This is a genomic window from Arthrobacter sp. OAP107 (assembly GCF_040546765.1).
Lineage (GTDB): Bacteria > Actinomycetota > Actinomycetes > Actinomycetales > Micrococcaceae > Arthrobacter.
In genome coordinates this window covers 2,614,369-2,729,711 of sequence record NZ_JBEPOK010000001.1, presented here as the reverse complement: position 1 = coordinate 2,729,711, position 115,343 = coordinate 2,614,369, and the positions used below count along the sequence as shown (strand labels likewise).

The 115,343-nt window shown below is 62.5% G+C and carries 80 protein-coding genes and 8 pseudogenes (1 of these 88 running past the window's edge); 50 read left to right on the top strand and 38 right to left on the bottom strand.

Features of this window, described 5'->3' with window-relative positions; translation table 11 throughout:
- Window positions 1–1,574, bottom strand: partial view of an FAD-dependent monooxygenase gene (locus ABIE00_RS12740; protein WP_354260737.1) — the 5' portion only. Its footprint begins 34 nt before the window's first position; the window shows 1,574 of its 1,608 coding nt (coding positions 1–1,574); its start codon is at window positions 1,572–1,574; its stop codon lies beyond the left edge, outside the window.
- A 60-nt stretch (window positions 1,575–1,634) separates the two neighbouring features.
- Window positions 1,635–2,486 (bottom strand): fumarylacetoacetate hydrolase family protein, encoded by an 852-nt coding sequence (locus ABIE00_RS12735; RefSeq protein WP_354260735.1) that lies wholly within the window; start codon window positions 2,484–2,486, stop codon window positions 1,635–1,637.
- A gap of 392 nt (window positions 2,487–2,878) precedes the next feature.
- Here ABIE00_RS12735 and ABIE00_RS12730 point away from each other — a divergent pair, with 392 nt between their 5' ends.
- Window positions 2,879–3,385, top strand: coding sequence for an NUDIX domain-containing protein (locus ABIE00_RS12730; protein WP_354260733.1), 507 nt, complete (start codon window positions 2,879–2,881; stop codon window positions 3,383–3,385).
- A gap of 1,594 nt (window positions 3,386–4,979) precedes the next feature.
- On the opposite strand, the gene ABIE00_RS12725 is transcribed toward ABIE00_RS12730, so the two are convergent.
- The gene (locus ABIE00_RS12725) at window positions 4,980–6,464 is read right to left on the bottom strand and encodes an esterase/lipase family protein (protein WP_354260731.1); all 1,485 of its coding nucleotides are present in this window, start codon (window positions 6,462–6,464) and stop codon (window positions 4,980–4,982) included.
- 1,762 nt (window positions 6,465–8,226) lie between these two features.
- Between ABIE00_RS12725 and ABIE00_RS12720 the strand changes: the two genes are divergently transcribed.
- From ABIE00_RS12720 to ABIE00_RS12680, 9 genes are all read left to right on the top strand, one after another.
- Window positions 8,227–8,721: a hypothetical protein gene (locus tag ABIE00_RS12720; protein ID WP_354260729.1), complete on the top strand. Its 495-nt coding sequence runs from the start codon at window positions 8,227–8,229 to the stop codon at window positions 8,719–8,721.
- Window positions 8,722–9,405: 684 nt separating this feature from the next.
- Window positions 9,406–11,562, top strand: coding sequence for an amylo-alpha-1,6-glucosidase (locus ABIE00_RS12715; protein WP_354260727.1), 2,157 nt, complete (start codon window positions 9,406–9,408; stop codon window positions 11,560–11,562).
- Between the two features lie 390 nt (window positions 11,563–11,952).
- The gene (locus ABIE00_RS12710) at window positions 11,953–13,143 is read left to right on the top strand and encodes a patatin-like phospholipase family protein (RefSeq protein WP_354260725.1); all 1,191 of its coding nucleotides are present in this window, start codon (window positions 11,953–11,955) and stop codon (window positions 13,141–13,143) included.
- Between the two features lie 483 nt (window positions 13,144–13,626).
- Complete coding sequence (locus ABIE00_RS12705; RefSeq protein WP_354260723.1) at window positions 13,627–14,715, top strand: GNAT family N-acetyltransferase; 1,089 nt, start codon at window positions 13,627–13,629, stop codon at window positions 14,713–14,715.
- A 252-nt stretch (window positions 14,716–14,967) separates the two neighbouring features.
- Window positions 14,968–16,395, top strand: coding sequence for an IS1380 family transposase (locus ABIE00_RS12700; RefSeq protein ID WP_354260721.1), 1,428 nt, complete (start codon window positions 14,968–14,970; stop codon window positions 16,393–16,395).
- Window positions 16,396–16,641: 246 nt separating this feature from the next.
- Window positions 16,642–17,892, top strand: coding sequence for an IS256 family transposase (locus tag ABIE00_RS12695; protein WP_354263269.1), 1,251 nt, complete (start codon window positions 16,642–16,644; stop codon window positions 17,890–17,892).
- A 112-nt stretch (window positions 17,893–18,004) separates the two neighbouring features.
- Window positions 18,005–18,658 (top strand): GNAT family N-acetyltransferase, encoded by a 654-nt coding sequence (locus ABIE00_RS12690; RefSeq protein ID WP_354260719.1) that lies wholly within the window; start codon window positions 18,005–18,007, stop codon window positions 18,656–18,658.
- A gap of 737 nt (window positions 18,659–19,395) precedes the next feature.
- Entirely contained in the window at window positions 19,396–20,967 is a 1,572-nt protein-coding gene (locus tag ABIE00_RS12685; RefSeq protein ID WP_354260717.1) for a sensor histidine kinase, read from the top strand.
- On the top strand, window positions 20,964–21,635 hold the full coding sequence (locus ABIE00_RS12680; protein ID WP_354260715.1) for a response regulator transcription factor: 672 nt from the start codon (window positions 20,964–20,966) through the stop codon (window positions 21,633–21,635). The genes ABIE00_RS12685 and ABIE00_RS12680 overlap by 4 nt, the downstream gene beginning before the upstream one ends.
- Here ABIE00_RS12680 and ABIE00_RS12675 read toward each other — a convergent pair.
- A complete protein-coding gene (locus ABIE00_RS12675) occupies window positions 21,598–21,870 on the bottom strand; it encodes a hypothetical protein (protein WP_354260713.1) in 273 nt (90 codons plus the stop codon). The two genes, ABIE00_RS12680 and ABIE00_RS12675, sit on opposite strands and share 38 nt — an antisense overlap.
- A gap of 424 nt (window positions 21,871–22,294) precedes the next feature.
- Between ABIE00_RS12675 and ABIE00_RS12670 the strand changes: the two genes are divergently transcribed.
- Window positions 22,295–22,684: a hypothetical protein gene (locus ABIE00_RS12670; RefSeq protein ID WP_354260711.1), complete on the top strand. Its 390-nt coding sequence runs from the start codon at window positions 22,295–22,297 to the stop codon at window positions 22,682–22,684.
- A 41-nt stretch (window positions 22,685–22,725) separates the two neighbouring features.
- Here the strand turns inward: ABIE00_RS12670 and ABIE00_RS12665 are convergent, their stop codons facing one another.
- Together ABIE00_RS12665 and ABIE00_RS12660 are read right to left on the bottom strand one after the other, a co-directional pair.
- On the bottom strand, window positions 22,726–24,993 hold the full coding sequence (locus ABIE00_RS12665) for an FHA domain-containing protein (RefSeq protein WP_354260709.1): 2,268 nt from the start codon (window positions 24,991–24,993) through the stop codon (window positions 22,726–22,728).
- Window positions 24,994–25,002: 9 nt separating this feature from the next.
- Window positions 25,003–26,607, bottom strand: coding sequence for a serine/threonine-protein kinase (locus ABIE00_RS12660; RefSeq protein WP_354260707.1), 1,605 nt, complete (start codon window positions 26,605–26,607; stop codon window positions 25,003–25,005).
- Window positions 26,608–28,535: 1,928 nt separating this feature from the next.
- Here ABIE00_RS12660 and ABIE00_RS12655 point away from each other — a divergent pair.
- The 10 genes and pseudogenes from ABIE00_RS12655 to ABIE00_RS12605 all read left to right on the top strand — a co-directional run bounded on the left by ABIE00_RS12655 (window position 28,536) and on the right by ABIE00_RS12605 (window position 46,079).
- On the top strand, window positions 28,536–29,588 hold the full coding sequence (locus ABIE00_RS12655; protein ID WP_354260705.1) for an integrase catalytic domain-containing protein: 1,053 nt from the start codon (window positions 28,536–28,538) through the stop codon (window positions 29,586–29,588).
- A complete protein-coding gene (locus tag ABIE00_RS12650; protein ID WP_354260703.1) occupies window positions 29,585–29,779 on the top strand; it encodes a hypothetical protein in 195 nt (64 codons plus the stop codon). Before ABIE00_RS12655 ends, ABIE00_RS12650 begins: the two co-directional genes overlap by 4 nt.
- A gap of 295 nt (window positions 29,780–30,074) precedes the next feature.
- Window positions 30,075–31,274, top strand: a pseudogene (locus tag ABIE00_RS25965) (IS110 family RNA-guided transposase); the annotation flags it as partial.
- A gap of 452 nt (window positions 31,275–31,726) precedes the next feature.
- A complete protein-coding gene (locus tag ABIE00_RS12635) occupies window positions 31,727–34,054 on the top strand; it encodes a toll/interleukin-1 receptor domain-containing protein (protein WP_354260697.1) in 2,328 nt (775 codons plus the stop codon).
- Between the two features lie 1,559 nt (window positions 34,055–35,613).
- Window positions 35,614–36,687, top strand: a complete 1,074-nt coding sequence (sbnA, locus tag ABIE00_RS12630; RefSeq protein WP_354260695.1) for a 2,3-diaminopropionate biosynthesis protein SbnA — start codon at window positions 35,614–35,616, stop codon at window positions 36,685–36,687.
- A 2-nt stretch (window positions 36,688–36,689) separates the two neighbouring features.
- Entirely contained in the window at window positions 36,690–39,650 is a 2,961-nt protein-coding gene (locus tag ABIE00_RS12625) for a Pls/PosA family non-ribosomal peptide synthetase (RefSeq protein WP_354260693.1), read from the top strand.
- A gap of 16 nt (window positions 39,651–39,666) precedes the next feature.
- Window positions 39,667–43,305, top strand: coding sequence for a non-ribosomal peptide synthetase (locus tag ABIE00_RS12620; RefSeq protein WP_354260691.1), 3,639 nt, complete (start codon window positions 39,667–39,669; stop codon window positions 43,303–43,305).
- Window positions 43,302–44,369, top strand: coding sequence for a 2,3-diaminopropionate biosynthesis protein SbnB (gene sbnB, locus ABIE00_RS12615; protein ID WP_354260689.1), 1,068 nt, complete (start codon window positions 43,302–43,304; stop codon window positions 44,367–44,369). Before ABIE00_RS12620 ends, sbnB begins: the two co-directional genes overlap by 4 nt.
- A gap of 52 nt (window positions 44,370–44,421) precedes the next feature.
- Complete coding sequence (locus ABIE00_RS12610; protein ID WP_354260687.1) at window positions 44,422–45,630, top strand: LuxE/PaaK family acyltransferase; 1,209 nt, start codon at window positions 44,422–44,424, stop codon at window positions 45,628–45,630.
- Entirely contained in the window at window positions 45,588–46,079 is a 492-nt protein-coding gene (locus ABIE00_RS12605; RefSeq protein ID WP_354260685.1) for a hypothetical protein, read from the top strand. Before ABIE00_RS12610 ends, ABIE00_RS12605 begins: the two co-directional genes overlap by 43 nt.
- A gap of 689 nt (window positions 46,080–46,768) precedes the next feature.
- On the opposite strand, the pseudogene ABIE00_RS12600 reads toward ABIE00_RS12605, so the two are convergent.
- A pseudogene (locus ABIE00_RS12600) lies at window positions 46,769–48,035 on the bottom strand (integrase core domain-containing protein).
- A gap of 243 nt (window positions 48,036–48,278) precedes the next feature.
- Here ABIE00_RS12600 and ABIE00_RS12595 point away from each other — a divergent pair.
- A complete protein-coding gene (locus ABIE00_RS12595; protein WP_354260683.1) occupies window positions 48,279–48,545 on the top strand; it encodes a hypothetical protein in 267 nt (88 codons plus the stop codon).
- 335 nt (window positions 48,546–48,880) lie between these two features.
- The gene (locus ABIE00_RS12590; RefSeq protein WP_354260682.1) at window positions 48,881–49,420 is read left to right on the top strand and encodes a DUF488 domain-containing protein; all 540 of its coding nucleotides are present in this window, start codon (window positions 48,881–48,883) and stop codon (window positions 49,418–49,420) included.
- 434 nt (window positions 49,421–49,854) lie between these two features.
- On the opposite strand, the pseudogene ABIE00_RS12585 reads toward ABIE00_RS12590, so the two are convergent.
- The 5 genes and pseudogenes from ABIE00_RS12585 to ABIE00_RS12565 all read right to left on the bottom strand — a co-directional run bounded on the left by ABIE00_RS12585 (window position 49,855) and on the right by ABIE00_RS12565 (window position 54,938).
- Window positions 49,855–50,514 (bottom strand): annotated as a pseudogene (locus ABIE00_RS12585) (SDR family NAD(P)-dependent oxidoreductase).
- A gap of 43 nt (window positions 50,515–50,557) precedes the next feature.
- Window positions 50,558–51,259, bottom strand: a complete 702-nt coding sequence (locus ABIE00_RS12580; protein WP_354260680.1) for a fumarylacetoacetate hydrolase family protein — start codon at window positions 51,257–51,259, stop codon at window positions 50,558–50,560.
- Window positions 51,260–51,444: 185 nt separating this feature from the next.
- Window positions 51,445–51,699 carry a hypothetical protein gene (locus ABIE00_RS12575; protein WP_354260678.1) on the bottom strand — a complete coding sequence of 85 codons (255 nt, stop codon included), beginning with the start codon at window positions 51,697–51,699 and terminating at the stop codon, window positions 51,445–51,447.
- 158 nt (window positions 51,700–51,857) lie between these two features.
- Complete coding sequence (locus ABIE00_RS12570) at window positions 51,858–53,441, bottom strand: aldehyde dehydrogenase (NADP(+)) (protein ID WP_354260676.1); 1,584 nt, start codon at window positions 53,439–53,441, stop codon at window positions 51,858–51,860.
- Window positions 53,442–53,597: 156 nt separating this feature from the next.
- The gene (locus ABIE00_RS12565) at window positions 53,598–54,938 is read right to left on the bottom strand and encodes an MFS transporter (RefSeq protein WP_354260674.1); all 1,341 of its coding nucleotides are present in this window, start codon (window positions 54,936–54,938) and stop codon (window positions 53,598–53,600) included.
- 1,149 nt (window positions 54,939–56,087) lie between these two features.
- Between ABIE00_RS12565 and ABIE00_RS12560 the strand changes: the two genes are divergently transcribed.
- Entirely contained in the window at window positions 56,088–56,546 is a 459-nt protein-coding gene (locus ABIE00_RS12560) for an NUDIX domain-containing protein (protein ID WP_354260672.1), read from the top strand.
- Between the two features lie 122 nt (window positions 56,547–56,668).
- On the opposite strand, the gene ABIE00_RS12555 is transcribed toward ABIE00_RS12560, so the two are convergent.
- The 5 genes from ABIE00_RS12555 to ABIE00_RS12535 are packed head-to-tail and all read right to left on the bottom strand — an operon-like array spanning window position 56,669 to window position 60,683.
- Window positions 56,669–57,463 (bottom strand): IclR family transcriptional regulator, encoded by a 795-nt coding sequence (locus ABIE00_RS12555; protein WP_354260670.1) that lies wholly within the window; start codon window positions 57,461–57,463, stop codon window positions 56,669–56,671.
- 38 nt (window positions 57,464–57,501) lie between these two features.
- On the bottom strand, window positions 57,502–58,290 hold the full coding sequence (locus ABIE00_RS12550) for a 2-keto-4-pentenoate hydratase (protein ID WP_354260668.1): 789 nt from the start codon (window positions 58,288–58,290) through the stop codon (window positions 57,502–57,504).
- On the bottom strand, window positions 58,280–58,729 hold the full coding sequence (locus ABIE00_RS12545; protein ID WP_354260666.1) for an ester cyclase: 450 nt from the start codon (window positions 58,727–58,729) through the stop codon (window positions 58,280–58,282). The genes ABIE00_RS12550 and ABIE00_RS12545 overlap by 11 nt, the downstream gene beginning before the upstream one ends.
- 1 nt (window position 58,730) lies before the next feature.
- Entirely contained in the window at window positions 58,731–59,285 is a 555-nt protein-coding gene (locus ABIE00_RS12540; RefSeq protein WP_354260664.1) for a flavin reductase family protein, read from the bottom strand.
- Between the two features lie 12 nt (window positions 59,286–59,297).
- Window positions 59,298–60,683, bottom strand: coding sequence for an LLM class flavin-dependent oxidoreductase (locus ABIE00_RS12535; RefSeq protein WP_354260662.1), 1,386 nt, complete (start codon window positions 60,681–60,683; stop codon window positions 59,298–59,300).
- 442 nt (window positions 60,684–61,125) lie between these two features.
- Here ABIE00_RS12535 and ABIE00_RS12530 point away from each other — a divergent pair, with 442 nt between their 5' ends.
- From ABIE00_RS12530 to ABIE00_RS12490, 9 genes are all read left to right on the top strand, one after another.
- Window positions 61,126–62,238: a betaine/proline/choline family ABC transporter ATP-binding protein gene (locus ABIE00_RS12530; RefSeq protein WP_354260660.1), complete on the top strand. Its 1,113-nt coding sequence runs from the start codon at window positions 61,126–61,128 to the stop codon at window positions 62,236–62,238.
- Entirely contained in the window at window positions 62,228–63,124 is an 897-nt protein-coding gene (locus ABIE00_RS12525) for an ABC transporter permease (RefSeq protein WP_354260658.1), read from the top strand. The genes ABIE00_RS12530 and ABIE00_RS12525 overlap by 11 nt, the downstream gene beginning before the upstream one ends.
- 42 nt (window positions 63,125–63,166) lie before the next feature.
- On the top strand, window positions 63,167–64,048 hold the full coding sequence (locus tag ABIE00_RS12520; RefSeq protein WP_354260656.1) for a glycine betaine ABC transporter substrate-binding protein: 882 nt from the start codon (window positions 63,167–63,169) through the stop codon (window positions 64,046–64,048).
- An 890-nt stretch (window positions 64,049–64,938) separates the two neighbouring features.
- The gene (gene dapA, locus ABIE00_RS12515; RefSeq protein WP_354260654.1) at window positions 64,939–65,838 is read left to right on the top strand and encodes a 4-hydroxy-tetrahydrodipicolinate synthase; all 900 of its coding nucleotides are present in this window, start codon (window positions 64,939–64,941) and stop codon (window positions 65,836–65,838) included.
- Window positions 65,839–65,867: 29 nt separating this feature from the next.
- Window positions 65,868–67,379 (top strand): aldehyde dehydrogenase family protein, encoded by a 1,512-nt coding sequence (locus ABIE00_RS12510; protein ID WP_354260653.1) that lies wholly within the window; start codon window positions 65,868–65,870, stop codon window positions 67,377–67,379.
- A gap of 243 nt (window positions 67,380–67,622) precedes the next feature.
- Window positions 67,623–69,212, top strand: a complete 1,590-nt coding sequence (locus tag ABIE00_RS12505; RefSeq protein WP_354260651.1) for an APC family permease — start codon at window positions 67,623–67,625, stop codon at window positions 69,210–69,212.
- A 30-nt stretch (window positions 69,213–69,242) separates the two neighbouring features.
- Window positions 69,243–70,010: an SDR family NAD(P)-dependent oxidoreductase gene (locus ABIE00_RS12500; RefSeq protein WP_354260649.1), complete on the top strand. Its 768-nt coding sequence runs from the start codon at window positions 69,243–69,245 to the stop codon at window positions 70,008–70,010.
- A gap of 191 nt (window positions 70,011–70,201) precedes the next feature.
- Entirely contained in the window at window positions 70,202–71,083 is an 882-nt protein-coding gene (gene purU, locus ABIE00_RS12495) for a formyltetrahydrofolate deformylase (RefSeq protein WP_354260647.1), read from the top strand.
- A 57-nt stretch (window positions 71,084–71,140) separates the two neighbouring features.
- Window positions 71,141–73,633, top strand: coding sequence for a GcvT family protein (locus tag ABIE00_RS12490; protein ID WP_354260645.1), 2,493 nt, complete (start codon window positions 71,141–71,143; stop codon window positions 73,631–73,633).
- Window positions 73,634–75,068: 1,435 nt separating this feature from the next.
- Here the strand turns inward: ABIE00_RS12490 and ABIE00_RS12485 are convergent.
- The 3 genes from ABIE00_RS12485 to ABIE00_RS12475 all read right to left on the bottom strand — a co-directional run bounded on the left by ABIE00_RS12485 (window position 75,069) and on the right by ABIE00_RS12475 (window position 77,203).
- On the bottom strand, window positions 75,069–75,341 hold the full coding sequence (locus ABIE00_RS12485) for a hypothetical protein (protein WP_354260643.1): 273 nt from the start codon (window positions 75,339–75,341) through the stop codon (window positions 75,069–75,071).
- A gap of 215 nt (window positions 75,342–75,556) precedes the next feature.
- A complete protein-coding gene (locus ABIE00_RS12480) occupies window positions 75,557–76,825 on the bottom strand; it encodes a helix-turn-helix transcriptional regulator (RefSeq protein WP_354260641.1) in 1,269 nt (422 codons plus the stop codon).
- 234 nt (window positions 76,826–77,059) lie between these two features.
- Window positions 77,060–77,203 (bottom strand): hypothetical protein, encoded by a 144-nt coding sequence (locus tag ABIE00_RS12475; RefSeq protein WP_354260639.1) that lies wholly within the window; start codon window positions 77,201–77,203, stop codon window positions 77,060–77,062.
- Window positions 77,204–77,336: 133 nt separating this feature from the next.
- Here ABIE00_RS12475 and ABIE00_RS12470 point away from each other — a divergent pair, with 133 nt between their 5' ends.
- Window positions 77,337–78,788: a GntR family transcriptional regulator gene (locus tag ABIE00_RS12470; RefSeq protein WP_354260637.1), complete on the top strand. Its 1,452-nt coding sequence runs from the start codon at window positions 77,337–77,339 to the stop codon at window positions 78,786–78,788.
- 319 nt (window positions 78,789–79,107) lie between these two features.
- Here the strand turns inward: ABIE00_RS12470 and ABIE00_RS12465 are convergent.
- Window positions 79,108–79,673, bottom strand: a pseudogene (locus tag ABIE00_RS12465) (recombinase family protein).
- Window positions 79,674–80,465: 792 nt separating this feature from the next.
- Between ABIE00_RS12465 and ABIE00_RS12460 the strand changes: the two are divergent.
- The 3 genes from ABIE00_RS12460 (at window position 80,466) to ABIE00_RS12450 (ending at window position 82,585) form a co-directional block, all read left to right on the top strand.
- Window positions 80,466–80,591, top strand: coding sequence for a hypothetical protein (locus tag ABIE00_RS12460; protein ID WP_354260635.1), 126 nt, complete (start codon window positions 80,466–80,468; stop codon window positions 80,589–80,591).
- Between the two features lie 79 nt (window positions 80,592–80,670).
- The gene (locus tag ABIE00_RS12455; RefSeq protein ID WP_354260633.1) at window positions 80,671–82,083 is read left to right on the top strand and encodes an MFS transporter; all 1,413 of its coding nucleotides are present in this window, start codon (window positions 80,671–80,673) and stop codon (window positions 82,081–82,083) included.
- 370 nt (window positions 82,084–82,453) lie between these two features.
- A complete protein-coding gene (locus tag ABIE00_RS12450; protein WP_354260631.1) occupies window positions 82,454–82,585 on the top strand; it encodes a hypothetical protein in 132 nt (43 codons plus the stop codon).
- A gap of 1,343 nt (window positions 82,586–83,928) precedes the next feature.
- On the opposite strand, the gene ABIE00_RS12445 is transcribed toward ABIE00_RS12450, so the two are convergent.
- Window positions 83,929–84,072 carry a hypothetical protein gene (locus tag ABIE00_RS12445; protein ID WP_354260629.1) on the bottom strand — a complete coding sequence of 48 codons (144 nt, stop codon included), beginning with the start codon at window positions 84,070–84,072 and terminating at the stop codon, window positions 83,929–83,931.
- 184 nt (window positions 84,073–84,256) lie between these two features.
- Between ABIE00_RS12445 and ABIE00_RS12440 the strand changes: the two genes are divergently transcribed.
- Together ABIE00_RS12440 and ABIE00_RS12435 are read left to right on the top strand one after the other, a co-directional pair.
- Entirely contained in the window at window positions 84,257–84,937 is a 681-nt protein-coding gene (locus ABIE00_RS12440; RefSeq protein WP_354260627.1) for a hypothetical protein, read from the top strand.
- An 82-nt stretch (window positions 84,938–85,019) separates the two neighbouring features.
- Window positions 85,020–86,164 (top strand): IS3 family transposase gene (locus ABIE00_RS12435; RefSeq protein ID WP_354260625.1). Its coding sequence is split into 2 segments (ribosomal slippage): window positions 85,020–85,296 and window positions 85,296–86,164, totalling 1,146 coding nucleotides; the frame shifts between segments, so codons are not numbered across the junction.
- 628 nt (window positions 86,165–86,792) lie between these two features.
- On the opposite strand, the gene ABIE00_RS12430 is transcribed toward ABIE00_RS12435, so the two are convergent.
- From ABIE00_RS12430 to ABIE00_RS12405, 6 genes and pseudogenes are all read right to left on the bottom strand, one after another.
- On the bottom strand, window positions 86,793–87,602 hold the full coding sequence (locus ABIE00_RS12430; RefSeq protein WP_354260623.1) for a phosphotransferase enzyme family protein: 810 nt from the start codon (window positions 87,600–87,602) through the stop codon (window positions 86,793–86,795).
- 57 nt (window positions 87,603–87,659) lie between these two features.
- Window positions 87,660–87,914 (bottom strand): hypothetical protein, encoded by a 255-nt coding sequence (locus ABIE00_RS12425; RefSeq protein ID WP_354260621.1) that lies wholly within the window; start codon window positions 87,912–87,914, stop codon window positions 87,660–87,662.
- Window positions 87,893–88,351: a hypothetical protein gene (locus ABIE00_RS12420; protein ID WP_354260619.1), complete on the bottom strand. Its 459-nt coding sequence runs from the start codon at window positions 88,349–88,351 to the stop codon at window positions 87,893–87,895. The genes ABIE00_RS12425 and ABIE00_RS12420 overlap by 22 nt, the downstream gene beginning before the upstream one ends.
- On the bottom strand, window positions 88,348–88,803 hold the full coding sequence (locus ABIE00_RS12415) for a hypothetical protein (protein WP_354260617.1): 456 nt from the start codon (window positions 88,801–88,803) through the stop codon (window positions 88,348–88,350). The genes ABIE00_RS12420 and ABIE00_RS12415 overlap by 4 nt, the downstream gene beginning before the upstream one ends.
- A gap of 229 nt (window positions 88,804–89,032) precedes the next feature.
- The gene (locus ABIE00_RS12410; RefSeq protein WP_354260615.1) at window positions 89,033–89,227 is read right to left on the bottom strand and encodes a hypothetical protein; all 195 of its coding nucleotides are present in this window, start codon (window positions 89,225–89,227) and stop codon (window positions 89,033–89,035) included.
- Window positions 89,224–89,364: pseudogene (locus ABIE00_RS12405) on the bottom strand (CsbD family protein); the annotation flags it as partial. The gene ABIE00_RS12410 and the pseudogene ABIE00_RS12405, both read right to left, overlap by 4 nt.
- 656 nt (window positions 89,365–90,020) lie before the next feature.
- Between ABIE00_RS12405 and ABIE00_RS12400 the strand changes: the two are divergent.
- Together ABIE00_RS12400 and ABIE00_RS12395 are read left to right on the top strand one after the other, a co-directional pair.
- Window positions 90,021–90,542 carry a hypothetical protein gene (locus ABIE00_RS12400; RefSeq protein ID WP_354260613.1) on the top strand — a complete coding sequence of 174 codons (522 nt, stop codon included), beginning with the start codon at window positions 90,021–90,023 and terminating at the stop codon, window positions 90,540–90,542.
- Window positions 90,500–91,816 (top strand): molybdopterin-dependent oxidoreductase, encoded by a 1,317-nt coding sequence (locus ABIE00_RS12395; RefSeq protein WP_354260611.1) that lies wholly within the window; start codon window positions 90,500–90,502, stop codon window positions 91,814–91,816. Before ABIE00_RS12400 ends, ABIE00_RS12395 begins: the two co-directional genes overlap by 43 nt.
- Window positions 91,817–91,946: 130 nt before the next feature.
- Here ABIE00_RS12395 and ABIE00_RS12390 read toward each other — a convergent pair whose 3' ends face one another.
- A complete protein-coding gene (locus ABIE00_RS12390) occupies window positions 91,947–92,345 on the bottom strand; it encodes a VOC family protein (protein ID WP_354260609.1) in 399 nt (132 codons plus the stop codon).
- Between the two features lie 2,153 nt (window positions 92,346–94,498).
- On the opposite strand from ABIE00_RS12390, the gene ABIE00_RS12385 reads away from it, so the two are divergent.
- From ABIE00_RS12385 to ABIE00_RS12375, 3 genes are all read left to right on the top strand, one after another.
- On the top strand, window positions 94,499–94,978 hold the full coding sequence (locus ABIE00_RS12385) for a hypothetical protein (protein ID WP_354260607.1): 480 nt from the start codon (window positions 94,499–94,501) through the stop codon (window positions 94,976–94,978).
- A gap of 995 nt (window positions 94,979–95,973) precedes the next feature.
- Complete coding sequence (locus ABIE00_RS12380; protein WP_354260605.1) at window positions 95,974–98,304, top strand: HAD-IC family P-type ATPase; 2,331 nt, start codon at window positions 95,974–95,976, stop codon at window positions 98,302–98,304.
- Between the two features lie 170 nt (window positions 98,305–98,474).
- Window positions 98,475–98,879, top strand: coding sequence for a DUF1003 domain-containing protein (locus ABIE00_RS12375; RefSeq protein WP_354260603.1), 405 nt, complete (start codon window positions 98,475–98,477; stop codon window positions 98,877–98,879).
- A 276-nt stretch (window positions 98,880–99,155) separates the two neighbouring features.
- Here the strand turns inward: ABIE00_RS12375 and ABIE00_RS12370 are convergent, their stop codons facing one another.
- The 4 genes and pseudogenes from ABIE00_RS12370 to ABIE00_RS12355 all read right to left on the bottom strand — a co-directional run.
- Window positions 99,156–99,899, bottom strand: a complete 744-nt coding sequence (locus ABIE00_RS12370; protein WP_354260602.1) for an SDR family oxidoreductase — start codon at window positions 99,897–99,899, stop codon at window positions 99,156–99,158.
- 31 nt (window positions 99,900–99,930) lie between these two features.
- A complete protein-coding gene (locus ABIE00_RS12365) occupies window positions 99,931–100,686 on the bottom strand; it encodes an SDR family oxidoreductase (protein ID WP_354260600.1) in 756 nt (251 codons plus the stop codon).
- 104 nt (window positions 100,687–100,790) lie between these two features.
- Complete coding sequence (locus ABIE00_RS12360) at window positions 100,791–101,708, bottom strand: RNA polymerase sigma-70 factor (RefSeq protein ID WP_354260598.1); 918 nt, start codon at window positions 101,706–101,708, stop codon at window positions 100,791–100,793.
- Between the two features lie 1,208 nt (window positions 101,709–102,916).
- Window positions 102,917–103,243: pseudogene (locus tag ABIE00_RS12355) on the bottom strand (nucleoside deaminase); the annotation flags it as partial.
- A 146-nt stretch (window positions 103,244–103,389) separates the two neighbouring features.
- On the opposite strand from ABIE00_RS12355, the gene ABIE00_RS12350 reads away from it, so the two are divergent.
- Together ABIE00_RS12350 and ABIE00_RS12345 are read left to right on the top strand one after the other, a co-directional pair.
- Window positions 103,390–103,947, top strand: coding sequence for an IS5 family transposase (locus ABIE00_RS12350; protein WP_502914215.1), 558 nt, complete (start codon window positions 103,390–103,392; stop codon window positions 103,945–103,947).
- A gap of 233 nt (window positions 103,948–104,180) precedes the next feature.
- Window positions 104,181–105,437 carry an IS110 family RNA-guided transposase gene (locus ABIE00_RS12345; RefSeq protein WP_354263350.1) on the top strand — a complete coding sequence of 419 codons (1,257 nt, stop codon included), beginning with the start codon at window positions 104,181–104,183 and terminating at the stop codon, window positions 105,435–105,437.
- A 10-nt stretch (window positions 105,438–105,447) separates the two neighbouring features.
- Here ABIE00_RS12345 and ABIE00_RS12340 read toward each other — a convergent pair whose 3' ends face one another.
- Together ABIE00_RS12340 and ABIE00_RS12335 are read right to left on the bottom strand one after the other, a co-directional pair.
- Window positions 105,448–106,854 (bottom strand): ferredoxin reductase, encoded by a 1,407-nt coding sequence (locus tag ABIE00_RS12340; protein ID WP_354260596.1) that lies wholly within the window; start codon window positions 106,852–106,854, stop codon window positions 105,448–105,450.
- The gene (locus tag ABIE00_RS12335) at window positions 106,851–108,155 is read right to left on the bottom strand and encodes an aromatic ring-hydroxylating oxygenase subunit alpha (protein ID WP_354260594.1); all 1,305 of its coding nucleotides are present in this window, start codon (window positions 108,153–108,155) and stop codon (window positions 106,851–106,853) included. Before ABIE00_RS12335 ends, ABIE00_RS12340 begins: the two co-directional genes overlap by 4 nt.
- Window positions 108,156–108,975: 820 nt before the next feature.
- Here ABIE00_RS12335 and ABIE00_RS12330 point away from each other — a divergent pair.
- Window positions 108,976–109,374, top strand: a pseudogene (locus tag ABIE00_RS12330) (IS110 family transposase); the annotation flags it as partial.
- 354 nt (window positions 109,375–109,728) lie between these two features.
- Here the strand turns inward: ABIE00_RS12330 and ABIE00_RS12325 are convergent.
- Entirely contained in the window at window positions 109,729–110,748 is a 1,020-nt protein-coding gene (locus tag ABIE00_RS12325; protein ID WP_354260592.1) for an SLAC1 family transporter, read from the bottom strand.
- A 146-nt stretch (window positions 110,749–110,894) separates the two neighbouring features.
- On the opposite strand from ABIE00_RS12325, the gene ABIE00_RS12320 reads away from it, so the two are divergent.
- Together ABIE00_RS12320 and ABIE00_RS12315 are read left to right on the top strand one after the other, a co-directional pair.
- The gene (locus ABIE00_RS12320) at window positions 110,895–111,416 is read left to right on the top strand and encodes a TetR/AcrR family transcriptional regulator (protein WP_354260590.1); all 522 of its coding nucleotides are present in this window, start codon (window positions 110,895–110,897) and stop codon (window positions 111,414–111,416) included.
- Between the two features lie 491 nt (window positions 111,417–111,907).
- Entirely contained in the window at window positions 111,908–112,207 is a 300-nt protein-coding gene (locus tag ABIE00_RS12315) for a DUF4193 domain-containing protein (RefSeq protein ID WP_354260588.1), read from the top strand.
- Between the two features lie 90 nt (window positions 112,208–112,297).
- Here ABIE00_RS12315 and ABIE00_RS12310 read toward each other — a convergent pair whose 3' ends face one another.
- Both ABIE00_RS12310 and ABIE00_RS12305 read right to left on the bottom strand, forming a co-directional pair.
- A complete protein-coding gene (locus ABIE00_RS12310; protein WP_354260586.1) occupies window positions 112,298–112,507 on the bottom strand; it encodes a hypothetical protein in 210 nt (69 codons plus the stop codon).
- Between the two features lie 335 nt (window positions 112,508–112,842).
- Window positions 112,843–113,068, bottom strand: a pseudogene (locus tag ABIE00_RS12305) (LLM class flavin-dependent oxidoreductase); the annotation flags it as partial.
- Window positions 113,069–113,251: 183 nt separating this feature from the next.
- On the opposite strand from ABIE00_RS12305, the gene ABIE00_RS12300 reads away from it, so the two are divergent.
- On the top strand, window positions 113,252–114,577 hold the full coding sequence (locus tag ABIE00_RS12300) for a serine hydrolase domain-containing protein (protein ID WP_354260584.1): 1,326 nt from the start codon (window positions 113,252–113,254) through the stop codon (window positions 114,575–114,577).
- Window positions 114,578–115,343: the final 766 nt, after the last annotated feature.

The window sequence follows — 115,343 nt, the reverse complement described above, 5'->3', positions numbered from 1 at the left end:
CGCAGGCGGGCCAGCTGCGGCACGTACGCGGCCAGCGCCTCGAACGCCGCCTGCTCGGTGTCGGGAGTGGTGGCTGCTGCGACATAGCGGTCCGGCCGCACCAAGAGGGTCGTACCGCTCCCGGCGACAGCCGCGAACGCGCCGTCGGTGTCGGTGACGGCCGTGACGCCTGTCAGCGCGAGGTGCGTGCCGTCGTCGTTCTCCACTGTGCCCAGCCGCCGGACCTCAAGGGGTGCACGGCGATCGTAGGGGAAGTGCAGCAGTGACCAGCCCGTACCGAGGACGGTGTCCAGCGGGACGGCATCGCTGGTGGACAGCGTGACCTGCGGCTGGGAAAGAGAGCGGCCCACCAGCGCGGCTGCCCATCTGGAACCTGCACTACCCGGGTCCGCCACGCAGCCGTCGGTGAAGTGCGGCTGCTTGAGGAACTTCATACCGGCGAGCCAGCCCTTGGCGGCGGGAACGATGCCGGACGCGCTGATGACGGCGTCACGGATGGCGGTCAGCGCCGGGTTGACGTTCATCACCACGTTGCCGATCCGATGCGAGAGGCGCACCATGTCCACCGCGTGCGGACGCCGCTCCGACTGATAGGTGTCTACAAGGGCCTCGGTGCCGGTGCCCTGGATGTTTGCGGCGACCTTCCAGGCAAGGTTGGCGACATCGCGGATCCCGGCGTTGAGGGCCTGCCCGGCGAACGGAGGCATCATGTGGGCGGCGTCCCCGGCAAGGAGGATGTGCCCCACGCGGTAGTTCAATGCCACGCGCTGGTGGGCCACGTAGACGGCCGCGCGGCGGATGTCCTCAGGCGCAATAGTCTGGAACGGCGCGACGAGCTTGATGATGGCCTCCGAAGACGTCACCGCTGCGGCCTCCTCGCCGGGGAGGAGCATGAACTCGTAGCGGCGGCGGCCGTGGACTCCGGGAACCACGACGACGGGACGTGTCCCGTTGCAGTGGAACTCGGAGAACGGTTCCGGTTCACCCGGAACGTTGATGATGTCCACGACGATCCATTTCTGGACCTGCGTGGAACCTTCCATCGGGATGCCGAGCTGGGAGCGGACCGGGCTGCGGCCGCCGTCGCACGCCACTACCCATTTGGAACGGACGGTGTGCTTGCCGTCCTGGTCGACCAGTACTGTGTCCGTATGCCCAGGGCCATCCGTGATGCGGAACGCTTCGGTGTTGAAGCGGACGTCGATCAGCGGACGGCTCCGGGCGGCCTCGAGCAGCAGTGATTCCATGACGGGCTGGTCGAACTGCGACTTCCCGGGCTGGCCTAGCCGGGGACTGGCCGGGTGGACCTCGGCCAGGAGTTGTTCCTTCCGGCCGAAGTAGCGCGCGCCGGTGTCCATGAGCATCTCCGGCGCGAGCCGGTCCAGAATGCCGATCTGCTGCATGACGCGCAGCGTTTCATCGGTGACGCTGATGGCCCGCGGTTCATCGCATGTACCGGCATGGCGTTCAACGAGCATCACGTGCACGCCCTGGTCCGCCAGCAGGTTCGCCGCAGCCAGGCCAATGGGCCCAGCCCCGATGACCAGTACGTCGGTTTCAATGATATTGTCCATGCCGATCAAAGTTCCGTTCCTAGGATGAGTGCAGTCGGGGCGGCGGGAACAGGGTCCCGGTCAGGACACCAGCTCCACCGTGTTTTTCAGGGTGCCCAGGCCGGTGATTTCCACTTCGACGACGTCCCCCTCGGAGAGCAGGCCGGATGGCTCCATGAACAGGCCCACGCCGCCGGGGGTGCCGGTGACGATCACGTCGCCCGGGGAGAGCTTGGTGAAGCCGGTGACGTAGGCGATCAGCTGCGGAATGGTGAAGTACAGGTCGGCCACGGAGGCCTTCTGCCGGATGTCGCCGTTGACGCGGGTTTCCAGGGTGAGCCCGTTGACGTCGCCCAGGCCGGCGGCAGGCACGAGGTAGGGGCCGAAGCCGCCGGTGCCGGGAAAGTTCTTGCCGGGGATCCACTGGGAGGCGGCAAGCTGCCAGTCACGGACGCTGAGATCGTTGTAGGCGGCGTAGCCGGCGACGTAGTCAAAGGCGTCCTCTTCTGCTACGTGGAACGCTTCCTTGCCGATGACCAGGGCCATTTCACCTTCGTAGTCGAACTTGGTGGTGGTGGCCGGCATAAGGGCCGGTTGCAGGTGGCCCATCTGGGAGTCCGCGAAGCGGGTGAAGATGGTAGGGGCCTTCTGCTCCGTCTTACCGGATTCTTCCTGGTGGCTGCGGTAGTTCACGCCGATGCAGATGATCTTGCCCGGATCAGTGACAGCGGGAAGGAACTCGATGTCCGCCTCTTCGCGGGAAGAGGCGGTTCGGAAGTCCTCACCGACGGTGCCGAAGATGCCTTGCTCGATGGCGGCGCGGAGTGTGAGGGCGACGTTGGTTCCGCTGGGGCCTAGATCGTACGCCCGCCCCTCGGCGATGATGCCCCAAGTGGGCGTGCCGTCGGCGGATAGGAAGCTTGCATAGTTCATCTGTGGTTCCTTTCGCGGCGCCTCAGCGCCCGGGGGAGCGATGCCGTTTCTCTGTGCCGGCGGCCTCACCGATCGAAGAAAAATGTACATCCTGACAGAGGATACATTATCCTGACTTTAGGCATTATTTCTAGTGATGGTTGCCGGTGGTCCGGACATAGACACAGCGTCCCCCGTGCGATCCATCTCAAGAGCTCGTGCCGGAAAACCGAGCCGTTGGACCACGCGTAAAGTCGCCGGTGCGGGCCTCCGGTTCTCTCTAAAAGCTTGATTTCCTAGCCGGCACGGCTGCCGACAGGAACGCAATCCCTCTGCATATGAAACGGGATGAATCAAGAGTCGTGGAAAAGAAGTGCCCACCCCTCGAAGAGCGCGTAGTAAAGGACAGGAACATGGGCGCCAGCAATACATCCCTTCACATCAGCGTTCCCTCTGGCCCTGCGTGTGGCATTCCCCTAGATCACATCGTCATCGCCGCCGTCATCCAATGGCGGGGCCGGATTGCCTTGTTCAGAAGAAGCCGCCGCCCTAGCCACGACAGTGGCCTTTGGCACTGCATCACCGGATTCCTGGAAGCCGGGGCAACGCCGGAACAGCAGGCTCTTGAAGAACTCTTCGAAGAAGCGGGGCTGCAGGCCAAAGACCTCCAGGCGCTCCGTCAAGGACGGGACATCGTGGTCGCCGACGGCTCTGGAACTCCCTGGCTCGTTCACACTTTCACCGTCCTAACATCCCGGAGGCGGCTGAAAATCAATTGGGAGCACGACTCGTACCGGTGGACGGATCCGCGCAAGGCCAAAAGATTTACTAACCGCGTGACCTGGCTAGACAGCGTGCTCGATGCAACCGGTCACGGTACGGCAACAGTCCCGGCCCCTGAAGCGCGGCTCAGCTCATAAGCTCGAAGCTAGACCAGGCAGTGCGTCCATGAACGTCAGGACCACGGTCGGCGCACCCTCCCGCCGGGCTCGAATCAGCGGCGTCGTCCGCAATAGGCAGGGCCCCTTTGTGCGAATCCGTTGTGGTCGGCGTGCGTCCATTGGCATGGGCATGTCGGCGGCAAAATGTTCCTGCGATGACCGGTCCGGCTGCTGAGCTGCACCCGGAACTGACGCTCCTGTGAGCACCTCACGATCCACCGGTTGGCCCAAGACCGTAGGCCCGCCGGCTGAATCCGATAGTGAAGATCATTTGCAACCTGAGTCGTCCCGGCAGCCAACACTAGGCCTTTCTGACCTCCTTCTGTCGTCTCGAGAACTTTGCCCTGAAGTTTGCCCCTTTTCTGTGTGGACAGACCCTGAGCTCCCGTTGTTTCCCACCCCGCGGCTTTCCCCCTACGCCGGGCCTTGGCCGAGGCGGTGCGCCCAGCCGTGGCTAAGATGGCGAGGCTTCGTGAGGTGGCGCGGAATGAATGAAGCGCAGCAGTCCGGATTTCTCGCGATACCAGGGCTTCGGCACTTCCGGGGCGGTGCATCGCTGTGGACGGAAAAGAGGGTGTGGACAGTGTCCACACCCGGGGCTTCGGGTTCGGTTGTATCGGCGTCGGACTTGGCCGGAGGTTTTCGGGGGAGTGGTGGACTCTCTGGGGAGACGGCTGGTGCGAGTCCCACCTCGGGCACGTGTTTTCCCAGTTCAGGGGCTTGTTTGCCACTGAGTGTGCACATTTGTTCACTTGGGGCCCCTTCGGGGCCTTTTTCATTGCTGGCCGGTGGTGTGCCGGTGGCTTCCTTGTCGCCAGTTCATGGGCGTTCATGGCTCGACCAACATGAACTGTGAGATATTCGGTGCAAGTTTCTTTGGTGCGTGGCTGGGTGTTCACTAGGTTCCTCCTTACGGCTGTTGGTGCCTGATCTGCTTATCCATGGTGGGTGCGGGGGAGGGCGGCATGTCTAGTGTTCGACCGGTAGGGATCGGTGTCGCCGGACGCCCGCAGGCTGTCCGATACTGCCCGACGAGGCAGCGTTGCCCTAGGTTGTCCCATGATGCTCACCGCCCTTCTTCCATGGATCGAGGGTTTTTCCGTCGATAGCTGTTCATGGCTGCCGCCGGAGTCGACTACATGACGCTGTGGATTGTTTGCCGCAGTGTCCCGAAGCGGGGTACATCTGCCTGGCTGGTCTCTCATGTCTGTTCATTGCCAGCCTGTTGGGTCACTGCATGACGGAATGATGACCCGCCGAACTATCCTTAGCGGATAAGAACCTGTACGTCAGGCTGCCGTGCGGCTCTGTCTTCTGAGGTGACAGGCCTGAAGACGTCCGAAAGCCTCGCCGGCCAGCAGGGCCGCTGTTGACCAACCTGTCCAGACATCTCTGCGAGACGCACTGTCAATGGCCGTTGGTTTCTGCCCATAGGCGGCCAGCTGATGTGCCCGCGCTGGCTTCGGGTGATGATCCACGTCGTCACCCGCTGGGCGGGCGGCGTGGAAATCGGTTGTCCTGCCCGGATCAGACTAGAGTCTTCCGTCTCACGGCATCCGGCAATGTTGGTCGCCTATTCCCAAGGCTGGTGGGTGAGGTGGAACGCTGCGTCATCGCCCAAGACTGCCTTTCCCGCGAGCGGCAGCGGCAGCAAGGGGATACTCTCATCTCCGGCGGGGTGCTGAAATTGCTGTTTTTCGGCGATGCGTCCCAAAAGTTCGCTGTTCCATTCCCACCTGATGGCTGGCTGGTCAAGCTCAGTATTAGTCGTGTCGTCGGAGAAGTGGACGTCCACCAAGAGTGTGTCCTGCCAATCTCCCACCTGTTCCAAATGATCGTTGAACCGGAATATGCCCTGCTCTTCATCCAGAGATGTGACCTTCACGTCCACGGCAAACCTGCACTTGTCGCGGCCCTCAGTCAGCAGAAACACCGAGACGAGTGGTATGGGAGCATCAGGAGAAGCCCTTTTCTCAGCTTCGGCGTTAAGATCAACCGGGCAGAAGTGCGCAGCGGTCTGCTCGTGAATCACGACCGACTCGCCCCGGATGAGTACCCGTACATCAGCCTGCCAAGCGCGGCCTTCGAGTTGCTCGGCATTCAGTCCGCTGAGGTCCAATTGGAGCTTCAAGCCGCCGAAAAGGAACCGGCGGATATTCTGGTACGCCTCTTCCGAGTTTACTTCCCCCCATCGTCCACTGTGGGAACGGTGAATGTATGCCCTTGCGGAATCCTTGACGTAGGCGTTCCGTATCGCGACTAGCCCGTCGCTCTTCGGGCCCATCACAGACCTGGCCAGGCCTGCAGCAACCTCATAGTCGTTGGCATTTGTTCCGACAATGGAGAGCACACGTTTCACGTCGAAATTGACCATTTTCCGCGGGTCCCATTCTTCGGATTGGTTGTCGTTGTCGTTCCGGCCATCCTGGCCCGGTTCAGGCAAAAGGTACTCACGCATTCGGTCGGGGCTGAATATCTTTGAGCCGAAAGGTCCGAAGTTGGCAAGGAGCCACGGACCCAGGAGACCTAGAACAACGGGATCGATTCCCCCGTGCGGTGTCCCGATCGTGACCAGTTTCGCGACCAGTTCATTCGCTTCGCCTTGCAGTACGGCCTGTATCGCCGCCCGGCAGATGAGACCTCCCATAGAGTGGGCCACAAGGTATACAGGGCTTTGGGTTTTCTGATGAATCAGCCTTATGAGATCTGCCAGTTTACGTGCCGCATCCCTTACGTCGTACGGGATGGTCCTGTTGGCGAAGGTGTCGGCGCTCGGATCATAGAATCGGTAGATCCATATAGTGTTTGAGGGGATCGCAGATGAATTGCGGAGCGTCTCTTCTTGGCTGCCTCGAATTTTCAGTTCGTAGCCGTGGTCCCTTATCAGCCCGAGCAGTGGTCCCTCGAACTGGTAGAAGGCGACTTTCCCGTCAAGACCGGTTCGCACGTGCGTCGAGCCCTCATTGAAACCATAGAAGGGATCGTCGGCAGCATTGTTTATCGCAGATTGCCTGGCAGCATAACCCCTGACGTAAATGATTGGGTATTTCCTTTGCACGTCCCGACTTCCTCTCTACAGATGTAGGGTCACCAAGATCTCTCTGCTGCAACGCTTTAGCAGGCGGTTTGCCTCGTCTTAATCGAGGCCGTTTCCGACCTTGGAGAGTGTCCCAGCACCCCAACAGATACAGCAGCGGACTTGCGGCAGAGGATGGTGAGCAGACGACGAAGTACCGGTTTGATTTCTTGCTATTGTGACCATTTAATCGTCGAACCTTTCGCGGGGGCTAGCCAAAGTTTCCAACATCCTCTGCAGGATCTCTTACCCAGCAATGCTTCCGGTTGGACACCCCCGACGTCACACCCGGGCGGCGCCAATATGGACTTCATACGGGGGAACCACTTCGGTCCTGGGAGAGGCGGCTGCTCCCCCCGGACCTCCAAGGGCCCGACAACGATTCGGCCGACCTCTGGATCAGTACGTGCAGCGGGTCATCGGCGATGCCCAGGCCGTCTTATATGTTTTCGGCGAGCGCTTCGGACCGGAGCCAGGCATCCGCGACAAGGTGTTCGGCTTCGACCCCGGCAATGGCGTGGCTTACCGACAATGCCACTGGACATGCTTTGGACAGTGCTGAACCTGGACCCCTCCCGGGTAACCTCCAACCAGTCCCGGCCGGTCAACTCGCCCCTGGAACGACGTTGATGGTTCCGATTTCGAATGGCGCCAGGCTGGGAAACGATGGAGTCAGATTACGCTCCTTGATGCCGATGGGCTCAAAGTACATGGGGTCTCCTACACCAAGGGCCAGGCCAGCCAGGACGGCTGGACGGTTGTCTCTTAATACCAGACGCTTTACATTCGAATATTCCGGGCCGGTGTGTCTGTGGTGCCCGTCCATCCACTGGCTTGTGCTGTCATAGGCCCAGGCCCCAGCTTTAGTGACTGCTGGGGTTCTTAGGTGAACAGACGAAGAATTGCCGCTGCTCCACTTGTGCGAGCGGCACGATGAGCCATCGGCCGCCGTAGAACTCGACGTACGAGTCTGGGGTGCACCTCGCGAAGGCTTCTTCGCGTGTCATTGTCTGTCCTCTCTTAGTTCTGACTAGGGCCAACCGGGTTCGCCGGGGGTCTACGGCATTCCAGTGCCGATGAGTTCCGGAAAAACATCACGTGTACCTTATGCCTCCGAGAATGGAAGTGCGCTCCTTTGGAAACGCCTTTATCGGTCGCGAGGATTTCGGGGCGGAGTATACAGAACACCAGGCTCCTTATCAGTTCTTGCAACCACGCTTTATGTTGCATCCGATCAGTACGCGACCGCTTCCGTGCTGGCACTGTATAAGCGCCTGCATTGACTACGGGCCCCGATAGCGCCCGAATGACGTAATAGCCGAGCCATATGTGGTGAAAGCAGGCCCTCATAGCTGTGGTTAACCTGCGGGCATTCCATTTCGCTAGCGTCCCGGGTGGAGTCCGGACCATAATGCCCGAGTGAAGCATGATCCAGTAGTAGGTGTTCTACGTCCGACGGAGGCCGGTCAAAGAGCGCGCCCGGCATTGGCACGGTGCGGATCTTTGACTTAGCTGGAAAATGAACCACGACGGCGGGTGGTCGGCATCGCATGCCGGTCTCCCGCCGTCGTTGTTCCCTACGAAACGACCGGTCAGTGGAAATCAGTGTTAGCACGGATGTGCGGAACGGGTGCCCGGATCAACCATGGATACATCGGAACGCACGGAAGAACTTCGGCGGATCCGAAGCCCCTGTCGGGCAGACCACCTCCCCAAACCGCACCTTTCACCCAGGAGTACACCCTTGTTCAATGGATCCCCTTCCAAGAAGTCCCGCCCCTTGGCCCGCAAGCTGGCCACGATCGCCGCACTCGGGTTGGGCATGGTCGCGGCACCGTTCGCCCTGGCCGCTCCGGCGCAGGCGACCGGCACCAACTACAGTTGCTCGGTCACCCCGCTGAAGCCGGTTTTCGCTGGGTTCAGTTCCTCGGGCGTGAAACTGGTGGACTACCAGATTAGGGTCTACTGCAACACTGACCGGTACATCAACATCACTCAGCAGCGCTGGGAAGAAGACGACTGGCCCAATAGTGATGACTACCTCGGAACGTCCTCCTTCACTCGGCACCTGAACCAGTACAGCGGCACCGTGACCATCCATAACGTCCGCACCCTGGTGGACGGCGAGATCGGCAACGAGGAGGTGTACCAGCGGGTTTCCTACCAGGAAGGCAGTAACGGAGTGTGGTCCCAGTACACCGGCTGGTACTCCAGCCCCGTCACCTCAATGTCGAACTAGGTCCATCAAGTAGAGCCGCTGCCACGGCTTCTCCAAAGGCCCAAGGTCCGGAAACTTCATCCGGGCCTTGGGCCTCTTTAAGGTGGCGGCTTTAAGGTGGCGGCGAAACTTGGCTTCGATAGGACTATCCCGTCGGCAGGCTCAACCATTCGACGTCTAAACACCGCCCAGGAGATCACCCGCGGGGCATCAAATTCATCGATTCCTGCCACCTAAGATCGCCACGGTATCAGCCGTGTCTTTGAGTCCCGCCGCGGTGCCGCGGCGGTGGCGGCGCCGGTTTATGCTGCGGGTACAGGGTCGCGGGGTATCTTGGTAGAGGACTGGTCCTCGCATATCACGGGCCATATCAGGGCTGATGCGCCCTGCCCAACGAAAATTCGTCGAGAGTACCAAATCGGTGGCTTCCGGAAACAATTGCCGGCTCGGTACGACTCTGTCAATTGTTCGCCACACCCTCGCGACGGGAGGTTGCCAATCGTATCTTCTTTGTTCAGGTCGACCCGCCAGGGAGACGAATTCCTCACGGAATTTTCTTGTGAGTCAATGCATCCTCCTCTGGCATCACTTGATACGGGGGCGTAGCCTCAGTTGAACAATGAAGGCCGGAACTGGCCGGTGGACAACTGGCCGCTTCATGACGGAGTAGTCGCGCAACTGAAGAAATCCCATGAAGGAGCCGGGATGGCTGGATGGAATGCTGACACGGCGGCCGGGCCTCTGGGCGCCGGTACCCTCACCTTGGTCGAAGGCTCATCCTTTTGTATTTCCGCGGCGAACGGCGATCTTCAGTCGGAGCAACCGCACGGGGTTTTCTTCGAAGACACCCGCGTCCTGTCGCGATGGGTCCTAACGGTTAATGGTGAGCCCTTGGAACCCCTGGCTGCCAAGACAAAGGAGCCATACCGTGTCCTCATCGTCGGGCGCGTTCGCGGCTCCGGCGGGTTAACCGACAGCCCGTTGATCGTCGAACGAATTCGCGAGCTAGGTGCGGGCATTTCCGAACAGATCACCGTCCGAAACTATTCAGCTGCTCCTGCCGACTGCATGGTCACCCTCCAAGTCGACGTCGACTTCGCGGACATTTTCGAGGTGAAGGAAGCTCGCATCCAGCGGTGTTGGGAGAAGCTCTTGGAGGCAGCTGGCGAGTCCCTGACCATCCGAGCGTTCTGTCAAGACGTTCGGAAGGCCATCGAGGTCCGGGCACCCGGAGCAGACATCACGCCGGAAGCCATTAGTTACCGAGTGACAGTACCCCCGCACGGACATTGGACCACGGTCCTGACCGTGACACCCATATTGGAGCCAGCTGGGTCCCCAATTGTTTTTGCCCATACTAATGGGGACGGCGACTCCCCCCAGGACCGGCGCCGGCGGGAATGGGTCTCGAAGATTCCCATTTTACACATGGGTAACTACTCACTCGCACGGACCCTCCGGCGCAGCTACGACGATTTGGGGGCACTTCGGATTGAGGATCCCGCCCATCCGGAGCGGAATGTCGTAGCTGCTGGCGCGCCATGGTTCATGGCGCTATTCGGCCGGGATTCCCTGTGGGCTTCCATCATGGCACTGCCGGTAGACCCGTCTTTGGCCATCGGGACCATCCAGACGCTTGCCGACCGTCAGGGCAGCGCAGTGAATCCGAGGACCGAGGAAGAGCCAGGAAAGATCTTGCACGAGGTCAGACTCGATGTCTCCAGCGGCTTGGCGTTGGGTGGAAAATCGGTCTACTACGGAAGCGTTGACGCTACGCCGCTGTTCGTGGCTCTACTCGGTGAAGTCAGCCGCTGGGGCTTCGCCTCAGAAACCATCGCGGCCTTGATGCCCCACGTGGATCGGGCACTGGAATGGATTCGTAATTATGGCGACAAAGACGGGGACGGTTTCGTAGAGTACGAGAGGCTCAACGACCAAGGACTGATCAACCAGGGTTGGAAGGACTCGTGGGATGGGATCAATTTCGCGGACGGCACCTTGGCCGAGCCACCAACCGCCCTCTGTGAGGTCCAAGCATATGTCTATAGCGCCTACCTTGCGCGATCATGGCTGGCTTGCGACGCCGGCGACATGGATTTGGCCGGCAAGTACCGGGACCGTGCATCATGGCTTAAGAGGCAGTTTAACGAACAATTCTGGCTGCCCGACCGTGGCTATTATGCCATCGCCTTGGATGCCAAGAAGAGACCCGTCGATGCCTGTGCTTCCAACATGGGCCACTGCCTGTTGTTCGGACTTATCGACGAAGACAAGGCGCCGCTGGTGGTTGAACGGCTGATGTCCCCTGAGATGTTTAGCGGGTGGGGAGTGCGGACTTTGGCAAGCAATATGGGCGCTTACAACCCTGTGAGCTACCATAATGGATCGGTGTGGCCACACGACAATGCAATCATCGTGGCCGGGCTGCTGCGTTACGGCTTCAACGTGGAAGCGCAACGGATTGCGTCGGCCCTGTTGGAAGCTGCCGAGTACTCCGAGGGACGGTTGCCCGAATTATTCTGCGGCTTCAGCCGGGAGCAGTTCGACGAACCCGTGCCCTATCCGACGGCGTGCTCGCCGCAGGCCTGGGCTGCCACCTCGCCCATTATGCTCGTCAAGAGTTTGATGGGCTACTACGCGGATGTTGGGCTTGGCGGACTTTGGATGAATCCTCTCCTCCCGGAGTCCTTCGGAGACGTGCACATTTCCAATGCTCCTATGGCCAACGGTCGGATCACCATCGACGTCTCCGGCTCCACCGCTACCGTCCGGGGGTTGCCCGATGGCATGGTGTTACAGCACGGATACCGCCCGTGGGCGGCTGACCTTGTGGAACAGGCCAGAAAGCGTGAAAGGGCATAGACGGACCGACGCCGGGGCTCATCGTCGGGCAATTTGTCCCTGCTCGAGTGACTCAAGAAAATACGAGACGTATCGCTACATCTTTTACTGCACGAATCAACCCTGCACTGTTAGCAACATGCAATGCGTCGATGCGATGCTTGATAATTCAGTCGAGTGCCCGTCGGTACATGTACTTAGGTGACCCCTCATGGGACTCTCTGTCGCGATCCCCCGTAAGGTGTCCGCGGGTAGAGACATAACTAAAAAATTTGTCCGTATACCAAGATTCAAGCGCTCGTTCGGCGGAGAGACTGCCTCGGAAAGACAAGGACGATGCTGGCATCCCAATGGTCGTCTTTCGGGCGTCGGGGGACGTCCGCTCCAGCCCAAGCATGGAGGGGGATCTAAATGACATACCAGATCCTGAGCAGGGATGATCATTTCCTTTATGCGGGCAGACCGAAGCGCATTCTTGCACTTGACGGTGGCGGCTTGCGTGGCATTTTGAGCCTTGGCATCTTGGAAAAAATTGAGGACTTGCTGCGAGAACGGCATGCTTGCGATGAGGGCTTCCGTCTTTGCCACTACTTTGACCTGATTGCAGGAACGTCAACTGGGGCAATCATCGCCGGGGCTCTCGCCCAAGGCCGAAGCGTCGGCGAGGTCAGGGAAAAGTATTTCAGTCTCGGGCGGCGGGTCTTTAAACGGAGTCCCTTGCGTCAGGTTTCTTTAGGGGCCAGGTACGACGGGGAGGCTCTGGTTTCAGAACTCAAGGATCTCTTCGGTGAGGACACCACACTGGGTGGCCAAGAGTTACTCACTGGGCTGCTGGTCGTCATCAAACGTCTGGATAGCGGTAGCCCCTGGCCGGTGAGCAACAACCCGCGGGGCCGGTATTTCACTGCCGGGGCCAACGGCAGAATGGGCAACGGAGATTATCCTCTGTGGCAGGTTGTGCGGGCCTCCACGGCTGCGCCGTACTATTTTGCACCAGAATCCATCAGCATCGGAGGCGGTCCTAGTGGGACCCATGTGATGGGCAATTTCGTTGATGGCGGCGTAAGCCCGTTTAACAACCCGGCTCTGCAGGCTTTAATGTATGCCACTTTGGAAGGCTACCGGGTGGGTTGGGCGACCGGCGCGGAGAAACTGCTGCTTGTATCGGTTGGTACGGGAGCAACTGATCCCGCTGTCGGTAAAGCAAGACTGGCAGCAAGCCACGCCGTACGGGCGCTGATGTCAGTGTTGCAGGACTGTGCAGTGATGCAGGAGACAGTGTTGCAGTGGATGTCCGCGAGCCCGACTGCGAGAACAATCGACCGCGAACTGGGGGACTTGGCCGGCGATCTTCTTAGCGGTGCCCCCCTGTTGAGCTACCTGCGCTATAACGTGGACCTGCGCCCGGAGGGCGTCCACGCCCTGGACAGAACCCCTAACGCAATGGATGCGACGTCTTCGCTCAGTGCCATGGATGCCCCGGGGAACATGGAAGTACTCTATCGGCTGGGTGGGCTGGCCGCATCACGGGATGTGCGGGCCACCGATTTTGGCACAGTGTTTGACTTGCCACCTGCGGACGGCTCGCAAGTGGCGCGGTGAACAGCAGTGCAAACCTGGGGACTGGCTGGTGGACGACGTCTGCGACATCCACGCCGTGGATGCGGACGTCTTCCGTGCAACCTACCGACGGATTCATCGAGCGCTTACGTGAAGGCGAGGCCGGTTTGGGCTGAGGTTGCCCGGACAGCCGCAGTCGCGCACCTGGGCATCCAATGAACCGGGTTGGCCGAACGACAGTGGCCACAGCAGTGGTAGCACGGACGCGCGTAGGCTATGCGCAGCCGCAGACTGGAAGCCCCGGTTCCAAGAGAAGAGGAATTCCGGTACTGAAGCCCCCGTAAGCAGCGCGACCACTCGAACAAATGGCATCGTGTGCTTACGGAAGTCGTATTCGGCGGCTGTGCAAAACGACAACCATTCAAACCCCCTGATGAGGAGCAACGCTGTGCTCATAACAACAGCAGTGAAGTCGCACCGATCATTGTGGTCGAAGACCGCGGGTCGTCTCGCCAGGTTGATCCCGTGACGCCGTCCCTCCGCATAGAACCGCTGGTCCTGCCGTCCTCGACCGACTCGCCGGAGGCCAAAGATTTTGTGGAGTTCAGCGAACTCAGCGATGCCTTGATACTGGAAACGTGGGGGAACCTTGACCTTGCTGCTCCCCGGGAAGCACGCCTTGAATCATGGCGGGACGACGACTACAAGCAGCTGCAGTTCTACTTCGTCCGCGTCGACGGGCGCATGGTGGCCAGGTCGAGTATCGGCCTGCCGCAGGCGGAGAACCTCCACGCTGCGCTGGTCCGGGTTGACGTATTGAATGAGTTCGCGGGTAGCAATATCGGGCAGATGCTGCTTCTTCATGTCGAGGAAATCGCGGCGCGTCTCGGCCGCACAACACTTCAGAGTTACACCGAACATGCCGCCAGCTTTGATCCCCACGGACCGGGCACCCTGAAGCCGGCAACAGGCGTGGGTGGCGTACCCGCCGATTCCCGTGGGGTGAAGTTCGCACTGGCTGCCGCGATTACACCCTGGAACAGGTCACCCAATTCAGCGCCCTGGATCTTCCCGTGCCGTATGGAGTTGGACGCTTTGGAACGGAAGGCACGCCCCATCGCCGGGAACCGCTATGACCTCCTCGCCTGGACGGACCGCTGCCCGGACGAATACGTCGACCAGTTGGCGGTGGTCATGTCCCGGATGAGTACCGACACCCCGGCAGCGGAGCTCCACTTCGACCCGCAGGTTTGGGACGCCGCACGCGTCCGGCACCTTGAGGATGAGTGGAAGCAGTCCGGCCTGGAGTCGTTAGTCTCCGTGGCACGGCACCAGCCGAGTGGCGAGCTGGCCGCATACTCGGTCCTGCAGCACTCCGGGTCAAAGCCCTGGGTCGCAGTGCAGGAGGATACGCTGGTTGCCGGGCCCCACCGCGGCAACCGTCTCGGCGTGCTGGTAAAGATTCTGAATCTGCGGCGACTGGAGGCTGAACGTCCGTCGGTGGAACGGATCCTGACGTTCAATGCGGCTGAGAACGAACATGTGCTGGCCATTAACGTCGCGCTGGGGTTCCGGCCCGCCGGGTACAGCGGCGAGTGGCAGCACCGCGGGTAACGGGCTTGTAATGGCAGTGGATTACCGGGTGGACTCAGACGCGTAGTCGAGTGGCAGAAACGGGTGCAACGCCCGACGCTTCTGACTCTCTCGACGCAGTTTCAGTGGCACGCTTCTTGGTCGGATGCGTTAGCCCGGGGTTTTCATGGGGAGCCCCTGGTTGTGCGTGTTTAAACAGGGAAAGGGTGCTCTGAGCTGGGAAAATAGTGGTTGTCGAGACCGTTATTTGCCGAGCGAGGGAGCACCCTTTCGATGCAAAAGTCTACCCGTGTTTTTCCGTCCCTTCCGGTCACTTTCACCGGCCAGTCGCTGATCTCCCACGCCGGAGCCTCGGTCCTCACCGGGTTCATGGACACCTTGGGTTTCGGCAGGCTCTGCGACGAGCGGCTCGGCCAGTTCGTTCCCTCCGGCGCGAGGCATCGTTCCGGCAGGATCCTTGGATCCCTGGCCGCGATGCTCGCAGCCGGAGGCGAACACGCCTCGGACCTGGACATCCTGCGTTCCTCACCCGGGGTCTTTGGCCAGCTGCCCTCGAACGCGACCGTGTCCCGGTTCTTCGAACGCACCGTGGCCAACCCGGAGCTGTTCAGCTACGGGTTTGAGACCCTCACTCGGGAACTGCGCAGCAGGGTCTGGGACGCTGCCGGGGACCGGAACCCGGCCCTGTCCGCGACGGCCGCGGACCCGCTCATCATCGACATCGACGCCACCTTGGTGACCTCGCACTCCGATAAGGAAAACGTCGCCGGCACCTATAAAGGCGGTTACGGGTTCGCCCCGTTTATCGCGTCCTGTGATTACGGCACCGGTCACGGGTCCGGGGAAATCCTCGCCGCGATACTGCGCCCCGGGAACGCCGGGGCGAACAGCGCCGAGGACCACATCCGGGTCTTCCACACCGCCATCGCCCAACTGCCCGCGGGCTTCTTCAACGACACCGGGACGCTGGCCGGGGAGAAGGTCCTGGTCCGCACCGACAGTGCCGGGGCCTCACGGAAGTTCCTCTGGCACCTGCACAGCCTCGGCGTGCAGTTCTCCACCAGCTACACCCTCCCGCTCGGCAAGGCCCACATGATCGACTGGATCACCAACAAGGAGTACTGGCAACCGGCACTGGACCAGCACGGGACCGAACGTACTGATGCGTGGGTCATCAACGCCACCGACGTCATCGCGCTCACCGACTACCCGCCCGGCACCAAACTGTTCCTCCGGGCGGAGCCGCTGCACCCCGGCGCGCAGCCGACCCTGCTCGATACCGACGGGCACCGGATCACCGCACTCCTGACCAACTCAGCGCGCTGGCACGGACCGTTCCTGGACGCCCGCCACCGAGCCCGCGGCAGGTGCGAGAACAGGATCAAAACCCTGAAAAACACCGGCCTGGGCAAGCTGCCGTTCTTCGACTTCGCCGCGAACCAGGCCTGGGCAAACATCGCAGCACTCGCCTTCAACCTGGTCTCCTGGCTCCAGCTCACGGCCCTCCCGGACGGCCACCACGCCAAGGCCTGGGACATCAAACGCTGGCGCTACCGGCTCTTCGCGACCGCAGGAAAAATCATCACCCGCGCCCGCCGAACCGAGTTGCTGCTGCCCGAATCAGCGCCCGAGAAAGACCTTCTGAGACTGCTCCTGGCGACCACCGGCCGCTTCAAACAAATCCTGCCGGCCCCCGGCTGAACCCCCGCTGATCCTGTCCGAAGAGAAGCCCCAAGACCGGAAGTGGAACCGGCGCCAACCCGAAGCGAACCAACGGGCCGCACCACACTGCCCGAAAACAGAAAACAACCACCGACCAAACGGCCGACCGCAACCAACGCCCATCACCCGACCTCATGGGGACTGTCTGAATAACGGTGTGTGGGGTCCGGCCTGATCCGAAAGGAGACGGCCGTGTCAGAGTCCACGACCGAGATGACAGGGGTGATGATCGATCCTGTGACGGGAGAGATCATCGATCAGAAGGAGCTTGCCGAGCGGTTGCTCGCGCAGGCCAAGGAGCAGGGCGTGAGCCTGGTAGGCCCGGGCGGGCTGTTGAACCAGCTCACGAGGAATGTGCTGGAGACCGCGCTGGAAGCGGAACTGACCGAGCACCTCGGGCACGAGCATGGCCAGACGCCGATCGCAGCCAACATGCGCAACGGCACCAGGTCCAAGACCGTGCTGACCGAGATCGGCCCGGTCGAGATTGAGGTGCCCCGGGATCGGGACGGCTCGTTCGAGCCGGTGATCGTGCCCAAGCGAAAGCGGCGTCTGGACGGGATCGACCAGATCGTCCTCTCGCTGTCCGCCCGGGGGCTGACCACCGGGGAAATCGCCGCGCACTTCGAGGAGATCTACGGGGCCAAGGTCTCCAAAGACACCATCAGCCGCATCACGGAGAAGGTCGCCGGAGAACTGGCCGAATGGTCGGCCCGACCTTTGGACCCGGTCTATCCGGTGCTCTTCGTTGACGCGGTCGTGGTCAAGGTCCGTGACGGGCAGGTGCGCAACACCCCGTTCTACGTCGTCATGGGCGTCACCGTGAACGGGGAGCGGGAGATCCTGGGCATCTGGGCCGGCGACGGCGGCGAGGGTGCCCGGTTCTGGCTGCAGGTATTCTCCGAGCTGAAGAACCGGGGCGTGGAAGATGTGTTGATCGCTGTCTGCGACGGGCTCAAGGGCCTGCCGGAGGCGATCACGACCACGTGGGAGCGAACGGTGGTGCAGCAGTGCATCGTGCACCTGATCCGCAACAGCTTCCGCTACGCCGGACGCCAGCACCGCGACGGCATCGTCAAGGCGCTCAAGCCGGTCTACACGGCCCCGTCCGAGCAAGCGGCGAAGGACCGGTTCGCTGAGTTCACGGCCGAGTGGGGTCAGCGATATCCGGCAATCGTCCGGCTCTGGGAGTCCTCCTGGGCGGAGTTCGTGCCCTTCCTGGAGTACGACGTGGAGATCAGGCGGGTGATCTGCACGACGAACGCGATCGAGTCGATCAACGCCCGCTACCGGCGGGCCGTCAGGGCCCGCGGGCACTTTCCAAACGAGGCCGCTGCCCTGAAATGCCTGTATCTGGTCACCAGGTCTCTTGATCCCACCGGCGGCGGTCGGGCACGCTGGGTGATGAGGTGGAAGCCTGCACTAAACGCGTTCGCGATCACCTTCGCCGGCCGGTTCGAAAGAACCACTCACTAATGAAACCGGCCGGATCCACACACCGTTTATCTGACAGACCCACCTCATGAAAAATCGGGGTTAGTGAGCGTCGATTTTTCGAGAGAGTTCTAGAGCGGTGTTAGGCGGACTAATGACGATCAGCTTTGAGTTGCGTTGCGCTGTGCCTGCGGATGCGCTCAGTATGGCCAGAGTTCATGTGGGCACCTGGCGTGAAACCTATCGAGAGTTGATGAGCGATGGCGTGTTGGATGATCCAGTGCTCTTGGACTCGCGCGAAAAATTTTGGCATGCAATGCTGACCGATTCTCACTTTGAACAGAACAGGGTCGTCGTCGCTTCGCGTCGAGGCGCCTTGATAGGCATAGCCATGGCGGGTCCTTGTCTTGAGGACGGGGAGGGGATAAGTCAGCTGTATGTTCTCTACGTATATGCGGCGTTTCACGGGGCGGGGGTCGGCGCTGCGCTCCTCAATGCAGTCATCGCCCCTGGCGCGCCTGCTGCGCTGTGGGTCGCCGATCCTAATCCGCGAGCACAAGCCTTTTACCGAAAGAATGGCTTTGTCGCCGATGGCGCTGTGAAGATCGAGGACGACGTGCGGGAAGTCCGAATTGTGGTGCCCACGGTCCGCAGCATGTATGCCCCTTCTGGCACACGTATCGGAGGCGCGGGCCAGCACTCAACTCATCAATACCGGCTCAAGAACGCAACGCCGTCAGCTGGCCTCCAGCGTATTCCAGGCCGGCAGCACATGGAACCGGCTGGAGGAGTTTGTGTTTTTGTCTGACTCTGAGCCAAATCGGAGGCTTCGCCGAGCAGTGGAATCTGACGGAGGACACACATTTCCGGTCACCGCCAGCCTTGGTCCCCCGCACTGCCAACGCCTACGAGGATGGGACGGTTCCGGACGACCTGGGTCTCCTGAATATTCCCGTCCGCGATCTCGATTCCGGGGCGCGTAGTACGAACGTGAAAACCGCCGGCCCGTGAATGCGTGTATTGCAGAGCCTGGCACCCGATGGTACAACTGAGTCACCGCCGACTAGGTTGGCCATGTTATGTCTCTGCAACCGGGCTCAGGAAAAGTACCCGCGATAAATACGGAGTTGGCCTGCTCCCTCCGTAACTCAACTAGCAATAACTCTTCGCTTAGCGGTCCTCTTTGAGGGGAATCTCAGCAGGGAGATTGGCTGAGGCCATGGATCTGGTCTTCACCATAATGCATCCGCCCCTGGGCCAGGTTCGAGGGGACGTGCAATGACTCCACGCCAGCTCATTTGTGTGTTGGGGGTAACTGCAGGCGTCCTGGTCCTTGTCTTGGTTTCTGTTGACTGGTCGCCCACGGCACTTCAAGATCCCGCACGAACCATAGGCCTGAATGCCCAAGGCGTGGTCCGATGGGGGGAACACCCGAACCGGGCACCGTTCTCAGCACTTGAGTTGGCGTTGTTTATAGGCGTGGGGCTTGCTTTCGTAGTGGCCGGAATCACCGCCTGGCGGAGCCGGCCGACGCGGAACCCGGGCATGCTGTTGTGCGCTGCGGGCTGGCTGTGGCTGGCGGCGGGTATACGTCGCTCCAGCGACCCTCTGGCTTTCACGCTCGGGGTGACACTCACGCTCATGTATCAGCCGCCTTTGCTGCATCTGGCTCTCAGCTTTCCCTTGGGCGTGCTGCGCACCAGGGCCGAGAAGGCTGCGGTCGGTTTCTTCTTCAGTTCCTGGCTGGTGGCCTCCGTTCTGGGCTGGGCGTTCTTTGACCCGCGATTGCACGTTGCGGTGGGGGAGTCCACCTCCCGGAACCTGCTGCTTCTATGGGACAGCGCGGAGATCATGACCACACTTGGTAATGCGATCCGCACGTTCCAGATCGCGGTGGGAGTTGCGATCGTGGTGGTTCTCATCGGCCGGTGGCGCGCAGGCACGAAAGCATACCGGTCCTCATTCTTGCCGCTTTGGCTTGCGGTCATCGTAAAGACGGCGGCCACCGTATGGGTGTCGCTGGCTGTGATCCAGCTGTCAGGGTCTTTGTCCATCGAGGCGCTGCTCTGGCAATATCCGGCCACGGCAATTGTGCCGCTCGCAGTTCTGTTCGGGCTCTGGCGCTACCGGTTCGCGCGGGGCACCCTGGGTGATCTGATGATCGAAGTCGGCTCCGCTCCGATGAGTGACAGGCTGGTGGCGGCGCTTCGCCGATCCGTTCATGATCCCACCCTCATACTGCTCCGTTGGATACCTGACCAGGCGTCTTTTGTAGACACCGCGGGAGTCCCACAGCCGTTGCCGGACGGTTCAAACGGGCGCGCCTCCATGGTGTTGGAGCGCCACGGAACACCGGTAGGGGCCTTGGTTTTTGACGGCGCCCTCCAGGACCAGCCGCAACTGCTTGCCGCTGTACGTAGCGCAACTTCCCTGGCATTGGAAAACCAGCAGATGGAACAACAGCTCAGGGAGCAGCTCGTTGAGGTCCGCCGGTCCCGGGAACGGATCGTCACGGCAGGAGACTCCCGGCGTCGTCAGCTCGAACGGGATCTTCATGACGGCGCCCAGCAACGACTGGTGGCGGTGTCCATGGAGCTTGCGCGAGCCAAACGCGCGACAGATCCTCAGGAATTACGAAGCCTGGTCGAGCAGGCAAGGGCCCATCTTTCGGATGCTCTTAATGAACTGCGCGAATTGGCCAGGGGTGTGTATCCTCCTTCGTTACGGGAAAGGGGTTTGGCGGGCTCCATCACGGCGCTCGCCGAGCGGTCAACATTGCCGGTGGAGCTGGACCTCCGGTCATGCAGCGGGCTGCCGGCTCACGTGGAGTTGGCCGCCTACTTCATCTGCGTTGAAGCCGTCACCAATGCCGCTAAATACGCGGAGGCGTCCTCAGTGCGAATCTGCATCGACGCAAATGAAAGTGAGATGCGAATGGAGATAGCGGACGATGGCATTGGTGGTGCGCAGCCCGGCCCCGACGGCGGACTGCTGGGGGTTGCCGACCGTGCCGCGGCGCTCGGCGGAACCTTGTCAATCGACAGTCCTACTGGAAAAGGTACGACGCTACGCGCCATCCTCCCTTTCTCCACTGACCCGGAGCGTGACCTGCCATGACACTGCGTGTTGCGATTGCTGATGACTCGGCTTTGTTACGCCGAGGACTGTCCGCCTTGCTGCAGTCGGAGGGACTGGAAGTCGTGGGCGAGGCTTCCGACGGAGCGAAATTGTTGGACGTGATTGACACACACGGTGCCGATGTCGCGGTCGTTGATATCCGTATGCCTCCCACGTACACGGTTGAGGGCATCCAGGCCGCTGAGACCATAAAAAGCAGGTACCCCGAGACAGGCGTTCTCCTGCTGTCCCAGTACGTGGAAACGGAAAACGCGATGTCACTCCTGAAGAACGGAGCCAAGGGCCTGGGCTACCTGCTCAAGGAACGCGTGTCCGATGTTGACGAATTCATTGACGCACTCCAGCGCGTTTCTGCTGGAGGCACGGCCATCGACCCTGATCTTGTGACACGGCTTGTGACCCGCCCACATGCAGGTCACGCTCCAGGAGATGACCTCACGAGCCGGGAGCGGAGCGTCCTTGAACTGATGGCCGAAGGGCGCACCAATCAGGCAATAGGAAAGTCACTTTTCCTTGGGGAGCGGACCGTAGAGGCCCATATCCGAAGTATCTTCCTCAAACTCGACCTGAGGCCTGAACCCGAGGACCACAGGCGCGTGCTTGCCGTCCTCACGTACCTTCGGGGCGGCGGACTGCGCCGGGGGTGACGAATAGTCCGCCGGGCGTGGGTTTCGGCGTGGGAAATGCCGTATCAGGCAGCGCTTTCACTTCGGCTGAAACGTTGTCGGTGGCTTCATTGATCATCTCGGCCGCCTTGAGCGGGGCCAGGATGAGGGACGGCTGGGTTGCGGACGGTGCATGGGGCGGCGCCCGTGCCGGATATGCCAAGTGCAGCGCGGCCACGATGTAATGCGTGCCCGCAGGGCCTCCGAGCGACGGCACTACGATGGTCCTGATCAGTCAAGGCTTGAGGAATTCCCGTGGTTGGCCAAGGCCATCCGGGCGAGTATGTGCTGCGGGTGTCTCTGGACCCGCTTGTCCATCTCGGCCAGAGCCTGCAGCTGTCCTCCGGTCCAGGCACGGTCCAAGTAAAGCGGGATCCTACGCAGCCGTGCAAAGCGCCAGATGGATCAGGCTGACCGGTGCGGGTGTTGTGGACAACACTGACGTACCCCTTGGACTGCCAAGGGCTGGGCAAGCAACCTGTCGGTAAATCCTTGCCGTTTCATAAGTCGATATTGCCTTGGGACTGGACGGGTAAGTATCCCTGCCAGTCTGGGCAGGCTGGCCCCGGCACAGGATGTGCGGGACACTGATTTTGGTGGGGTTTTCAACCTGCCACCGGCGTAAACGGAAGGGACGACTCATGAGCGAGCTCCGCCGCTATAGACGCCTACCGGACCAGTACGTCGTCGCCATTCCTTTGCGTCTGGACACAGATGGGTTCAGCTACCGAAAGTGGGGCGGCGAGCAGCAGTGCAAGCCCGGTGACTGGCTGGTGGACGACGACGGCGACATCCACACCGTCGACGCGGATGTCTTCGCTGCCACTTACCGCCAGATCCGCCGAGGTGCCTACGTTAAATCCACGCCCGTTTGGGCCGAATCTGCCCATGAAGCGGGCAGCGTGGCCACCAAGGAAGGCCGCACCAGCTATAACAAAGGCGACGTCATCGTGTTTAACAACGAAGACGGGACCGACGGTTACGCCATGACCGCCGAAAGATTCAATTCACGATACGAACTGGACCAATGAGGTTGCACGAATGGTTAGCCGGTCAGTAGAGCAACTGCAACTTATTTCCATTCATTCCGGGTTGCTGAGCGTTGCAGTGCCCAAGACGCCAATGCGAGGAATGCCAAGGCCTGGAGGCACAGAAAGGCAATGTCGATGAGCCACTGCTGTGCCGTGGGGTCGTACAGCTGGTCTGCTTCGGCTACCGATGTCTTCTCGAGGCCCGTGGTCGCGGCTGTGGCGGCGTACCCAAAGCGCGCAGGCAGCAGCCACGACACTTGCTCCAAGCCGACGCGTCCGGACAGTGCAAACAGCCCCCCACACAGAACAAGCTGCGCCACGACCAAGGCGAGGAGTGCTGGCAGGGTTTGCACCCTCGATGCGGCAGAGGCTGAGACGGCAAGGCCGGCTGCTGTCATGGTGACGCCAACAGCCGCCACCGCCACCGCAATTTCGATGTTTCCGTTGTCCAACACGAGGGCGTCGTCCGGACCTGGGAGTCCAAGAAGCGCCAGCATGGTGAAGACGGCGCACTGGCAGGTGACCAGAACTCCGAGAACCAAGACTTTACTGAGCAGATATGTACTTGGGGACAAGCCGGCTGCCAGCTCCCGCCGATAGATGGGCCGTTCTGCCACCAACTCTCGCACTCCTAGCGCCGCACCCATGAGAGCGGCCCCGACGACGAGTACGATCAGCCGCTGTTGAATCTGTTTAAGATCGCCTATGGCCTCCATGACGGAGAGTCCTGCCTGGCCCGGAATGGCAAGTGCCATCAGGCCCAGCACCACTGGCAGGCCGATGAGAAGTATGACGGTGAGCCGGTCCGCCGCAACGACCGCCGCGTTGCGGCGGATCAGTGTCCAGAGCTGGCGTCCACGAGCGGCACGCGGCGGCGGGGGCGAGCCGCCCGCAGGAAGCGCAACCGCTGCGGACGTGGTACGCGCCGGGTAAGCGTCGCGGGCAGGTGCCAGCGCATAACGGCCTGCCCACCTCTGGTCCTCCAACGCTGCCAAGGCTTCGGCGAAGTCGTCTACGCCGAAGAACGGCAGCACTTCAGCGGGTGGCCCGAAAAATGCTACTCGTCCGTCCCGGGCAAGGACCAGGACAAGGTCGCACACGTCCAAGACTGGCCCGCTGTGGGACACCACCAACACGATTCGGCTGGCGTCGGCGAGGGCGCGGAGGCTGGCGATGACTTGCTTGTCCAGTCCGGGATCTATTCCGGAGGTGGGTTCGTCCAGGAACAGGAGTTGGGGGGAGGTGAGCATCTCCAAAGCGATCGCCGTGCGCTTGCGCTGACCGTCGGATAGAGAGTCGATCCGCTGATTCATGTGCTGTGTTAGGTCGACGTCTGCAAGGACGTGGCTAACCCGCTCCTCCAACTCTGAGGCGCTCGTGTCGGGCGGTAGGCGCAGTTGAGCCGCGAAATGCAGGGCGCGTCGAACCGTGAGTTGACGGTGAAGGATGTCCTCCTGCGGCACCAGTCCCACGAGAAAGCGCATGTGTGCGTACTCCGCGTAGAGATCTCGACCGTTCCATGTCACGTGTCCGCTGGACGCTTGTTGCAGTCCTGTCACAGCGCCCAAAAGTGCTGATTTTGCTGGTGCGGAGGGGCCGATAACGGCGACCAGCGTGCCCGCGGCCACACTCATGGACACGTCGTCGAGTAAAGGGTCGCCTGCCCCGGTGGTGACTTCCAGATGGCGGGCGCTGAAGATTGGACGATGAGGCGACGGGCTCGCAATCTGCGCGCCATTCCAGACCAGTGTGCTGGAACCCACGCCGATTTGGTCGCCAACCCGGAGTGTCGCTTCGCCGTCGACACGGTTCCCGTTTAGGAAAGTCCCGTTGAAGCTGCCTTCATCGCGTAGAACTGCTTGTTCGCTGATCGCTATCGTGGCATGTTGTCGAGACACCAGCGGGTCGCGTACGACGATGTCACAAGATCGCGAGCGCCCGACGCTGAGGACACGTTGCTTTCCTGGCTCGTGCAGCGGTTCTGTGGTGAGAAGCAGTTCAGGTCCGTCCAGCGCGCCAAGGCGCAAACGTAGGCCCTCGGCATGAAGCGGAACGGGCCGGTCGAGGGCCTGCTCCGCACCGACAATCCAGGTGCCGTTGCGGCTGGTCTGGTCAGCAACCCACCAACCGTCTGTGCTGTGCCATATGCGAACATGCCCGTGACTGACGCGTTCGTCATTGAGGCGCACATCGGCATGCTGGCCCCTACCTATTTCAATTTCCTGCGAAGGCGGAAAGCTCCAGTCGTGCCCGTCCATGTGGATGTGAAGCAAGGGTTCGCTCCTGGACGGCGTCGAGCGCTCTGTCATGGCTTCGCCTCATTTTGTCCGATGCAGGGAACCGGCGACCATATCGAAAATCCCTGTGTTCTTCTCGAAGAGCGAAGACGGCGCGAAGAATACGAGGAGTTGGCTGCTATCCGTATCCAAGACACAGACACGCACCTGCAGGATAACTGACGACGACAGGGGAAGCGTCCCTTCCATGACCTGACCTTTGACCTCGCCGATATTTGCGGTCCCTCGATCAACCAACCGGGCGTCCGTGCCGGGAAGAAGTGCTTCGGCGGTACTGACTCGGGCGGACGGAGACTGCGCGCTTAGCACTGCGGCCTGGTGGTAGATGGTAAGCCCTACGACACCGGCCGGGTCCTGGGTTACGGTTCGGGCCGCGGTTGCTGGCCCGTCTGAATCGTCAGCGAATAGCCCCGTGACGTCTGCAGACGACAGCACGCTGACCGTACTGTCACCCCCCGCTCCGCTGCGGGGTGTCCAGCTTTTGGGGACTTGGAGCGTGTAAGGGACTCCCTTGGTGCTGAACGTCACTCGCTCGTCGGCGGACAGCAACTGGAGGAGAACCAGCACGGCTGCCAAGATCAGGACCAGCACGGCCACCAACGAGCCCAGTATCCAGGCGCGCGGCCGCCTTGCGGACCTGAGGGGTAGTTTCCTCTGGACTGGCCCTCGATGGCGTGCGGCTGGTGCTTTACTGGGCCGTGCCGTGGCGGCGTGCTGCACTTCCGGCGAGCTGGCGGGGACGCTGTGCGCGGCGACGGGCTCCCATGCCGGCAGACTTCGAAGGGTATCCATGGCGTCGATGAGGGCGCCGCACGAGGCAGGCCGTTCTTCCCGGTCTTTTGCCATGCCCGCCTGAATAGCGAGTCCGATCACTGTGGGGACCTCCGGCCGCTCCGCGCAGAGTAGCGGTGGCTCCTCCGTCATGTGGGCCCACAGTTGGGCGGAGTCGTCATCGTAATCAAACGGAGGGTGGCCAGCCAGCAACGCATATCCAACGCAGGCCAGCGCGTAAACGTCCGCTCTACCGTCAACGTCTTCACCCCGGATCTGTTCGGGAGCGACGTAGTCCAACGTACCAAGGAAGTGGCCTGCAGTGGTTACACCCGTGGCGGACGACGCGCGCTTCGTTAGGCCAAAATCGGTTAGGTAGACATGCCGGTGGCCATACACCTGATCGTCGGAAAGCAGTATGTTTCCTGGTTTGATGTCCCGATGCACGAGCCCCGCATCGTGTGCGGCATCCAGGGCGGAGGCGGTGTCTGCAAGGACCCGCATCACTTCGGCCAGTGGAAGTGCGCCGCGGGTGTCCAGTTCCTGCTTTAGATCCGTACCGTGGACGTAGCGCATGGCAATGTACAACAACCCAGATGATTCCCCCGCCCCGTATATAGGAAGAATGTTGGGGTGATCGACGGACGCCGCTAGCCGGGATTCGCGGACGAAGCGTTGCCTGAACTTGTCGTTCGCCGCAAGTTCTGGTGCCAGCAGCTTAAGGGCGACGGGGCGGTTAAGTTGGACATCGAACGCTCTGTAGACAACACCCATGCCGCCACGGGCGATCATCGACTCAATCCGGTAGCCGGCCAGTTCCATCCCTGGATCGAGGTAGTAGGGCTTCACACCCATGATTCATCCGATCCGTTGTCCACAACCGACGCAGAATTGCCATTCCGGCTGAAGCTGCCGGCCGCACTTGAAGCAGAACGCCGGTACCTCCCTCCGGGCACGGGGTGCAAGGGGCCCTGCAAAGCGCGTTCCGCCCCGCGGCCGGACGTGCGCCGCCGTTGGCGTTATGACCCGATTCCGAGGCTGGCGGCGTTGCGAAATGCATGGCCGCCGGCGACTGCGGTGGCCTGAAATGCTCTCCCGCGTCAGTTCGACCCGAGTGGTACTTACCCGGCCCGGCCCGCTCGTCATTGTCCCCGACTTTTGTTAGCTCAGTCCGCTCGACGCTCGCTCGGGAATGGCTGTGAGCCAGCGGTCCAGCCCTCAAAGGCCCCGAGGCTGGAGCGCCCGAGGCCATGGGAGGGCTATCGCCGGCGCCGGGGGCAGTGGCGAAAGCAGCCCTCCGCCGCATCAGCACCACGCTTACCCCGATGACTACCAAAATGACTGCGCCCGCGAGGACGGCTAGAAGCGGCCCGGGCAACGAGGCCGCCGAGGCGGCGTGCTCTGGCGACTGTGCCTGGCCCGCCGGAGCGCGCGTGGCATCTTGCGCACGAGCCTCAGCGAGGCGGTTCCTCGCCAAGGCGGAATCGAAATACGTCAAGGACTCCTGAAGCGCACTTTCTGCTGACCCGCCCTGGTTACCTGCCGCGAGATGGTCGATGCCTCGACGGAAAACGGCGTCAAACCGCGAAGGCGACACCTGAATTCCCGCCTTCGTTAACGCGGCCTTGATGGCCGCTGCCGGCACGAGCGTTGCCTTTCCACCAGGTTGCCGCGAACCCGCCAGACCGAGAACCTGTCCTGTCCCCCGATCAACTACCGGACCGCCGGCCACGCCGTCCCTCAGTGCCCCACCGAGATCCATCGCGAACTGAACGCTCTTGCCGGCCGTGTCAACCGTAGCTGGAAACTCAGCCGGAGAAACCGCTGCTACGGGACGCTTTGTAAAGCCCAGCAGAACGCCGCTGATTTTGGTTGCGGCGGTTGTAGCCAGCACGGCGGTAGGTGCCGCACCACCTCCGCTTATTCGAATAAGCGCGACGTCGTCTGGCTTGGACGGAGCGTTAAGCAACTCGGCAATGACGTCTCCTGGCTTGGACGTGTACGTGTGCACGTGGTACTGGGGCACCCCGAAGAGGATGCAGTGACTGACCTGCTTGTAGCAGTGTTGAAGGTGCGGCCCCCAGTGGGGGTCGGACGTGGACCCCCGAATCGCGGGGTTCCCATTGTTCCCGACAATCGGGACGTGAATCACGTTGGCAAACAGCTCGTTCGCGGAGTAGACAGCGACAGCGTCCTCGTCGACCGTGAGGTTCTCCCACGTGGTGGCCACGATCCCGTCAGCAGACAGCAGTATCCCAGTGGCGGACTTCAGCGGCACGACGGAGCGACCCCGGGAAATCATCGCTACACCAGTGGAAGCGTCGATGTGCGCGATTTCCGCCACTGCCACTAGTTCTATTCGGACGAGGGCTGCCTTTGATCCCTCCATGCCGCTTTGGAGGGTCGCGGTTGGCGAAGGGGCTGGACTACTGGCCCCCGTCACGCCGGCCGCGACGACGATGGCAAGCAGGACCTTAAGCAGCGAGACCAGGGAACGCACAGTGCCGAGTCTCACCGCGGTTTTTCTGCTGAAGACCACAGTTCCCATTGCCGCTAGCCCCCTTCCATTGCCGGTTCAGGGTTACCCAGACCGTATGGTGAGACCATATGCATGAAGCTATATGGGTGAGGCTAACACGCACCGCGACACATCGGAAGACACCGCGTTGACTCGTAAATAACCTCCGCGAAAGGGGATACGTTGCCTCACTAATAATCCTCCGCGTGGGTTGGCGGTTGCCGGGGTGGGCGATGGAGGCTAGGCCGGGTGGATGGGATTGACGATGGCTGAGCGCAAGGCCGTGACGAAGCAGCTGGCCAGGTCCTATCGGGCCGGTGACAGGGTCCGGAAGGGAAGAATCCTGGACGAGGTCGTGGAGTTGACCGGCTGGCACCGGGACCATGCCCGGGCGGTGCTTCGGCATGCTTTGGACCCTCCTCGGCCCAAGCCGGTCAGGCCCGGCCGGGCACCGGTATACGGGGCGGATCTGCAGCCTGCTCTGGTGTTCTGCTGGGCGGTGCTGCGCGCTCCTGCCGGAAGGCTGCTGGCGGCGGTGATGCCAGACCTCGTCCCGATGCTGCGCGACGAGAAGGCCCTGGACATCACGGACGCCCAGGCGCAGCTGCTCGGGCGGATCAGCGCAGCCACGATCGACAGGCGCCTGGCCGGGGAACGGGCCAAGCTGCTGCCGCGGGGCCGGTCCCACACCAAACCCGGATCGCTGCTGAAGTCCCAGATTCCGATCCGCACGTGGGCTCAGTGGGATGACGCCGTGCCCGGCTTTGTGGAGATCGATCTGGTCGGCCATGAGGGCTCGAACAGTTCCGGACAGTACTGCTTCACGCTCACCGTCACGGACATCGCCACTGGATGGACGGTGAACAGGTCCGTGCCCAACAAGGCCCAGAGGCATGTCTTCGCTGCCCTCCAGCAAGCCATCTCTGCCTTCCCGTTCCCGGTGATCGGCATCGATTCGGACAACGGAGGAGAGTTCATCAACAACGATCTTTTCGACTTCTGCCAGGAACAACGGATCACTTTCACCCGCTCACGTCCATATAACAAGAACGACGGGGCCCACGTCGAGCAGAAAAACTGGTCGAGGGTCCGTGAGCTGGTGGGCTACCTGCGCTACGACACCGCCGCGGAACTTGCGCTGCTGAACCAAATCTGGGAGCTGGACCGTACCTTCACCAACTACCTGCTTCCCCAGCAGAAGCTCGTATCCAAGACCCGCCACGGGGCCACGGTGACAAAGATCCATGACGCGCCGGCCACCCCGCACCGCCGCGCGGCCGCCGATCCTCAACCGAAAGGAAGGCGGCAACCCGCATGAACGCCGAATACCGGAAAGTCAGACCCGCGGCCCTGTCCCGGCAGATCCTGGCCCTCACCGGGCAACTCGGAACCCTCGCCACCGCCAAGCAGCCAGCGCCCATCAAACCGCCAGTCAACGAGGACTGGAACCGCCGACCCAACCGGAGGTTTTCCAACGACGCAACGTATGCTCCTTCGCGGAGGTATTGACATGAGCGCCCGCTTCGGGCGCTTCGTGCGCACGGAAAATCGGGTTGGTCAGGCGTTCCATCATTGTCTTCACAGGCCGACGATGGAAAGGTCTGTTCCGGTCTACGCCGGTGTTTCCTTGGTGCCTTCGAGCCCGTACATGAGCTTGGTGTTGGAAGACCTCCACGGGTTTCGTGGATTGTTGCTTCGAGCACGAGCGTCAGACTCCAGATTTGCCCTGTCTTCCCAGGAACAGCACCAAGGACTTAGGCGGCGTGGGTCGCTGCGGCCGTCGCTGCTCGCATAGGAGAAAGTCATGGAAGTGCTGCATTATCGGTGCGCGGGAATGGACATGAGCAAACGGGACGCGAAAGTCTGCGTGCGCGTCCCGGGCGCCCGGCACAACACGTTTACGAAGGTCATCACCGTGACCGGTGCCATGACCAGTGACATCCTTGAACTGCGAAACTACCTCGTGGCAGAAGAGGTCAGCTTGGTGATGATGGAAGCGACCGGGGACTACTGGAGACCCTTTTACTACCTACTCGATCCGGTGCTGAACGTGATCCTGGTCAATGCCCGGCACGCGAGAAATCTCCCCGGTCGCAAACGATGTTTCCGACGCCCAGTGGGTCGCCGAACTCGGCGCCCATGGACTCGTCAGGGCTTCCTTCGTGCCACCCGAACAAATCCGCCAGCTTCGTGACCTCACCAGGTCCCGAACGATCTTCGTCGCCGAGAGAAGCCGCGAGATTCAACACGTCGAGAAACTGCTCGAAGATGCCAACATCAAGATCTCATCGGTCGCCACACGCACACTCGGCGTTTCCGGCAGGGCCATGCTTCAGGCCCTCATCGCCGGCGAACGTGACCCGCTGCTGTTGGCGGATCTGGCCCGTGGACGACTCAAGAACAAGACAGCCCAGCTTACCGAAGCCCTCGATGGCCGCTTCAACGACCACCACGCCTACGCGACACAGATGCACCTGGACCATATCGATTCGCTCAACCAGCGGATCATCAGCCTCAGCGACCGCATCGATTCCGTCATAGCCCCGCTGGCTTGGTGCATCGACCTGCTCACGTCAGTTCCGGGTATCAGCAAGACGTCGCGGAAATCATCATCGCCGAAACAGGGGCCGACATGAAACAGTTCCCCACCGCGGCTCACCTTGCGTCCTGGGCCGGCGTTTGCCCGGGACACAATGAATCCACCGGCAAGATCAAATCCAGCCAGGCACGGCCCGGAAACAGCCACCTCAAAGGCGCACTCGGCATAGCCGCCATGGCAGCAGTCAGGACCAACGGAACCTTCTGGCAATCACGCTACAAGCGGCTGACATCACGCAGAGGGCCGATGAGAGCGGTGGCCATCGAACATTCCATGATCATCACCATCTGGAACATGCTCACAAACGGCACCATATTCGAAGACCTCGGGTCCGATCACTTCCAGCAGACCCGCCGCAGAACGACCGAGCGCCACGCCATCAGCCAACTCCATCAACTTGGCTACACATCCAACTCACGCCGACCGCGCAGCCAACCTGACCCAAAAGACCACCGTGCACCGTCTCCTAACGACGGTGCACTCGCCCCCTGCCATCCCAACGCAGCCGGCCGCGTCCCTCGCCTTACATTTTCACGTCAGGCAACAGGGACACCGGTTTGCTCGTAAGATGCTGCCGCCATCATTGCAGTGGAGTGCCCCCGGGTGCACCATTGACGCCATGGGAAGGCCTGCGCTTTACTGCCTGTGGAGGATCGAACCTGTGCGTCCCTCGGTCGGAGGAGGTACGCGGCGCACTAGCTCCCACCTGCTGACCTGCATGCCGTGCTCTGAAGTATTACCGTCCGTGGGCGAAGCGCAGCGGCCGTCGGATTTACAGGCAAGGTTGGAGCCTGGCTTCCCCTTGTTCAGGAAAGGGTTGCTGCTGCGCGGAGACAAGTGCTGTAGGGGGCGATCGCATGTCACGCATCTTCCTGAGCCATTCGAGCCGGGACACTGTTCAGGCCGTCGCACTGAAGCGGTGGCTGGTCGAGCAGGACGCTGGCCTAACGGACGAGATTTTTCTCGATCTGGATCCCGTAACCGGGATCCAGCCCGGCGAGCGTTGGAAGGAAGCGCTCCGGCGCTCCAATGCACGGTGCGAGGCCGTGATTTGCCTGCTCTCCCGGCACTGGGAGGCATCAGCCGAATGTAGGGCCGAGTTCAGGACGGCGGAGTCCCTGAACAAACTGATCCTGTGCGCCCGGCTCGAGCCTTCGACGGAACGGGGTGTTACTGGAGAGTGGCAGCGCTGCGATCTTTTCGGACACGGCCCCAAAACACAAATTCCGGTGGACGGCGGCGATCGATTTGTCACATTCGAGACGGAGGGTTTGCAGCGGCTGCGCCGAGGCCTTCAGAGGGCGGGCATAGGAGCGGAACACTTTGTGTGGCCACCAAGAAATGATCCGAACCGCGCGCCTTACCGGGGCTGGCAGCCGCTGGAGGAAACGGACGCTGCAGTGTTCTTTGGCCGCGACGGGCAGATTGTCCGAGCTTTAGATGAGCTGCGGGGGATGCGCAGTTCCGGTGTCGAGTCGCTGTTCATGATTCTGGGTCCTTCGGGCGCCGGGAAGTCGTCGTTCCTGCGGGCCGGTTTGCTGCCCCGCCTAAAACGGGACGACCGACACTTTGTGGTGTCGGAGATCATGCGCCCCGAGCGCAACGCGCTGACGGGCGAGCAGGGTTTCGCCCACTCGATTCATGCGTTGCGACGCGGTTTGGGATTGAATCAGCCTTCACTGGCTGAAATCAAGGATGCCTGCGTTGGAAAAGATGCAGAACGGCTCCGGGAGTGGCTGGCGGAGGCGAGAGAGACAGCAGCCTCCCACCTGCCTATGGAGACAGGCGAAACACCCCAGCCCACCCTGGTGTTGCCTTTGGATCAGGCCGAGGAGCTTTTCAACGTGGACGCCGGACCCCAGGCCTCCCAGTTTCTGGAACTCCTGGGACTGCTACTTAGCGGTGACGACGGCCCCGTGCCCGCACTGATTGTTGCTGCCACTATCCGGGCGGATCGGTACGAGATGATGCAAACGGCACCGGAACTGGTGAATGTCGGCGCCCGCGTTTTCGATGAACTCAGGCCGATGCCCGTGGCCCAGTTCAAGGAGGTCATCCTGGGGCCAGCCGCACGGGCTACGGCAGCAGGCCGGCCCCTGAGGGTGCAACCCGATTTGGTCGACAGGCTTCTTGCTGAGTCGGCGGAGGGTGCGGACACTTTGCCACTACTCTCGCTAACCCTTGCCCGACTGTATGCCGACTTCGAAGGGTCCGGGGAACTGACCTTGACCGGATATGAGGCCATTGGCGGCATGAACAGTGTTGTGCAGACAGAAATAGACGCGGTGATCGCGCGGGATCCCATCGAGCGGCAGGCCCAGCTCGAGCAACTGCACACGGCATTTATTCCTTGGCTGGCGACCATCAACCCGGACAATGATCAGCCCATGCGCCGCGTCGCTCGCCTGACGGATCTTCCGGTGCAGGCCCGGTGGCTCATTGATCTGTTGGCGGCCAGACGCCTGCTGGTCAAAGACATTCGTGGTGGCGAGGCCGTCATTGAGGTGGCTCTCGAAAGTTTGCTGCGCCAGTGGAAGGAACTGGCTGGCTGGCTGGCCAACGAACGACAGGACCTCAAGGAGGCGGACAATATTGAACGCGGCGCTGTGGCATGGGAAACCAGCGGCCGCGGAAACGCCTGGCTGCTGGAGGGTGCCAGGCTGACGGGTGCAGAGGTGCTGGCCTCGAAGCCGGGCTTCCGCCACCGCCTTAAGGCTGCCCGGGATTTCCTGATCGCCTCCAGAAGGCGGGAGAACGAACGAATTGTCGCGGCGAAACGAGCCGAGCTTCGGGCCGCTAGAGAGAAGCAGGAAGCCGCAGAGATGCAGGCAATGGTACTGCGGAAAAACGTCCGCGTGCTGAAAGCGGTCCTCATTGCTGTGATTCTGCTAGCGGCAGTTGCCGTTACCGGCTTCGTGCGTGCCACTATCGCAGCAGGAGAGACCTCGGCGCGCACCTGCGGGGCAAGCGGGCTACGGCTGCCATCGGAGACACACGGGATGCAACAGATCCTGGCGCCGCTAGCTCTGCCGGAACGCGTGGTTAACCGGTTGCCGGAGTATCAGGGTTCACGGAACACCGCCGCCTTCCATCTGGACGACCGGCGGCTCGTATTTAATCGCGCCGAACGGACCGTCTGGTTTTGGGATGTGGGGGCCGTCGTTCTTCAGGAAACCGGTGACTAGGATACGACTAGGACGGAAGACCCGAAGGCGCTGCGCTCTCCTCTGATTCCCCGGACCCTTTCGCATCGGCCGCAACGGTGGCTCCGCTTACTCTCGGCAGCCCTGGTCAGGGATAAGTGCGAGAATGCCTGCGGATAATCTCCTGCCATTCGGCTGCCGGTCGTATCGTATTCCTCACTCTGCAAACCCCAAGCCACTGCTGCGGCCAATGAGCCTGTGCAGAAGCGTCTTTGCCTCCGGAATCGGCCCGACCGGGCGTACTGCTCAACGATCCAAAAGGAGCAGGCAAGGAACGGGTATTCCCCTTTCTCTGAGTTGGCGGATGCATACATTCTTGCGATTTACTCATGGTTATTCGGCGTGACCTTGCCCAGCCAGTGGACACAGCCCGTGCCCTCCGCATACGGGAACCTGAACGTGTCAGGGCGAATCCATGCTTCGATCGTGAGCACGCACGCCGGTGGTGGCCGTGCTTTGGGCGCTGGCGTCTTTGACGTGCATGTATGTGGACCTGCGATTAAGGCTATCGCCGGGTCACCGTTGGGTAGTGTGGCCGTCTTTGGATCCCCGAGAATCTTGCCTGCCTAGCCACGCGCAGATGCGTCCTTTTCATTGCCTGCGCCCGTGTGGCCTGTCGTCCAGTAGACGGCGGGCTTATCGTCCAGAACGACGCTGTTATCTGAGGCCCTTGGCGCCGCTGCAAGGCCGGGTGCGGCGGACGCACTGCCGTGCGTGGCGGCGGCACGTGCGGTATTGGTGTTCATCAGTGCCGGGCATCCGCGGTGCCAGGGCATCGACCTCGGGGAGGGGCAGCACCGCGGAATCCCCTGGACCAGCCACCAGGAGACACCGAACAAGGAGCAGCCTCCGCCGTGGCCCGTCCTGAACCTGTTGCGGCCAGGCATCAGCGCGTCGCCGGGCCGGTGTGGACCGTGCCGTGTGTAGGACCTAGGCGATCTCCTGATGAAGGCCCTGGGCGGGCACAGGACTCCCAAGGCCAATAATCGATGATGCCCCAGCGGCCTCAACAGGGGAGTGCTTAAGAGATACAAGTCCCCAGACCGTGCCAGCACGGAAGCGCGCACCACAGCAAGACCACACTATTGATTTATCGGATCAAAGGACAGACTCGGCACATAAAGCCTTACAAGAAAGATCGCCACAAGATGACGGGCGCCGGGTCTGACAAAGTCGAATATCGCCTTTCAAGATTGGAACTTCCATTGTTTCAGAAGCGCACTCCTGCAACAGGAACGCCTTCCCATGCCAAACCTCACCGTCTAATTACCAAAATGGCTGCGGGTGCCTCTCCCTAAGTGTTGGCGGGCCTTCCGCCATAGCGGCAGCCCCCTGCCGCTTAGGCGGCGCCGTGGACCACCAACGGCCGTTTCGATGGCCGCAGTGTTTCGTATATGCCGCTTTGCGCGGCTCTTCTGAAAAGTGAACCTGGTCGGACGCAGATGTCCGCCAACCTTCACACACAAACCACCCATTACACACAAGCTGGCAGGAAGATCCCCACCCCTGACCAGGCTCATGGCAGGGGAACGAGGAAGAACATGCCGATTATCAAGGATCCGCATCTGTTCAATGAGCAGAATCTGTTCATCGACCTGGAAGGAGTGCTGGACCGCCGTCTCTATCTGAAGATCGAGGGGTTCAATTTCGCTGGCTCAATCAAGCTCAAGCCCGCGCGGGAGATGGTTGAGCGCGCCGAGCGCGAGGGGCTGATCGGCCCCGGCTCCATGCTCGTGGAGTCCTCCTCGGGCAACCTCGGGGTCGCGCTCAGCATGATCGCCGCCAGCAAGGGGTACCGCTTCGTGTGCGTGATCGATCCGCGCTGCAACCCGGCAACCCGGCAGCTCATGGAGTCGCTCGGGGCGCAGGTGGACCTGGTCACCGAACCGGATCCCGTCGACGGCTTCCTTGGAGCCCGGCTGAACCACGTGCGGGACCTGTGCGCGTCCGACGAGCGGTACATCTGGCTCAACCAATACACCAATCCCGGCAACAGGGGAGCGCACTACCGCTGGACTGCCCCCGAGATCTCCGATCAGTTCCCCGACCTGGACGTGCTATTCGTGGGAGCCGGGACAACGGGGACCCTGATGGGTTGCGCGCGGTACTTCCGCGAGCACCGGCCCGATGTCCGGATTGTCGCGGTCGACGCCGCAGGATCGGTCTCGTTCGGCGGCCAGCCGGCCACCCGCCTGATCCCGGGACTGGGCATGAGCGTGCGGCCGCCGCAGCTCGACGAGTCCTTGATCGATGACGTGGTGATGGTCGAAGAACTGGACACGGTGCGCGCCTGCCACCGCCTCGCGGCGGCCGGCTTCATGCTCGGTGGCTCCACCGGGACCGTGGTCCACGGCGCCACGTCCTGGCTCGCCGACCACGACGCCCAGGACCTGACGGCGGTGGCCATCTCCCCGGACATGGGCCGCCCCTACCTGGACACCATCTACAACCCCGACTGGGTGCACGATCATTTCGGAGCCGCAGCGCTGGCAACCGCCGATTTGACAGGGGCCCCGGGCCGCCGGTCCGACCCGGTGCCCGGGTCACAGCACCCAGCCCGCGTACCCGTGGCCGCTTACGTGGCCACCGCCGCACTGGGGAGTTTCCTGCGGTGAAAATGCGTCTCGATAACCTGCAGGGCGCCCCGCGTTCCACATCTACCATCGATCCCCGCATTCCTGAGACACCCGCCGCTCCGGCCGGGGACGGCGCTGCAGCCACGCCGGCCACGGGAGCGGACGTTGTCCTGGAGCGCCGGCTGGCGGATCTGCTCGCATCGGTGGTGAACAAGGACGCTGTCCCGGTGAACGCCAACTTCTTCTACGAATTGGGCGCGGACTCGCTGGCGATGGCGCAGTTCTGCGCCCGGGTGCGCAAACAGCCGGACCTGCCGACGGTGTCGATCAAGGACATCTACCAGTACCCCACGATCTCGGCGCTGGCCGCGGCCCTGGCCCCGGTGGAAGAGGCGACGGTGCAGGTGCAGGTGCAGGACCGGTTGGCGGAGATGCTCGCCGGCGTGCTGGACATCGAGCACGTGCCAGTGGGCGCTGACTTCTTTCAGGATCTGGGCGCGGACTCGCTGGTGATGGCGCGGTTCTGTGCCCGGGTGCGCAAGCTGCCGGACCTGCCGGCGGTGTCGATCAAGGACATCTACCAGTACCCCACGATCTCGGCGCTGGCCGCGGCCCTGGGTAGTGCCGAACCGTTGGCTTCGGGCAGCCTGGTGGTTGCAGGCACGCCGGGCTCAAAGGCAACAACTACGGGTACGCCGTTGGCCCGCACACCTGTGGTGGCGTCTGCGCGGAAATCTCGCGGCGGCCGGTACCGCGCTTTCCCCGCGGAACGGGCACGGGCTAGTACGGTCGAGTACGTCGTATGCGGCATGCTGCAGGTGCTGATCTTCCTGGCTTACGCTGCATTGTTTTCGGTGATGTTCGAGAGTGGCCTGGGGTGGATCTGGGCAAGCCGGACTCCGTTTGAGGTCTACCTGAGAAGTGCCGCCTTCGGGGCTGGCAGCTTCGGGGTGATGTGCGCGTTTCCTATCCTGGCCAAATGGGTTCTCGTCGGCCGTTGGAAGCCCGAAGAGATCCGAATTTGGAGTCTGGCGTACGTGCGGTTCTGGTTGGTCAAGACGTTGGTGGTGGCTAACCCGCTGGTTCTCTTTGCAGGCTCCCCACTGTATCTGCTTTACCTGCGTGCCCTGGGAGCCAGGGTAGGGAAGGGCGCGGTCGTTTTCACCCGGCACGTGCCTGTCTGCACTGACATGCTCAGGATCGGCGAGCATGCCGTGATCGACAAGGACACCTTCCTCCTCGGCTACCGAGCCGTCAGCGGTGTGATCCAGACCGGGTACGTGTCAATCGGCAAGAACGTCCTCATCGGTGAGAAGGCCGTGCTGGACATCGATACCTCACTGGGGGACGGGGCCCAGTTGGGCCATGCTTCCTCACTGTATGCTGGTCAGGCCGTTCCCGCCGGCGAGCATTGGCACGGTTCGCCCGGGCGCCGGACGGATTCGGATTACCGTGCTGTCGCACCGGTTGAATGCCGCCCCTGGAAGAGGACGCGGTACGGCATTCTCCAACTGATGCTCCATCTGGGCTTGACGCTCCCGTTGGCATTCGGTGGACTTACATTGGTACTTAAGGTGCCGTGGCTGTCGACCCTCCTCACGGCTCCAGCGGTTTCGTTCACCGGCGCAGCGTTTCTCGGCCTCGTGCTGGCCACCTCCGTGATCGTCTTCTTCGGACGCATCCTCCTCAGCCTCTTTTTTGTCATGACTGTCCCTCGCGTGCTCAACCTCTTTATTAGACCGGATCAGGCCTATCCTCTATACGGTTTCCGTTTCGCATGCCACCGGGCTGTCGAGCGACTGTCCAATCGGCGTTTACTGCACACCCTTTTTGGTGACAGTTCCTTCATCGTCCCGTACCTTCAGCGCCTTGGGTACAAGCTCGCCCCGGTGGTTCAAACCGGGTCGAACTTCGGCACTGAAATCAAACACGACAATCCATACCTCAGCTCCGTCGGCCGCGGAACAGTGGTTGCCAGCGGCATCTCAATCGTCAATGCCAATTACTCCAGCACCTCGTTCAGCCTCTCTCGGACTTCAATCGCGGCCAACAGCTTCTTGGGAAATGAGATCCTCTACCCTCCCCAGTCCAAGGTCGGCCAGGATTGCCTCATTGCCACGAAGGCTCTCGTACCCATCGATGGGCCGGTCCGCGAGGGTGTCGGGCTCTTGGGCTCACCGGCCTTCGAGATCCCCCGCACAGTGCTGCGGGACAGCGAATTTATCCGTATGGCCGGCGACGATGAGTTCCCGCGTCGGCTCGCAGCAAAGAACCGGCACAATCTCGGCACCATCGGGTTGTTCCTGATGGCACGCTGGTTCTACGCCTTTGCTGTCTCCTTCTTCGGGTTCTTGGCGATAGACCTAAACGATACGTTAGGAGCTGCATCAGTGATACTGCTCACGGTGTCCACGCTGCTGTTCAGTGTGTTCTACGGCGTCATCATTGAGCGCGCATCCACGGGATTCAAACCCTTGAAGCCCAAGCACTGCTCAATCTACGACATTGACTTCTGGCGGACGGAACGCTTCTTCAAGCTCGAAGCCGAGGTCAGTCCGCTCTTTAATGGCACGCCGTTCAAGGGCACGATTCTGAAGATGCTGGGTGTACAGGTCGGCAGGCGACTCTTCGACGACGGCGCACAGATGGCGGAGAAAAATCTCATCACCCTCGGCGACGACGTTGCCCTCAACGCTGGGGCCTGGGTTCAGTGCCACTCGCAGGAAGACTACGCCTTCAAATCCGACGCGATCACGATCGGTTCGGGCTGCACGGTCGGCGTCTCCGCGATGATCCTATACAGCGCGAAGATGGGCGACGGCGCTGTGCTCGCGCCGGACTCCTTCCTGATGAAGGGTGAGGAGATTCCCGCGTTCGAGCGTTGGGGAGGTAATCCTGCCGAGGCGTTGGCCGCTTCGGCCTCTGGCCGGCCGGGTCGGCCACTCGGCATTGCCTCACCAGCATCGAGTGGCGGTGCCACAGATGCAGTCGCAGCGTTTTGATCGAGGAGACCAAAGTATGGTTGTGCTGAGTGATGAGCAGCGTGACTTCTGGCGGGCCATGCTCGCTGGAGGCGGGCGCACTGCCCTCCCGCGGTGGACCCCGGATCCCCATCCCGGACTGGACGAGCACCACGAGAACATCCCCCATGATCTGATGGGGACCCTGAGTCGCCTGGCGGACGGCCTTGGGACGACCCCGGACGTTCTGCTGCTGGCCGCCCACGCCAAAGTGGTCGCCGTGTTGGCAGGGGAGCGGGAGGTCATCATCGGGTATGCAGCGGTTCCCGGGCGCCAGCCGGTGCCGTGCCGGTTGACGACCGAACCGACGTCCTGGCGGGCGCTCCTGACAGAAGCGGGCCGCCGGGAGCGGGAGTGCCGCCAGCACCTTGAGGCCGGCGGGTACGGGGATCGCCTCGACGGCCTTTGCCAGGAACTGAATCTGAGCCGCCCGCTCTTTGAGACCGCGCTCGACCCGCGGGACGCCCTGCGGGAGCTGGCCGAGGACACGGTTCTGCAGGTGGCCATATCCCAAGGCATCACCGGTTCCCGGTTGCGGCTGCGGTATCGGACCGATGCTCTTGACGCTGCCGCCGCGGCGCGCATTGCCGGCTACCACGTGGCTGCTTTGAAAGCGATCGCGGCGGACCCCGACGAAGAGCATGCTCGCGTGTGTCTGCTCGCCCCTGAGGAACTGCGTCTGCAATTGGAGGAGTTGGCGGGCCCCAAGCGTGAGCTCCCGGATCTGCGGGTGCACGAGATCTTCGAGCAGCGGACCGAGTCCGGTCCGGAAGCTGTCGCTGCCATTCACGGCGAAAGCCGTCTGACCTACCGCGAGCTGAACGCCCGGGCGAACCGGCTGGGCAGGGCGCTGCAGGCTCGGGGACTCGACCAAGAGGCGGTGGTCACCGTCGTGATGGAACGCAATTTGGATTGGATGGTGACCGTTCTGGCGATCTGGAAAGCCGGGCTGGCGTACCTGCCGCTTGAGCCGCACTTCCCACCCGAGCGCATGGCCACGGCCATATCGCGGGCGGAGTCACCACTGGTCATTACAGAGCGCGCCAGTACCGCCACGCTCGACCAAGCGCTTGCCGCCCTGCCCGAGGTGGAGGAGCTCTTCATCGAGGACCTCGCCGCCGAGGACCACGCCGAGGGGAACCTCGGCGTGGTCGTAGCCCCGGACCAGCTCGCGTACATCCTGTTCACATCCGGGTCCACCGGGCAGCCGAAGGGCGTGATGTGCGAGCACGCCGGGATGCTGAACCACATGTATGCCAAAATCGAGGACCTCGGAGTGCGCGAAGGCGAAGTCATCCCCCAAACCGGTCCACAATGCTTCGACATCTCGGTGTGGCAGCTGGTGGCGGCCCTGCTCGTCGGCGGGCGGACCCTGTTCGTGGACCAGGACGCGATCCTTGACGCCGAGCGGTTCGTTGACACGGTCGTGGACGGGCGGGCGGGCGTGATCCAGGTTGTTCCGTCATACCTTGAGGTCATCGTGTCTTACCTGGAGCAAAACCCGCGGAAGCTGCCGGACCTGCACTGCGTGTGCCCCACCGGGGACTTCCTGAAGAAGGAGCTCGTCCAGCGCTGGTTCGCGCTCTACCCTGATGTTCCGGTCGTGAACACGTATGGGCTCACCGAGACGTCGGACGACGCGGTCCACGAGATCATGGACCGGGCCCCGGCAGGGCCACGGGTGCCCCTCGGAAGACCGATCAACAATGTACACGTTGACGTGGTCGACGAGTTCGGCAGCCCGGTACCGCTCGGCGCGCCTGGGCTGATTGTGTTCTCCGGCGTGTGCGTGGGCCGCGGGTACGTCAACGATGCAGAGCGGACCGCCGCGATGTTCGGCCCCGATCCGAACCGTGCCGGTGAGCGCATCTGCCGTACCGGTGATTATGGCCGGTGGATGCCGGACGGAAAGCTCGATTTCCTGGGACGGCGCGACAACCAGGTGAAGATCAGGGGATTCCGGATCGAAATCGGAGAGATCGAGAATGCCCTGCTTCGCGTGCCCGAAGTGCGCGACGGCGCCGTCGTCGTCGGTGAGGGCGCCGATCAGGCCAAGTTCCTCGTGGCCTTCTACTCGGGCAGGCGGCCACTCGAGATCGCCGAGTTGCGCAAGCAGATCGCCTCGCAGGTACCGGAGTACATGGTCCCGTCCTCGTACCGGTGGCAGGAGAGCCTGCCTCTGACCGGCAACGGGAAGATCGACCGGAAGTCCCTGGCCAGTACGGCGCAGGACATCGTTCCCGAGGCCGGCAACGTCACTGACGCCCTGTCCGCCACCGAAGCCCTCTCAGCCGCCGAGCAGCGGCTCGCCGGGGCCTGGGCGAGCGTGCTCGGACTGCCAGCGGCCAGGATCGGCGGACAGGACTCCTTCTTTGCGCTGGGTGGGACCTCGCTGTCCGCAGTGAAACTCGCCGTCCTGCTCAAGCGCGCAGTGTCGATCAAAGACATCATGCAGACGCCCGTCCTGTCGGACCTGGCAGCCCTGCTCGAGGCCGCTTCCCCGGCAGACACTGCCGTTCCGCCCGCACCCCGTCCGGTACCAGCCGCCGCCGGGCCCGACTCCATGGCCCCGGTGGGGAAGACCTGTCGGCCGCCCCCACCCGCTACCCGTGAAACGAAAGGACCTCTGATGCCGTCGCCTTCACCCAGACTCCAGTTCGACCTGGAACGCCAAGCCGGCCAGCCACCAATGCTCACCGTCGCGGACGGCCACAACCCCGTCCAGTGGGCCGAACAGCACCAGGAATCCCTGCGCACGGCGGTAGCGGAGCACGGCGCCGTGCTGGTACGCGGTCTCGCCCTCCGGGATCCAGCCGAAGTCGCCGATGTCTTTCACCGGCTGGCCCCGGACGGGCTCATGCCGGACCGGGAGGCCTTCGCCGCACGGCAACCCTACCTCGACGACGTCTACTCGTCCCTGAAATGGCCCGCTAACCAGCCCATGTGCATGCACCACGAGCTCAGCTACGCGCTCGAGTTCCCCGGCCTGATGCTCTTCGCCTGCCTCCACGCACCCAGCGCCGGTGGCGTAACCGGCGTGGCCGACTCCCGCGCCGTGCTGGACGCCCTGCCCCCGAACATCGTCGAGCGGTTCGAAAGCGAGGGATGGCTGCTCGCCCGCAGCTTCAACGAGGACATCGGTGCCTCCTACGAGGAAGCGTTCGGGGTGGCCGACCGCGCCGGCATCGAGGAGTACTGCCACACCCACGCCATTGAGTTCCAGTGGCAACCCGACGGAGAGCTCCGCACCCGGCAACGGCGCCCCGCCCTAATCCGACACCCCCTGACCGGCCAACGCTGCTGGTTCAACCAGATCGCCTTCCTGAGCGAATGGACGATCGCTCCCGAAGTGCGGGAGTACCTCGTGGACGTCTACGGCCCGGACGGGCTGCCGTTCAACACCCGCTTCGGCAACGGCGAACCGATCGGCGAGGACATCATCGCCCTCCTGAACCATACCTACGAGACCCACACCCTCCGCACCCCCTGGGAGACAGGGGATCTCATGCTGGTCGACAACATCCGCATGGCCCACAGCCGGGAAGCCTATGAGGGGCCGCGGGAGGTGCTGGTCGGCATGGCCGAACCGCGCAACGTATTCGATCTCGACACCCACGCCCAGGACGGTGCACGATGACAGAATTTGCCACTTCCCCAGTCACAGCGACCGCAGAGCCGAAGACGGTCCCGCCGTTCGCGGTCATTCCCGGGGCACAGGTACAGGAAGTACTCAGCGGCCGCGAGAAGCAGCTCGTCGAGCTGGTCGAGCAGACCTACCGCACGCACGCGGCCGGCGACTCGGTAAACCCCCCGTCCTACTTCCTGCGCTTCCCGGACCGGCCCACCGCTCGCATCATCGCCCTGCCCGCCTCGATTGGAGGTGACATAGGAGTCGACGGCATCAAATGGGTCTCCAGCTTCCCGGACAACGTGACGTCAGGGATACCCCGCGCCTCCGCAGTGTTGATCCTCAACGACCCGGCCACAGGCTACCCCTTCGCCTGCATGGAGAGCTCCATCATCAGCGCCTCCAGGACGGCTGCATCGGCCGCCGCAGCCGCCGACTGGCTCAGCCGCGGCCGCAGACGCCCACGGAGCATCGGGTTCTTCGGGGTCGGCCTCATTGCCCGCTACATCCACACCTTCCTGGACGCAACCGGCTGGACCTTCGACGACATCGGAGTGTTCGACCTCTCAGGTGAAAGTGCAGAGGGATTCAAGGGCTACCTTGAACGCAGCGGCACGCCAGCCCGGGTAACAGTGCACAACGGCCCCGAACAGCTGATACGAAACAGCGACCTCGTCGTATTCGCCACCATAGCGGGCCAGCCACACGTGCACGAAGTGGCGTGGTTCGATCACAACCCGCTGGTACTTCACGTGTCCCTGCGCGACCTCGCCCCGGAAATCCTGCTGGCCTCAACCAACATCCTCGACGACGTCGACCACTGCCTGAAAGCCGAAACGTCGGCCCACCTCGTGGAGCAGATGGCCGGCAACAGGGACTTCGTGGACGGCACCCTGGCCGACGTCATGGAAGGCAAGGTCTCACCCGCCGACGACCGCCCCATCGTGTTCTCCCCGTTCGGCCTGGGCGTGCTCGACCTGGCAGTAGGCAAATACATCTACGACGAACTTGCCCGCAGCGGCCAGCTCGGCGTAATCGACGACTTCTTCTCGGAGCTGCGTCGGTATGGCTAACCCTGCGGCGCAAACCGCATTCATCAATTCGCACTCAATGAGGAGTGACACAATGCTCTCGTTACTGCAGATGCTGGGGGATGTGTCCAAAGCGCACGTCCAGTCGCCTGATGGCTGGGCACGGTCGGTCACCGACGTCGTGCGGGACGCCGCGATCTACCACCAAGCCGGAAACGGGTTCTACCGTGCCCAATGTGACGCGTTGGGAGTCGATCCCGCCGCGATCAATGACATCAGGGACCTGCAAGACCTCCCTCTGTTGCCGGTCGCCATGTTCAAGCGTCCCGACGCCCGGGTGCTGCTCACCTGCTCCCTGGCCGACGTCGAGACCGAAACCCGCTCCAGCGGAACCCGCGGTGTCCAGTCCGTCGCCCCCCGCAACAGCGAGACATTGACCCGGGCGCTGGTCGGCCTGACCGGGACCTACCGGGAGTTCTTCAGCCTGTCCGGAGGCGCGGGACTTTTCTTGAACCCGTCGGACCCCGAAGCCTCCGAGATGGGACTGCTCAAGGACTTGAACCTCCTGAACAGCGTCTTCGACCACCACACATATCTCGTCGCCGACGAGGCGTTTGACGCCGGTGAGGCCCTGGAGCACCTGCGCCGGTGGAAGGGCCACATGACACGCCACATCGTCAGTCCGCCATTCCTCATCGGCCGGCTCCTCCGGTTCCTCGAGCGGGAAGAGATCAACGTGCGCATGGACCCGTACAGCATGATCATCACTCTCGGCGGCTGGAAACGGCACACGGCCGAGGCCATCCCTGATGAAGGCTTTCGGCAGCGGTGCCACGACTTGCTCGGCGTGCGCGAGGAGAACGTGCGCGACATGTACGGGATGATCGAGTCGAACATGCTCGCTGTCGAATGCCACCTGCATCGCAAGCACGTTCCGCCGTGGTGCTACATCTCCATCCGGGACCCTGGCCAGGGCGGCAAGGAGCTCGCCCCGGGGGAGACCGGCACCATCGCCATACTGGACGCCCTCAGCACAAGCTACCCCGGTTTCCTCCTCACCGACGATATGGGCGACGTCGAAACCGGCACCTGCGGGTGCGGCAGAACCGGCCAGGTCATCAACTTCCGCCGCCGGGGACAGGGCGGCGCGCTTGGCCATTGCCCCGTCAGCATCGAGCGCTACCTCGGTTCGGGCACCACCGCCGAGGCTGAGGCAGCGGCACTGCTGGGCCGTGTCACGGTGATGGAAACGACAGACCCATGGAATTGGCAACTTCCATCGCCGGAACCCGCCCGTTCCTGAGTACCGCCACCGCCAAGCATAAGGAACCGGTACCGACCGTGGTCAGCCAGATGCATGAGATAACGACGGGCAGCAGCATGCCACCCGCAGTGCAGACGGATCCCGCTGCGAATGTACAGGCGGGCGTCACCATCTATTTTCTGGGCGGCGAGCAGAACCAGCTCTACGTTGAGGTCAACGGGCAGTGGGTGGAATACGTCAAGTCCGCCCCGCCAGCGAAACCTGAACTCCGAAACCACACCCAGCCAGGCCCTGATCCCTGCCCGGGCCCTGTCCACTGGGCCGGTTACACCTGCCACAGCCCGTACGAAATTGCCCGGGAACGGAAGCGGCGGGTCTACCATGACCCGGCCGCCAGGCCGGACCTGTTCCCTGTTTTTGACGGGCAGCCGCCCACCCTGCCCCTGCCGGTCCTGGAGCTGACCGGCGACCCGGACCCTGCACCGTAACTCGACCCCGACTCCGGGGAGCGGTTCTCCTCAGAGCGGGCCAGTATGGTTCTGAGACCCCTGAGGTACTCCCCCGCAAGCCATTTACGACTTCCGCTGTTTGCTTATACGCTGCCCGTTGGCACGCAGGTCCCAGTTTGGCAGAATAGCCCGATAAGACCGCCAAGGCCCAGGCCGGCTGACACCGCCGAGCCCGTCAGCGCCGCATCCTGACACCGCCGCCTCCCGAAGCTCAGAGGTCACGAAAGGAGTCAGCCCGTGGAGACTGCGGGGGAGTCGCACATTATGCAGCGCGGGCATTGTGCAGACACTCTTTCCCGAATTAGCACCAAGGCCGTCTGCTGGCCTCGGCGCGGTGAGGTTCGGGTCATGCCCTCTTCGACTGTCTCGCCCATGAGATATTCGAAGGAGGCCGCGACGCTATGACGTTCATTGAGCCCATCCCTCGGGTTGCACCGGACAGGAGCGCCCCGCCAAGGTCGCGCGTCGATTCCAGTTCTGCCTGGGAACGCCGTCACAGCAGGGGGAGTGACGGCCGGCGGTGGCGAGGGATTTTCCACGTCCGGCGGGACCGTTCACGGGGTCCGTCGTGGCTCAGAACGCTCACAAAAGAGGGTGTGCATATTGTGCACACCTTGGGCTTTGGATTTGGTTGTGTGATGTCTCGGGACATGGGTGACGGTTCTGTATCAGGACATCGGTGACATTTGGTGTGTCAGGACATTGGTGACGGTTGTGGGTTGTTTCACGGTGCGTCCTGGGGGCTTGCCGTTTCCGACTGTTTTGGTCCCGGCCTGTGTGCGGGGGTAGGACGTGATGTGGGTGCCCTGGTCATCGAAGAACTGGATTGTCTCGGGGTCCCAGAGCGCGTGGATGCATTGCCGGGGGTAGGGTCTGCCGATCATGTAGACCACGCTGTTGATCGTGACTCTGCCGTTGGGGTAGGCGATGCGGGTGGCCTGGCCGCTGCCTTGGGTGCCGTCCTGGGTGAGGGCCGGGACGGGTCTCGGGTGGGGTGGTTCGGCGGCCGGTGTGGCGTCCCATGCTTGTTGCGGGGTGATCCGTCCGGGCAGGCCCTGGTGCGGGCGTTCGGTGTTGTAGAGCTGATCGAACGCGTCGACCTGTTCCTGAAGTTGGTCAAGGCTCCCGGCGAGGGGTTGTTTGTCCAGGAAACGGAACAGGTCTGGTGGAAGCGTTCGTTCTTGCCCTGCGTGGTTGGTTTGTACGGTTTCCCGGTGATCGCCTCGATCCCCAGCGAGGTAACGTACGTGAGGAGCTGGCCTTGGCGGCCTCGCCGTGAAGGGTTCAACGCGGCCCCGTTGTCCGTGAGCAGTTTCTGGGGCACCCCGTGAGCGGTGATGCCCTTCTTCACTACCGCGATCGCGGCTTCGGATGTTTCTCCGGCGGCTACGTGGGAGGCGACCGCGAAGCGGGAGTGGTCATCGATGAGCTGGAAGATCACGCATTTACGGCCGCCGGTGAGGACGTACTCGGTCGCGTCCAGCTGCCACAGACAGTTCGGGCCGGGTAAAGGAATCTGCGGTACGCGGCGCGGGGTTTCTTGCGCGGCTCCAGCCTCGCGACACCGCTCTGACGGAAGATTCTGGCCAGCGATGCAACTGAGGGCACTGGTTCCAGGCCCATGGATTTCATTTTTTCGAACACGCTGATCGGTCCGTGGTCCAGGCCCGAGCGCTCCAACGCCGCCCGCACCTGCAGTGCCTGCTCCTTGGCCTCGTCACTGATCCTGGACGGGCTCGTGCGCGGCCGGCGGGACCGCGGTTCCAACGCTGCAGCCGGTCCCTCTGCCCGGGACCGGCCCAGCAACACATAAAACGTCTTACGGGAGATGCCATGCTCGGTACAGAAGGAGGTCACAGCACCACGGGGCGGATCATTCGGCCACTGCGAGATCGCTAAACGGACACGAGGATCAACAGGCTCAACTCCACTCATCCACCAATCAGATCGGCAGAAGTGTCACCACCAAGAACCTCGGAACTGTCACCATTGACCCGACAAAGAACTGCCACCTATGTCCTGCGACATAACAGCTTCGGATTCGGTTGTACCGGCTTCGGACTGGTTGGGATCGGGGAGGTTTTTGGGGGAGTGGCGGGTTTGCAAGGGTTGGCGCCCGGTTCGAGTCCCACCTCGGGCACGTGTTTTCCCTGTTCAGGGGCTTGTTAGCCTCTGAGTGTGCACATTTTGTTCACTTCTGGGCCCTTCGGGGGCCCTTTTTTATTGGTGGCCGGTAGTGTGGCCGGTTGCCTCCTTGCCTTCCTGGATCGACGGGTTGTTGTTCGTTACCAGTTCATGGGCGTTCATGCGGCGGGCAACATGACCTGTGAAAATGTTGACGTAGGTTTTGTTGTTGCTTCCTTGGTGTTCACTCGCTTCCTCCTGTTCGGACTTTTTGGTCGGCTGTTCACTTCTTCATGGTGGGTCTGGGGGAGGGCGGCATGACTTGCGCCCAACCGCTGGTAATCGGTGTCGGCGGACGCCCGCAGGCTGTCCGCACTGGCGGCGGCCGGCCGCCGTGGTTTTGTGGGCAGCATGATTCTCACTATCGTCCCTTCCCTGGTTCCAGGAATTTTTCCGTTTATAGTTGTTCATGGTTGCCGTCGGGCCCGGCTGCATGACTTTGTGGATTTTTCCGAGGTCTCCTGAACTGAGGGATCCCCTGACTGGCTGGTCTTTCATACCTGTTCATTGCCAGCCTGTTCAGTGACTGCATGACCCGGACGGCGAGGTGCCGAGACGAACTGGCCCTGAGCTGTGACGGCAGTAGGCTCGAAGCCATGAGGTCCGAACCTGTGCTGCTGTTCACCGTGGGCCACGGTGCCTCCAGCGAGGAGGATTTTCGGAACTTGCTGCGGGCGGCGGAAGTTGTTTCTGTTGTCGATGTGCGGATTGGGCCGGGCAGTCGGAAGCATCCGCACTTCGGCAAAGATCGGTTGGAGGAGTGGCTGCCGGCGGCCGGGATCGCCTACCGGTGGGAGCAGCGGCTGGGCGGCTTCCGGAAGCTGCCGCCGGTCTCGCCAGACACTGCCTTGCGTAATGATTCCTTCCGGGCCTACGCGGCGTACATGCGCACGCCGGGCTTTGGCGCCGCGCTGGCCGAGGTGCTGGCGGAAGCAGCAGAACGGCGCATGGCCATCATGTGCAGTGAAACGGTCTGGTGGCGCTGCCATCGGCGGCTGATTTCAGACCATGCCTTGCTGCTCGACGGAGCGAAACCGGTGCACCTGATGCCGGCTGGCCGAATGACCCCGCATCAGCCGACCGGTGGCGTGCGGGTCGCGGAGGGCCAGCTCATGTATGACGTTGTTACCGACTGACCGCCGATCCCCCTAGTGAGTAGCAGACAGGCGCCGGCAACAGTGCCCTGACATGTTGAGATCGAAGAGGTTCTCAAGCCGCCGTCAGAAAAGAGCCGCCAGGGGACCGAACCCTGACAGCTCTGCAGGTTCAAGCTTGTCAGGTTGGGGTGTAGTTCACCCTGTCACACGGCCTGGCCTTCGTCTGATGCAAAAATGTAGGCGACGGGGCACCATCACGATCGCAGTGTCTTCCACCCGATTCTGTGTAGACAAGGGACATGCTCGCCCGGTTCTGCTAGCCGCCACTCGCTTTTTATGGGGCAGAAGTATGAAATGAATTTCTTCTTCAGGGTGCGGGGCTGGATTAGAAGGGAAGTGGAAGTTTTGCTGTTCTGCCGCCGTCGAGAACGACGATCTCGCCGGTCAGGAAACTCGAGGTATCGCCTGCCAGGTCACCGACGTCCGTTGGGCGTCCTATGCGGCCTACGGGGTGCAGGGCGTTCAGGCCAGCCCCTTGCGGCAGCTGGATCAGCTTGGGCGTTGAGGTACTTCTCGCTGAGCTCCGAGGCGATCCAGCCTGGTGCTATCGCATTGCATCTGATGTTGTCGGGGCCAAGGTCTACGGCGAGGGCTCTTGTCATTCCGTGGATGCCGGCTTTGGATGCAGAGTAGGCCGTGTGGCCTGGGTTGGCTGCCAGTCCTTCGATGGAGCCGATGTTGATGATGCTGCCTCCGCCGTTGCGCTTCATGTGGGGGAGGACCGCTTGTGCCAGGAAGAGCGGGGCCCGCAGGTTAAGAGCCATCATGGCGTCCCATTCTTCGGGTCGTATCTCGGTGACGCTGCGTTCGAACATGATCCCTGCGTTGTTGACGAGGACGTCAATCCTGCCGAAATGCGCGGCAGCTCATTCAGTGGCCGTGTTGATGGCCGCGACGTCGGTCAGGTCGGCTTGGATGCCCATAACAGCCGGGTGTTGCTCAAGTGCGGCGTCCAATGGTCGGCGCTGCAGGATCGCGACACGTGCGCCTTCTTCCAGGAAGCGCTGAACGATTCCGCCGCCGATTCCGTGGCCGCCTCCGCTGATGATGGCGACTTTGCCCTTCAATTGCATGATGTTCCTCCGGGGCCACCGGGAGTCGGCAGCAGAGCCTTGCCTAGGCGGTGACGCGGACGCGGTTGGTGAGCTTGCCGATCCGTTCGATTTCGACGCTGACTTCGTCGCCGTCTTTGAGTCCGACAGGCGGGTTGCGGAAAACGCCAACGCCGGCCGGGGTGCCCGTAAGTATCACGTCGCCTGGCTCCAGGGTCGCGGTTTGGGAGACGTAGCTGATGATGTCGGCGACGCTGAAGATCATCTGCGCGGTTGATGAATCCTGCATCAGGACCCCGTTCAGCCACAGCTTGATTCCCAGGTTCTGGGGGTCGGGCACCTGGTCGCGGGGCACCAGCGTGGGCCCGATCGGACAGAACGTGTCCAGGCTCTTGCCGCGCACCCACTGCCCGTCGTCGAACTGGAGGTCCCGGGCGGATACGTCGTTCGCGCAGAGGTATCCCGCCACGTAGTCCAGGGCCTCCTCACTGGTGACCCTGCGTGCCCGGCGGCCGATCACGACGGCAAGTTCGGCTTCGTAGTCAGTTCGGACGCCGTTGGGAACCTGGATCTCGCCGCCGTGGCCGATGAGCGTGTTCGGCCATTTGGCGAAGAGCAGCGGCTTAGTCGGTGCCTCAAGGCCTGCCTCGGTGGCATGGTCGCGGTAGTTCAGTCCAACGCAGATCACCTTCGATGGTGTGCCGATGGGCAGGTCCGGCCCGCTGAGGGCCGTGGCAGGTGATTCGGTGTTGTGGGTCAGGGTCATTTCACGTTCCTTTCGATAAGCCGGGGTGGGGGATGGTGGGGGCGCCGAGGACGGTCCCAGTCTCCTCTGCGAGGATGAGCCGTTAGTTTGGGGCTGATGCCCTTGCCGACTTTCACCGGCGCATCCGTTGACTACGTGCAGTTCGGTGTTGCTGCAGTCGTCATCCTCTGGTCCTTCACCTGTCCTCATGGTCTCCTGATGTGCACCAGGGGCATATCGGCGGCGTAGACCATCGTCCGTCCAAGGCCGTGGTCTTGGATGACCCAGAAAACGCTGCGATCGATGGCCATCATCTCGATTCGCCCGGTGATGACCCTGCCGTCCTTGTGGCGTGCGGTGACGGCATCGCCCCGGGACAGTTTGGACCAGTCCGGCACTGGTGGGGAGAGCGGATGAGGACGATGGTGAGGACGCGATTGGGCATTTGTGTAGGTGGTCATGAGGTGTCTGGGTTTTCGTGGGAATGACTGGAGGCTTCTGGGGTGCTGCGCTTGGTTTTCCGCCCCCGGACGGATGTCTGTTGCGGGAGCCTGTCCGGGGCCGGAAGTTTATGCTGCTGGAGGTTCAGTGGCCTGCGCGGTGTTGCCGGGCCCGTTCTTTACTTGGCGTGTTCGGGCTTGCCGTCGATCAGGCGGTTGATGTGCCAAGGGTTGGCGTCCTGGAGGGCTGCGGGGCGGAGCTGGTCGGGGAAGTTCTGGTAGGCGACCGGGCGCAGGAAGCGGTCGATCGCGAGGGATCCCACTGAGGTGGTTTTGGCGTCCGAGGTGGCGGGGTAGGGGCCGCCGTGGACCACGGCGTGGCCGACTTCGACGCCGGTGGGCCAGCCGTTGACGATGATCCGGCCTACCTTGCGCTCAAGCGTCGGGATGAGCGGTCTGGCGGCGGAATAGTCGGCCTCGGTGATGTGCAGGGATGCGGTCAGCTGTCCCTCCAGTCTTCCGGTGGCTTCAATCAGGTCCTCGATGCCCTTGTAGCGGACCACCAGGGACGCGGCGCCGAAGACCTCTTCGTGCAGGACCGGGTTGTTGATGAAGACGTCCAGCGCGGCGGTGAAGACCGCCGGTGCGGGTGCGTTTTCGCCCGGCCCCTCGGTGCCGCGGCCGATGAGTTCGACGTCGGGGGCTGCTTCGAGCGCGTCGTGGCCGTGCTGCCAGGCGGTGGCGATCCCGCCGCTGAGCATGGTCTGGCCGGACAGTTCACTGATGGCCTCGGTGACGGCGGCGGTGAAGCGGTTGCCTGCGTCGCCTTCCGGAACGAAGACGAGTCCGGGGGAGGTGCAGAGCTGTCCGGAGCTGCCGGTGACAGAGGCAACGTACTGCCGGGCAAGGTTGGCCACGTCGCCTTCGAGGGCGCCGGGGAAGACATACACCGGGTTGATGGAGGACATTTCGGCGTAGACCGGAATCGGCTCAGGGCGAGCGGCGGCGGTGCGCATCAGGGCGGTTCCGCCGGCGCGGGAGCCGGTGAAGCCGACGGCCTTGATGGCCGGATCTGCGACGAGGGCCTGGCCGATGCTGGCGCCGGAGCCGTAGATCAGGGAGAAGACGCCCGGGTGCAGGCCGAGGTCAGTGACGGCCTTGGTGATGGCCTGGCCCACGAGTTCGGCGGTGCCCGGGTGGGCGTTGTGTGCCTTGACGATCACGGGGCAGCCGGCGGCGAAGGCCGAGGCCGTGTCTCCGCCGGCAACTGAGAACGCGAGCGGGAAATTGCTGGCGCCGAAGACGGCCACAGGTCCCAACGGGATCTGCCGCTGGCGGATGTCGGCGCGGGGCACGGGAGTGCGGTCGGGGATGGCGGGGTCGATGCGGACACCACGGAAGTCGCCGTGTCGGACGACGTCGGCGAAGAGCCGCAGCTGGCCGGTGGTGCGGGCGCGTTCGCCGCGCAGCCGGTCCAGGCCAAGACCGGTTTCGACGGCGGTCCGTTCGATCAGCTCGTCGCCGATGGCCTCGATGTTCTCGGCGATCGTCTCGAGGAACCGGGCATGCGGCTCCGGGCCGAGGGCGCTGAAGGAATCAAAAGCGTCGGCGGCGGCCGCAGTGGCCGTCTTGAGCTGCTTGTCGCTGATCAGGGTGTAGGCGGGTTGGAGCTTTTCATTGGTGGCCGGGTTGATCCCGTGGACGGTACCGCTGGTGCCGGGGGTGGTTTTCCCGGCGATGAGGGAATGTCCTGCAAGTGTCATGTGTGGCGCCTCCTAAGGCGGTTGAAACAGAAGGGGTCGGAATTCCAGGCGTTGGAGAACGTGTCCCGTGTCGGGTCAGGGTGTGTTTGTTGCAGGTTCGTGTGGAGGGCTTCTGCCAGGGGGACAGACATATGTGGGACTCCGGGGATGTCACGGTTAGTGGGAGAACCCGGAAGCGGTTTCGGTCAGGCTCTTGCCCTTTGTCTCGGGAGCGAGCCACTGCGAGAGAGCGGCGCCGACGAGTGCGATACCGGCGGCGATCAGCATGGACACGGCGGGTCCCAGGTTCGCCATGGACCATGGCAGCAGGAAGGTGCCCAGCCCGGCACCGACCCGGCTGACTGCTGCCGCGAAGCCTGTTCCGATGCCGCGGATTTCGGTCGGGAAAACTTCGCCGGGGTAGACCCCGGTCAGGGTGGTGTACATGGCGTTGAAGAAGGAGAACGCGAGGAAGAGGACCAGCACCATGAGGGGCGGTGCCCCGGCCCACAGGCCGATGGCCGCGAGGAGGACGGTACACAGCCACTGGGGTGGAACGGTGAGAACCCGCCGCCCGGCTTTGTCGATCAGCAGGAAGGTGACCACAACCCCGGCGAGGGCGACCGCGGAGAGACCCACCCCGCCGGCCAGCCCGCCGCTGAGGCCGTATTGCTGCAGGACGCTGTCGGCGAAGGTGGCGATGGCGAAGTATGGTGCGACGGCGCAGAACCAGAACATCGAGACGAAGAGCGTGGCCCGCCAGTAGCTGCGGGAGAAGAGCATGCCGAAGGTGCCTTTTTGCGTGTCCTCGTGTTCGACGTCGGTCATTTCCGTGGAGCTTTCCATGTACCTGTGGGCGATGCGCCGTGCATCGTGGATGCGTCCCTGGTTCCAGAGCCAGCGCGGGGATTCGGGCAGGCCGAACCGGGAGAGGAACAGGATCAGCGCCAGGAGCGTGCTTGTGCCCAGGATGATGTGCCAGCTGAGGTCGGTCGAGTGGACCAGCACGTAGCCGACCAGGAAGGCGATCATGAAGCCGGCGTACCAGGCGACGAGAGTCAGAGCCATCAGCCTTCCGCGGAGGCGGGCCGGGGCGAACTCGGACATCATGGGCCAGCCGACGGCGTACTCGGTGCCGATGGCAACGCCCATCAGCAGGCGCACCACAAAGAGAATCAGCGGTGAGTCGACGAAGAACTGCAGTCCCGAGGCGATCACGAACAGGCCCATGTCCATCATGAACAGCGGCTTGCGGCCGAACTTGTCACCGGCCCACCCCCCGAGCGGGGAGCCGAGGAGGATACCGAACAACGGGCCGGCTGCGATCAGGCCCTCCCAGAACGTTGACAGCTCCAGGTCGGTAGCGATGCTGCCGGTCACCGGACCAACGATTCCAAGGATGTAGCCGTCCAGGAACATGCCCCCGGTGAGGACGAAGATCAGCCGCGCCATAAAGCGCCTCTTGAAGGCCGGTGATGTATCGGCCAGGTTGTCGGTGATGTTTCCTGTGACTTCCACGTCACTCCTCAAGGTCGGGCCCGCTCATTGGATGCGACGATCGGGCTGTGCCGTCGTGCCTGGCGGGCGGGAGTCGCGGCCGGACGCGGGCCCCGCGTCCGGTGGTGAACCGCTGTCAAAAATGTGGGACAAGATGCAGCCCGTTGGGGCTGGTGTGCTGCGAGTCGCTGAAGCAGCTGGCGCGGCGAAGGTTGCCGTCGGTCCTGCTCCGGGCAGGGGATCAGAGTTTCGCCGGAGGCTAGTCGTTTTCCTCGAGGGACAGGCTCTCCCACGGCCTGCACACCCAATGGCCGGCGGACGGCCGAGAATCTGGTCCCGAAACGACTGATTCCCCGGGTGCCCGGCGGCCGGTGGCGTGCGGGTGGGCCAACGTGGTGGAGATAAAGCGGACGATCTGGAGCACGGTGTCCTCCTCGGAACCCTTTTTCGTAAGGGGGCATCATCGCCCCAGTTGCAGTCCGGGGACAGCCAGTGCCCCGTCCGTTGAAGATTATGGATTGCGGTCGTGGTTCGGCCGCATCTTTATTGTGGCCCGCACCACGTTGAAATGCAAGTTTTTTGAACAAAACGTTCACTGGATGAACGAACGCTTCGAGGCTTCCTGCGTGCCCCCCGCGAATCCCTGGCGGGGCGAACCCCTCGACTGCCAGCGATAACCCCGGCTCCCTGCGCGCCTGAATTGCGGGAATCTGATCAACGAGCCTGCCCCCTACGGCACGTCTGCACCTCGGCATAGCTGGGCCTCAGGCAAAGCTCGGCGGCCGTGGAGCGCGGTACAGCAGGCCCGGACAGCGAAACGGGCGGACCTTGCCCACGTCCTGTTACCCATGTCATAGTTATTTCATTCATCTGATGAACGCTACGTTCAAAATGCCAGGCGTGGCAGTTGAACGTTGTAGTCAGAGCAGATTGTGGTCGTAGGAGAGGGGAAGTCCCGTTGACGATTGTCTTTCGTTCCGGGCCGGTCCGGACGGATCGGGCGGATGGGGCTGCTGACCCGGCAGAACGCAATCACGCCGGGACCCGGGGGCTGGGCCCTGGCATCCGTAGGGCCTCTTCCCCTTGGGAGGAGATCTACCTGGAGCAGGCTCACTCCTTCCGTTCCAGGGTGCCCGAAACGGTCTGGCGGCAGCGGTTAGGGGGACCGGTATGAGCACCATCGCCGATTTCACAAGGATGCAGGCTCCGGCTCCGTCACCGGGGCGGAAGGTTGTCGCCGTGGTTGTCGAGTGGCGGGACAAAATCGCTCTGTTGAAGCGGAGCCGGGATCTGGCACATGACAGGGGCCGCTGGCACTGCGTCACCGGATACCTGGAGCCGGATGCTTCGCCGGAGGAACAGGCGTTCCGGGAACTGTTCGAGGAGACAGGGCTGGCAACGGGCGATCTCCTTGAGCTCCGCGAGGGACCGGTCCTGATGCTCAGCGACGGGTCAGGAACACCATGGCTGGTTCACACCTTTACTGCTGTCACGTCCCGTCGGCGGTTGTCGCTGGACTGGGAACACGAGTCCTACCGCTGGACTCTTCCGGGCAAGACGGCCCGTTTCACCAACAGGGTTTCCTGGCTCGACTCGGTACTGGAGGCGACCGGACACCTCGTCCGCTGAAGGCTTAGAACAACAAGGCAGTGCCGGTAATCCGTGTTTTCCGGCACTGCCCTTGCTTTGTTTATTGGACCCGGTCAGGGGATTAAGCGCGTCCGAAGAACCGCCCGGACAGGCGGTGATTGTTATGCCTGCGGAGGGTTCATCCGCTGCTGCATGCGTTCGGCGGCCGCAATCAGGAGGTCTGGCAGCTCCGCCTGTTTTTCTTCGTTGTCCATGCGGTGGCGGGGGCCAACGATGGCCACAGCACCCACGAGGGCCCCGACAGAGTCCCTCACGGGGGCAGCGAAGGCAATGATGCCATCTTCGAGTTCCTCGATGGTGCTGGCCCAGCCGCGTTCGCGGACGGCTTTCAGTTCCCGGACCAGGTCCTCGTAATTGGTGATCGTTGCTGCGGTGAGGGCCTCGAGCCGGTCACCCACAGCCATATGCAGCTGGTCCTCAGTGAGTTCGGCCAGCAGCAGCTTGCCGGTGGCAGAGGCGTGATGCGGCCAGTGCATGCCGTACATCTCGGACATCGTGATGCCCAGGAGGCGGGGCGATGCCTGAAGCACCACGTCCAGCTCGTACAGGCCGCGCCTGAGGCTGAACGTGACGGTCTCGTTCGTCTCGTTCGCAAATTCCTGAAGGATGTCCTTGATCCGCGGCACCAGCCCCGAAGCAGGGTCGACTGACTGGGCGATGCGGCCCAGGTCCCACCCCAGGGAGTACAGCGTGTCCTGGCGGTCCACGATGCCTTCTTCCTCCAGCGTCATCAGGAGGCGGAAGGTTGTGGCGCGTGCCAGGTCGATTTTCTTGGCGACATCGGTGACCGTCATGGGGGCTCCCGATGCCGCCAGCGCGCGCAGTACCCGGATGGCCCGGGTCACTGAGCGGTTGGACGCGTAACCTGGCTGGGGTGGTTCCTGGCTGGTGCTCATCGTCGGTGGGGGCCTTTCAAGTAGTGGTCTACTCAACCCTAACCGGCGGCGGTGTAGTCGAAGCTGACTTCCCCCCAGCCTTCGAAACGGCCGGTGATGCGGGTACCGGGGACCATCCTGGCCGCGGCAAGGCAGCTGCCCGGGAGGATCAGCTGGCCGGCCCGCAGTGTGATGTCGTATTCGGCGATGCGGTGGCACAGCCATACCAGGGCCGAGAGCGGGCTGCCGTAGATCGCGTTGGTGTTCCCCTCGGCGACGGCTTCACCATCGAAAGTGATTACCCCAGGGGTGTCGGAGAGGTTCACTTCGCTGAGCTTCCGTGGCTGGCCGCCGAGGATGACGCCGGCGCCGGAGCCGCTGTCGGCCAGCGTGTCGAAGATGCCGATATTCCAGTCCCGTACCCGGGAGTCGATGATTTCCAGGGCGGGGACCACGAAGTCGGTCGCGGCGATGATGTCCGCCACGGTCACGTGCGGGCCTCCGACGTCGTGCTTGAGGACGAAGGCCGGTTCCAGTTCGACGAAGGGCTTGATGAACTCGTCCTCGGAACGGGGCAGGTTCTCGGGGTAGAACTGGCTTGCGAGCAAATACCCGTAGTCGGGTTCATCGACGCCGAACTTGGCCTGCATTGCCTTGGCAATATTCCCGAGCTTGAAACCGGCTACCTTGTCGCCAGCGGCCACCTGGCGGCGGATCACTTCCTGCTGGACGCGGAACGCATCGGCGACGGTGGGTGCGTCCTCGTCCCGGATCAGGATGTCGACGGGAGTCCGTGTGGCCTTGGCATCCAGGATGCGCTGGGCCGTGTCGGCGATGTTAATCGGCAATTTTCTCTGTCTTTCGGCGCTGGGAGCGCGGGTCACCGAGGTGCCAGATGCTCATGGAGGACAACATTTCGCGGGGGTCCCAGACGACCGCTTCGGCGGTGATGAGGCCGTCGCGGTGGCTGATGAAGGAGGCACCCTGGACGGTCACGGTACGGCCCGTCGGGGGGACGCCCATGAACTCACCGGTGTGCTTGCCGACGGTTTCCCAGTGGATGGCCACGAGGTTGTCGTTTTCGATGGCCCGAAGGACCTTGACCTGGAAGTCGCTGAAGGCCCGGTGGGAGTCCTCGATCTGCTGGACCACCTCGGGGAGACCTTCCGATCCGGACTTTGACTGCCGTTCGTAGTCGGGGGCGACGAGGCGTTCGAAGGCAGCGGTGTCCCCCTCACCCCAGGCCTTGGTCCAGGCCTGTGTCACGCGCTCAAGCATGCTGGTCATTTCATAAAGCCTTTCCGGTAGGGGCCGAAGTTCCGGCAGGAGCAGGAGCCGGCCACTGGTTGAACTCGCCGAATTTGCCGCCGCGGAACAGGAGGGCTTCCCCTTCGCCGGGGACGAGTTCCTCGATGGAACCGACGATCATGTAGTGGTCGCCTGCGACGACCTCGGAGAGCACTTCGCAGTCGACCCAGGCGGTGGCTCCCAGGATGCGGGGGGTGCCGATGGGGCTGGTTTCGTATTCGACGCCGTTGAACTTTTCATCGCCCTTGCGGGAGAGCGCTCGGCATACCGGCAGCTGTTCCGTGGAGAGGATGTTCGCGGTGAAGCGGCCCAGGGATCTCAGGGTCGGCCAGGTGCTTGAGGACTTGTCGACGCAGAACGTGACCAGGGGCGGTTCGAGGGAGAGGGACTGGAACGTGCCGACGACGAACCCGCGGGGAGTGCCGTCCTCGGTCAGGCCTGTGATCGCGGTGACGCCCGTGGGCAGGGCGCCGAACACCTGGCGCTGCATGGCCGGGTCGATCGAGGGGGTCTCGGCGGTGACGATGATGGACATTTTTGGGCCTGCCTATTGTGCCTGGGTGGTGAGGGAATGGTGGTAAGCGGCGCCGGGGTGGTCTGAAGCGAGCCGCTTCTGTCCGGCGCCGAAAAGCGTTTCGCGCAGCGTGTCGCCGTCGTAGGCGGTGCGCATGAGGCCCCGGGTCTGGAGTTCGGGGACGACGTGGCGGGCGAAGTCCTCGATGTCGCCGAACTTGACCGCGTGAGAGATGTTGAAGCCGTCCGCTCCGGTCTCCTCGATCCAGGAGGCCAGTTCATCCGCCACGGTCTGGGGGCCGCCGACGATTACCGGCGAGGTGCCGCCGATGCCGTTGTATTCGGCGATGTCGCGGGGGGTCCAGCGCTTGTCCGGGTCGATCTTGGTGAAGAAGTTGACCATGGTCTGGCCGGCGTTGGTCTGGACGTTTTCGAACGGCTCGTCCGGGTCGAACTGGGCCATGTCCAGGCCGGTCCAGCCGCTGTACCGTGCCATGGCGCCGTCGTAGTCAACGTATTGCAGGTATTCCTGGTACTTGGCCTGCGCCTCCTCGTCGGTGGCCGCGCTGATGATGGTGATCATCTGTAGGACAGCGATGTGCGAGGGTTGGCGGCCGACCTCGACGGCCTTGGCGCGCAGGGCGTCGATCTGTTTCTTCAGGCCGGCCTTCGTGGCGGAGTTCATGAAGACGGCCTCGGCGGTTTTGGCTGCCAGTTCCACGCCGCGCGGTGAACCGCCGGCCTGGAAGATCACCGGGGTGCGCTGGGGGGACGGTTCGCAGAGGAAGATCCCCGGTACGGTGAAGTGCTTACCGGCATGGCCGATTTCGTGGACCCGGCTGGGGTCCACGTAGGTACGTGTCTCCTTGTCGCGGACGACGGCGTCGTCGTCCCACGAGCCTTCCCAAAGCTTGAGCGCGACGTCGATGAACTCCTCGGCGATTTCGTAGCGGTCATCGTGCGCCGTCTGGGTGCCGGTTCCCAGGTTGCGGGCTGCGCTGTCGGAGTAGGAGGTCACGACGTTCCAGCCGATGCGGCCGCCGGTGAGGTGGTCGAGGGTGGCGAACTTCCGGGCCAGCGCGTAAGGGTGGTCATAGGCCGTGGACGAAGTCACGCCAAAGCCCAGGTGTTTCGTCCCCGCGGCCATCGCAGGAATCAGGTAGGCCGGGTCGTTGGCCGGGATCTGTGCAGCGTCGCGCAGGGCGCCGTCCACACTGCCGTTGTACTTGTCGTGGTAGCCGTTGTTGTCGGCGAAAAAGATGCCGTCGAAACCAGCGTTCTCCAGCAGCCGCGCGTACTCAACCCAGCGGTGCACGTTGGTGTACTCGGCGCTGCCGTCCTTCTCATGCCGCCACAGGCCGGCGGAAAGGTGCGCTGGCCCGTTGAAGTCAAAGGCAAACATCTTCATCTGCTTTGTCATAGTTATTCCTTGCGACGTGTTCACTCAGTGAACGTACCATTTATCTACTGAACATCAACGGTAGAGTGGTGCACGCCACATCGTCAAGCGCACCGATCATTCCCGCCAGAAAACGGGAAGCGCAGCGCGTCAACCTCCCCGGCAGCAGTAAGCACACGCTGGACTGTCCTGACAGCCCAAGCAGCATCGGATGCATCTGGCCTAAGGGCAGGCAGCCCCAGAGGGCGCCTTGTTTGAACTTGCCGTTCACATCTTGACGTAGTGATAAACATCACCCTATGCTCATGATCACCAACTAACCGAAGTGTTCACTGTATGAACACCGAACTAGAGTGTGAGCAGTATCTGCGCCCCTTATCGGGCAGAAGCCCTTTCGTCCTTTCACGGCTTCATCGTCGAACCCGCGGAAGTGCTGGACCAGACATTCATTACTGAGGAATTCATGACAGCCCAGCCCCTTGCATTACAGACCACCCTTCAGCGCGAGGAACCTATGGACTCTGACAAGCCCTTCATTCGTGTGGAAAACCTCTCCAAGGTCTTCCACCTCGGCGGCGCCCGGCGGATGTTCGGGCTCCTGCCCCCGACGTCCGGCCAAAAGGGCTTCACCGCGGTCGATGACGTCTCGTTCGAGGTGAAGCGCGGCCAGATCTTTGTCATCATGGGCCTGTCCGGTTCGGGCAAGTCGACCATCATCCGCATGGTCAACCGGCTTATTGACGCCAGCGACGGCACCATCACGGTCGATGGCAAGGATGTCCGTTCACTGGCGCCGGCCGCCCTGCGCGACTACCGGAACCGGACCATCAACATGGTTTTCCAGCATTTCGGGCTGTTCCCGCACAAGTCCCTCGTGGACAATGTGGCCTTCGGGCTGAAGGTCCGCGGCGTGGACAAGGAAGCACGGGAAGCCAAGGCGGCAGAAGCCCTTGCCATCGTGGGCCTGGGAGACCGCATCCACGCCCTGCCGGACCAGCTCAGCGGTGGCATGAAACAGCGCGTCGGGCTGGCCCGGGCGTTGGCCACCGACGCCGAAATCCTGCTGATGGACGAACCGTTCAGCGCCCTTGATCCACTGATCCGCAAGGACATGCAGGAGCTGCTGATCAAGCTGCAACAGAATTTCAAGAAAACCATCATCTTCGTTACGCACGACCTCAACGAGGCAATGTACCTCGGCGACAAGATCATGGTGATGAAGCAGGGCAAGAACGTCCAGTGCGGCACCGCCCTGGACCTGCTCGAGGCACCGGCAGATCCCTACATCGAGGCGTTCGTCACCGAAGTCGATCGCAGCCGGGTACTCACCGCCGGCATGATCGCACGCCGGACCGCCCGCCACGGTACGGCAGGACAGGCGGTAGACCTGCCCGCATCGTCCTTGGCGCGGGTACCGGAGGGCACAATCGTCCACGACCTCCTGCCCATCCTCGCCGCCGGCGCAGACCCCGTGGAAGTCCTCGACGAGCAAGGGGCCATCATCGGCAAGATCACCGCCGGGGACGTCTTCTCGGCCCTCTCACCCAGCAAGGGGAACAGCAACAATGCCGCTTAATGTCGGAACATGGTTCGCATCATTCATCGACTGGTCGCTGGCCAACTTCGGCTGGTTCTTCGACGCCGTCTCCTGGCTGGTCAGCCTTCTGGTAGGAAACGTGGAGGCAGTCTTCGTCGGCCTCCACCCGATCCTGATCATCGCCGTGCTGGCCGGAGCAGCAGCCTTCCTCACCCGCAGCCTGGGCCTGACGATCTATTCCGTCCTTGCACTCCTTCTTATCGTCTCCATGGGACTCTGGGTCGAGAGCATGTCCACCCTGGCCGTCGTGCTGGTGTCAGTCGTTTTCTCCCTCGCCATCGGCATCCCTGTCGGCATCTGGGCGGCGCTTAATTCAAAGGTCAGCGCGGTGGTCCGCCCGGTCCTTGACCTCATGCAGGCAATGCCGGTGTTCGTCTACCTCATTCCCGCAGTCTTCTTCTTCGGCGTCGGCATGGTCCCCGGCATCGCGGCCACCATCATCTTCGCCATCCCGCCAGCCGTCCGCCTGACCGAACTCGGCATCCGAAAACTGGACGCGGACCTGCTCGAGGCAGCCACCGCCTTCGGAGCCAAGAAAAGCCTGATCCTCAAGGACATCCAGTTGCCGCTGGCCTTCGCCTCCATCATGGCCGGCGTCAACCAGGTCATCATGCTCGCCCTCTCCATGGTCGTCGTCGCAGGACTGGTCGGCGCAGGCGGCCTCGGCGGCGTCGTCGTCCAGGGCGTCGCCCAGCTCGACACCGCCCGCGGCTTCGAAGGAGGCCTCGCCGTTGTCATCCTCGCGATCTACCTGGACCGCGTCACCAGCGGCGCACGCTCCATCGGCGACGTCCTGCGCAGCCGCCGCATCCGCAAAGCACAACGCAACGACGTCAAGGCGCCCGCTCCGGCGGCCGCCGTCTAACACCACCTTCAGCTACCTCTACAAGACAATCGGAGACCTACCTTGATCAAGAAGATTGGGGCCTTCCTGGCCTGCACACTCCTCGCCGCCGGCGTCAGCTCCTGCTCCGGAGTTACCGCCCCCGGCGCACAGGCCAGCGACAAGACCATTACAGTGGCCACCGTGGCCGGATACGACGACACCGTTGCCGTCACCGGACTCTGGACAGAGCTGCTCTCACAGCACGGATACACGCTGCAGACCAAGCAGGTGGACCTGGCCGCCGGATTCGCCGGCATCGCCCGTGGAGACCTTGACGGCTACCTCAACGCCTGGCTTCCCACTACGCACGGAACCTACATCGATAAGTACAAGGACCAGCTGAACATCCTCGACAAGCCCTACTTCGACAACGACCGCCTCGTGCTGGTCGCACCAAAGTCCGTTCCCGAGAACACCATCGAAGACGTCGTGAACAACGCATCCAAGTACGGTTCGAAAATCGTCGGCATCGAAGCCGGCTCCGGCGAAATGAAAATCCTCCCCGATGTGCTCAAGAAGTACAACGCGACGGACAAGCTCAACATCGTCGCGGGAAGCACCCCCGCCACCCTGGCAGCGCTCAAGGACGCCGCGGCCAAGAACAAGCCCCTGCTGGCCGCCCTGTGGACACCACACTGGGCCTTCGCCTCAATGCCGATCAAAGCCCTCGACGACAACCTGCAGGGCTGGCCCAAGCCTGACGGCTCCTACATCGTCCTTTCCAAGGAGTTTGCTGCCAAGGACACCGAGGTAGTGAAGTGGATGTCCAACTTCAAACTCACAGACGAGCAGTACGCAAGCCTGATGCTCGACGTCAGCCAAGCCTCCAGCGCCACCGACGGAGCCAAGAAGTGGCTCGAAAATCCGGCCAACCGCAAGGCGGCCGACAGCTGGTTCAACTGACAGGAAGCCGCTTCGGCGCATTCAGCCCGTCCATGAAACTCGGCAGCGCGCGCCCGGCCGCGCGCGCTGCCGGGTATCAATCTCCTTCCCACACTCCGGCTTCTCATGACGGAGGAAATCGACGGCGTTGTGGCCTGCGCCTTCAGAGTGAATTCGCGGCTCTCACCAGGCGGAACGGCCGCTTGGTCACCCAGACCGTTGTAGGCCCACGGCCTAAAGGGGCGCCCTCGCCATGCAACCCTGTGCTATCAATGGCCCGAGTGCCAACGGGAATTCCTAGGGGTGCTCTTAGAGAATGAGGCGGAGACTCTCAAGTGATTTCCACGCCGAGCTCAAGACGAAGAGTCCCAAGCGCCGATGCTTGCAGTCAGCAAGGCCCGGGATCCAGTCGACGGCGCCTGCTCCAAAGGCCACCGAGAGTTGGTTCAGCTGGCACGCCGTCAGCCTATGGTCCCGCAAGCCGGCACTATCAATGCAAGTGCGCCGTGACACGCACGCCCATGGGCTTGCCACGGACGTCGCTGCATTGCTCGATAATCCCGGGCCCCCTGAGTTTTGTTCATCTTGGAGCAATCCGAGTGTTTCAGATATGTAAAAGCTTTCTCTCAACATGCCGGACCTCTTGCGCAGCCCACCCTTGGTCGCGAATATTGAACATGACGTTCATTGAATGAACAGCGTTGTTTCCTTGGAGGAGCATCAAAACCACGGTTCTGCCGCCTCGGATCAAACCTTGTGATGCATTGGTGGCGGCCAGCATTATCTGGGCTAGCACAGACCTTCCTGGCCGGCGCCACGGCAGGGAAAACGCAGGTCTTCGAAAATCGGCCGGACACGGGGGAGCGCTCAATCCCGCATCCCCGTTCCAGTAACAGCAGATAGGAAAACTTATGTCCCGACAGCTCACCGGTGTACTCACCGCTTTGGCCACACCGTTCACCCCCGACGGCGGGATCGACGTCGACGCGTTGCGGTACCTGGTCGACCGTTCCATTGACGGCGGAGTCAATGGGGTTGTTGCCTGTGGTTCCACGGGCGAGTTCGCGACACTGAGCGGGGACGAACGCCGTCTGGTGGTGGAAACGGTGGTGGAGCACACTGCCGGTCGCGTGCCGGTGGTGGCTCAGACCGGTGCAACCAGCACACGGGAGGCTATCAGCTTGTCCCGGCATGCCCAGGAGTGCGGTGCCGACGTACTTATGGTTGTGGCTCCCTACTACGAGCCGCTCTCCTTCTCGGAGGCCAAAGGTTATTTCCGCGCGGTGGCCGGAGCCGTGGACGTACCGGTCATGCTGTACAATATGCCCCCGCAGACGGGGATCAACCTCGATGCGGACACGGTGGGAACGCTGGCCCGCGAGGTAGAGAACATCCGCTACGTCAAGGACTCCAGCGGCGACATGGGGCAGGCGACCCAACTGATCCACCAGCACGGCGAGCACATCTCCACCATCGTGGGATGGGACAGCCTCATCCTGGCGGCCCTGAACGAGGGTGCTGCTGCCGTCATGGCCGGCACGGCGAACATCGTGCCGCGGGAGATCGTGGCGGTCCAGCGCGCCGTCGCAGCTGGCGATCATGCCGCGGCCAAGGCCGAATGGACCCGCATCTACCCGCTGATCGACGCCGTCCTTACCTCGCCGTATGTGCCGGCAGTCAAGGCCGCCCTGAGGCTGCTCGGCCACCCGATCGGCTCACCCCGCCTTCCCACCGAGGACCTGGCACCGGCGGCCGTGGCGCGTATCGAGAAACTCGTGACCGAGCTTCAGCTCGAGGCAACGTACGCCTAACCCTTTTCGATTTACTAACAGGAGTGATCATGACATCTTCAGCAACCACCATTTCCGGCACAGTGCGCCGTCCCACCGAAGCGACGCCGCTTCTGGCCGCCGGCGAGCTTCCTCCCACCCAGCACTTCATCGCCGGACAGTTCCAGCCCGGAGCCGGCAACGAGTCACAGGAGATCGTGGATCCCTGCACCGAAACCACCATCTGCGCTGTCCCGCAAGGCACCGCCGCCGACGTTGACACCGCCGTCGCCGCAGCACTCGAGGCCCGGCAGGCATGGGGCCGCACCCTTCCGAAAGAACGCTCAGAAATCCTGCTGGCCATCGCCGACCGTCTTGCCGAGAACGCGGACCTGCTGGCCCGCCTCGAATCCGCCAACACCGGCAAGCCGCTCATGGTCTCCGAGGACGACATCGCCTCCTCCATCGACTCGTTCCGTTTCATGGCCGGGGCAGTCAGGGCACAGACATCCATTGCCGCCGGCGAATACGCCCAAGACCACCTTTCCGTCATCCTCCGCGAACCGCTCGGAGTCGTCGGAGTGGTCACGCCGTGGAACTACCCGCTGCTGATGGCCGTATGGAAGATCGCCCCGATCCTCGCCGCGGGCAACACGATCGTGCTCAAGCCCTCCGAGCAGACTCCGCTGACCACCCTGAAGTTCGCCGAACTCACCGCAGACCTGCTGCCGGCGGGCGTACTGAACATCGTCACGGGCCTCGGCCCGGTAGTCGGCCAGCGCCTGGCCGAGCACCCCCAGGTGGACATGATCGCCCTCACCGGCTCAGTCAACAGCGGCCGCGCCGTAGCACGTGCAGCCTCCGACACCGTCAAGCGCGTCCACCTGGAACTGGGCGGGAAAGCACCCGTGGTCATCTTCGCCGACGCTGACCTCGCCGCCGCAGCCGAGTCCCTGCGCGTCGCCGGCTACTGGAACTCCGGCCAGGAGTGCGGCGCCGGAACCCGCGTGCTCGTTCACGAATCCGTGGCTGAGCGCTTCACCGAACTGCTCGTTGAGCAGGTCAGCACTTTGGTGGTCGGGGAGCCGACCGCAGGGTCCGACATCGAAATCGGTCCGATGATCTCGAAAGCGCACTATGAGCGGGTCCTGAAGCACCTCGAAGGCGCACAGTCCGACGGCGCCCGCGCAGCCTTGGGCGGCGGACCGTTGGAGGGACAGGGCTACTTCGTTGCGCCGACGGTGCTCACAGACGTGCCGGAAGGCGCTGCCTGCGCGCTCGAGGAAATCTTCGGCCCCGTCGTCACCGTCGAGACCTTCTCCACAGAAGAAGAGGCAGTGACCCGGGCAAACGGCGTCCCGTACGGGCTTGCTGCCTCTGTCTGGACGCTCAGCGCCCAGCTCGGCCACGACATCTCATCCCGCCTCGACGCCGGCACAGTCTGGGTCAACTCGCACCTTGTGCTGGCCAACGAGATGCCCTGGGCCGGCTTCAAGGGCTCCGGCTACGGCCGCGACCTGTCCGCCTACGCACTTGACGACTACTCACGCACGAAGCACGTGATGCACAACAAGGGGCGCTAAGCCGAAACCTGCCCCGTCAACACTCCAACACCGGATCGGTACCGAGTGGTGACACAGGGCTGGGACGCCAAGCCGTCGGGCGATGACTCGAAAGTTAAAACATTGCACGACGGCTTCGCGTGCCCAAAAGGGTATCGCCATGCCCCACGCCGAGGCCGGCGTCGAGCCTCCGGTGGCACCAGCCTCCAAGAACTCCCCAGGAACCAAACCCCGCGCAATGGCGCGCCACACAGGAAGAATCCCATGACTGAGAAAACAAGATCCGCTGACAGCACCGGAATGGAGGAATTCGGGTACGCCCAGTCACTGGACCGAAAAGTCGGCAAGTTCTCCAGCTTTGCTGCCGGCGTCAGCTATATCTCGATCCTTACCGGCGTTTTCCAGCTCTTCTACTTCGGCTATTCCATGGCAGGTCCGGCCTACGCATGGTCGTGGCCAATGGTCTTCGCCGGTCAGCTCATGGTTGCACTTTGCTTCGCCGAACTCGCCGGCCGCTATCCCGTCGCCGGCTCCGTCTACAACTGGGCCAAGCGCCTCTCATCGAAGACATCCGCCTGGATGGCTGGATGGCTCCTGCTCATTTCCTCGATCGTGACGGTCGGCGGGGTAGCCCTTGCCCTGCAGATCACCCTCCCCCAGATCTGGAGCGGATTCCAGCTTGTCGGCGACGGAACGGGAACCTACGACTTCGCCATCAACAGCGTCATCCTCGCCGGCATCCTGATCACCTTCACCACCATCGTGAACGCCTTCGGCGTCAAACTGACCGCCGCCATCAACAGCGTCGGCGTGTTCGTCGAGCTAACAGCCGCGGTCCTGATCATCCTCGCGCTGGGCTGGCACATCATCCGCGGTCCAGAGGTGTTCGTCTCCGCACACGGGTTCGGCGACGGCCAGCCGCTCGGATTCTTTGGAGCCTTCCTCGTCGCCTCCATGGCCGCCGGCTCCGTGATGTACGGCTTCGACACCGCTTCCTCCCTGGGCGAAGAGACGAAGGATCCCAAGCGCACCGCACCCAAGGCCATCATCCAGGCCGTCACCGCGTCCTTCGTACTGGGCGGACTGCTGCTCGTATTCGGCATCATGGCCGCCGCCAATGTCGACGATCCCAAGCTCGGCTCACCCGAAGGCGGACTCCAGTACATCCTGCTCTCCGTCCTCGGCAACCCCTTCGGCAAGGCCTTCCTCGTCTGCATCTGCATCGCCATCACGGTTTGTACGCTGGCGATCCAGGCGGCAGCCATCCGCATGATGTTCGCAATGGCCCGGGACAACAACCTGCCCTTCGCCAAACAGCTCTCCTGGGTCCATCCCAAGCGCAAGACACCGACTATCGCGTCCATCGTCACCGGCGTACTGGCCATGGTTCCGCTAATCGTCAACATCACCCAGCCCGCAATCTTCACCATCGTGCTGACCATCGGCATCGTCCTCATCTACCTGTCGTACCTACTGGTGACCATCCCCATGCTGCGCAACCGAATTAAGGGCCGCTGGCCCCTGAGGGACGGCGTGGAGGCAGGATTCAAGCTCGGCAAGTGGGGGCTTCCGGTCAACATCCTTGCCGTCCTCTGGGGAGTGGCCATGACCATCAACCTCATCTGGCCGCGCAAAGAGCTCTACAACTCCACCCCGCCCTTCGAGTGGTACCTCCAATGGGGCGGCGTCATCTTCGTGGTGGTCGCCGTCATCGCCGGGCTTTTGCTCTACCGGCTGCGGCTACGGCACGGCGAGGGCGTCCTGGCCGCCCATGCCGCCGGTCCGGCAGGAGAGACGACCGGCGGCCTCGAGCCTGAAGCCGCCGATTCTGTCGTGCTGGAACCGGCCGAATAGACCAAACGAATGATTTCGAAGGAGACGGAAATGAACGCACTATCGCTAGCAGGCCAGGTTGCCCTGGTCACCGGCGCCGGGCATGGCATTGGACGGGCCAGCGCTCTGGCCCTCGCCCAGGCCGGTGCCCTGGTGGTCGCGTCCGACATCGATTTCGCGGGCGCCACGGAAACCGCGCAGCTGATCAAGGAAGCGGGCTACGAAGGCGCTGCAGCGACAGCCGACATCACCGACGAACAGGCAATGATCGCCGTCGTGGACGACATCGTCCGCACCCACGGCCGGCTGGATATCGTGCATGCCAATGCCGGAGTGCTCGTGGCCGGAACGGCGCTGACCCAAACCCTCGACGAGTGGGACAAGACCTACCTGGTCAACGTCCGCGGCACTTTCCTTACCGTCCGGGCGGTTCTCCCACAGATGATCAAGCAGAAGTCCGGCGCCATCATCATCACGGCCTCGATCTCCGGGCTCGTCGGCGAACCGGACCTGGTTGCCTACAACTCCTCCAAGGGCGCGCTCGTGAACCTCACGCGGCAGCTCGCGGTGGAATATGCCGGGCAGGGGATCCGGGTGAACGCAGTCTGCCCCGGATGGATCGAAACCGGCTTCAACGACCCCGTGCTCAACCACCTCGACGACAAGGAGCTCGACGACATGGTCCAACGCCAGGTGCCACTCGGGCGCCAGGGCAGCCCGGAGGACATCGCCCCCTCCGTAGTGTTCCTCGCCTCCGACTGGGCACGGTACATCACAGGACAACTGCTTCCGATCGATGGCGGACTGACCGCCACGTAACGCCATGAACGGGGGCGGCAAGCAGGCCTTCAGCGATGAGCTGTTGGCAGCATTTCCCCGGGCAGTGCTCCGTCCTATGCGGAGCACTGCCACGTTCCGCCAGGCCCGTCGTCAGTCTGGATCTCAGTTTCACAATCGGCTTCAGAAGGCTTTAGAAGGAGGAGCACATGGTGCTCGCTGAGGGGCACACAATGACTTGTCCTTTACTCGAACTGGGGGAAGAGAAAGCGCAGAAGTTCGTGCTCACACTGTCGTGTGTCGAGCGTGCCGGGATCGTTCAGGCAGTAACTACTTTCCTGTTTGAGCGCGGATTCAACATTGAAGAGCACCAGCAGTTCGATGACGGCCTGCGCCAGACGCTGCACCTGCGCACGGCTTTCTCGGGTGCCACGGATTACGATCTGCAGGCGCTCGAGGAGGAGTTCCGCCCCATCGCGGAACGCTTCGAGATGAAGTTCAACGTCCATGACGAGACCAAGCAGCGGGTTCTGGTCATGGTGTCCAAGTTCGGGCACTGCCTCAACGACCTGATTTTCCGCTGGCGGGGCGGGAGCCTTGGCGGGGACCTGGCCCTGGTGGTTTCCAATCACGAAACGCACCGGGCCATGGCCGAGGCCGCCGGTCTCCCGTTCGTCCACATTCCGGTGACTCCGGAAACCAAGCAGGATGCCGAGCGGCGCCTGCTGGAGCTGGTGGAGGAGTACAACATCGACCTCGTGGTCCTGGCCCGGTACATGCAGGTGCTTTCCGATGACCTGTGCCGGTCGCTGGCGGGCCGGGCGATTAACATCCACCACTCGTTCCTGCCGGGGTTCAAGGGTGCACGCCCCTACCACCAGGCTTACGACCGCGGCGTCAAGCTGGTGGGCGCGACCGCGCACTACGTCACCGCCGACCTTGACGAGGGTCCGATCATCGAGCAGGAAGTCATCCGCGTGGACCACAGCTACGGACCCACCACGCTCTCCACTATCGGGCAGGACGCGGAGGCCCTGGCGTTGTCCCGCGCGGTGCGGTGGCACTGCGAGCACCGTGTGCTGATCGACCAGTCCAGCACCATCGTCTTCCGCTAAAGCGGCCACGCACCGGCCGCGCAGCAGCCCAATACTTAGATCCGCAGGAGAAAGCACATGGCATCCACGCCACGTATTGTCATCATCGGTGCCGGCATCGTCGGCACCAACCTGGCCGACGAACTGGTCGCCCGGGGCTGGAACAACATCACGGTCCTGGACCAGGGGCCGCTGAACATGCCCGGGGGCTCCACCTCCCACGCCCCGGGCCTGGTCTTCCAGACCAACCCGTCCAAGACCATGGCGTCCTTTGCCAAGTACACGGTCGAAAAGCTGCTCTCCCTGACCGAGGACGGTGTCAGCTGCTTCAACCAGGTGGGAGGCCTGGAGGTCGCCACCACCGAAACCCGCCTCGCCGATTTGAAGCGCAAGCTCGGTTACGCAGCCTCCTGGGGCATCGAGGGCTCCATCCTTTCGGCGGCGGAGTGCAAGGACCTCTACCCGCTGATCAACGAGGAGGACATCCTGGGCGGCCTCCACGTCCCCAGCGATGGCCTGGCCAGCGCCGCGCGGGCCGTGCAGTTGCTGATCAAGCGCACCGAAGCCGCGGGCGTGAAGTACCAGGGCAACACCACCGTCACCGGGATCGAACAGTCCGGCCGCCGGGTCACCGGCGTGCAGACGGCCGAGGGCGTGATCCCGGCTGACATTGTCATCTCCTGCGCCGGGTTCTGGGGCGCCAAGATCGGCGCCATGATCGGCATGGCCGTTCCCCTGCTTCCGCTGGCCCACCAGTACGTGAAGACGACGGCGGTACCCCAGCTGAGCGGCCGCAACGAACTGCCCAACGGGGCCACCCTGCCGATCCTGCGCCACCAGGACCAGGACCTCTACTACCGCGAACACGGCGACCGCTACGGCATCGGCTCCTACGCCCACCGCCCCATGCCCGTGGACCTCGAGACTCTGGGAACCTACGCCCCCGAGTCCGTCAGCGAGCACAACATGCCCTCCCGCCTGGACTTCACCCTCGAGGACTTCCTGCCCGCATGGGAGGCGTCCAAGCAGATCCTCCCCGGCCTGGCCGAAAGCGAGATCGAGGATGGCTTCAACGGCATCTTCTCCTTCACCCCCGACGGCGGGCCCCTCCTTGGCGAGTCCAGGGAACTGGACGGCTTCTACGTCGCCGAGGCCGTCTGGGTCACGCACTCCGCCGGTGTCGCCAAGGCGATGGCCGAACTGCTGACCACCGGCCGGTCCGAAACAGACCTCGGCGAATGCGACATCAACCGCTTCGAGGAAGTCCAGCTCACCCCCGAATACGTCAGCGAAACCTCGCAGCAGAACTTCGTGGAAATCTACGACGTCCTGCACCCGCTCCAGCCCAAACTCTCCCCCCGGAACCTGCGCGTCAGCCCGTTCCACGCCCGGCACAAGGAACTCGGAGCCTTCTTCCTGGAATCCGGCGGGTGGGAACGGCCCTACTGGTTCGAAGCCAACGCCCCGCTCCTGAAGGAGATGCCGGCCCAGTGGCTGCCCCCGGCCCGGGACGCCTGGTCCAACATGTTCAGCTCCCCCATCGCCGCCGCCGAAGCGTGGAAGACCCGCACCGCCGTGGCCATGTACGACATGACCCCGCTCAAGCGCCTGGAAGTCTCCGGCCCCGGCGCCCTGAAACTGCTGCAGGAGCTGACCACCGCGGACCTGGACAAGAAACCCGGCGCGGTCACCTACACCCTCCTGCTCGACCACGCCGGCGGTATCCGCAGCGACATCACCGTCGCCCGGCTGGACGAGGACACCTTCCAGCTCGGCGCCAACGGCAACATCGACACCGCCTACTTCACCAGGGCAGCCCGGCACCAGAGCCAAAGCGGCTCCGCCTCCGACTGGGTCCAGGTCCGCGACACCACCGGCGGCACCTGCTGCATCGGCCTCTGGGGCCCCCTGGCCCGCGACCTCATCGGCAAGGTCAGCGAGGACGACTTCACCAACGACGGGCTGAAATACTTCCGCGCCAAGAACGTCGTCATCGGCGGCATCCCGGTCACCGCCATGCGCCTGTCCTACGTCGGCGAACTCGGCTGGGAACTCTACACCTCCGCGGACAACGGACAACGGCTCTGGGACGCGCTCTGGCAGGCAGGACAGCCCTTCGGCGTCATCGCAGCCGGCCGGGCAGCCTTCAGCTCCCTGCGCCTCGAAAAGGGCTACCGCTCCTGGGGAACAGACATGACCACCGAACACGACCCCTACGAAGCCGGCCTCGGCTTCGCCGTCAAGATGGCCAAGGAAAGCTTCATCGGCAAGGCCGCCCTCGAAGGCCGGACCGAAGAAGGCTCCGCCCGCCGGCTGCGCTGCCTGACCATCGACGACGGCCGCTCCATCGTCCTCGGCAAGGAACCCGTCTTCTACAAGGAACAGGCCCTCGGCTACGTCACCAGCGCCGCCTACGGCTACACCGTGGCCAAACCCATCGCCTACGCCTACCTCCCAGCCACCGTTTCCCTGGGCGACTCCGTCGAGATCGAATACTTCGGACGACGCATCACCGCCACCGTCACCGAAGACCCCCTGTACGACCCGAAAATGACCAGGCTCCGCGGCTAAGCAGCCCGCAGGGCCCTCCGGGGGCACGCGGCCCGGCTCATCCTCGCAACGGGAGCCGGGCTGCTGCCTTTATCCGGTCATCAACAGCCACTCGATGAGCGCGGCGGCGGTGACTTCGGGTCCGTTATCGCACCGAGCAAAGGCCTCCTAAGAACATGTGAGGGTCAGGGCTGGTCCTTCTGACAGTTGACGGCCGCCCTGCACGCTTGCACTTGTTAAACGTCGAACTGGGGCTGAAGATACTGCCTGCCTGTTCTAAAGCATGGTTGAAGCTAGTCGAAAGGACAGTTACTCCTATTCATTTGTAGCCCGAGGATTAATATCACCCACACGGTTCCGTCTGACGCCTACCGGTCGATGACAATCAACGGCGACACCTTATGGAGCGGCGTCATGTCAGCGAAGGGAGCTGATCGCCTCGGATGTAGGTTCCGAGGCACGTAGACGGTCCTTGAGGAGGCTAGCTGATGTCTAACCTGTTCGAGGCATCAGTCTCGCGGCATCAACGATGAGCTTTCGGTCTCCTGGTGCATAGGCACGACCAAAGGAAGGCTGTGGGTGAGGATGCGGTCATCCTCACCCAAGAAGTAACCAGGATGCGTCGCCTGCGCGAAGAAGGTCTTGTCCTTCCCGAAGGGAACAACAGTGAAGTTCGAAAGCCATGACTACGCAATGAGGTTCTTCACCAGCCCCTGCTGATCCGCATCCTAAATGACCGGACAGACTGAAAGGAAAGCTCATGATTCTTAAGGAAAATTCGCTCGAACGGTTCAATTTCATTTGCACTCGTTGTGACCACGCCTGGGTAGCAGACTATGACGTCCAGCACGTCGAGGACGGTCACGGGCACGAGCGGGACTATTTCTTTCGCGCCCAGTTGCACTGCCCAGATCCCACCGGGTTAGGGGAAACGACGTGCCCACGCTGCGGCCGTGCGTCCATCTTGGCCTCCCGCAGCACTCAGTCAACCCATCAAGCGGTAGCGAACAAAGCACCCGACAGGCAGGTCGAAACTACCGCCGCTGACTATGCCACTGGACAGGTCTCGGACCCGCTGCTCACTGCCGTACCATAGCCGCCGCAAGTCATTGATCCAATCAATCCGCGAGGCCACAGCCTCTTTCATGAGGGCTGGAGCGCCTCCGCATCCGGACGGAGAAGAAAGGAAGAACCCCCACGCGAGTCTGGGGGAGACTCAAGCGTGCTCCACTTTGGCAGGAACGGCATCCTGATGCCCGTGGGCGGGGAAGGGCTGGACATTGGGTAGTGGGGCGGCGCTGCTGGGCGGCTGGGCCCCTGCGGCGTCGGTGCAGGGCTTGCCGACGGTAGCGGCTGGCCGTCTCTCAACGCTGATAGGGTTTTGCCTGCTCTCTTGGGCCGGCGAAACCCCCCGATGATGGCCGGTCCTTCAGATCAAGAACGGGAGCGGATGGATTCAGAGCGCCGGCCGATCTTTACGTAGAGGTCCAAGCCTGAGTCGTTTCCTACGAGCCCGTGGAGAAGGTACGCGCGGAGTGCGGGTGGTGGTTGTGTGTGCGGCGGGGAGGGCTTCGCCGGTGAGCAGCGCGTACGAGTCGCTGATGTGGAACACGGACAGGATGCAGTCTTTGAGGTCGGCCAGCTCCAGACTCAGAACGGTGTTGCGGAAGCTGTCCTGTGCACCGTTTTTGGGCACCGCTGTCATGGAAAATGTCACTGCCTTTGCCACGGGCTGATCCTCTGCTCTCGGCACACCATCATTGCCTCCGGCCACCGTCGAGAGGTTAGCCTGCGCGCTGGGCCAAAATTAGCCTACCCGGGCAGTAAGTTTGGCTGGATAATGATTAGTCCGGCACATTCCCTTCTTGCATGCCGGCCCAACGAAGCTCGCTTGTGTCCTCGATGGAGTATGCCTTGTTCTGGTGCCGTCGCGGTTTTCCGCGGTCACCGGAGTCCGTGGCTGTGTGCCAGGGCGATGGCTTCGGTGCGGGAGCCGACGTCGAGTTTCTTGAACAGGTTCCGTACATGGAACTTGACCGTGTTCTCGCTGATGCCCATCGTTGAGGCGATGGTGCGGTTGCGTTGTCCGGCGGCGAGGTGCTGGAGTACTTCGAGTTCCCGGGTGGCCAGGTTCCATCCGGCGGCATCCCCGGAAGGACGTGTCGGAAGGTCCAGGGGGAGCGAGACGAAGATATCCGCACCCCAGCCTGGCATGACGTCCATCCGCAGCTGTCCGGTGAGCGCCTGGACCCGGCGGTCCAGGCGGGCGATACTTGGCGCGTCGGCGGCGAGTGCACCGCGGCCGTCGTCGCGTACGTTGATCAGCAGGTTTTCGCCGTCGCAGTCCCATTGCGTCCGGATTCTGCTGACCTCGGGCTGTTCCGTCATGGCCAGCACCAGCCCGCGGACGACGGCGCGTGCGGCGTGGGCGACTTCCCCGGGGAGTGCTCTTCCGTTCAATGGCGGTTCGATGAACTCGACCTCGATGCCGCTGAAGCGTGTGAGTGGTCGCAGGTCCTCCCGCAGGCGTTCGAAGGCTTTGGCGACGGGCTCTTCCACCAGGTCCGTCGTGCGGTGGCTAAGGGTGCGGAGCCCGACCAAGGCTTTGGCGGCGAGGTCAGTGACGGTTGTGCGGGCTGCCGCGTCATCGAGGGAGGATGAGCGCAGGGCGGCGAGGAGGGTCTCCAGTGTGGTGGAGTGCAGATCGGTCAGTTCGGCCGTCACTCGGATGCGTTCAGCTGACGCCGCGCGGGATTCCGCCAGGTAAGACGGCGGCGCATCTGCCACTTTCTCCTGGATTCGCCGGGCGGCGATGCCCCACAGATACGTCACCAATTCCAGTCCGGGGTTGCCCTGCGGATTTGCCGGGCGAGGATCGGTGAGAACGAGGAGGGCCTGGCTCGGGGCGTGTTTCAGGGCCAGTACGGGCCGGGGCCGGCCGGCGAGTACGGCTTCCCCGAACCAGGGGGACCCATCCGAAAGGTCAGCGCGAAGCTCGTCGAGCTCGGCGATGGAGACCCGGGAAACGATGTCTTCCTGACCCGACTTCTTCTGTGGCCGCCCTGTGCAGTCTTCGGTGAAGATGACCAGGGCGCTGCTTCCCATGTGGGGGAGCAGCGCGTCACGCAGCTGGTCCGCTATCTGGGTCAGGGGAGCATCGGCTATTGCTGCAACTGTCTGCAACAACGGCCACGGCAGGTCGGAAAAGCTCATCGCGGACTCCTTCAGCGGTTCGTCGGTGACTGTATTCAAGGGACGTTGAAGCGCCCGGCGGGCACGTTCCGTGCCGCTTCTCTGCAAGGGGTGTGCTCCAGATTTACGGGTGCGTAGGCGAGGAGAGGTTCCGCAAATTTGTTTCCCTGGCACCGCGACGGCTTGTTTGGCTTTGCGTTGAGCTGTTCCGCCTAAGGAGATTTCGGCGGTCGGGCCGGGCTGGTTCTAGTTTGACTAACGGCTGCCGACGGCCTGCGGTGCGCAAGTAAAGAACAGCGGCTGCTCCACCTGTGCGAACGGAACGACGAGCCAACGCCCACCATAGAACTCGACATACGAGTCGGGGGTGCATCGTGCGAAAGCTTCTTCGCGCGTCATCGTCTTTCCTTTCACACCGGGCTATTTTCTTGCTATCTCCGCGTCCTCCCGGAGTTATACTCTAATCATAGACATTCATTCATAAAGGTCAATAGACCTTCAAGGTTAAATGTTACTTGCCTAGGAGTAGCCGGTGAAGACTTGGAAAGAGCAACTTGCTTTCGCCCCGTTGGAGGCCGCGGACCGGGGAGAGGAAGTCGGCCGCCGTCTGAGGCACGCGATCGAGCTCGGCGTCCTTGAAGATGGTTCTCAGCTTCCGAGTGAGAGCTATCTTGCCTCCGCCATGGGCGTTTCCACCCTGACACTCCGCGCCGCGCTTGCCGAACTGCGCGGGCTGGGTCTGGTGGAGACCCGCCGCGGCAAAGGAGGTGGAAGTTTCGTTAAGGCCAACACGGGCGATATCGCCCGCATACAACGCCAGTCGCTCGTGACGTATTCTCTCGAAGACTTGCGTGATTTGAGGGAGTACCACGCTTTCCTGGCTGGTAGTGCCGCCGCGGCCGCGGCGGATGCCTGCCGGTCTCATCGGCTGTCTACCACGCGCCTTGAGCACGCGTCGACGGGCATACGGGCCTGTGAACACCCGGCAGACGCGATCCGTGCTGACAGCAAATTCCATATCGAGCTCGCGGCCAGTTCAGGGTCGGTCCGACTCACCCGCCAGGAAGTTGCACTCCAGGCCGAAGTTGGCTCACTGCTGTGGTTGGAGCCGGCCGGCCACAAGGATGTTGCCGCGGAAGACCATGCTCGAATTGTGGAGGCGGTCCGGGCCGGTGACCCCGTCCTGGCACGGGAGTTGGCTGAAGAACACATCAGGCGGGATATGAACCGGGTCATCGATGAACGAATGGAACTGAGCGGCACGCCGGTCGGCTTGCCGCACGCTCCGGGTTCCGTCGATGACGCTGTCACCGCCATCGAATCGCTTGCTGGAATGTTTTATGGAGCCGCTGCCGCGTCCATACGCGAGGTCGAGCAGGCCGTGCATGCAAGCATCGGATCAGGGGCCGGCAGAGAGCGGGCCGACGCCGAAATCTACGGTGCGGCGCGAAGGGCGATGGCCATTGGTGTCCCGCTTCTCTACGGGGCCGGCTTTATCGCAGAGCAGTCCTACTTCGGTGAGGCCTGGATAGCCTGGTGCTACACACCCGCGGGTCCTGAATCACCGCAGAGGCTGTACATCGATATGGACCTCTATGACGTGGACACGGCGCCATGGCGCCCCGCCGACGACGTCGATGATAACCCGATCCACACCAGCCATGCCTACGTAGATTCAAGCGGAACGAACGAGAACCTCATCTCGTGCAGCAAGCGCGTCATCATCGCCGGAAACTACGTGGGGGTCGTCGGCGCTGATATCCGCGTCAGCCAGCTCCAGACTGCGTTCGAACCCCTCCTGCGGTCCCTGCCGCCGAACACGTGCATCATTGACCAGCACGCGGCGGTCATCGCCACCAACACAGGCCGATTCGTCGGTGGCACCATACCCGCAGCTCACCGCGACCCTTGCCGGTCGCTTCCGGGAGTCCCCTGGTCGCTCTGCATCGGGATCTCGGACGAGGACGCGGAGCCGTGCCGATAAGCGAACCAGGTTCCGCCCGCTGCCTCATCGCGAACGGAGACCGCAGGAGTTTCCTAATCCCAAGGTGCTGACGAGCCTCCCAGTCGGCTGAAACCGGCCCCGTATCGGCCGTAACCCAGAGGGCAGGTCAAGGGCGGATGGATGAGCATACACAAGTCTTTGGAGCCGCTTGTTTCCGAGAAAAGGCCGTGTAATGGAGGCAGGAAACAGCCCCTTTTGCAGGCACGTCCCCGACCATTTTCGAACGCCGATAATGTAGATTCCGTCAATCTAGCCAGTTCCAGCTAAAGCGTACTGGCTGGGCCGGCAGGGGAGGGGCTCAGGACAACTTGGCCTGCCGGAGGTACTGGTACACCGTTTCCCGGCTGATGTCGTCGTCACTGGCGAGGACGGATTTGGGGAGCCCACTGGCTGCACGCCGTACCAGTTCGGCCGCCCGTTCCGGGGGGAGGGTTTTCTTGCGTCCGCGGTAGGCGCCTCGCTGCTTGGCCAGGGCGATGCCTTCGCGCTGGCGCTCCCTGATCAGTGAGCGTTCAAATTCCGCGAAGGCACCCATGACAGACAGCATGAGATCGGCCATGGGGGAGTCCTCCCCGGTGAAGACCAGGCTCTCTTTGACGAACTCCACCCGCACCCCTTTGCGGTCAGGCGTTGGACCAGGGCCCGAAGGTCGTCCACGTTACGGGCGAGCCGGTCCATGCTGTGCACCACGACGGTGTCCCCGTCACGGGCGAAGTCCAGGAGTTCGGCCACTTGAGGTCGCGCTGTGTCCCTGCCGGAGGCCTTGTCCGTGAAGACCCGGTCCAGAACCAACCCGTCGAGCTGGTGTTTCTCGTTCTGGTCCAGCGTGCTCACTCGGACGTACCCGATCCGCTGTCCGGCCACCGTCGCCTCCAAACCATCAACCTTCAGATTGAGTTCTAAGGGCCTTCCAGAAGGACGTCAAGACACTACGGCTCGACGACGTCAGGTTTGGGTGTACCTCAGACCGGCAGGAGGTGGCCGCCGATACGCAGTCCTTACGCCGGAGAGCTTTGCCATGCGCAACGCCGAAAGCAGGGAGCCGCGACGAGCGTTCTGACCTTGTCGCGCAGCGCGTGTTCGCTGAAGCTTATCGGTCCGATTTTTGACCAGGTTAGAGGTCGAATCGTAGTTTGGCTGTGGTCCAGTCGGTCGTCATGGCTTACTGCCGGCGGCGAGGAAAACCCGCCCTTGCACCCTGGGCGTGGAGCGGGTTCCCGGTGTCGTTCTTGCGATTGTTCGCGTCGTTTCCGTGGCGGTGTTGGAACCTGGAATTATCTGGCAGTTCACGAGTTGGCAGTAGCCGTTCCGGGGCCTGGTCTCGGCCAGCAAGGTCAGCAAGCATGTCCGGAGCCGAATATCAAGACTTAATTTGGCTGGGAAAAATCCTTGACACTAGCGGCTGCCCTGCCGCAATCTGTTGCTTATCGCGAAGCCGATTGATTCATACGGAACAAATCAAGGGGTGTCTATCGGTTTCGTAATTTCTTCTGCGAGCGAAAGAGATGCGCCCTGCACTAATGCGGCTCTGTGGAACGTGAACCTCGCTCCCGGAACGCAGCAACACCTGTCTCGACGAATCAACCCTGTCGCCAGGGTTGGTCGTCGACGGTCCTATCCGAGGTATCCGCAGTATTCAGCAAAGGAAACCCTTTCATGACAAGCAAACGTGATGTCAATGTCGATAAACGTAGCGAGAGACCCGAACCCAACGGACGCCGCCAGCTCAAGGTGTCAGATATTAATGTCGTCATCCAGCCGATGCTCAAGAAGGCACTCTAGTGCCGTCAGCGGTTTGCGCTGAAACGGCACCTTGGTGCGGTCAGCGGTTTGCGCTGAAACCAGAAGGGAACAAATCTCAATGATCAATCCGACCGGGACGGCGGCCTCCGTCGACATCCCCATAGCAAAAGAGACCAGCTCCAAGTTCAAACGCCGCTTCATGGTGCGGCTTGTCGCCGTCTTCATCGGCGGGATGTTCCTCGACGGTTACATCCTCGGAATCATCGGCCCCGTCGCCGGATCCATGCGGTCAGATCTCCAGCTCGACGCACTGTCTCTGGGCATGATCGCTGCAGGCCCGCTGGCTGGTATCTTCGTCGGCTCCCCGCTGGCCGGCTGGGCTACTGACAAGTTCGGACGCAAGCCCATGTTCCTCGTGGACATGGGCCTGTTCCTGGTCGCCTCAGCGGCCCAGTTCTTCATAACCTCCGGAGACGGGGCCGTGATCCAGCTGGCCATCATCCGGTTCTTAATGGGCGTCGCGATCGGCGGCGAGTACTCCATCGGTGGGCCGTTGCTCTCAGAGTTCTCCCCTCCCAAGCTCCGGGGGCGATTGCTCGGGCTGACTCTGATCGCCTGGTACGTCGGTTTCATGATGGCATTCATCGTCGGCACGCTCCTGCACGACGCCGGCACCCCATGGCGCCTCGTACTCGGCACCTGCGCGATACTCGCATTCGTCCTGTTCCTCGCCCGCTTGGGCCTCCCCGAATCGCCGAGCTGGCTCATCACGAAGGGACGGCGTGAGGAAGCACTCGCGATCGCACGCCGATATGTCGAATCGCCCCAGATGCACGAAAGCATCACCGGAGAGATCGATCTGAGAATGATCCAGGAGGCCCAAGCCGCGAAGAGTGGGACCAAAATCAAGAACGCCTCCTTCGGAATGCTGTTCTCGAGGCAGTACTGGCGCACCACCCTCTTCACTGCAGGTTTTTGGTTCTGCGCGGTCACTCCGTACTTCGCGATCGCGACCTTCGCCGACGAGGTGCTCAACCAATTCGGCTTCGGCGGCGGCTGGGCCGGTGGAGTCGGCCTGTCCGCACTTGCGGTCGCTGGCGTTGTCACCAGCGTGCTTCTGATTGACAAGCTCGGCCGCCGAATCCTCACCGTGCCCGGGCAGTGGCTCTGCGCAGGTATCCTGCTGATCATCGGCGTCTGGGGGAACGCACCAGCGATCCTCGTGCTCGTCCTGTTTCTCGCCTTCTCCTACTTCAATGCCGGCTACACCACGATGACCCAGGTCTATCCGGCCGAGGTATTCCCCGGCCACCTGCGCGGCGTCGGTATGGGCTTCGCAGCGGCCTTCAGCCGCATCGGAGCCGCACTCGGCACCTTTGCCCTGCCATGGGCGATCGCCAACATCGGCATGGGCGCAACCATGGTCGTAGCCGCCGCCGTCGCATTACTCGGCGCAGTCCTCTCGCAATGGCTCGCGCCTGAGACGAAGGGGCGCACCCTCGCCGAGATCTCAGCAAACTTCTCCCACTGACACCGGACGGCACGCTGCTGTGCGGACGAGTTGTTCCCATGTCGGGCACATCTTTCCGCATGCTGCCGGGGCGGCGCTCGGTCATCCGGCGCCGCCCGGCGGCCCAACGACGATTTGCCGCTTCTAGAAGCCCGACAAGTGGGAGCGGGCGGCCCGTTAGAGCTGGAACGAGGTCTCGGCAGCAGTCGCTGCGCCGGGGCCCGTCTCGGAAGGGGAATGCTGCGGCAACCCACGTCCTCTGGATGGAGACCGCATTCCAGCAATATCGGTGTTGGCAGGCCTGCGTTGAAAAGTCATCATGACTTTGAGGTCAGTGACGGGAAGAGCGTAGTGGAGACAATGGCGGCGGTGCCTGGAGAATGTAGGTGCTGTGAAGGATCCGACGCTGGCGGCGGTGTTGAAGGTGTTCGGCCACGAGGACATCGCCGCGGCCGTGGAGTCCCTGCCCGAGCGGTGGCGGACCGTGCTCTGGTACGCCGAGTTGACGGGCCGGCCTCTCTGAGATTGCGCCGCCGCTGGGGATCGGACCCCATGCGGTCTCCTCCCTGCTGATCCGGGCCCATGCGGGCTCCGTGCAGCCTACGAACTGCAAACCCAACCCGCTAGGGGCTCGGTAAGGTCAATTACGGCAAGGGATCAAACAATGACGTTTCAATCCAGGCCTTTTGAGGCCCGCTCTCGCAACGGGAGCGGCGGCGGTACACGGGCCTCCAAAGTCAAGGGCAGCGGCAGCCAACGGGTTCCTGACGATGAGACCCCTCTGGTGAAGACAGGCCAGGCACAGCAGTGGCAGGAGCTGAACAGCGGTGACCGGGTCGAGGTGGTCTATGAAGGGAAACCTGGCAGAAGAGGGACAGTCGACGGGCGTACAGGCAATGGCACCACCGTGTGGGTAATCCTGGATCAAGGGATGGGCCGGATCGCGATAACTGAAGGGACCCCGTACCTCTGGTCCCCGTCTGAGAACTGCGAACAGGCGCGGAACCCACAGCCCACCCCCGTATCTGCGCGGGCTAAGGCCTGTTGGCGGATCCGTGGCAGGTTGTTACTTCGATGTGAAGGAGGAGTGCGCCGCAGTCCCCCAGACGTCTCCTAGCTGGAGTTCTTGGTGCCCTGCCTGCTCGTGGCCAGGAAGGTAGCCACGCCGAGAACCAGTGACGTAGCTAGAACAGCTGGCAACGGGATGTTTCCGTTCACGCACGCTGCAAGCAGTGAAATTGCCGCAACCGAAAGGCCCGCGACAACGGCGAAGGTCCTACCTTTGATGGTTTTCCCCATGGTGGGAGCTTAGCGGCATTAGCGGAGTACTCGGGAGGACTATTTCCGAAGTCAGCGGCAAATCATCGGAGCTTCTTGAGGGGACGCCTTGCCGGCATAGCCCCTTCCGCCTGGCTGGCTTTCGCACCATTCCTCGGCAACAGCTCCTCTGAACGACATCACGGCCGGGCAGGAGGCGGCAACAATCAGCGCCAATGCCGTCCAAAACCAGAACCAGCGGAGACGCTTCGTCCTTCCGACGAAGGGTGCAGGAAACCCTGCTCTTCGCGCGGCGGTCGAGGACGATCTGGCATCCTGGCGCGACCCCTATGGCAACGCCGGTTTCGGCCCGTTCTAGGCGTCCTGATGCTGGTGAACTGACCGTCTCCCGGGTCGAGACAATTCGGAAAAGACGCTTGATGACGGGTGGACGGTGACCGAGCCGCGAGTTCTACAAGGCCCAGGAAGGCGAGCAGCGAGACCGGACGCCCGAACGTATGCGGAGTGCGTCTCCGGCCCCAATGCCCACGGTGCCGTGAAGCTGACCAGCCACCCTTCCTGGCTCCATGTCCCGAGTGGGGGCGAGGGTCAGGACAGACGGCGGAATTCACCTGGCCGGATCTGCACCAGGATCGGCAGGGCCATTTGTATTGGAGTAGCTCCGATCGGATCGTCGAGCAGGTCATTGACGGACGTCTGCCCTTCCAGCTCCTCGGGCTCATCCCTCTCCATGGTTTGACCATAAGTGGGCTACATGCTCTGTAATCCCAAGACACGCGGTCGATGACCACCGGGTGCCCTCAGCCATTTGGTGGTCTTGGACGCTCCAGACGATTGGCCCTCAGACTGTGGACTCTTTGTCAGGCAGTACCTACACTGAGCCATGCCCATGGTCGGCCGAACCGTCGCTGCCGCGGTGCTGCTCGTTATCGGGGCAGCACTGGCGTTGCTGGCTGTGTTGGTCCACTACGAATTCATGAGAATCTACGGCGATGTCAGCAGTACCGCGTTCGAGGGGCTCACTTGGGGATTGACTGCCGGACCCTCCGGATTGGCGCTCGGACTGGTCGCGGTGGCTGCCATGATCGGCTTCATGATCTCGACACGACGGTGGATGCGGCTGCTGGCCGTGGCCATCCCGGTCCTCATGCTGATCGGGATGCTCGCTGTCACCCCCGCGGCGCTGGGACAGAAGATGGAGAAACAATTTGTTTCCGCTCCACAATGCCTGACCGAGGGCACGGCTGAGCCCCTAGCCACCGCAGATCGTGAGTCCCAGCAGGCCTTCGATTCCATTAGTCACATCGGCCATTTCAGCGGTGGCGGCATGAGCGGTGTCGGCGGCTGTACGCGCTGGTTTGTGCTCTCAGGAGACGCCGATGTGTTGCAGCACTATCGTGCAGCGCTGCCAGCGGCGGGCTGGAAAGTGATCGAGGACGACGGGCGCCGCCTCCGGGCCCAGCGCGATGGCCGGGCCTTCGAGGTGATGCCCTGCCCTGGAGGCGGTGTCATCTGGGCCGGAAACGAGGAAGACCCCGCGTTCGGGCAGGGAACGGTTATGCCGGCCGGTTCAGACATTTGTGCTGCACACCACTGAAAACGACAAAATAAGGGGGACTGCCCCCGGTTTTGTTGACTCCTTGACCTACCGAGCTTCTGCTCGTGGAAGGATGTTGACCATGCCCACGCCTTATGGGGCGGAGTTCCGCCAGGATGTTATCGATGTGGCCCGCAAGGGCGAGGCGCCGCTGGCGCAGATTGCGAAGGATTTCGGGCTGTCGGTCACGACGCTGAAGCGCTGGATCGCCATCGCCGACCGTAAAGATGCCGGGGCCGTCCCGGCTGCGACGGAGTCGGCCGAGATGCGGGAACTGAAGAAGCGCAACCGCTTGTTGGAGCAGGAGAATGAGATTCTGCGTAGGGCTGCTGCCTATTTGGCCAGGGACATCAACCCAAAATGATCTACCCGCTGGTCACGGATCTTGCCGCCGACGGCGTCCCCGTGGCGGTGACCTGCAGGGTGTTGAAATTCAGCAAGCAAGGCTACTACCGGTGGAGAGCCAGCCCGGTGACAGAACGGGATTGGGCGGATGCGCACCTGGTCAACGCCGCCTTGGACATCCACGTCGACGATCCGACCTTTGGTTACCGTTTTATCGCCGACGAGCTTCCGGAGAAGGGCATCAAGGCGGGCGAAAACCGGGTCCAGCGATTGTGCAGGGATCACAGCATCTGGTCGGTGTTCTCGAAGAAGCGGGGCCTGAACAGGAAGCCGGGCCCGCCGGTCCATGATGACCTGGTGGAGCGGGACTTCACTGCGTCGGCACTGAACGAACTGTGGCTGACAGACATTACCGAACACCCCACCGCCGAGGGCAAGCTCTACCTCTGCGCGGTGAAGGACGTCTACTCCGGAAGGATCGTCGGCTACTCGATGGACGCCCGGATGAAGTCCTCACTGGCCGTGGCCGCCCTCGAAAGCGCCGTGCGGGCGCGCCGCCCGGCTGGGACCGTGGTGCACTCGGATCGTGGTTCCCAGTTCCGGTCCCGCCACTTCGTTGAATCGCTCCGGCACCACGGGCTGACAGGCTCGATGGGCAGGGTCGGTGCGTGCGCGGACAACGCTGCGATGGAGTCGTTCTTCTCGCTGCTGCAGAAAAACGTCCTGGACCGTCAGCGGTGGCTCACCAGGCAGGAATTGCGGTTGGCCATCACGACGTGGATCGAGCGGACATACCACCGCCGGCGACGGCAACGACGGCTAGGCAAACTCACTCCGATCGAATATGAAACAATCAACCGGACCGCGCTCACCGCGGCCTAAGACCCCGAGTCAACAAAAGCCGGGGCAGTCCCAATGGCGGCCACTCCCAGTTAAAGCAGGGCGGTTTCCAACGAAGGTCGCAACAGGCTCGACGTGAAGGCAACCATATCGCTCGATTGCCCGTTGCCGGCACGACCGCGCCCGTGATGACTACCGGGCGACCTCTCCGGAACGACCGGCCACGTTCGCCTTATGGATCGCGCCAACCGGAGTGGCCTTGACCGACAGCGCTACGCTATGAGCATTCAGTTACACAGCCGGAGAGACCACGCTCTGATTCCAGTGGTTGGCGGAGGGGGAACAACAACATGAATGCTAAGGCTGTTCTAGTCGCCCTTATCGGTACTACCTTCCTGGTATTTGCCTTGCCTTACCTTCTTGCTTCGTTCAGCATGGCTCCGAACGGTGCCGAAACACTTTTGCTCGCCGTGGCCCTATGGACCGCTTGCTGGGCGGCCAACCGCTTAGTCGATAGGCGCCACCGACAAAGCCGCCGATTTAACCAGCGACCGGCCAATTACTGACCCCGGTAGCCGGTTGGGTAAACGGACCCTGCACAAAATGCAGGAAGGCAGGGGTTCACCGGCCGAGGTGGCGAGCCGCCGGGTACTTCCGAAAAGCGAGAGTGCTAGCTGCGCAATGCCGCTGCCATCCGGGGGGCCTCCGCGGCGAGCCAGCGCTCCGCGCGCTGCAAACGCTCTTCCATCCCTTCCTTCCACCACCGGTTGAAGACAGGATCGGCATCGGCGGCGGCCCGCATAGTAATGAGAGAGTTTTTCGATCGTTGAACGGCGAGGGGGACGACCAGAGCACGTTGCCGGGAGTCCATCCCGTACGCGTCCGCGAAGAGCCGCAGGCGCTCGACCCCGTGGGTGTCCGACAAGGAGGGCGAACGGTCGAAGGGATGGAGCAGAGGCGCCCACCAATATGCTGCGTTGACGCAGTCGGCCACACGGGTGGTGGGACGGGCGAGGTCAAAATCAATGAATCCGAAGGGGCGCCTGTCACGGAAGACCACATTTCCGGGGCAGTAATCCTGATGAGAAACCAGCTCGGGAACGTCGAAGAGAGGCGGGACGGGGGTGCTGGGGGTGCCAGGAATGGTTCCCCATATTGCATCCCTCGGTGGCTCCCAAGCGACCGACACATCGTGAAGCCGGCGAATCAGCTGAGCCAAGTCGCCCAGTGCGTCATCGCTCGTCGCCCACGAGGGCAAGGGTTCTACCGGTACCTCACCCTCGACGAAACTCAGGATCTCACGGCCCTGGCCGTCATAACCGTGGGGTTCCGGTACGAAGCCGATTCCAGCGTTGCACAGGTACCGAAGGTATTCCTGCACCGTGGCGGTGAAAGGCCTAACGGGCCTTCGCACCGTATCGCCGATCCTCACCACATGGGTCACCCCTCCGGTCGCCAACACCTGCTCCTCGGGGTGCATCTACAGTCCTTCCATCAGATGGCAGCATGACATCGCTCCAGCAACTACCTACGGCGGCTATCCGCTTGCCTCTGCTGACCGTTCTGCTTTCAGCTGCCGCAAATACCAGCCCGAGTGCAGCAGCCAGACGACCAAAACTCCTGCCCCGCCCATTACCAGGACCGGCAGGTTAACCTCATTGACCGGTTTGGACAGGTCCGCGAACGCGATCCAGATCGCCGCTGCAACCGCCGCGACGCCGAAGCTGCGGCAAAGCACCTCGAATCCGGCCAATCCTCCTTGCCGGATATTCACCAGGAGCTCGATGACCATGATGACCGGGCCGCCCCTACTGAATACGTGACAACGTCGCTGGGCGTGCCGATTCCCGCAGCCCAAGAGAGGAAGAAAACCAGACCCAGGAGCAGTGCCAGCGCTTTGACACTTTCGCTCCATATCGTAAGCCTGGACAGGATCCGGTTCGTGTCCTGTCGCTTCCGGGGTACGAAATCCCAGGATCGTCTGATGAATTGCCTACCAACAAAGCCGGTGATGCCGACGGTTATCAGAGGCGCGAGAACCGGCGTGACGACGTTGTTGCTGATTGACAACAGCACTGCGGCCAAGGCAATGAACAGCTGAGGCGTGGCAACGACGCCGAGCCACCATCCCGCCAGATACTCCTTCCGCGCCTCGGGCAGATCTAGGGGGTGCACCTTGTGCTGCTGCTGCGGGTCGGGGAGTGAACCCTGTTCTTTGATGAAGTTCATAACGGTCTCCAGGGAACTTTGTCGAGGTAAGGCAGACGTAAGCCAGCCCGTGCAATTTCGTATACTTTCTGGCGGGAGACCCCCAGGGTCTCGGCAACCGACACGGCGCTGTACTCCTCCAGCAGTTCAGCCACCGCCACTGACCGAATGCCAGACGCCCTGGAATTCAAATGAGCCATGAGAGCACTGATTTCTGCCGACAATAAAGCGACGGCAACCGCACCGTTAGAGACCTCGCCCCACTGCTCCGGACCAACGTGAGCGGCGGCAAACAAAGCATCCCCACCATCCATGAGGGCTGCCCGGACCTGTTCCACCGTTACACCGCACTCCAGGAAACGCCGCGCCGTCGCTATCCTCGAATGCTCATCCACGCGTTGCGCCAACGCGTCGTGCCATTCATCGGGGATGGTAGCGGCTGCCCGTTTGTCACCCTGGGGTTGCATCTCCATAAAACTAATGATTTGACTGCGCATGGCGTGTTGTCAGCCCCGGGGCGACAACGACGGGCCACTTTGTTGGGGGAGCCGGCAAGCGCCGATGACCCGACTGGCCCTGCCCTTGAAGCGTTGACCTGGCCGAAAGGCAAAGATGAGTTCAGACCGGGAGCATCTCGTCGGCGAGCGGTCTTCCCGTCAACAGGCCGAAATGATGTTTGCCGGGCTACTGGAGCGAGGATGCTCAGAACGGCTCGTCTTCGGAAGTGACTGGCCCTTCACACGCCACGAAGAACATACCTTTACGGAACTCTTGGCTTGGGCGCAGGCTCTCGCGGGCGAAGATCTCTTCCGGAACATGATGACACGAATCCGGCTTCTCTCTTTGGCTGGCCTGCAACATCCGATGACAAAGTTTCAGAGCCAATGCTTTATTCATAAGCAGCGTGTGTACTTGCAAAGTACACAGAACCCGCCGGCCTGTTTCAGATCGCCTTTAGCCTGGTCGGTCTGGCCCTCGGTCCGCAGGCTCTCATCGCCCGTGGCATCGCCTGCCGCCTCCTTGCCCTTACCGTTCGCCGCGGAACGGAAGCCCTCGCAGCCACTTCCACTCCCGTGCTTTAATGGCCGATAACCATGATTCCGTCAAACTGCCTGGCCGGGCAAGCCTGTGCATGCTGGTCACGTGGCCGGAACCGGAGGCGACTCTGATCCGTCCATGACTGGGAACAAATCGGGTTATCCACGGCTGGGAGTAGGAGCCGTTGGAGTAGCTCCATGGCAGCAGTAGCGGTGGATAACCTATAAGAATTGTCCCCGGCTGTGGGCGGCCGCGGCAAACTGGAGAACCAGTTCCTACTGCTTCTGCCGTGTAGGCAAGGAGTCCTTTGTCAGCATGGGGTGTGGCTGATCTTGTCACAAGCTGTCCGTGTCCGGATGTGGGGAGCGGCTCTGCGTGCTCTGAGGTTGCTGAAAGACATTCCATGGCAGTCGATTCGGTCCCCAGCTCAGGGAAGAACCTGCACTCCGGCCTCCTGCTCATTTCGATCCTGACCGATCCCTTTCCTGCGCGTGGCTGACTAACCTCTACCGCCGGCCGCCCCTGCTGAGGGCCTTGCGCGCCCCCGTCTCCCCAGTTCTTCGGTTGCCTGTCCAGGGTTGAAGCGTAATCTGGGCAGCAGGCATCAGGTATTCCCGGAAGCCGCACGGGCATCAACGACCGAAGGCACATCGTGGCACGTGACCATAATCAGGACAACCCGGACGGTTCCCAGTCCACCGCCTCCGCCACCGGCCCTCGGACGCCGGCCAGCTTCCGGGAGGAGCTCTCAACTGAAGCGAACACCGTCGTAGATGACTCCTGGGCCGGGTCCGCCCCTGCCCAATACGGCGTGACGCCGCGGGTGCTCATAGGGAAAAGCAAATGGTTCAACGTGCTTTGGTTGCTGCCAATCGGGTTCGTGCTGCTGATCACTGCCGTGGGCGTGGCCAAGGGGCTGCGTAGTGTCCCTACGGTCGTGGAGTTCATCAGCGAATATCCAGGGCGGGTTATTCCGCCCGGGGCCGAAGGACGGGCGGGCTTCCCTGCCTGGATCGGGTGGCAGCACTTCTTCAACATGCTGCTCCTGATCCCCATCATCCGGGCCGGGATAACCATCCTTGCCGATCATCCCCGGCTGTACTGGACCCGGCACTCAACCCCGGGCAAGGAATGGTTCCGGATGCAAACGCCGATACCCGCGGACCCGCTGTAACGGCCAAGCAGGACTCCATCACCCTCCCCGACGGCGTGGGCCTGCCGGGCCGGCGGCACTCGATCGGGCTGGCACGCTGGTGGCACCTGGGCATGGACACGCTCTGGCTGCTCAACGGCCTGATCTTTTACATTCTCGTCTTCACCACCGGCCACTGGCTCCGCCTGGTGCCCACCAATTGGGACGTCCTCCCCAACGCCCTCTCGATGTCCCTCCAGTACGCCTCCCTGAACTGGCCAACCGACGACAGCTGGGTGGCCTACAACAGCCTCCAGCTCATGGCCTACTTCATAACGGTCTTTATCGCCGCGCCGCTGGCGTTCATCACCGGGCTGGGCATGTCCCCGGCGCTGTCCACAAAATTCAGATGGATCAGCAGAGTCTTCAGCATCCAGATCGCCCGATCACTGCATTTCCTGGTCCTGATCTGGTTCGTGCTATTCGTCGTGATGCACGTCTCCCTCGTCGTCGCGACAGAGGCACTGCGGAACCTCAACTACATGTACGCGGACCGCAACTCCGGCGACTGGAACGGGTTCTGGGTCTTCGCCGCATCCCTGGCCATAATGATCGTGATCTGGGTGGGGGTCACCCCGCTCACCTACCGCCATCCGCGCCAGGTCCAACGGATCGGGTTTGCGCTCATCGGCCCGGCGCAACGGCTGTTCGAACACCTCGATTCAAAACCCGGCCGCTACACCGACAAAGACATCTCCCCGTATATGTGGCACAACGGGAAGTACCCCGAATCCACCGAATACAAAACGCTCCTGGCTGCAGGCTTCACCGACTACCGACTCCAGATATCCGGCATCGTGAAGAACCCGGTGGAACTCGACCTGGCCCAGCTCCACGACCTGGCGCACCATGAGCAGATCACCCAGCACTTCTGCATCCAGGGCTGGTCCGGCGTCGCCAAATGGGGCGGCGTCTGCATGCAAACCATCATCGACCTCGTACAGCCAGACCCGGAGGCAAAGTGGGTGATCTTCTACTCCTTCGCCGACGGACCCGACGGCGGCATCTACTATGACGCGCACCCGATCGAACAGATGAACTACCACCTCACCATGCTCGCCTACGACATGAACGACGCGCCGCTGTCCTACGGACACGGCGCTCCACTGCGGCTGCGCAACGAGGTCCAGCTCGGCTTCAAACTCGTCAAATGGATCAAAGGCATCGAATTCGTCAAAGACTTTTCCCACATCGGAGGCGGCGAAGGCGGGTACAACAACGACCACGAATTCTTCGGCTACCGCCAATCCATCTAGCGTCAAGCCCACACCCGGCATGCCAAACGGAAACCCGGTGTCTGCCACGAGGATCAACGCCCTGGGCCGGGTCTTAAGCCCGGCCCGTAGCGCTCGGCAAAATTCGTCGAACTTGGCAGTCGTTCGCCTTTTACCATTGGTAAATCCTCTGCAGGATCTCGTGCCGCGGTGCCTGTGCCGGTCCCGGATAGGCCACCATGACCGGCACACTGTCAGGGCCTTGACCCTCGACCAGGCTGTAACCCTCTACTGTCCGCCGGGTGACCTGGGAAGAGTGTTTCCGCAACGCCTGCTCGCAGCGGTCCAGGTCCGCTTCGTCCTGGGCGGTCCATATGAGGTATTGGATGCCAATGTTGCCGAGGGGGTGTTGCGCATTCTCTCCCATGCTGCGCAAGTACAGCTGGTATCCGACCGGGCCGACCAGCAAAGCCGCGGATTCGTCATGAATGGTCACCTCCCATCCCAGGAACTCCTGGTAAAAGGCTACCGAACGGTCAAGGTCGCCCACGAACATCACGGCTGAGGCCAAGTGCAGCGCCTGATGCCCACCGCTTCCCATGGTTTCGCGGCCTTCCGAAGCACTGCTCTTCGGGGCTTCCGGTTGTTCTGAATCCTCAAATCCCATTGCAGAAAACCAATCTCTCGGCCCAGACGACCTGCCGCGACACCGCGACGGACCGTTGTCAGGCTATCGGCCGGGAGCAGAGGGCGTAAAGGGGACCTCTGGTCCCCACCGCGGCGGCGGCCCGGCCGCTCAGAAAAGTCCACCGTGCCGGAACGAGTCATCGCCGCCAGGGTTACGCGTCACAGGAGCGCTGCCGTATTCCTTCGCGATCGCTTCACGGCCGCTCCGGCCAGCTGAGTAAGCGCGTCCCGTGTGTACGGCAACGGGGCCAGCGCACCCGAGGCACTCGTACTCAGCGGATGATGACGTCGTTCCAGACGCAAGACGCCCCAAGGGCGGAGTCGACAGGCGAAACAGCTGCAGTCCGAGGGTTGTCCTTAAGCGATTCAAAACGCCGATAGCGAATATTCCGTCAAGCTGCCGCAGCTCCTTCTACGGCACACGGTTTTGCCGTAGGGGATTGCTTCACTCCAGCTTGGCTTGGTGCAGGTACTGACAGATGGTCTCCCTCCTGATCCTGTGTGACGGGTAAGGAGGGTTTCGGTACGCCCTTGCCGGCGCTGTACCATTTCGGCGGCCGGTTCCGTTGTGAGGGTCTTTTTCCGCCGGTCGCAACGCGAATTCGGCAGACGGACATAGATTAGCCACACCCAGATTCCTTAGTCCGAAAAGAGCTTGCGCTAAACACGGCAAACTCACGAGACTACACAGCAGGAACCTTTGCACCGGCCCGTAATCGAAGTCGAGGTAACTATGGGTATAAAACCGGAAGTCGGCGAACCTGATGCGGGACCCTGGCAAGCCGAGTCCCTAGAAGTCTTAGTCGTGCGGCTACTGCCGGCAGTCGGAAAACGTCCGGACCGTCCCTGGATTGTGGCGGTAGATGGAAGGAGCGGGGCAGGCAAGACCACTCTGGTCGATCGTCTACTGGCTCGAGTGCCGGACTCAGCTGTCGTTCACACGGACGATGTAGCGTGGCATCTCTCGTTTTTTGACTGGGCCGATGAACTCCGTGACGGTGTCCTCGAACCGCTGCTCCAAGGCGAGGCAGTGCATTATCGTCCGCCGGGTTGGGTGGCCCGAGAACGTCCAGGTGCCATAGCTCTACCCGTCGGGCGCTCCGTTGTGTGGGTGGAAGGGAGCGGATCATCACGCCAAGCGCTCTCCGACCTCATCGACGCTTCAATCTGGGTGCAGTGCGACAATCTCGAAGCCCAGCGTCGCCTCCAGGCGCGAGATGGCCAGGAAGAAGAAGACCTGCACAGGGAGTGGGAAGAACAAGAAATTCCCTTCCTACTTCAAGACCGCCCATGGGAACGGGCGACAGTAATCGTGGCCGGAAGGCCGACCCTAGAGCACGATCCGAATACCCAAGTAATAACCGCCCAGCCGGCGCCAGCATGCGCGGAGATCATCTAAGCCACCGTCAGGCAAGCCCGGTAGGGCACATCTGAACCGTGAGGGACAGGCTTTGAAAAACCCCTGCGGGCACGAGATATGTCAGGTTGGGGTGTACTTCAACCTGATGTTTGCTCGGCACTGGACGCCATCATAGGTACGGAGATGCCGAGGGTCTCTCGAATCAGGAAAGGTGACTTCTGAGGGAGCTGAGTGTTTTCGCGAATCTTGCTATCGTGCTCGGTAAGTTGTCCTAACCGGGGTTTGGAGAAAGGAACGAGTGAAGATGCTGGGGCGCGCGCACGTACTCATGGAGGGGCAGGAGCCTGCCCGGCAGTCCGATGACATCATTTCGGTCGTTAGCCGTCGCGGATCCCGCCCGGCTAACGGCTCCCGTATCGGGTGGATGATCGCCGGTATCGTGGCCGTTGCTGTCACGCTGACGGTGGTCGTGCGGGAGGTTCTTAACCGGACTGGAGATCCTGATGTCGAGCGGACCGGAGTAGAGGCTGCAGCCGACGCTCTTGCCGGTCCGCGAGAGCATGTGATTCACAGGCCGCCGGCCGGAGCATTTTTATCACGGCACCGGCGCCGAGGGGCGGGATAGGTCTAGGGTAGGGACTGTCGGCAATCGCCGCGGATACCCTCAAGGAGGGTGCATGAACTCCATCCAGTCCAGCTCCGAACACTTTGGGCAGCATCTGAAAAGTGTCGGGGGCTCAGAAGCTGACGTCAGCGGCTCAAACTACGACGTCACACCGGAAGACACCGTCGAAAGCGCCGCGTCGGGCCTCCGAATCAAACAGCAGCTGCAAGGCAACGCACCGAGCAAACAGTCCACGCTCCATGCGGCCGCCCAGGTGCTGATAAGCCGACGGGACGAGCAGGACCCCGGCAACTACCCCGGGACCTCCCAGCCAGGGGAGTACCAGCTGGATATCCACCGCGAGGCGGGTCGCATTACGCGTGAACCGGTCCCGGAAACCGATCTGGAGGCGGCTCAGATCTGGGCCCAGGGACGGATTGAAGCCGAGGACGCTAACTTTGGTGCCATCTACTTCCCCGCAGGAGGAGGAACTGATCCAGGTACGGGCGCGCTGGAGTGCAGCTATGACCGCGCCGTGGGCTGGTACCGGTAGCCGATCCGCCGGGCTAACCGCCGCCGCGGCCGGCGCGGTACCAATCATCAGCCACCGCGCCTGATCTGCCCGGGCGGCAGGTATGACAGCTGGATTCCGCCAGTAACCGTATTTGGTGCGCGGGCTATCCGACCACGACGATATTCCCGGTACCGTCGTGACTCGACGCGCCGATACCGTGATTCCGGCAACCTGGGGGAGTGGCACGACAAGCGTTGCTCGCCGTCAATCCGGCTCCGACTGTCGCCAGCTTCAACTGTCGCCTTGTGCAAGGCATTTGCGACGGCGTCCGGTCGTGTGCGCTGTCAGCTTCCCGGACCGCACGCGCGGCTGCCGCGTCGCGATGGTCCGGCAGGTCCTATTTCCAGAGGAAAGAGCGCTGGATAGTAGTGTCCCTGGTCGAGGCGGGCTGTTGCTGCGCTTCGGAAGTTTCGAACATCAGGCGTTCTTCCGAGCGGGTTATTGCATCATCGGTGGTCGGGCCGGACCTGTCTTGGCCCGACGGTTCCGCAGACGTGGCGGTCCGCGGTCACTCCCCTATCCGGGGCATGCCGATAGCAGCGGGTGTTCAAACGTCCCGGTAACCGGCTGTGCCGGTGCGGTAGCCGGATCTGCGTGCGTGTGCCTGGCAACGGGAGGTATACGCTTAGCCCAACTCGTGTACGACAGCGATACCGCCGGAGGCAGCTCTCAGGTGAGAGCGTCCGGGCCGATCGAAGGAATGACGATGAAGGCGTTTGTCTATCACGGTCCCGGCCAGATGGCATGGGACGACGTCCAGGATGCAGGAGCGAGCCGACGTCCTCGTGAAGACCGAAACCGCGACCGTTTGCAGCTGGTCGGGTTCCCGCAGCCGTGAGTAAGCGGCCATCGTGATCCGGGGAAGGTTGAGGGGTGAGAAGCAGGCCTTCGTCCTCCCAGCGCGCACGGTCCAGATAAAGGGGCTTTCTGCTGGTGAGGTCGCTGTGCGGGTCGAAGCCGGTTCGACCAACGTCGTGCCCGATTTTTCCAGCCGGAGCCTGTGGGACATCCTCAGAGCCAACGTCCTGACCCTTTTTAATGCCATCGTGGCCGGCAGCTTCGTGCTGCTCCTGCTGCTCGGTCAGTGGCGGGACGCGTTGTTCGGTTTCGCGGCCATCAGTAACGCTCTGATCGGTGTCGTCCAGGAATATCAGGCGAAGAAGTCACTCGATCGCCTTGCCGTTCTTAACTCCCCGCAAGCCCGGGTGCTCCGGGACGGCGTTGTCCAGGACATTGACGTTGAAGACGTTGTTCAGGACGACATTCTTGTCCTCCGCGCCGGAGACCAGGTCACCGCGGATGCCGTGGTGCTGGACGCCGACGGACTTGAAATTGATGAGTCACTGCTCACCGGGGAATCGAACCCCGTGGGAAAGGACGCCGGCGCCCAAGTGCTCTCCGGCTCCAGCGTCATTAGTGGCCAAGGCAGGGCGACCGTCACCAGGGTGGGCGCGGAGTCCTTCGCGAGCCGCCTGACGGCCGAGGCCAAGCGCTTCTCGCTGGTCCACTCCGAGATCCGCGGGGGCCTCAACCGGGTCCTTCGGTGGGTCACCTTGGCCCTGCTGCCCATCATGGCCATCGTCATTAACGGACAGATGCAGAATCAGGGTGGATGGCAGCAGGCCATCGCGACCGGAAGCTGGCAAGCCGGGGCGGTCGGCGCCGTCGCAAGCATCCTCGCCATGATTCCTTTGGGTCTGGTCCTCATGACAAGTGTTGCGTTCGCCGTGGGCGCCGTGCGGCTCGCACGGCAAAAAGTGCTCATCCAGGAACTGGCTGCGGTGGAGGGTCTCGCCCGGGTGGACGTGCTTTGCCTCGACAAGACAGGCACCCTCACAGCAGGCCGGATCGTTTTCGACGCCGTCCACGACATCGGCACCGTAACGCCGGCGGGTTGGAAGCAGGTCCTGGGCTGGTTCGGCGCAGACCCAAACGCCAACGCTACCGCCCGGTGCCTGGCGGAGGCTTTCCCGCAGGAAAGCGCGGACCGCCCGCTCTCCTCGGTTGCGTTTTCCTCGGCCAGGAAGTGGAGCTCGGTCAGCTTCTCCGCCGGCACATCCCCGGCCGGGACATGGGTGCTGGGAGCCCCCGAGATTGTCCTCAGCCCAAGGACGGCCGGCCCCAACCGGGTACTCGACATGGCAACCGTTCTTGCTGCCACAGGTTTACGGACGCTTGTTCTGGCGCACACAGCCGCGACCATCCGGGGCGGACGAGTAGATGAACCGGCACTTCCATCCGCGCTGGCTCCCGCCGTCCTGCTGACCTTTCGGGAGCAAGTCCGGCCGGACGCCTCCCGAACACTGGCCTTTTTCAGAGACCAGGGCGTCGGGCTAAGGATCATCTCCGGGGATGACCCCCGCACCGTCGCAGCAGTGGCGCGGGAAGTCGGCGTGGCCCCGGACGGTGGCTTCGATGCCCGACAACTGCCCGAAGACCCCGAAGCGATGGCTGAACTAATGGAGCACCAGACCGTGTTTGGCCGGGTCACCCCGGCCCAGAAGAAGGACATGGTCCGTGCCCTGCAACGACGGGGGCACGTCGTAGCCATGACCGGTGATGGGGTCAACGATGCCCTGGCTCTGAAGGAAGCCGACATAGGCATCGCCATGGACTCGGCCGCGCCAGCGACCAAGGCCGTGTCGCGGCTGGTGCTGCTGGACGGCCGGTTCGACAGGCTCCCGGGAGTCGTGGCCGAAGGTCGACGGGTGATCGCCAACATTGAGCGCGTCTCCATGCTGTTCCTGGCAAAAACCGCCTACGCCGTCATCTTGTCGGAAACGTTCGGAGCCCTGCTCTGGGCCTTCCCGTTGCTGCCCCGTCAACTTTCTGCCACCGACGGCATCACCATAGGAATTCCCGCGTTTTTTCTGGCATTGATGCCGAACACGCGCCGCTACCGCCCCGGCTTCCTGAAACGCTCACTGTCTTTCGCCGTACCAGCAGGGTTAATTACCGCTGTAACAGTCCTCGCCATCAACACATATTCCCTGCTGCAGGCTACCGGCACCGCGGCCGCGCGGACGGCTTCTGTTCTCGTGCTGACGCTGGTGGCCCTTTGGGTGCTGGTCGTTCTCTCACGGCCCCTGAACCATTGGCGGATGGTGATCATCGGTGCCATGTACGCGGCACTGGTCCTCCTGCTGACCATACCTCCGCTGCGGGACTTCTTTGATTTCACCGTGCTCCGGCAAGAACACCTCATTGTATCCCTGCTGGCCGGCCTCCTCGGCGCCCTCGCCGTCGAAGTCCTGTTCCGGTTCCACCGCCGCGGCCTCAACGCCGACCCGGCCCTTCGTCATTGAAGCACCCACCGGCTCGCTGAGCGGGCTGGCTGTGGGCGAGGTGTCTCCAAACAGGGCCCGCCACCAGGGACACCCGCCCAGATTCCCGGCTGCGGCATCCCCCGGCCGCACAAACCCCCTCCGCCGGCCATCCAGGAGGGCAGACGGGTCGCCCGGGTCTAGTCTGAGGCATGAGCGAGCAACAAAAGACCTGGCACGACAGACACAAGGCTTCCCTGACCAAAGGCCAACGCGCAGCTGACATCATGCGCAACGGGATGGGAAGCTGGCCTTTCGTTGGCGGCTTTATCGGCTTCATGATCATCTGGGCCACCATTAACACCTGGGCCCTGGCGACGAAGGCGTGGGACCCCTACCCGTACATACTTCTGAACCTCCTGCTCTCCATGTTGGCAGGGCTCCAAGGTGCCATTCTTCTGATCGCCGCGAAACGACAGGACGCGATTGCTGCGGCCATGGCCCAGCACGACTACGACACGAATTTGCGGGCGAAGGAAGAGATCGAACTGTTGATAGCCATCAACCGTGAGCAGCTTGAAATCCTGAAGGAACTCAAGATGTCTGCGACTCCTTAAGACCTTCACCACCGATAGCCCGGCAACCGCCAAGGGAAGCCGAATCCGGGAAATAAGCAGACCGCGGCGAGCTGCTGACAAAAGGCCGATAATTGAGGTTCCGTCAACGTGCCTCGGTTGGGAAAACCGTGCGTGCTGATCCCGCGGAGCAAGAAGAGCGGTGCGAAGGGCATGGGTGAACTCCTCGACCGGGCTCTGGTCAGCGCGTTCTACCGAATAGCTGGGCGCGGAGTGCCCTTACAACGGTCCTCTGTGAAGGACACCCCGCGGGGTCCGCTACTGCTGGTTCAGCCATTCTTCGAAGCGGGTTTCATAAATGGTCGCGTCGATTCCTGGAAGCAGTTCGCCATCCTGGAGCATGGCGTTGAAGTAGCGTGCGGTGGGGTCGGTGACGACCTCGCGGGGGTCCCCATGGAAGCTGAGGCCTTTGCGGATGAGGTCGTCGAGACCGAACTGCTCGGGGCCGGCGACCTCAACGGTAGCGTTTAATGGACGTTCGAGTGCGGTGCGTGCAACGGCGGTGGCTACGTCTTCGGCGGCCATGGGCTGGATCAGGGCGGGTGACAGCCGAACGGTGTTTCCCTCGGTCGCTGCCTGGGCGATGCTCTTGACGAACTCGAAAAACTGCGTTGCATGAACGATCGAATACGGGACGCCCGCTTCCTTGATGAGCTTCTCCTGAGCAATTTTCGCCCGGAAGTAGCCGCTCTCGGCCAGGCGCTCGGTGCCCACGACCGACAGGGCGACATGGTGCCCAACACCGGCCTGTTTCTCGGCGGCGAGCTGGTTGCGGGTGGAGGTGGTAAAGAAATCCAGCACAGCAGTATGTTCAAACGAGGGTGAGTTCGACACATCGACTACGGTGTCGGCTCCCTGCAGCATATTCGAGAGGCCCTCGCCGGTGAGCGTGTTCACCCCCGAGTCAGGGGAGGCGGCCACTGCTTCGTGTCCGTGTTCGCGGAGCCTGCCGACCAGTTTCGAGCCGATCAGGCCAGTACCGCCGATAACTACGATCTTCATGATCTTCCTTTCAATAATTTCTTGTAACGAGCTACAGGCCGGGCTGGGAGGTCGCATTCAGCCACTCCTTGAGGGTGATGTCCCCGATGCGGGATTCACCCACGGGAACGATGCTGGTCTCTTCGATTGGTATGCCGAAGTAGCCGGCCTGGGGATCAGTGACCACTGGGCGGGAGTCGTTGCGGGCAGCGAGAACACGACCTACGAATTCAGTAAGTCCTGCGCGCTCAGGGCCCGCCATTTCAAGGACGCCGTCAATCGCGGGCGAGAGGGCCGTCTCCGCCACAATGCGGGCAACGTCGGCAGCAGCCATCGGCTGCATCAGGTGACTTGTCACGTAAACCGACCCGTCGCGGGTTCCTGCATCGGCGATCATCGGGAGGAACTCGAAGAATTGAGTGGCCCGCAGAATGGTGTATGGCACTCCGCCTTCTCTAATTGCCTTCTCCTGCGCGGTTTTTCCGGCGAAGTAGCCGACGCCGATGCGGTCGGTTCCCACGACTGACAGGGCCACGTGATGCCGTACGCCGGCCCTTTTCCCGGCAGCGAGGAGGTTGCGGGATGACGTGGAGAAGAAGGGAACGACCACCTTCTCATCGAAATCGGCGGTGTTCGTCAAGTCGACGACTACGTCCGCCCCCACCATCGCCTCATCCAATCCCTGGCCGGTCACGGAATTGACCCCGGTGGAAGGGGACGCCGCTTTAGCCTCATGGCCCTGACTGCTGAGGATCTCCACAACCTGCTTGCCGATCAGCCCAGTGCCGCCGGTTACAACGATCTTCATGATGATCTTCCCTCCGATAAAGGCTTAGCGGAATGCAGTGGCATCCCGTCCACCAGCTATGACCGGAGATCACACCAATCTGTGACAGGCTTTGGAAAATTGCGTCAGCCGCCAACCCTTGTCACGCCGGAGAGTTTGTCTGGATTCATCGTCCACAACAGCCGGTCGATACCATCGGCAGACGCAGTGAGAGTCACCACCGCAAACACCACACCGTCCTGGGCCAGCAGTGCGCAAGGCCGGCCGTTGGCCATAAAGGGCTGGGTATCGACACCAAGCCAGAAACGCGACGCGAACGCCTGGTAGTACTTCGCGACCCGTTCCCGTCCGACAACAGGGAATTTGGAAGCCCGCACCTTACCGCCGCCGTCGGAGTAACTGACGACGTCGGCGGCGAACAGTGCCTCCAGCGCGGCCAGGTTTCCGGTCCGGGCAGCAGCAAGGAATGCCTCCAGCAGCTGCCGCTGCTCACTCACGCTCACCTCGGCGCGTTTCTCCTCAGCAAGGCGTTTGCGCGCCCGGCTGACCAATTGGCGGGCATTCCCTTCTGTCTGCTGGATGACCTCAGCGATCTGCTCATACGGGTAGTCGAACGCTTGCCGCAGCACGTAGGCCGCCCGTTCGGTCGGCGACAACTTTTCCAGTATCAGCAACACCGCAAACTCGAGCGCTTCACCGTGCAAGGCGCCCAGTTCGGGGTCGGCGCTTGTGTCCACAGGCTCGGGCAGCCAGGGACCGACGTACGTCTCACGACGGACACGTGCCGACTGCCCGGCGTTGATGGCAAGACGGGTGGCGGTGGTCGCCAGGAACGCCGGGGCATGCCGAACCAGGCTGCGGTCGCATGTCTGCCATCGGACCCACGTCTCCTGGACGATGTCCTCCGCCTCGCTGACACTGCCGAGCATGCGGTAGGCGATCCCGAACAATCGAGGACGGACCTCAGCGAAAATTGTCGATGCCGTTTCCAGTTCGGCCGTTGACCCTGTGTCGGCATCCATGCGCCCAATGTTACTGCTCACGGGTTGGAGCCTGGGCTGGCTGTGAACGCTGGAATTGTTCTCCCAAGCAATTCAAGGAGCCGATAGTTGATATTCCGTCGACCCTGCATATTCCTGCCGAAGCTTCACACGAGTAGGGCCCGAACACGCCGACCTTTCCTGGCGGTCCAAGTAGCGGAACCCTGGCCAAGAGCGGCAGACCGGAGTTCCGTGTCTAAAAGCTACGTCCCGCCCCCTGAAGTTGGCTAGGGATGTCGCCGACAACTGAAGCGAGCCAAGGAAGCGGGGGGCAAGTGGCGTTGACGACCCCTTCCAGCAGGCCAAGTCAAAGAGCCGATAACTGCGATTCCGTCATGGAGGGGAAGCGAGCTGGGCCTCTTGGCCGTTCGATGCCCCGATGGGGCGAGGTTCGGTCATGCCCTCTTCTATTGTTTCGCCCATGAGATAGATGTTCGAAGGAGGCCCAATGCGGATTTTCAGAGGGAGCGCCCGGTTCGAGTCCCACCTCGTGCACGTGTTTTCCCTGTTCAGGGGCTTGTGAGCCTCTGAGTGTGCACATATTGTTCACCTCTGGGCCTCTTCGGGGGCCTTTTTCATTGGTGGCAGGTGCTGCTGTGGCGGGCTGCCTCCTTGCCTTTCTGGATGGACGGGTTGTTGTTCGTTACCACTTCATGGGCGTTTATGGCTCTGCCAACATGACCTGTGAAAAATTTGGTGCGGGTTTCTTTGGTGCATCGCGGTGTGTTCACTAGGTTCCTCCTGCACCGCTTCGGTGGCCGTTCTTGTTCTTCATGGAAGGTCCGGGGGAGGACGACATGATTCCAGAACAATTCGGAGCCAGATTCTTTTTGCGCCCGGCGGTAGCTTTTCACCTGGCCCATCGTCGGCTTTGAGTGTCTGTTCTGCTTATTCATGGCGCGGCTAGGGGAAAGGGAACATGACTTGTGCCCGGCCGGTGGAATAGGGTCCAGGGGTCCGTACTTCTTCAAGGGCCTATCTCCTTTGGCGTTTGTTGGCGTGTGTTGACGTATGGTTCGTTACCTAGCCATGGGGGTTCCCGGGCGTTAGGGCATGACTTCGCTGACGAGGCGGCCGTGTTCCCTGCGGCGGTGGCTGCCGATCATCCCTCAGGGCGTCATTGCGACACGGATCGCTTGCCGGTCAGGGTGCGGCGTGCGCTCGGCGCTCCTCAGGTGCATTCCACCGCCGGTCCTCCTTTGTGCCGGGAGTTACTCGGCGATGTCCTCAGCCCACAGTTCGGGGTGTTTGTCCTGAAAGGTGCGCATCATCTCCACGCACCGGGCATCATTCAACACCACCACTTCGACGCCGCATGAGCGCAGAAGATCGAATTCGACTGGGAACGTCTCGGCCTCGCCCACCACTACGCGCGGGATCTTGAACTGGATAATGGTCCCAGTACACATCGCACATGGCGCCAGGGTGGTGTAGAGCGTTGTGTCCCGGCAACTCTTCTGGCGTCCGGCAGCGCGCAGCGCGGACATCTCGCGGTGGGCGATTGGATCGCCATTTTGGACACGCACGTTGTGACCGCTGTGGCCGGGCTGCTAACGGAGCCTGACGCCCGGGGCGAAGGGGACTGGTCAGTCTCGGTCGACTCGATGGTGAACCGCGCCCACCAGCACGGCACCAACCTTTCCCGCACCACAGAGGGCCACGTCGAATTACATGAATCTGTTTGATGACCCAGACCGATCATGCGATCGGCCGTTCCCGCGGCGGTCTGAGTACCAAGATCCAAGCCCTCGTCGACGGCAAAGGCATGCCATTACTACTGCTGGTCGCCACCGGTCAGGGCGGAGATGCGCGGATGTTCACCCACCTGATGGACCAACTGAAGATCAACCGCGCCCGCCCGGGCGGGCCACGAACCCGCCCGGACCGAGCCCGCGCATACTCATCCAGGGCGATCCGGACCCACCTTAGCGACCGCGGCATCGCGGCGGTCATCCCGCAACCATCCGATCAGATCGGTCACCGAAAACGACGCGGCTCCACCGGCGGCAGGCCGTCGGCCTTCGACAAAGAGGACTACAAAGGCCGCAACGTCGTCGAACGCAACTTCAACATCTTCAAGCAGTGGCGTGCGTTGGCAACGCGCTACGACAAACTCGCACTCACCTACCGCGGCGGAGCCGTTCTCCGGGCAGTTAGCATCTGGCTGACAGCTTTAGGAGCTGGGGAGCCGCTCCGCGGCGTTGTGGGCTTGAGAAATCGGCCTTGTGGCTCGCTTGGGTAGTAGCGGATGATGGCGGTGCCGCGGTCGACGCCGCTGTGTCTTAGTGCTCAGAGCCTGTTTAGGAGCGTGGCGTGGAGGGCTTCCACGGGAACCGTGGATTGGTGCCGCAAGCCCTGCAGCCTGGGGTTTTGACGAGCCCGTTTAGTAGATTCCTGAATCATTTCCCCGCCCTTCCCGCGGCACCTGACACCACCAGTCGGTGGTGTTCTTGGACCGGAGGTGAGGAGTAGATGATGGACATCGTGCACGAGCGTGCCGCGGGAATGGATATCTCCAAAGGCGATGCGAAGGTCTGCATCCGGATACCAGGAGCGCGGGCAGGAACGTCCAGTAGGACAGTGACCACATATGGGTCGACGACGAATGAGATCGTGCGCCTGCGCCGTGATCTGGAGGCCGCCGCAGTGACAGTGGTGGTGATGGAGGCCACCGGCGACTACTGGAAACCGTTCTACTTCCTGCTGGCGGAGTCGCTGAATGTGCAACTGGTCAATGCTAAAGCTGCGCGGAATATCCCGGGGCGCAAGTCCGATGTTTCAGATGCGACATGGCTGGCGGAGCTTGCTGCCCACAACCTGCTGCGGGGCAGTTTCGTGCCGCCCGAGCCGATCCGTCAGTTGCGGGATTTGACCCGGACGCGGTCGAACCTGACTCATGAGCGCACCCGCGAATTTTCACGGCTGGAAAAAGCGCTGGAAGATTCCAACATCAAGTTGTCATCGGTCGTCAGCACGCTGAGCACCCAGTCCGCCCGCAGCATCCTCAACGCTCTCGTATCCGGAGAACGTGACCCGCATGCCTTAGCTTCGCTGGCGCACGCCTCGATGCACCGCAAATCCGCGGCGCTGATCGAAGCCCTCACGGGCCGCTTCACCGACCACCACGCATTCATGGTGCAGCTGCACCTGAACCGCATCGACCAAATCGAGGCGACCCTCGCGGCCCTCGACACCCGCATCGACACGGTCATGGAACCTTTTTCCTTAGCCCGGGAGCTGCTGATGACCGTCCCTGGGATTTCGAAGAATGTCGCCAACGTCATCATTGCCGAAGCCGGCGTCGACATGAACGTGTTTGACACTGCGGGGCATCTGGCATCGTGGGCGGGAGTATGTCCGAGCCAAAACGAGTCCGCTGGACGAATCAAGTCCACCCAAACCCGACCCGGCGACCACTACCTCAAAGCCGCACTGGGAATCGCGGCCCTGGCCGTGTCCCGATCAAAAACGACCTACCTCGCCGTGAAATACCGTCGCATACAGTCCCATGCCGGCGCCCTGCGTGCCGTAGTCGCACTCCAACACACGCTGCTCGTCGTCATCTGGAACATGCTCCACGACGGAGTCGCCTACGACGAACTCGGCATCGATCATTACGACAAAACGAACCCCGAACGCGCCAGGAAACGCCTCCAACGCCGAATGGTCGCCCTCGGATTCGAGCCCAACCTCACCCCACTTTCCGCAGGGAGCTCACCTTCGTTTTCTTAGTAGACACACCCTAGGCGTCGATCACCAAGTCGCTCTGCGCGGTGGAGCAGCACGGCAGGAACTTCCCTGCATCGATTTCGCGTTTCCGGATCCCGCCCTGGTGGTTCATCTCGACCTCGCCGGAAAGCTTGACGACCTTGCAGGAGCCGCACATGCCTTCCTTGCAGTTCGCGCCGATCCTGACGCCCGCACGCTGGGCCGCGCCGAGGATGTGTTCGTCGGGGTCGATCTGCACATTGATGCCTGTGCGCATGAAGGACAGGGTGAGGCTTCCCGTTCCCACGGTGTCAAAGCCCGAGGCGTCCGGGGTCCCAGCCTCCGGCCCCAGATCCGACCTGCCGTCGGGGGCGGGGGAGTCCGGGTCGACAGTTTCCAGCGGCAGCCCCGTGGCCTTCAGTGGTCCCTCGGCGTCGTAGCCGGGCTCGTAGAGCCCGAACGCGCTGGGCTGGCTTTCGTAGTAGTCCTCGGCGGAATCGGCGATCTCCTCGGCGATTTCCTCCGCGATGTCCGACGCAAGCGCGATCTCCGCCTGGTATTCCAGGATCGTCTGGCGGTCCCCCGTGAAGAATTCCATGTTGATGGAGGTGTCATCGACGCCGACATTCTCCAGGAGCTCGGTCGCGGTGTTCAGGTAACCCTCGGGGCCGCAGGCATAGACCTGGCGGCCGTTGGCATCGGGGGCAACCTCGTCGAGCATGGCCGCAGTCAGCCTTCCGCTGAGCCATTCCCACCCTTCAGGCTTGCTCCGGTCACCCAGGGAGTAGAAGACCTTGACGCGCGAGTCCACGGAGGCGATGTAGGCCAGCTCCTGGTGGAAGGCATATCCTCCGGCCTCCGCTCCGTGGTAGAGCACCACGACATCGGCCTGCCCGGGCAGGGAGTGGATGGTCCGCACCATGGACATGATGGGGGTGATGCCTGCGCCGGCGGCCAGCAAGAGGTACCGTGCCCGACGGTCCGCGTCAGGCAGGTGGAATGCCCCGACCGGTCCGAGCATCTCGAGGACGGTGCCGGGTTTGACGTTTTCGTGGACCCAGGGTGAGACGAGTCCAGTGGGGTCGCGTTTGACTGTGATGTTGAAGGTCCACGGCTGGGTGGGCGAACTGGACAGCGAGTAGCTGCGGTCCACCGGATCCTGGTCCTCGCCGTTCACAGGAAAGGCGACGTTCACGTACTGGCCCGCACGGAATGCCAGCGGCGCACCGTCGCAGCGGCGGAACACGAAGGTCATCATGCCGCCCGCCTCGGGAACGGTCTCGACGCATTCGGCCATGAACTCCTGCGGATGCCAGGGGCCCAATGCGTGGGCGGCGCGGGCGGGTCCCTCGGTACTGCCCAGCACCCTGTTCCACGGCATCTCAAGACCGCGAATGCGCTGTGGTTCCTGGATTGCCGTGTCGGTGCGGAGTTCAATCATGCCAAGTGCTCCTGCACGCGCTGCACGTACCAGTTGATGAACGCCTCGACCTGGTATTCGCTCTTCATGTAGGGGCCGGGCTCGTAGGCGGGGCTGCCGGCGCCCTTCTGGCACAGCTCCACGAACGCTTTGTCCTGCAGATTTGTCTGCTTCCAGGTGTAGGTGAGTTTTTCCAGATCGTAATCAACGCTTTCCTCGGCGTCGTCAGCCACCAGCCAGGTGGTGCGTACGAGGGTCTGGTGTTCGTTGATGGGGAAGACGCCGAATGTGATGACGTGGTCCCCCAGGAAATGGAACCAGCTGTTGGGCTGCAGGTGCATCGAGCAGCGGCCAAGGCGGAAGTCCCGCAAGTCACCGAGCAGTTTCTTGGAAAGCCTGCGTCCGTCGGGAGAGAACGATTCGCCCTCACCGTCAAGCGATTCCCGTGAGATGCGGATTCCCGCGATGCGCGTGTCAAGCTCCTCGATGACCTCGTACGGAAGGCCATAGCGGCGGCAACGCTCCTCGAGCGAGGACTGTGCTTCCTTGTTGCGGTTCCACACTTCCTCGAGATGGGCCGGGATCAGGCCCTCGGTCAGGCCCCAGGTGGGGAAAAGGGAGCACGCGAGCTCCGGGTGGCCGTCGCAGTGGTAGCACTCACGGTTATTCTCCATGACGAGCTTCCAGTTGCCCTCTTCGATGATGTTCTGCTGGTAGGCGATTTTCGTCTTCGACAGATCGTGGGGCGCGAGGTAGGGCTCAAAGATCTTTGAGGTTTCGTCGAAGTCCGTCGGCGGCTCATCAGCAATGCAAACGAAGATGAGTCCGGCGACCTCGCGGCCGTGGGCGCGCTTGAGGCCGAAGCAACTCTTGTCGAACTTCGTTTCCCCCGGTGCCGACGCGTGGATCAAATCGCCGCTGGGGGAGTAAGTCCAGGAGTGGTAGCCGCATACCAGGTTTCCAGTGGACCCCACGGGTTCGGTCAGGACGCGGGCGCCACGGTGGCGGCATACGTTGTGCAGGACGTTCACGCCGCCGTCGTCGTTGCGCAGCACGATCAGGGAGTAGGGCCCGTAGTCGACCGTGACGTAATCGCCCGGCTCCGGCAGCTCAGCAGTGCTGGCGGCAAAGATCCAGTGCTTGCCAAATATGGCCTCCATGTCGATTTTGAAAACCGTGGGGTCCGTGTAGAAGGGGGCGTCGAGGGAATATCCCGTGCGCCGGGACGCAAACAACTCAGTGATCTCTGCCAGCTGCTCTGCAGGCAACGATGAAGCGAGTTTTCCGCGTGAATTGAGGGGCACGCTCACTGAAGTAGTCATGTGTTTCCTCCCGGGAGGGCTGGGTAGTGGAGTTCACGGGTTTAGTGGGGCAACCGGCGTTGTCGAGAATGTTGTGGTCATGCGATTAGAGGATCGATGTGCAATAAAAGAGCACGATTTGGGAAAAGCCGTGGATAGCGGTAACGATTCCAACATTTCAATTTCCAAGTGCGTCCTACGCAACAATAATCAGGATACGCAACAGCGTGACTCACGCCACGGCGGTTGTCAAGCTCACGCGCCAGTCGTGCGATCACCTCTGCCCCCAGGCATCCCTACACCCAACAACTCCTTCTGGCCGCCCCAGTGCCCCATCCCCGACTCCAAGCGGAACGACGGGCGGCCCGCCACCTCCGGAAACAGCACAGCAACGCCGCCTGAGCAACGCACAGCAGCCGAAAGTTCCGAGCTGTTTCAGGTCCAGTTGCCCAGCTTTCCGAGACTTTAAGATGGACGCTCGGTTTCCTTCAAGACTGGGAGTCCGCCCGCGTCCACTTCTGCTGCCGTGCTCTAAAGGCCTGTGAGGATTGTCGTGGCTGGTCCGGGACTGGCTAGCAGAGTAGGTTCTGGCCGTTCCGCCGTATGGTCGTGACTCATTTAAACGCTTGGCCCCCATTGGGTGCCCTCTTATCGACTTGTCCGACCGTGGGGTGGGCGGCCGGCACCCGCCCGGCCGACCTCGGTAACTTGATCAGAAGATTGTACGCCCCCGGGGGCGTGAGTCGTCACAGTGCTTTTCCGAAGTGACCTCTACCCGGACTGGTACCGGCCCATAGCGGCCTGACTATGTCCGCGGAATGAGGAAGGTGCCAGAACGACTATGACCATAGTTGCGTACTCCCACCCGTTTGTCGTGGTGGTCGACACTCATGCCAGAAATCACCTGTACGCCATCGTTACCACCGCAAATGGCGAGCTCCTTGATACCCGGGATTTCCCGACGACTGGCGCCGGAATCAACCGGGCCATTGCTTGGGTAGCGCGCCGCACAGGCGCCGATCTGGCTACCTTGTGGGTGATCGAGGGGAGCGGCTTCCTATGGCGCTGTGCTGGCCGGGGCCGTCGCAGCTGCCGACTACCAAGTCGCCGAAACTTCACGCGTGAATGCCCTGCCCGTCGCGGGATTGGCAATTCCGATCCGTTGGACGCGCACCGGATTGCCGCTGCCGCCCTCCCCTTGGAAGAGGATGTGTTGCGTCGGCCCCGCGCGCCAGGCGGATCGGCCAGTCTTATACATCAGGTGCCCTCGGTCTTCCTCCTGCTGAAGGAAGCCGGCGATGATGCTGGCAGCGACGATGACCCGGATTGATGTCGGGGACTTGTGGTCCGTTCAAGATTCGTCGCCTGATGTTGACCTGCTAATGAGGGCGTGGGCGGCAGTTGAGGTCGGTCGGCGGGTTCTACCCGCGATCATCGCCCCAGATCGAGCCGTATTCTGTGGCGGGAGGTCAGAGGCATTGGGCACTAGGGCGATGAGCAGGTCCTGCCAGAAGAACGTGACTACGGGCGGTGATCCGTTCAGGTTGAAGGGCTTGATTTTCGAGTAGGCCTCGGGACTATTCCTGCATGGTGATCATGCACTCGACTGTTTCTTGGCGGCGATGGCTGTCGTCGTGCCGCGCGTTGCGGTGATGTGGAAGAGGATTGACTTCATCGCAATCATCAGGACGAAGAGCGTGAGGGCGGCGAGCAGTCCAACGGTGATGGCTTGCCAGGCAAGTGGTCGGAGCAGGTGCAACCAGGTGATCGCGAGTGCAGCGACGCTCGCGGCCGGGAAGGTGAAGGACCAGAAGCCGAGCGAGAACGGCAGTGCCCGGTAGCGCGGAAAGAGCATCACCTGCATCAGCACCATGAACACTGTCATCGCCGTCAACCCCTCGAACACATGATCGGGCCGGCCGCCGGAGATCGTGAGCCACGCCGCTGACGCGACGGCCGGGGGAGCGACCAGGATCGAGAGTGTCGGCACGAGTGATGACGGCATGGCTGGACGGAGCGCGAGCCGGAGGAAGAAGAACACGGAGATCACCAGCCAGAAGAAGATGCCCACCAGGAAGCTTCCGACAGCCAGCCAGTCGAGCCCCGTCTGTGCAGCGGCGAGTGCACCGACGAGGCCGGTTGCACTGATGGGCAGGAAGTAGCCACCGTGAACGGATTCAAGCGGCAGTTCCCCCTGCATCCAGAAGCTCAGAATCCATGCGGCGAACGCGGCAGCGGCGCCCACCGACACAAGCGTCAGCACGGTTCCGGCAATCGGGACCGTGCGGTGAAGGCCCGCTCCGAGCAGCATCGCGGCGAGGGGAAGCAATGCCGCAAGCGGGCCCTGAGCCAAGTGCGTCAGCTGATGGGAGAAGGGTTGATCGGTGCGCCTCCCGCGATGCACGTGCACCGACACGGTCCAGATCCAGGCGATCGCAGCGATCAGCCAGAACGCTTGCCCAAGCTCGAACGGGAGGCCGAGCGCGGAGGCCGCCACGGACCAGACCTGGGCGAGGCCGGCCAGGCCCAGGGGGAGGGCGAGGGTGTTCAGCGGGACACGAGTGGGCCCGGCTGTTGGAACCGCGGCAGGTGCCGTGTGGAGTTGAGTGGACATGGGAATCCCGTTTCTGACAGGGGGCAGGAAGACCCCGGCGATTGCTTGGGCTGGTTTTTGACCTTGAAGTACAATACCATGGGGGTTAGGCTTTTCCTATGGGTAGACCGATGCAGTTCGAGGCTGCTGAGGCTGTAGACAGGGCGATGGACCTGTTCTGGCGTCAGGGGTACGCCGGCACCACGCCGCAAGAGTTGGCCAGCGAGTTGGGGATCGGGAAAGGCAGCCTCTACAACACTTTTGAGAGCAAGCACGCGCTGTTCATGCGTGCCCTGGAGCGCTACAGCGAGACGCGGCTGGAGTTCTTGAGTGACATGTTCGCCTCGCCCGGGCCTGTCCGGCCGCGGCTCAAAGAGGCAATGGCTGTCCTGGCCGGCGTGGGCGAGCACCGGCGGGGCTGTGTCATGGTCAACGCTGCCGCGGAGCTGGGCACCGCCGACGATGAAGTGAACCGCATCGCGGACCACCTCTTCACCCAGATTGAAGGCGTGTTTCGGCAAGCCATTGCGAAGGGACAACAGGCTGGAGAATTCAGCGTGGATCAGGCCGCCGAGACGACCGCCAGCGAACTACTGGCCGCCGTGGTCGGGCTTAGCGTGCTCGTCAAGGCAGGCGGGACGCCGGAGAGATTCCGCGCTGTCATTGATGGCATCGTCGACGGCCTGTGACGTCGAGAGCATGCGCCATCAGACCTGGCGGGCACTGGAGGTTCGCTCGGGCAGCTTCGAGAAAAGCTTGGAATTTCTTAGACCGGCCCAGTTTTAGGGGTTTCAGAATCCTCGAAAGCCTGGTGCTGGTATGGCTGACGGATCCGAGTAACTGCTACGGCTGCTGGCATCCGGCGGACCGTGGCCATAGCATCCCCAGTCTCACATCGAGCAAGCTGCGGAACTGGTGCGGGTACCTGCTGGTGAAGCCGGGCCAGAATCCCGCACGCTTTCCGGCGTCACATACGCGCATATCTCTCATTCGGTAACGAATATTCAAATGCCGATAATCGAGATTCCGTTACTTCAGAGTGCCTCCATTGGCCGAGTCGGCCAGCTAGGACCTTGTAAAGCTTGGGCGTGGGGCTGTTCCCACTGCTTTTGGGGAATTCTTACCGTGTCCTGTACGTTGCAGGACCGGTAAACCCCCAACAGAAAAGAGATGCACTCCCGTGGCAACCGATTACGACGAACTGCGCACCGACGTCAAGGAGTCCCAGGAAAACTCACTTGAAGCCCTGAAGTCCGCCAAAGCACCGGACGCGCAGTCTGTGGTTCAAGAGCTCGACGAAGCTGACGCCCTCGACGGCCTGACCCCCGGCGGCGAGTTCATTGCCGAAGAACTCGTCGTGCAGGTCATCCCGCAGGCTGACGATGAGTTCACCTGCTACTCGTGCTTCCTGGTCCGCCACCGTTCGCAGAAGGCGCGCGAGAGGGACGGCCATGCCTACTGTGTCGAATGTGAGGGCTGAGCCCCACTACTGACCGGCTGTCCCGGAGCGCATCCGGGACAGCATCTGCGAGGAATTCACCCCGCTGTCCAGGACCTCGCGGAGCAACCGTTATTCGTCGCGCCGCGCCCACGTATAGGGGTTTGGCTCGCGGCTGCCACGCATGCCTTGCTCAAACCCCTGCTGCCACGCCTTTCCGACCGCGGACACCAGGCCCGCGAGCAAGGGGTAGTAGGGATGGTCCGGACCGATATAGATCATTTCGTCGGTGGCCCGGTCCACGGCGGCCCGGACTTCATTCTCGGTAGCGGGACTGCTCATGGTGCCGCCCTTCCTCCCTGGAACTTCTGCGTCCGCCTCGACGGTAACGCCCGCCTGCGGAAAGCGTCCATGGGTGCAACGGCCGGCACCTTGGGGAGAAAGCTCCCCTGAAAAATGCCCGGAATCAGCAATATTTGCAGGCACTCCCCCGGGCATTTTGGATCGCCATAATGGTGAGTCCGTAACCCTAACCGCTACCAGCGGTTAGTCGGCCAACAGTGGTTCACTGTGCTCCCATCGCCCTTCACGGCAGATGTCCCACGGCTTATGGCACAGGCAAATTCGGAGCCCTATGAGCCTCGGATTGATTCGTCCCCGCCAGCAGATCCACGGTGGTTTTCCCAGCCCAGCGGGGTCATAACCGTTCCCAGCTCGGTCCGGGAGGTGCGCTGGCTGGCGGCGGACATCATCGCGATGGGGGAGGAGATTTCGAACTGCAGATGGCGGTGGCACGGCCAGGCACTGTCGGATCCGAGCCGGTCGCCAAGGTCGATGATCTGCAATGTGGATTGGTGATCCCTGGGCGGGATCCTTCGGATCGAACGGCCAAACAGGGAGGAATCAGGGCTTGCTCAAATGACATTTGAAGATGGTTATGGGCCTTACCCAAGGCGTGGCTTTGGGTGCCGAGGGTTAGGTGGTGATCGTCTGTTGCCTCATGTCTTTAGGTTCGGGGAAGGGGTAGATCTCGCGACGCCACTGGGGTACGTTGAGCGCAATATCAGCGTCGCCGGGGAGTCAACCGTGACCAGTAGCAGGCACAATCACAATTGCCATGGCGCCTTCCGCCCCCTCATCGCGCTCAGCATCGCAACCGTAACTGCGTTGGCGATCTCCGGGTGCACGTCCACGCCAACGCAGGCGCCGGCGTCGCCCACTGCACGGCCATCGGTAGCCGCTTCATCTACCGGCACGACGGCGGGAGTAAAGACAGGATCGGCGACTCTGGGCGGACTGGACAAAGCCAAGGTCCAGGACACTTTCCGGACTTTGGCCAAGGAGCTGCTCGTACCGGGAGCGGCCATGATGCTCCGCACCACTCAAGGCGACGTCAGCCTCACGTACGGCGTGACGAGCGCCGGCGGGTCAACACCAGTCTCACTCGAAGACCACATCCGCATCGGCTCCGTCACCAAGACGTGGACGGGGACTGTCATCCTGCAGCTCGTGCAGGAAGGCAAACTCAAGCTTGAGGATCCCGTTTCGAAGTACCGTTCTGACGTACCGAACGGCGACAGCATCACCATCGAACAACTCCTGACCATGCGCAGCGGAATCTACAACTACTCAGAGTCGTACGAGCTGAACAAGGCCCTCGATACCACGCCGCAACGGGTCTGGACGCCTGAGCAACTCGTAGCGATCGCCCTGCCGCTGCCCGCATATTTCGGCCCCGGCGAAGGCTTTCACTATTCGAACACCAACACGGTTCTGCTGGGGCTCATAGCCGAGAAACGCGATGGCAAGGGCTTCGGCCAGATCGTGCGCGACCGGATCCTGGGACCACTCGGCCTGAAACAAACATCATTCCCGGCGTCAGACTCTTCGGACCTTCCCAAGCCGTTCTCCCGCGGCTACATGTACATGGACAACCTCCTCACCCTGTCCACGACCAGGCTTCCGGCGGACTTGATCGCCAAGGCACAGGACGGCACATTGAAACCGAATGACTACACAAACGCCAACCCTTCATGGACATGGGCCGCCGGGCAGGGCGTCTCCACGGCGGGCGACCTCATGACCTTGGCTGAGGGCCTCACCGATGGCAAGCTGCTCAAGCCGGACCTTCAAAAGAAGCGCATGGACAGCCTTTCGCCGATCGACCCGGACAACCCAGACGCTGCGCGGTACGGCATGGCACTGGCCCAGTTCGGCCCGCTCTACGGACACACCGGCGAACTCCCCGGCTACAACACCTTCATGGGCAGAGATCCGCGGAACAACGTGACCTTGGTGGTGTGGACCAACCTTGCCCCGTCACCGGACGGACGGGACCCGGCATCGACTATCGCCAAGGCCATCATCGGGGACCTCTACGGCGCAGCGCCGACAGGTCCAGCTACGCGGTGAACCTCAGGCGCGGCGTCGCCCGCGGCCTTCCTGTCTGCAGGGTCCCGGTTAGGGCGCTTCCATTTCTTCGCCCATGGGATGCCTGAAGGAGCTCCCAACACTATGACGCTCGTTGAATCTAGTCCTCGGCTTACCGGGCACGTCAACGCTCAAGAAGGTCGTATAAGGAGTCCGGCTGAGCACGGGGAATGCCGCGACACAGGGCGGAATGACGGTGGGCGGTCGAGAGGATTCTCCAAGGTCCCAACTGACTACTGCACCCGCTTGGGTTGCGGCCGAAAAGGTCAAAAAGTGGGTGTGCACAATGTGCACACCCCGGGCTTCGGATTCGGTTTGTGATGTCTCGGGACATGGGTGACGGTTCTGTATCAGGACATCGGTGACATTTGGTGTGTCAGGACATTGGTGACGGTTGTGGGTTGTTTCAGCGTGCGTCCTGGGGGCTTGCCGTTTCCGACTGTTTTGGTCCCGGCCTGTGGGCGGGGGTAGGACGTGATGTGGGTGCCCTGGTCATCGAAGAACTGGATTGTCTCGGGGTCCCAGAGCGCGCGTGCCCCCGGCCAATGCAGCTCCGATGTGAACGCCGCCCTCCCGGAGGCTCTTCTGTGCGGCTTCGTATGCAGCTTCGAACAGCGGTTCGGTGGTGGTTCGTTGAGTTTCGTTCACGGTGGCAGTCTGAAGCGGGATGAAAGTGAATTGCCGGTGGATCCAATGTGCGTTTCGCCCGCTTGCACCCGAAAGTCCAACAGGCTCCTGATGTCAGGTT

What these genes read in the sequence shown, in the direction of transcription:
- ABIE00_RS12545 (WP_354260666.1), bottom strand. Translation starts at nt 58,729, where the DNA reads ATGACCAGCATGCTTGAGCGCGTGACACAGGCCTGGACCAAGGCCTGG.
- ABIE00_RS12375 (WP_354260603.1), top strand. Translation starts at nt 98,475, where the DNA reads ATGAGCGAGCAACAAAAGACCTGGCACGACAGACACAAGGCTTCCCTG.
- ABIE00_RS12555 (WP_354260670.1), bottom strand. Translation starts at nt 57,463, where the DNA reads ATGAGCACCAGCCAGGAACCACCCCAGCCAGGTTACGCGTCCAACCGC.
- ABIE00_RS12425 (WP_354260621.1), bottom strand. Translation starts at nt 87,914, where the DNA reads ATGGTCATCGAGCTCCTGGTGAATATCCGGCAAGGAGGATTGGCCGGA.
- ABIE00_RS12345 (WP_354263350.1), top strand. Translation starts at nt 104,181, where the DNA reads ATGGACATCGTGCACGAGCGTGCCGCGGGAATGGATATCTCCAAAGGC.
- ABIE00_RS12625 (WP_354260693.1), top strand. Translation starts at nt 36,690, where the DNA reads ATGCGTCTCGATAACCTGCAGGGCGCCCCGCGTTCCACATCTACCATC.
- ABIE00_RS12580 (WP_354260680.1), bottom strand. Translation starts at nt 51,259, where the DNA reads ATGACCCTGACCCACAACACCGAATCACCTGCCACGGCCCTCAGCGGG.
- ABIE00_RS12310 (WP_354260586.1), bottom strand. Translation starts at nt 112,507, where the DNA reads ATGAGCAGTCCCGCTACCGAGAATGAAGTCCGGGCCGCCGTGGACCGG.
- ABIE00_RS12430 (WP_354260623.1), bottom strand. Translation starts at nt 87,602, where the DNA reads ATGCACCCCGAGGAGCAGGTGTTGGCGACCGGAGGGGTGACCCATGTG.
- ABIE00_RS12735 (WP_354260735.1), bottom strand. Translation starts at nt 2,486, where the DNA reads ATGAACTATGCAAGCTTCCTATCCGCCGACGGCACGCCCACTTGGGGC.
- ABIE00_RS12635 (WP_354260697.1), top strand. Translation starts at nt 31,727, where the DNA reads ATGTCACGCATCTTCCTGAGCCATTCGAGCCGGGACACTGTTCAGGCC.
- sbnB (WP_354260689.1), top strand. Translation starts at nt 43,302, where the DNA reads ATGACAGAATTTGCCACTTCCCCAGTCACAGCGACCGCAGAGCCGAAG.
- ABIE00_RS12475 (WP_354260639.1), bottom strand. Translation starts at nt 77,203, where the DNA reads ATGACGCGCGAAGAAGCTTTCGCACGATGCACCCCCGACTCGTATGTC.
- ABIE00_RS12320 (WP_354260590.1), top strand. Translation starts at nt 110,895, where the DNA reads ATGGACCTGTTCTGGCGTCAGGGGTACGCCGGCACCACGCCGCAAGAG.
- ABIE00_RS12680 (WP_354260715.1), top strand. Translation starts at nt 20,964, where the DNA reads ATGACACTGCGTGTTGCGATTGCTGATGACTCGGCTTTGTTACGCCGA.
- ABIE00_RS12655 (WP_354260705.1), top strand. Translation starts at nt 28,536, where the DNA reads ATGGCTGAGCGCAAGGCCGTGACGAAGCAGCTGGCCAGGTCCTATCGG.
- ABIE00_RS12665 (WP_354260709.1), bottom strand. Translation starts at nt 24,993, where the DNA reads ATGACAGAGCGCTCGACGCCGTCCAGGAGCGAACCCTTGCTTCACATC.
- ABIE00_RS12575 (WP_354260678.1), bottom strand. Translation starts at nt 51,699, where the DNA reads ATGACCACCTACACAAATGCCCAATCGCGTCCTCACCATCGTCCTCAT.
- ABIE00_RS12560 (WP_354260672.1), top strand. Translation starts at nt 56,088, where the DNA reads ATGAGCACCATCGCCGATTTCACAAGGATGCAGGCTCCGGCTCCGTCA.
- sbnA (WP_354260695.1), top strand. Translation starts at nt 35,614, where the DNA reads ATGCCGATTATCAAGGATCCGCATCTGTTCAATGAGCAGAATCTGTTC.
- purU (WP_354260647.1), top strand. Translation starts at nt 70,202, where the DNA reads ATGACTTGTCCTTTACTCGAACTGGGGGAAGAGAAAGCGCAGAAGTTC.
- ABIE00_RS12690 (WP_354260719.1), top strand. Translation starts at nt 18,005, where the DNA reads ATGACGATCAGCTTTGAGTTGCGTTGCGCTGTGCCTGCGGATGCGCTC.
- ABIE00_RS12570 (WP_354260676.1), bottom strand. Translation starts at nt 53,441, where the DNA reads ATGACACTTGCAGGACATTCCCTCATCGCCGGGAAAACCACCCCCGGC.
- ABIE00_RS12650 (WP_354260703.1), top strand. Translation starts at nt 29,585, where the DNA reads ATGAACGCCGAATACCGGAAAGTCAGACCCGCGGCCCTGTCCCGGCAG.
- ABIE00_RS12385 (WP_354260607.1), top strand. Translation starts at nt 94,499, where the DNA reads ATGAACTCCATCCAGTCCAGCTCCGAACACTTTGGGCAGCATCTGAAA.
- ABIE00_RS12730 (WP_354260733.1), top strand. Translation starts at nt 2,879, where the DNA reads ATGGGCGCCAGCAATACATCCCTTCACATCAGCGTTCCCTCTGGCCCT.
- ABIE00_RS12335 (WP_354260594.1), bottom strand. Translation starts at nt 108,155, where the DNA reads ATGACTACTTCAGTGAGCGTGCCCCTCAATTCACGCGGAAAACTCGCT.
- ABIE00_RS12445 (WP_354260629.1), bottom strand. Translation starts at nt 84,072, where the DNA reads ATGGAGAGGGATGAGCCCGAGGAGCTGGAAGGGCAGACGTCCGTCAAT.
- ABIE00_RS12610 (WP_354260687.1), top strand. Translation starts at nt 44,422, where the DNA reads ATGCTCTCGTTACTGCAGATGCTGGGGGATGTGTCCAAAGCGCACGTC.
- ABIE00_RS12325 (WP_354260592.1), bottom strand. Translation starts at nt 110,748, where the DNA reads ATGTCCACTCAACTCCACACGGCACCTGCCGCGGTTCCAACAGCCGGG.
- ABIE00_RS12590 (WP_354260682.1), top strand. Translation starts at nt 48,881, where the DNA reads ATGAGGTCCGAACCTGTGCTGCTGTTCACCGTGGGCCACGGTGCCTCC.
- ABIE00_RS12670 (WP_354260711.1), top strand. Translation starts at nt 22,295, where the DNA reads ATGAGCGAGCTCCGCCGCTATAGACGCCTACCGGACCAGTACGTCGTC.
- ABIE00_RS12455 (WP_354260633.1), top strand. Translation starts at nt 80,671, where the DNA reads ATGATCAATCCGACCGGGACGGCGGCCTCCGTCGACATCCCCATAGCA.
- ABIE00_RS12370 (WP_354260602.1), bottom strand. Translation starts at nt 99,899, where the DNA reads ATGAAGATCGTAGTTATCGGCGGTACTGGCCTGATCGGCTCGAAACTG.
- ABIE00_RS12685 (WP_354260717.1), top strand. Translation starts at nt 19,396, where the DNA reads ATGCTGTTGTGCGCTGCGGGCTGGCTGTGGCTGGCGGCGGGTATACGT.
- ABIE00_RS12350 (WP_502914215.1), top strand. Translation starts at nt 103,390, where the DNA reads ATGACCCAGACCGATCATGCGATCGGCCGTTCCCGCGGCGGTCTGAGT.
- ABIE00_RS12540 (WP_354260664.1), bottom strand. Translation starts at nt 59,285, where the DNA reads ATGTCCATCATCGTCACCGCCGAGACCCCCTCGATCGACCCGGCCATG.
- ABIE00_RS12715 (WP_354260727.1), top strand. Translation starts at nt 9,406, where the DNA reads ATGGCTGGATGGAATGCTGACACGGCGGCCGGGCCTCTGGGCGCCGGT.
- ABIE00_RS12365 (WP_354260600.1), bottom strand. Translation starts at nt 100,686, where the DNA reads ATGAAGATCGTTGTAACCGGCGGCACTGGGCTGATCGGCAAGCAGGTT.
- ABIE00_RS12605 (WP_354260685.1), top strand. Translation starts at nt 45,588, where the DNA reads ATGGAATTGGCAACTTCCATCGCCGGAACCCGCCCGTTCCTGAGTACC.
- ABIE00_RS12710 (WP_354260725.1), top strand. Translation starts at nt 11,953, where the DNA reads ATGACATACCAGATCCTGAGCAGGGATGATCATTTCCTTTATGCGGGC.
- ABIE00_RS12510 (WP_354260653.1), top strand. Translation starts at nt 65,868, where the DNA reads ATGACATCTTCAGCAACCACCATTTCCGGCACAGTGCGCCGTCCCACC.
- ABIE00_RS12395 (WP_354260611.1), top strand. Translation starts at nt 90,500, where the DNA reads ATGGTTCCGGATGCAAACGCCGATACCCGCGGACCCGCTGTAACGGCC.
- ABIE00_RS12535 (WP_354260662.1), bottom strand. Translation starts at nt 60,683, where the DNA reads ATGACAAAGCAGATGAAGATGTTTGCCTTTGACTTCAACGGGCCAGCG.
- ABIE00_RS12340 (WP_354260596.1), bottom strand. Translation starts at nt 106,854, where the DNA reads ATGATTGAACTCCGCACCGACACGGCAATCCAGGAACCACAGCGCATT.
- ABIE00_RS12415 (WP_354260617.1), bottom strand. Translation starts at nt 88,803, where the DNA reads ATGGAGATGCAACCCCAGGGTGACAAACGGGCAGCCGCTACCATCCCC.
- ABIE00_RS12660 (WP_354260707.1), bottom strand. Translation starts at nt 26,607, where the DNA reads ATGGGTGTGAAGCCCTACTACCTCGATCCAGGGATGGAACTGGCCGGC.
- dapA (WP_354260654.1), top strand. Translation starts at nt 64,939, where the DNA reads ATGTCCCGACAGCTCACCGGTGTACTCACCGCTTTGGCCACACCGTTC.
- ABIE00_RS12420 (WP_354260619.1), bottom strand. Translation starts at nt 88,351, where the DNA reads ATGAACTTCATCAAAGAACAGGGTTCACTCCCCGACCCGCAGCAGCAG.
- ABIE00_RS12700 (WP_354260721.1), top strand. Translation starts at nt 14,968, where the DNA reads ATGCAAAAGTCTACCCGTGTTTTTCCGTCCCTTCCGGTCACTTTCACC.
- ABIE00_RS12695 (WP_354263269.1), top strand. Translation starts at nt 16,642, where the DNA reads ATGATCGATCCTGTGACGGGAGAGATCATCGATCAGAAGGAGCTTGCC.
- ABIE00_RS12525 (WP_354260658.1), top strand. Translation starts at nt 62,228, where the DNA reads ATGCCGCTTAATGTCGGAACATGGTTCGCATCATTCATCGACTGGTCG.
- ABIE00_RS12530 (WP_354260660.1), top strand. Translation starts at nt 61,126, where the DNA reads ATGACAGCCCAGCCCCTTGCATTACAGACCACCCTTCAGCGCGAGGAA.
- ABIE00_RS12620 (WP_354260691.1), top strand. Translation starts at nt 39,667, where the DNA reads ATGGTTGTGCTGAGTGATGAGCAGCGTGACTTCTGGCGGGCCATGCTC.
- ABIE00_RS12480 (WP_354260641.1), bottom strand. Translation starts at nt 76,825, where the DNA reads ATGAGCTTTTCCGACCTGCCGTGGCCGTTGTTGCAGACAGTTGCAGCA.
- ABIE00_RS12500 (WP_354260649.1), top strand. Translation starts at nt 69,243, where the DNA reads ATGAACGCACTATCGCTAGCAGGCCAGGTTGCCCTGGTCACCGGCGCC.
- ABIE00_RS12460 (WP_354260635.1), top strand. Translation starts at nt 80,466, where the DNA reads ATGACAAGCAAACGTGATGTCAATGTCGATAAACGTAGCGAGAGACCC.
- ABIE00_RS12410 (WP_354260615.1), bottom strand. Translation starts at nt 89,227, where the DNA reads ATGAATAAAGCATTGGCTCTGAAACTTTGTCATCGGATGTTGCAGGCC.
- ABIE00_RS12490 (WP_354260645.1), top strand. Translation starts at nt 71,141, where the DNA reads ATGGCATCCACGCCACGTATTGTCATCATCGGTGCCGGCATCGTCGGC.
- ABIE00_RS12505 (WP_354260651.1), top strand. Translation starts at nt 67,623, where the DNA reads ATGACTGAGAAAACAAGATCCGCTGACAGCACCGGAATGGAGGAATTC.